Source organism: Pseudomonas sp. Pf153 (assembly GCF_001269775.1).
Classification (GTDB): Bacteria; Pseudomonadota; Gammaproteobacteria; order Pseudomonadales; family Pseudomonadaceae; genus Aquipseudomonas; species Aquipseudomonas uvaldensis.
The window spans coordinates 173,015-288,357 of record NZ_LHVL01000008.1 but is presented as its reverse complement, the minus strand read 5'-3'; the positions used below and the strand labels follow the sequence as shown (position 1 = coordinate 288,357).

Below are 115,343 nucleotides of genomic sequence, written 5' to 3'. Positions count from 1 at the left end.
TGGCTCAGGTAGTCGTAATAGGTGAGGGTACGGGCGAATTTCTCGGGATTCTGCTGGTTGAGCAGCAGCTTGAGGTACTCCTGACGGCCGTTCTGATAAGCCGCCCGGGCCTGGATGGCGATCAGCTTCTGCTGTTCAGTGCGCGCGCTCTGGAGTTTTTTTTTCTCTCCATCGAGTCGCTGCAGCTCGGATTCGCTTTTCTTCAGCTCTTTCTGCAGGGCCTCGACCTGCTTCTCCAGCTTGCCCATTTCCGTTTCAGTGCCGCGCAGGTCTTTCTGCACGCCGGCTTTTTCTTCCTGCAACTTGCCCAGCAGTTTTTTCAGCTCGGCAATGTCCTGGCGCGTTGCCTCCAACTGTTGTTGGGTTTGCGTGCGTTCGTCGGCGAAGGCCGGTTGGAGCAGGCAGGTCAGAACGAGGGCTATCAGGACGCGGAGCATAGGGGCGGGCGGCACCAGGGTAAGGGACGGCTTAGTATGCCCGCCCCACGCTGCAAAAAAAACGCCCATTTGGAGCTGTGTGATAACTGGCCGGAAAAACACTGCAAACCCCCTGTGGAAGCGGGCTTGCTCGCGAATGGGGCTGCCAGTCCTATCTGGCCTAGCGCATTCGCGAGCAAGCCCGCTCCCACAGCGGATGTGTTTACTCAAACCAGAATCGAAGTCCCGGTCATTTCCGCCGGTTTTTCCATGCCCAACAGCATCAGCATGGTCGGTGCCACGTCGGCCAGTACACCGCCCTCGCGGACCTTGAAGTCGCGCTTGCCGACATAAATGAACGGGACCGGCTCGGTGGTGTGGGCGGTATGGGCCTGGCCGGTGGATTCGTCGGACATCTGCTCGACGTTACCGTGGTCGGCCGTGATCAGCGCTTCGCCGCCGACCTTTTCCAGAGCATCTACGATGCGACCGACACAGGTGTCCAGGCATTCCACGGCCTTGACCGCCGCCTCGAAGACGCCGCTGTGGCCGACCATGTCGCCGTTGGCGTAGTTGACCACGATCACGTCGTAGCGCTGGTTTTCAATGGCGTCGACGATGCGGTCGGTCACCTCCGGAGCGCTCATCTCCGGTTGCAGGTCGTAGGTGGCGACTTTCGGCGACGGGATCAGGATGCGCTCTTCGCCCGGGAACGGTTCTTCACGGCCGCCGGAGAAAAAGAACGTCACGTGGGCGTATTTCTCGGTTTCGGCGATGCGCAGTTGGGTCTTGCCGTTTTTCGCCAGGTAGTCCCCCAGCACGTTCTCCAGGCTGCCGGCGGCGAAGGCCGACGGGGCCGGGATGCTGGCGGCGTATTGGGTCAGCATCACGAAACCGGCCAGTTTCGGCTGGCGGGCGCGTTCGAACTCCTTGAAATCGTCTTCGACGAAAACACGGGTCAGCTCGCGGGCACGGTCGGCGCGGAAGTTCATGAACACCACCGCGTCGCCGTCCTCAACCTTGACCGGCGCGCCAATGGTGGTGGCCTTGACGAACTCATCGCTTTCGCCGCGCTCGTAGGCGGCCTCCAGGCCTTCCTGGGCGGTGGCGGCGCTGAATTCGGCGTTGCCATCGACGATCAGGTTGTAAGCCTGGGCGACGCGATCCCAACGGTTATCGCGGTCCATGGCGTAGTAACGACCGACGATACTGGCGATACGGCCCTTGCCGAGGGATTGGAAGGTGTTGTCCAGCAGCTCGATTGACGAGGCGGCGCTTTTCGGTGGGGTGTCGCGGCCGTCGAGGAAAGCGTGCAGGTAAATGTTCGTGGCGCCACGCTTGGCGGCCAGTTCGGCCATGGCAACCAAGTGATCCTGATGGCTGTGCACGCCGCCATCGGACAGCAGGCCCATGAAATGCACAGCCTTGCCGGCGGCCACGGCTTTATCCACAGCGGCGCATATGGTCGGGTTCTCGAAGAACTCGCCGTCGCGGATCGCTTTGGTCACCCGGGTGAAGTCCTGGTAAACCACGCGACCGGCGCCGAGGTTCATGTGGCCGACTTCAGAGTTGCCCATCTGTCCGTCCGGCAGGCCGACATCCATGCCGCTTCCGGAGATCAGGCCGTTCGGCACGCTGGCCCAGAGGCGGTCCAGCACAGGCTTTCTGGCGGCGTACACGGCGTTGGATTCGTGGCTGTCACTGTGACCGAAGCCGTCGAGAATCATCAGGACCAAAGGTTTAGGCGTGGTAGTCATGGAATCCACTCGTGGCGGGTTGAAAGAAGACGATGCAAAAGGGACGGGCAGTTTAAAGGTAAGTTCCGATGCCGTCACCGCCGGGCGGGGTTTGGCCGGCCTTGCGTGCTGTGTATACTGGCCGACATTTTAACGCCCTGGAACCTCCTTCGATGGTTGCTCACCTGATTCAATTTGCCACTAACCACTATATTCTTGTCGGCATCTTCGTCGTTCTGCTGGCATTGCTGATTGCCCATACAATGCAGGGCGGCGGCCGTAGCCTGAGCACAGGCGAACTGACCGCGCTGGTCAACAAGGATGCGGGCGTGGTGGTGGATATCCGTCCGGGCAAGGATTTTGCCGCTGGCCACATCGTCGGCGCGGTGAATATCCCTCAGGACAAGCTGGCCGCGCGTATCGGCGAGCTGGAAAAACACAAGGCCAAGACCATTATCCTGGTCGATGCCATGGGCCAGACCGCCGGTACCCATGCCCGCGAACTGATGAAGTCCGGCTTCACCGCCGCCAAGCTGTCCGGTGGCGTGGCAAGCTGGAAAGCCGACAACCTGCCCCTGGTGAAGTGAGATGACCCACGTCGTTGTCTATTCCAGCGATTACTGCCCCTATTGTTCCAGGGCCAAGTTCCTGCTTCAGAACAAAGGCGTGGCCTTCGAAGAGATCAAGGTCGACGGCAAGCCGCAACTGCGCGCCGAAATGACCCGCAAGGCCGGACGCACGTCCGTGCCGCAGATCTGGATCGGCAACACCCACGTGGGCGGTTGCGACGATCTGTATGCCCTGGAGCGCGCCGGCAAGCTCGACGCGATGCTCCAGGCTTGAACCCCCTACCAAGAACCTGAATGTAAGAAGGATCTGCGATGACTGACCAACAGAACACAGCTGCCAGCGAAGAAGAAGCCGCACCGCAATTCTCCTTGCAGCGCATCTATGTACGCGACCTGTCCTTCGAAGCCCCGAAAAGCCCGGCGATCTTTCGCCAGCAGTGGGAGCCGAGTGTAGGCCTGGACCTGAACACCCGTCAGAAAGCCCTGGAAGAAGACTTCCATGAGGTGGTGCTGACGTTGTCCGTCACGGTCAAGAACGGTGAGGAAGTGGCGTTCATCGCCGAAGTGCAGCAGGCCGGGATCTTCCTGATCAAGAACCTGGACGCAGCTTCGATGAGCCACACTCTGGGCGCGTTCTGCCCGAACATTCTGTTCCCGTACGCTCGCGAAGCCCTGGACAGCCTGGTGACCCGCGGTTCGTTCCCGGCCCTGATGCTGGCGCCGGTGAACTTCGATGCCCTGTACGCGCAAGAATTGCAGCGCATGCAGCAGGAAGGCGGCGCGACCGTTCAGTAATTCCACCCTGAGCGTTTACGCAAGTCCATTGTGGGAGCGGGCTTGCTCGCGAACGCGGAGTGTCAGGCGACATTAATGCCTACTGACACTCCCTATTCGCGAGCAAGCTCGCTCCCACATTAGTTATGAGTGTTACTTGAAACCATTCTGCCGCCAGGCCTCATAGACCGCGACCGCCACGGTGTTGGAAAGGTTCAGGCTGCGGCAGCCTTCGCGCATCGGCAGGCGCAGGCGTTGCTCCGCCGTCAGGGCGTCCAACACTTCAGCCGGCAGCCCCCGGCTTTCCGGACCGAATACGAACGCATCGCCCGGGATGAAGCTGACGTCGTGGAAGGGGCGCGAACCCTTGGTGGTGAAGGCGAAAAGGCGCGGATGCCCGAGGCTTTCCAGGCAACTGGCGAGGTTTGCATGGCGCTGCAAGGTGGCATACTCGTGGTAGTCCAGGCCGGCACGGCGCAGGCGTTTATCGTCCATCTCGAAGCCCAGCGGTTCGATCAGATGCAAATGACAGCCGCTGTTGGCGCAGAGCCTGATGACGTTGCCGGTATTCGGTGGAATTTCCGGTTGAAAAAGGATGACGTGAAACATGCACGGCTCCGCAGATGAAGATGAGCGGCATTCTACGCCGCAAACCGACCGCCGTTCGACGCAAATGCCTCGGGTATTGGCTTCGCTGGCGATTTTCGGCTTGATGATCGGTCTGATGATCGGGCGCCTGACCAATCCCGAGCCAAGCGTGCTGCAGCAGATCGAGGTGGCGGATGGCGTGCTGGTGGCCTGGTTCAGCGACGAAGCCAGGTTGCATGGAGAAATCATTGACGGCTCCGTAGCGCTGCTGTTCGAAGCAGAGGGTCAGGCGCAGAAGGGACAGTTGAAATTCAACGGCAAGGATGTGAACTGGCGTGTTCGGTTGAGTGACAAGGGGCTGTTGCTGACGTTGGTGGCGGCGCGTCCGTTGCGCGCCCAGTGGGCCGGCAGCGAGGTGGATGGCCGCTGGCGGCTGGAGGTCCGTCTCCAGGAGTAATAAAAGAGGGAATCCCCGGCCTGCCTGTACCAAGGACCCCAAAACGGGAGGGCTCGCGGTCGGCGCTCAGCCCTGGGCGTAAAGAAGGGAAACCTTGACCTGCCTGTATCAAGGCCCCCAAAACGTTGGGCTCGATGAGCCCTGAATAAAATGGGGAATCCCCGGCCTGCCTGTACCAAGGTCCCCGAAACTGGGTAGTGATTGGGTTATTGCAGGGGGCGTGCCAGATTTAGATGAACTGCCACAGAAAATTTGGTGTTCAGGCCCAGAGCCCCGTATTACGGGGCTTTTACCTGGTACCGGGCTTTTTTTTCTACATGAGTCTTAGGCGGCTGGCTTAAAGCGCGTGCGCAATTGCGATTCGTAGTGCATTAGAGCGGTGCACGAGCCTTGATGTGGGAGCGGGCTTGCTCGCGAAGAGGGTATGTCAGCCGACATCGATGCGAACTGACACGCCGCCTTCGCGAGCAAGCCCGCTCCCACAGGTTCTTCAGCCCTCATCCCCCTCATCATCATCCCCACCATCGACCTTCATCCCCAATTCCTTGATCTTGCGGGTCAAGGTATTGCGGCCCCAGCCCAGCAGCACGGCAGCGTCGCGACGGCGGCCAGCGGTGTGTTTGAGGGCGGTTTCGATCATGATCCGCTCGAAGCTCGGAACGGCGCTGTCCAGCAGGCTCGACTGGCCACGGGTCAGCGCCTGGTCGGCCCATTGGCGCAAGGCCTGTTCCCAATTGGTCACCGGTGCCGAGTCCTGTGGCAGGCTCAACAGTTCCGGTGGCAGGTCGCCGATGTGCACTTCGCGCCCCGACGCCATGACCGTGATCCAGCGGCAGGTATTCTCCAGCTGGCGCACGTTGCCGGGCCATGGCAGGTTCTTGAGGTATTCCTCGGTCTCGCTCTTGAGCAGCTTGGGCTCCACCGCCAGTTCCTGGGCTGCGCGGCTGAGGAAATGCCTGGCCAGGGTCGGGATGTCTTCGCGACGATCCGCCAGACGCGGGATATGGATGCGAATCACGTTCAGGCGATGGAACAAGTCTTCGCGGAATTTTCCGGCGTGGACCAGGGTTTCCAGGTTCTGGTGGGTCGCGGCGATAATGCGCACATCGACCTTGACCGGCGTGTGGCCGCCCACTCGATAGAACTCTCCGTCGGCCAGCACGCGCAGCAAGCGGGTCTGGGTGTCGGCCGGCATGTCACCGATTTCATCGAGGAACAGCGTGCCGCCGTCGGCCTGCTCGAAGCGCCCGCGACGCAGGTTGGCCGCGCCGGTGAATGCGCCCTTTTCGTGGCCGAACAGTTCGGATTCCATCAAATCCTTGGGAATCGCCGCCATGTTCAGCGCAATGAACGGCGAGGCCGCCCGCGGGCTGTGGCGGTGCAGGGCGTGAGCGACCAGTTCCTTACCCGTGCCCGATTCACCATTGATCAGTACGGTGATATTGGAGTGGCTCAGGCGGCCGATGGCGCGGAAAACCTCTTGCATCGCTGGCGCTTCGCCAATGATTTCCGGAGTCCGGGCCAAGGCTGGCACTTCTTCCAGACCTTGCTGTTCCTGGGCATGCTGGTTGGCGCGCTTGACCAGCGACACCGCTTCATCGACATCGAACGGCTTGGGCAGGTACTCGAAAGCGCCGCCCTGATAGGACGCAACGGCGCTGTCCAGGTCGGAGTGGGCGGTCATGATGATCACCGGTAGCCGCGGGTGCTGCTCGCGAATCCGGGCCAGCAGGTCCAGGCCACTGGCGCCGGGCATGCGAATGTCGGAGATGATGACGTCCGGCTGCTGACGGGCCAGGCGGCTCATGACTCCATCGGCACTGTCGAAGCTCTGGGTGGTCATGCCTTCCTGTTGCAAGGCTTTTTCCAGGACCCAGCGGATAGAACGGTCGTCATCGACGATCCACACGGTTTCACTACGGCTCATGTCGATGTGGCTCCTTGTTCCAGTGGCAGGAAGATCGAAAAGGTGGTGTGGCCAGGGTGGCTCTCACATTCGATCAGGCCCTGATGCTGACTGATGATGTTCTGGGTAATGGCCAGGCCCAGCCCGGTACCGTCCGGACGGCCGCTGACCATGGGAAAGAAGATGGTTTCCTGCAGCTCCGGGGGGATGCCCGGGCCGTTGTCGATGATTTCGATCTTGGTCACCAGGCGATGGCGCACGTGGCCAATGGTGAACTGGCGCATGGCGCGGGTGCGCAGGCTGATGCGGCCCAGGCGCAGTTCGTTCTGGCTGCTGATGGCCTGCATCGCGTTGCGCACGATATTCAAAACGGCCTGGATCATTTGCTCGCGGTCGATCAGGACGTCGGGAATACTCGGGTCATAGTCGCGCACCAAGGTGATGCAGCCCTGGCTTTCCGCTTCCACGAGGCTGCCAACGCGCTCCAGCACTTCGTGGACGTTGCACATCGCCAGTGAGGGCAGCTTGTTCGAGCCGAGCATTCGGTCCACAAGATTTCGCAAGCGGTCCGCTTCCTCGATGATGACGTTGGTGTAGTCCTTGAGGCTTTCTTCCGGCAGCTCCCGGGAAAGCAACTGTGCCGCGCCGCGAATCCCGCCAAGAGGGTTCTTGATTTCATGGGCCAGGCCACGCACAAGCATCTTGCTGGTTTCCTGCTTGGACAGCTGGGCCTCTTCCTTGGTGATGCGCAACAGGCGGTCACGAGGATGGACCTCGAGCAGCAACAGAGTCGCGCCGTTGTTCAGGATCGGTGTCACCGCATAGTCCACGGTCAGGGTCTGGCCGGTCAGGGCGGTGAGCATTGCTTCGCGCTTGGTGAACGGATGGGCTTGCTCTACGGCCTGGCGCAGGGAATTGAGCGCCTCGGCCGACTCAGTGAACAGCTCACTGATAAATTGCCCATGGCTGCGTTGGCCGCTGACGGCCAGGAGCATTTCCGCCGCCGGGTTCATGTACTCGAGGCGCAGTTCGGCGTCGAGCAGGATGGTCGCGGTGGTGAGGTTGTCGAGCAACAAGCGGTGTAGTGCGTCGCTAATGGTCATCAGGACCTCTTTTGAAGCGTAGCAAGCACGCGTATGACGCGCTGGTGCCAAGGAAAATGCAAAAACCAAACCAAGGCTCCGAAAAGAAGCGTTTAGAGCCTTAATGGGCTGGATTTCGCCCAGTTACGTGGCGTTCTGCCAGTTTTTTCGGGTACTTTCGAACCAAAAAGGGCAGGCCGATGGGAAGGCTTGCAACTTTTTGCACCAATATAGTGCGCAAGCTTGATGGGCGCTAAAAGAATGGAAGGATGCTGCTCTTTTCTTCTTCGGGCTTGTCGGCCAGGGGGCATTCCGGACGTTGACCATAATCGGCCATGGCGCAGGGCTTGACGCGGCGCTTCTGCGCCAGGGACATGCGCTGCATGTGGAAAGGCTGGTTGGCGGTACGTTCGACGATACGGTCCTGCTCATCGAGGATTTCCACCGCAAGGTGATGAGTGCCGCGATCAACGTTGCTCAAGGCAAATACCGGGCTTGGTCCGGGTTCGCCCGTGGGTTGGCCGTCCAGCAGCAGGCGGTAGCGGTGGCCTTTTTTCAGTCCCGGTTCGCTGGTAGCCGTGACGATAAGCTCGCCGGCGGTGCTGCGTATCGTGGCGTCCGGCTCGGGAATTAACAGTCGGAGCATCTCGTAATGAAACACGGGCCTGGGCGGCTCGTCGGAGGTCGGTGCCGGTGCGGTGCTGACGGGTGGGGTTGGCATCCGGTTGCCGGGCGGCAGTTGGACTTTTTTCGCGTTGCCGGGGCGCGGTTGATCGGTAAAGACCCGATTACCCTGGGCGTCGATGTAAGTGTAGACCTGTGCGAGCCCCGGCAGGGCGACCAGGGCCAGGCCCAGGAGCATCCAGCGGATCATGGCCGGTGCACCCGTTGTACCGTGAACGTGACGGTTTCGCTTTGTTGCACGACAGTGTCTGCGTCGATGACCTGGACCGCCAGGCTGTGCTCGCCTCGGTCGATATTCACTAATTGCAGCCGCGGCACATTGGTCGGCTGGCCATAGGGTTGGCCGTCCAACAGAAGTCTGAACCGATGTGGGCTTTGCAGGCGTGGCTGGGCTCGGACGCCCACGGTAAAGGTGCCGTTGTTGGCGCGCAGGGCTTCTTCGGTGGGAATGTCTGTCAGCTCCAGCGTTTGGTAGGCGTTGCGCGGCTTTTCGTTGATTGCAGGGGGCGTCGGAGTATCCGGGCTGCTCGGGCCCTGGGGTTCGATGCTGTTGAGCGGTGGCAGCTCGACCGCCTGGGCCGGCACTCCCTCAGGCGGCTGGTTGCTGTAGGCGGTGTTGCCGTTGGCGTCGGTGTATTTGTAGATCTGCGCCGCCGCAGGCAACGCCAACAGCAACAACAGAACGCCTGGAAAACCACGACCCATAAAATCAACCGAGAAATGAAAGTGTTGGATTCCAGCATAGGTCAGGAAGGGCGGTTGGCCCAAGTCGTTGCGCATTGACCCAGAGGGAATGGGTTGGGTCAGGCTTTTGGTGGTGTGATGCACAACTCCGCCGTGGCGCGGATCAGGGCGAGCCGGCGTATCGGGTGCTGCTTGTTATGGTGGGTGGCTCGGGCGATCCATCGCGGGCATTGTGGGTCGGTGCGGTAAGGGGAGAAATCGGCCAGTTGCTGCAGCAGACGTTTTTGCAGGCGGTCGAGTTGCGGGCGGATTTGGTTCACCAGGTCGGCGCGTGGCATGTCCGGGGCCTTGCCCTCCATGGCCCAGTCGGACAAATCGACGTACTGCACGAATTTGTTGGCTTCTATTTGAGCTGCAAAGAACGTCTCCACGGTTTCGGCCGTCAGCTTGTAGACCGGCGCCTGGGCGACAGCGGCGGCGATGACTTCGCGCTCGCGCTGACGGTCTTCCACTGGCTTATGGCTGTCCCATTTGCTCAAGGCCACCTGATCGGCGATGGCGATGCGTTCGCCAATGGCGTTAAGCAGCGGGGTAAGGGCATCGGGGGCTGGGGTGGCGTTGGCGGCGGTGGCCATCAACGCCGCTGAGAGGGCAAGGCAGAGCTTGGAGCGCAAAGTCATGGATGATCTCTCGTTTGCTGGGGGTGACGCATGATGCACGTATATTGCGCCCACAAAAAAGGCCTCCCGAAGGAGGCCTCTCTTGGTTCACGCCGCCTGGGGCGACGCTACCGGATCAGCAGCTGTAGTACAGCTCATATTCCAGTGGGTGTACGAAGGTGCGAACCTTGATTTCTTCTTCGCTTTTCAGTGCGATGTAAGCGTCGATGAAGTCATCGCTGAATACGCCGCCCTTGGTCAGGAACGCACGGCCCTTGTCCAGCTCTTCCAGGGCTTCTTTCAGGCTACCGCAAACCTGTGGGATTTCCTTGGCCTCTTCAGGCGGCAGGTCATACAGGTTTTTGTCGGCGGCATCGCCAGGGTGGATCTTGTTCTGGATACCGTCCAGACCGGCCATCATCAGTGCAGCGAAGGCCAGGTACGGGTTGGCAGCCGGGTCCGGGAAGCGTGCTTCGATGCGGCGCGCTTTAGGGCTGTTGACGTAAGGAATACGGATCGAGGCGGAACGGTTGCGAGCCGAGTAGGCCAGCATGACCGGAGCTTCGAAGCCAGGAACCAGACGCTTGTAGGAGTTGGTCGACGGGTTGGTGAAGCCGTTCAGGGCCTTACCGTGCTTGATGATACCGCCGATGAAGTACAGGGCAGTGTCCGACAGACCGGCATAGCCTTCGCCTGCGAAGGTGTTCTTGCCGTCCTTGGAGATCGACATGTGAACGTGCATGCCCGAACCGTTGTCGCCGTACAGAGGCTTCGGCATGAAGGTCGCGGTGCGGCCATAAGCGTCGGCAACGTTGTGTACAACGTATTTCAGGGTCTGGACTTCGTCAGCCTTCTTGACCAGCGTGTTGAACTTCACGCCGATTTCGTTCTGGCCGGCAGTCGCCACTTCGTGGTGGTGAACTTCGACGGTCTGGCCCATTTCTTCCAGTGCGTTGCACATGGAGGTACGGATCTCGTGGTCGAAGTCGAACGGTGGAACCGGGAAGTAACCGCCTTTCACGCCTGGACGGTGGCCTTTGTTACCGCCTTCCACGTCTTGGTCGGACATCCACGAACCTTGTTCGGAGAAGATTTTGAACATGGAACCGGAGATGTCGGACTTGAACTTGACCGAGTCGAAGATGAAGAACTCAGGCTCTGGACCGAAGAAAGCGGTGTCGCCGATACCGGTGGACTTCAGGTATTCCTCGGCACGGTGGGCGATGGCGCGTGGATCGCGGTCATAGCCTTGCATGGTCGAAGGTTCGATGATGTCGCAGACCAGGATCAGGGTCGGTTCTTCGGTGAACGGGTCCAGGACCGCGGTTTCGTCGTCCGGCATCAGGATCATGTCGGAAGCTTCGATGCCTTTCCAGCCAGAGATGGAGGAACCGTCGAACATCTTGCCGATTTCGAAGAAATCGTCATCCAGCGCATCACGGGCCGGCATGGTCACGTGATGTTGAGTGCCTTTGGTGTCAGTGAAGCGCAGATCAATCCACTTGACGTCATGATCTTTGATGAGTTGAACCGACTTCGACATATGTCCTCCGGGTGGCTTCGGGCGGTAATGGTGTGCCCTGAATATGAGTGATGCCGGCGCGAATACTCGGCCAAGGCAACCTGCCTCACAAGGGAGCAAATTGCATGCCAGTGCCCCAGCATGGGTTTTTTGCACCAAACCCACGCTTTCAGAGGGCCGAAAACGGGGATTGTCGGACAATCACGCACTGTAATGTGGCGATCATCAGTGTAGGTGATCCATTTTGGTGCATTAAAACCGACTGCATATTAACTGGTTAAACCTTGAGCAATTTCCGCTATAATCCGCGCCCCCCTTTTTCGGCTGGCCGTTCGCGCGCTGTTTTCATGAAACTAATCGTAAAAGTCTTCCCCGAGATCACCATCAAGAGCCGCCCTGTCCGGACGCGTTTTATCCGTCAGTTGGCCAAGAACATTCGCGCCGTGCTCCGTGATCTGGACCCGGTCGTGGTGGTGAACGGCGTGTGGGATAACCTCGAGCTGGAAACGCGCGTCAGCGAACCCAAGGTCTTGAAGGAAATGACCGAACGCCTGAGCTGCATGCCGGGCATCGCGCATTTCCTGCAGGTCGATGAATATCCGCTGGGGGACTTCGACGACATCGTCGCCAAATGCAAGCTTCATTATGGCGATGCGTTGGCCGGCAAGATTTTTTCGGTGCGCTGCAAGCGTGCCGGCAAACACCCGTTCAGTTCCATGGACGTGGAGAAGTACGTCGGCAGCCAGCTGCGCCGGCAATGCGGTGCCGCCGGTATCTCCCTGAAAGAACCGCAGATCGAAGTGCGCATCGAAATTCGCGACCAGCGGTTGTTCGTGATCCACAGCCAGCACGACAGCATCGGCGGCTATCCGCTGGGCGCGCTGGAGCAGACGCTGGTGCTGATGTCCGGTGGCTTCGACTCCACAGTGGCGGCCTACCAGATCATGCGTCGCGGGCTGATGAGCCATTTCTGCTTCTTCAACCTTGGCGGGCGTGCCCATGAACTGGGCGTAATGGAAGTGGCGCACTTTATCTGGAAGAAGTACGGCAGCTCCCAGCGCGTGTTATTTGTGAGTGTGCCGTTCGAGGAAGTCCTGGGCGAGATTCTCGGGAAAGTCGACGACAGTCATATGGGCGTCATTTTGAAGCGTATGATGTTGCGTGCCGCGTCGAGCATCGCTGACCGCCTGCACATCGACGCGCTGGTCACCGGCGAGGCGATTTCCCAGGTGTCGAGCCAGACGCTGCCGAACCTGTCGGTCATCGACTGTGTCACCGAAAAACTGGTGCTGCGCCCACTGATCGCGAGCCACAAGCAGGACATCATCGACACGGCCGACGCCATCGGCACCGCCGATTTTGCCCGCCACATGCCGGAATATTGCGGGGTCATTTCGGTCAATCCGAAGACGGCTGCCAAGCGCGGGCGCGTGGAGCATGAAGAGAAAGAATTCGACATGGCGGTGCTCGATCGTGCAATCGAAAACGCCAGGCTGGTGCCGATCGATCGGGTGATCGATGAATTGGGCCAGGACATCCAGGTTGAAGAAGTCGGCGAAGCGCTGGCCGGCCAGATCGTCATCGACATCCGTCACCCGGATGAAGCTGAGGATGACCCGCTGAGCGTCGCCGGCGTCGAGGTAAAAACGATGCCGTTCTATGCAGTGAACGCGCGTTTCAAGGAACTGGACCCTACTCGCCAGTACCTGTTGTATTGCGGCAAAGGCGTGATGAGTCGCCTGCATGCTCACCATTTGCTCAGTGAGGGGCATGCCAATGTGCGCGTTTATCGACCGAGCTAAGTGCCCGGGGCTGTTTGCCTGTGGCCTGCGTCACCGGCCCCCCGACGCCGCCGGCAAGCTGTAACGGCTTTGTCGGACTCAACGTAAATCGCTGCCACGACCTGTCAGCACACCGAATCCTCTGATCGAGATACACAAGTGATCGAAAATCTACGCAACATCGCCATCATCGCCCACGTTGACCATGGTAAGACCACCCTGGTTGACAAACTCCTGCGCCAATCCGGCACCCTGGAGCGCAACGAGCTCAACGACGAGCGCGTGATGGACTCCAACGACCAGGAAAAAGAGCGCGGTATTACCATCCTGGCGAAAAACACCGCTATCAACTGGAACGGCTACCACATCAACATCGTGGACACCCCCGGCCACGCCGACTTCGGCGGTGAAGTAGAGCGCGTGATGTCGATGGTCGACTCCGTGCTGCTGCTGGTGGATGCCCAGGACGGCCCTATGCCGCAGACCCGCTTCGTGACCAAGAAGGCTTTCGAAGCCGGCCTCAAGCCGATCGTCGTGATCAACAAGGTCGACCGTCCGGGCGCGCGTCCTGACTGGGTTCTGGACCAGATCTTCGACCTGTTCGACAACCTGGGTGCCACCGACGAACAACTGGACTTCCAGGTCGTCTACGCCTCGGCCCTGAACGGCATTGCCGGCCTGGACCACACCGCCATGGCGGAAGACATGACCCCGCTGTACCAGTCGATCGTCGACAACGTCCCAGCGCCTGCCGTTGACCGTGACGGTCCGTTCCAGATGCAGATCTCGGCCCTGGACTACAACAGCTTCCTGGGTGTGATCGGTGTTGGCCGTATCGCTCGTGGTCGCATCAAGCCAAACACCCCGGTGGTGGCGATCGATGTCGACGGCAAGAAGCGCAACGGCCGTATCCTGAAGCTGATGGGTCACCACGGCCTGCACCGCGTGGACGTCGAAGAAGCGGCAGCCGGCGATATCGTCTGCATCAGCGGCTTCGAAGAGCTGTTCATCTCCGACACCCTGTGCGATCCGAACGCTGTCGAGGCGATGAAGCCTCTGACCGTGGACGAGCCGACCGTTTCCATGACCTTCCAGGTCAACGACTCGCCGTTCTGCGGCAAGGAAGGCAAGTTCGTGACCTCCCGCAACATCAAGGAGCGTCTGGACAAGGAGCTGCTGTACAACGTGGCACTGCGCGTTGAAGAAGGCGACTCGGCCGACAAGTTCAAGGTTTCCGGCCGTGGTGAGCTGCACCTCTCGGTACTGATCGAAACCATGCGTCGCGAAGGCTTCGAAATGGCCGTAGGCCGTCCGGAAGTGATCATCCGCGTCGTTGACGGCGTCAAGCAGGAACCGTTCGAGAACGTCACCATCGACATCCCTGAAGAATCCCAGGGCAAGGTGATGGAAGAGATGGGGCTGCGTAAGGGCGACCTGACCAACATGTCCCCGGATGGCAAGGGCCGTGTGCGCCTGGAATACAACATCCCGGCGCGTGGCCTGATCGGCTTCCGTAACCAGTTCCTGACCCTGACCAACGGTGCCGGCATCCTGACCTCGATCTTCGATCGCTACGACACCATGAAGTCCGGCCACATGTCCGGCCGTCAGAACGGTGTTCTGGTATCGGTCGAAACCGGCAAGGCGCTGACCTACTCTCTGGAAACCCTCCAGGCACGTGGCAAGCTGTTCGTCGAGCACGGCCAGGAAATCTACAACGGCCAGATCGTCGGTCTGAACAGCCGTGACAATGACCTGGGCGTCAACCCTACCAAGGGCAAGAAGCTCGACAACATGCGTGCTTCGGGTAAAGACGAAACCATCGCCCTGGTTCCACCTGTTCGCTTCACTCTGGAACAGGCCCTGGAATTCATCCAGGACGACGAACTGTGCGAAGTGACACCGAAGTCCATCCGTCTTCGCAAGAAGATCCTGGACGAAGGCGAGCGTACCCGCGCTGCCAAGAAAGCCAAGGCTTGATCGTTTAGCCCCGGCTGAATGAAAAACGCCCCCGGTCGTGAGATCGGGGGCGTTTTTTTATGCCTGGGGTTTATGCAGTGACCGGCAGGCCGCTTTCGCGAGCAAGCCCGCTCCCACAGGCTCAGCGCTGTCCTTGTGGGAGCGGGCTTGCTCGCGAAGACGGTAGGTCAGGCGCTAAATAGTCAAAACCGATCCAGCGTCCGCGAATTACGCTCGCGCTCCACTTCCTTGGGCTTGTACGCGCAATACCCCGGCCGCGGCCCGATGCGCGGGTGGTTGCGGCAGGTGTCCGGGCGCTTCTCGTAAATGGTGCACAGCCGGCTCTTGCGGTCCAGATAAAGGCAATCGTTGTTGCTCATGCGCTGGAGCGTGAAGATCTCGGACTTCTGGTTGTAGCGTTCGACAATCCCTTCCTTTTGCAGGCGCTTGGCGATGTTTTTCGGCGGGTCGCCCAGCTCGAACTCATCGACGATGCCGATCCGGATCAGGTCCTTGATCTTGACCTCGACCGGCAGCGTGCAGCAGCTCGACACACAGGAGCCGCACATCGGGGCGGAATATTTGGCCCAGGTATCGAGTCGGTCGATCTCCGCGGCGGCGATCAGGTTGGGCTTCATCATCGAGGTTTACCAGCATGCGTCAGGGCGCGCGATCATACCGGGACTGGTGAAATTTTGAACGACCATCCGCCGATTTTTTTTCGATCCCGACCACCCCCTCCAGTAGCGGCACGGCCCCTGCATTCATTCGCCCATCCGGCAATTCCCTGGCGACGATTCTCCGGCGCGTGGGGAAAACCACCGAACCAAGCGCCTGCGCCGTCTGTCAGACCGTCTAGGCTCAGACAATTCCCTGTTCGTTCGAGGTCTTATCCATGACTCAAGAACCGCTTGTTCGCGAAGCTGAAGTGGCCGCATTTCGCGACGCTGTGTTGACCAAACTCACTTATGCCGTCGGCAAGGACCCCGATCATGCGTTTGATCACGATTGGTTCGAAGCCATTGCCCTCGCCGCCCGCGACCATATGGTCGAGCACTGGATGGACCACACGCGGCAGATCTATCGCAAGGGCCAGAAGCGTGTTTATTACCTCTCCCTGGAATTTCTCATCGGGCGCTTGCTTTACGACAGCCTGAGCAACCTCGGCCTGCTGGATACCGCTCGCGAAGCGCTGACGGAGTTGGGCGTGGACCTGGAACGCATCCGCACGCTCGAACCCGATGCCGCGCTGGGCAACGGCGGCCTCGGCCGATTGGCGGCGTGCTTCATGGAAAGCATGTCCACCCTGGGCATCGCCGGGCACGGCTACGGCATCCGCTATGAACACGGCCTGTTCCGCCAGGCCATCGTCGACGGCTGGCAGCAGGAGCAGACCGAGCACTGGCTGGACTTCGGCAACCCGTGGGAGTTCGAACGGCCGGAGGTGGTCTACCCGATCGGCTTCGGCGGCAGTGTCGAGACGGTGACCGACGACACCGGCAAGACCCGACAGGTCTGGACGCCAGGGGAAACCGTGCGGGCCATTGCCTATGACACCCCGGTGGTGGGCTGGCGCGGTGCCAGTGTCAACACCTTGCGCCTGTGGCGCGCCCGGGCCGTGGAAGATCTGCATCTGGAGCGTTTCAATGCCGGCGACCACTTGGGCGCCGTGGCCGAAGTGGCACGGGCCGAAAGTATTTCCCGCGTGCTCTACCCGGCCGACAGCACCGAGGCCGGGCAGGAATTGCGTTTGCGCCAGGAGTATTTCTTTGTCGCCGCCTCGCTGCAGGATCTGCTGCGCCGTCATCGCAACATGCATACCTCGGTGTTGACCCTGGGGGATCACGCAGCGATCCAGCTCAACGACACCCACCCCTCCATCGCCGTGGCCGAGTTGATGCGCCAACTGGTGGACGTCTATGACGTGGCCTGGGACGCCGCCTGGCAGATCACCCAGGACACGCTGTCCTATACCAACCACACGCTGCTGCCCGAAGCATTGGAAACCTGGCCGGTGGGGCTGATGGAGCGCATGCTGCCCCGGCACATGCAGATCATCTACCTGATCAACGCCCAGCACATCGATTCGCTGAGGGCCAAGGGCGTGCATGATTTCGACGTGCTGCGCTCGGTCTCGCTGATTGAAGAAGACAACGGTCGTCGGGTGCGCATGGGCAACCTGGCCTTCCTGGGCTCCCACAGCGTCAACGGTGTGTCCGGACTGCACACGCAGTTGATGCGCAGTACGGTGTTTTCCGAGCTGCACAAGCTCTACCCGGAGCGGATCAACAACAAGACCAACGGCATTACTTTCCGCCGCTGGCTGTTCCAGGCCAACCCGGAACTGACCTCGATGATGGTCGATGCGCTGGGCCCGAGCGTGCTCGACAATCCCGAGGAACGCCTGATCGAACTGGAGCCATTCGCCGATAAGCCGGCATTCCGCAAACTGTTCGCCGAGCAGCGCCTGCACAGCAAGAAGGCCCTGGCCTACCTGATCCACGAGCGGCTGGGGATTGCCGTAAACCCGGCGGCGATGTTCGACGTACAGGTCAAGCGAATCCACGAGTACAAGCGTCAGTTGCTCAACCTGATGCACACCGTGGCGCTGTACCAGGCGATCCGCGCCGAACCGGAGGTAGACTGGGTGCCGCGGGTGAAGATCTTCGCCGGCAAGGCCGCCGCCAGTTATCACCAGGCGAAGCTGATCATCAAGTTGACCAATGACATCGCCCGGGTGGTGAACAACGACCCGACCGTGCGTGGTCTGCTCAAAGTGGTGTTCCTGCCCAACTACAACGTCAGCCTGGCCGAGAGCATCATCCCGGCGGCGGACTTGTCGGAGCAGATTTCCACCGCCGGCTTCGAAGCATCCGGCACCAGCAACATGAAGTTCGGCCTCAACGGCGCGCTGACCATCGGTACCATGGACGGCGCCAACGTGGAAATGCACGAGCGGGTGGGCGGTGAGCACATGTTTATCTTCGGCCTGACCGCCGAGCAAGTCGAGGCCCGCAAGCGCAACGGCGAATTCAGCGCCGCGCCGGACATCGCCGCCTCCCATCGCCTCAACGACGTGTTGCAGGCGATTCGTGGCGGGGTGTTTTCCCCGGACGATCCGATGCGCTACACCGGGCTGGTGGATTCGCTGGTGGACTACGACCGCTTCCTGGTCTGCGCCGATTTCGACTCGTACTGGCATGCCCAGGCCAAGGTCGAGGAGCGCTGGCACGATTCCAAGCAGTGGTGGCGCTCGGCAGTGCTCAACACGGCGCGCATGGGCTGGTTCTCCTCCGACCGGACCATCCGCGAGTACGCCACCGACATCTGGAAGGCGTTGGAATAGCCTTAGCTGTCAGAAATGTGAGCGAAGCCCAACGACGGTTGGGCTTCGTCGATATACTAGGCGCCAGTTTCGCCGGGCTCCAATGCCATGGCTCAGTCAAAAACAACCTATGTGGGAGCGAGCCTGCTCGCGATGGCGGTCTATCAGTCGACACCTTTGTTCACTGACATACCGTCATCGCGAGCAGGCTCGCTCCTACAGGGCTTGTGGTTGTTCCACTAGACTGATCCAGGCACAAATGCCCCGGTCATGCCCGCAACGGGCCGCTTAGGGATATCAACCATGCAATGGATCTTGACGCTGTTGGGCCTGGCTCTTGGCTGGGTGGTGGATGAGTCGCTCGCCGATGCGCTGATAGGCGCGTTGGTGGGGCTTGGCATCGCCCAGGTGTTTCGTATCAGGTACCTGGGATCCGAGGCCGCCCGGCAGCAGGTTTTGCTGCAAGCGGCCCAGCAAGAGCTGATCACGCTGGAGGCGCGTCTGGCGGTGCTGGAGCGCGGCACGTTGTATGCTGCCCCTGATCCCGCGACGGCGCCCCCAGTCACCGCGGCCCAGGTCACCGCGCCCCAGGTCCCCGAGCCTGTCGCCCGCACCGAACCGGAGCCGGAACCCGAGCTGGTCTGGGAACTGCCGCCCGATCTTGCGCCCAATCCGGCGACGGCCACGCAGGCCAGCCAGCCATTGCCCGACAACGTCTGGACCCCGGCACCTCCTCGCTCCAGGCGCGAGTCCCGTGAATTCGAGCCAGTGGAACCGATTCTCGCGCAACCGGCAGCGCCACGGAGCCCGAATCTCATCGAGCGCGCCATAGCCGGTGCGCGCAACTGGTTGTTTGGCGGCAATACCGTGTTGCGGGTCGGCGTGGTGCTCTTGTTCCTCGGCCTGGCGTTCCTGCTGCGTTATGCCACCGAAGGCATGGTGGTGCCGATCGAGCTGCGTTACGCCGGCGTCGCGGCCAGTGCGCTGGGCCTGTTGGGTCTGGGCTGGTGGCTGCGCCAGCGCAATGGCAGCTATGCGCTGATGCTCCAGGGTACCGGCATTGCGGTGTTGTACCTGACCGTGTTCGCCGCCATGCGCCTGCATCCGCTGCTCGACTCGAAGGCAGCCCTGGGCATGCTGGTGGCGGTCACGGTGTTCTCGGCGATCCTGGCGGTGACCCAGAATGCCTTGGGCCTGGCCGCGGTGGCCGCTCTGGGTGGGTTTGCCGCGCCGATCCTGACCTCCACCGGGAGCGGCAATCACGTTGCGCTGTTCAGCTATTTCATCCTGCTCAACACTGGCATTCTCGCCATTGCCTGGTTCAAGGCCTGGCGCCTGCTAAACCTGATCGGCTTCGTCGGTACTTTCGGTATTGGTATCGCCTGGGGCTTGCGCTCCTACACGCCGGAGCTGTTTTGGAGCACCGAGCCATTTCTGATCGTATTCTTCGTGATGTACCTGGCGATCGGTCTGCTGTTCACCCGTCGCAAGCTGCTGGAAACCGCGGGTGCGCCCGACGGTGACAGCCGGGAGGCATTGCTGCGCTGGTCGGCGCGCAACGGCGACTATGTGGACGGCACGATGCTGTTCGGGCCACCGCTGGTGGGGTTCGGCCTGCAGTATGCGCTGGTGCAGCACCTGGAGTTTGCCGCGGCGTTCAGTGCCCTGGCCCTGGGCGCGATCTACATGGGTCTGGCGCGGATATTGATGGGGGGGCGAGCCTTGCTGCTGGCCGAAACCTGCCTGGCCCTGGGGGTGATTTTCGCCAGCCTGGCTATTCCCCTCGGCCTCGATGCCCGCTGGACTTCGGCAGCCTGGGCCGTGGAAGGCGCCGGGATTTTCTGGTTGGGGTTGCGTCAACACCGGCCATTGGCACGCGCTTTTGCGCTGTTGTTGCAATTGGGCGCGGCGCGTGCCTTCCTCGGCGAGCTGAGCTTCGGCGAAAGCAGCCTGCTCGATGCCCCTGCGCTAGGCGCCTTGATGATCGGTGGCGCGCTGCTGTTCAGTTTCCTTCAATTGCGCAAGGCTGCGCCCGAGCATACCCATGGCTGGGAGCGTCAGGGGCAGCCGGTTCTGGCGGTGTTGGGCCTGAGTTTCCTCTATCTGCTGGCACCGTTGTTTTTCTTCACCCATGGCACTGCGATCACCTGGGCGCTGGCGGGGTTGGCGACGCTATTCGTCGGCCTGCGCCTGCAATCGCGCAGTTTCCTGTTCACCGCGTTTGCCGTGCAGTTGTTGGGTGGTGCGTTGTTCCTGATGCGCTTGCGCGGTGCCGAGGGCGATTCGGCAGCGGTGTTCGACGCCGGCTGGAGCGGTTTGCTCAGTGCCTCGCTGATCGGCCTGGCGTTGATCGGCGGCATGTTGCTGGCGGCGCGTGACGATATGGTGCGCAAGGACGCACGTTTGCTGCGTGGGTTGTCCGTTGTATTGCTGGCAGGGCTGGTGCTGATCAACCTTGCGGTGCTGTTCGTCCTTCCCTGGCAGACGGCGAGTGGCGTATGGGCCGTCAGTGGCCTGTTTATCATTTGGTTGAGCTTGTACCTGAAGCAGCGCATGAGCTTTGTATTCGGTCTGTTGCTGCAATTGGTGGGCGGTGCGGCATTCCTGCTGGCAGGGCCGGCCTTGCTGGGTACGCTCGACGTCGAAGGCTTGCGGCCCCTGGCGCACAGCGGCTTCTGGACGCCGCTGGTGCTGGGGCTGGTGGCGCTGATCGGTGCGTGGCGACTGCAACGGGGTCAATCGGACACTGTCTTTGACGTATCGAGCTTGCAGCGCTTGTCCGAGTTGTTGCTGGTCTGGGGCGCCGGCTGGTGGGCGCTGGCGTGGCTCAGCGAAGTGCTGCGCTTCGCCCCGGTGAACCTGCAAGGCAGCCTGTTACTGGTGGTCGCGGCGCTCAGTGTGGCGGTGTGGACCGTCCTGGCCCAGCGTTTGAAATGGCCATCCCTGGGGTTGCTGTGCACTTTGCTGATTCCGGCGGCGGGCTGTGTGTTGGTCGCGACCTGGCACAGCCGTTATCACCCGGCGGCGGATTTCGGCTGGCTCGCTTGGCTGGTGGTGTTCGGCGTGCATTTCCTGTCGCTCAAACGCCTGGCTTCGATGCTGCCGGCCCAGGCCCGTAGGACTGCTCATGTGCTCGGCTGCTGGCTGCTGATCGGTGTGCTGGCGCTGGAGCTGCGTTACGGCTTGCTGCTGTTGTCCGAGCAGTACAACGCCTGGCGCTGGTTGGGTTGGGCGATCCTGCCGAGCCTTTACCTGGTGCTGATGGCCGCGCCGCGGGCCTGGCCTTGGCCAATATCGGCGCAGTCGCGGGAATATCGCGTCTACGCGGCGGCGCCCCTGGCCCTGCTGATGCTTGGCTGGTTCTGGCTGGCCAACACCTTCAGCGACGGCACCGCTGAACCCTTGCCCTACGTGCCGCTGCTGAACCCGCTGGAGCTGGGCTTGCTGTTTGCCTTGTTTGGCGTCTACGTATGGGTCCGCAGCGCAGTGGGGCAACTGACGGTCCGTTGGGCGTATGCCGATCAGGTCGCCCAGTTGATCGCCGGCGTGTCGCTGTTCGCGTTTTTCACCGCCGTGGTAATGCGCAGTGCTCACCATTGGATGGGGATACCGTTCGAATTGGATGCGTTGCTTGAATCCATGTTCGTACAGGCTGGGCTGTCCATCGTCTGGACCCTGATTGCCCTGGGCCTGATGATCGGCGGGCATCTGCGGCATCGCCGGGAGGTATGGCTGATCGGCGCGGCGTTGATTGCCGTGGTGGTGGCCAAGCTGTTCTTTGTCGAGTTGAGTAACCGTGGCGGTCTGGCGCGGATCGTGTCGTTCATCGGCGTGGGGGTACTGTTGCTGGTGGTGGGCTACTTCGCGCCGCTGCCGCCCAAGCGTCCGGAAACGGCTTCGCCTACCGAGCCGCCGATGCCTGTCAGTGAGGGAGTGTCATCTTGAGTCGCAAGTTGAGTCGGATCGGACTGGGTGTGGTCGGGTTATGGGTAGCATTGTCGGCCATGGCCCAGGAAAAGCCGGCGGACTTCGCCCACCAAGTGCCGTTGGTCTTGAGCGGTGAAGGGCCTTGGTATCGTCTCCCGTTGCCCCTGGAGGTCCAGCTGCAAGCGCGACAGACCGACCTGAGCGACCTGCGGGTATTCAACGCGGCCGGGCAGGCCCAGGCCTATGCGCTGGTCCGCGAAACGGCCCAGAGTCGCGAAAATCGCACTCTCACCGACGTGAAATGGTTTCCGCTGTACAACGCCGCCGATGACAACGAACGCGCGCCCAGCGTGCGGGTGCAATCGAACACCAACGGTACGCTGGTGGAGGTCCAGCCATCCAGCCGGCTCGAAGCGGGGGAAGAAGAGCTGCGCGGATGGCTGCTGGATGCCAGCGCGATCAAGGCGCCCTTGCAACAGTTGATTCTGGACTGGACCAGCGAACGCGACGGCTTCCAGCGGTTTACCATCGAAGCCAGCGACGACTTGCAGAACTGGCAGGCGTGGGGCGAAGGCCAAGTGGCACGGCTGACCTTTGCCGATGAGCGGGTCGAGCAACATGAGGTGAGCCTGCCGGGACAATCGGCCCGCTACCTTCGACTGCTGTGGGATTCGCCATCCTCCGCGCCGGTGCTGACCTCGGCGCAGTTGCAAAGCGCCAGTCGCGAAAGCCTGCCGTTGCCGCTGGTCTGGTCACAGCCTTTGGCCGGCACCACCACGAAGGCCGGTGAATACACTTGGCAGTTGCCCATGGGGTTGAATCTCGAACAGGTGCAGGTGGAACTGAGCCAGGCCAACAGCCTGGCCCCGGTAACACTGGCCGGCCGACGTGAGAGCAGCCATCCCTGGCAGCCGATGACCAGTGGCTTGCTGTATCGCCTGATCCAGAACGGCCAGGACGTGGTGCAAAACCAACTGCAGTTGGACGGTCAGACCGTGCAGCAACTGAAGCTGACCGTGGACGAGCGGGGCGGCGGCCTTGGCGACCAGGCCCCGACGCTGCGTTTTGCGGTGCGTCCGAGCCAGGTGGTGTTTCTGGCGCGTGGAGAAGGGCCGTTCAGCCTGGCGCTGGGCAGCGCGACCGTGAAGGCGGCCAGCCTGCCCTTGTCTACACTGGTGCCCGATTACCGGCCGTCGCGGCTGGCGAGCCTGGGCGTAGCAACAGTAAATGGGGCCGCGACTTCGACGCCGGCAACCGAGACGGCACCGGCAGTCGTCGGGACGGACTGGAAGAAAATCGGCCTGTGGGCTGTGCTGGTGCTCAGTGTGCTATTCCTCGGGGCGATGGCATACAGTCTGCTGCGCAAGCCGCCGGTCAAATCCTGACCCGATTTGGCCCCCTCAGGGTCCAGTGTTTTTTCATAGCCAATGGAGTCCGGTAGGCTAAACAGAAATCAGGATCGCTGCCTTGCTTCGCTCGATGCGCCCGGGTCCATACCGGGCGCACGGCTTTTTGGTCGGGCCGATGCGGGACCACACTTCAGTTTGTCCGCATCGTGCCGATTCTTAGGAAGGCTCGATGTATTCAGGAGGGGACCCGTGAATCTGTACATCAATCAGCTTCAGAACAAAGCTGACTTCAAAGAGGCTATTTACGCAGGCGACATCTTCCTGAACACTCAATTGCGCATTGCCAGAGAGTTGTGCGCGTTCGCCCAGGAAAGCATCACTGCCGCCTTCAACGGCGAGACTAATCATCAAGCCTTGCACACATTGATGCCGGTAGAAGAGTTCGTGGCGCTGGTTACACGCCTCAAGGGGCAGTTCACCAACAGCTTGCGCGTTAAAGAGTTGATCCAGGGTTTCATTTATGAAATCGGCGCTGACCCTCGCGAGTTTATTTTCGACGTGCCCCGGATCCGTGTAGTACCCAATTATGACTACCTGCACGCTGGCGTCAGCTATGCCTATAAACCCCACCGTGATACTTGGTACGGTGGGGTCGATTGTCAAATCAACACGTGGATGCCGGTACACACCATCAGTGCCGACCAGACCATGATGATCAATGGGGGCTATTTCGATGTCCCTGTGGAAAATACTTCCAAGGACTGGAGCCTGTCTGACTGGATCAGCAACCAGCGTCATCGGGCCAAGGAAAACCTCAAGGAAGAAGCCCGGGTACACCCGGTTCCGCTGGAGCAGATCAATACTTCGTCGGAGCTGCGCGTAGCCGGCAATATGGGCGACATGCTGGTTTTCTCAGGTTCGCACCTGCATGGCACCGTTCCCAACTACACTCAACTAACCCGTTTCAGCGTGGATTTTCGCTTGATGCATCTTGACGATCTCAAGCACAAGCGCGGTGCGATCAACGTAGACAGCGCTTGTCCGGACGTTGGTGCAGGCTTCAAAGATTATTTCCACGCTCACGACTTCTCGAATTTCCAAGGAATCCAGCAATGACCAAGCGCCGCATTACGCCCGCCGAGGCTCAGTACAACGAGACTCGTGCCAATGTCTTGAAACGGGTGGACGCCGAGTATGTGGCCGACGCGCCATTTGTCTTTGCCCATCGCATTGGCGTTACCGCTGCGCTGTCGCGCATGGAACTGTTCAAGAAGGTCGCCGAAATACCGGGGGCGATCATCGAATGCGGCGTGTACAAGGGCAACTCGTTGATGCTCTATATGCACCTTTCAATGATCCTGGAACCCTATGCGATCAATCGCTCGATCATCGGCTTCGACACCTTCGAGGGGTTCCAGAGTATCGACAAGAAAGAAGACCCGGCGGACGTCAATGAAACCATGTTCTCCGACACCGACCAGTCCTTGATCCAGGAAATGATCGATGCCAACGACCTGTTGCGCCCGGTCAACCGCATCCCGCGCTGTGAATTGGTCAAGGGAGACATTGTCAAAACCGTGCCGGAATGGGTCCAGACCCGCCCTGACCTGGTGGTAGCGATGCTGATCCTCGACACCGACCTGTACGAATCAACCAAGGTCGCTCTGGAAACGTTCCTGCCGTATATGCCAAAAGGTGCGATCGTGGTGCTCGACGAAGTTGCCTACCGTAACTTTCCAGGAGAAACCAAAGCCTTGCGCGAAGTGCTCGATCTGAACAAGATCGAACTCAAACGTCTGCCGTTCGATTCGTGTGTGGGTTACTTCCACGTTTGAGAACACTTCGGCCTTTGCTTCGGTCGAGCGGCTTGTGACTCGGGGCATACAGAAGTCGGAGCGGATAGTCTGCAAGCTCTAGCCAGGATCGGGTACCTCCATGTTGATGGGGGTCCGATTTTTCCGTATTGCAACGGATGGCGATTGCCATCTCGTGAACTCAATCCCCCATATCCCGTCTCATAGGAGGAATTAAGTCCCGACTCGCGCTAAACTGCGCAGGTTTTTCCGCCCCCTATTCTTCGGAGCCGTCCATGTCCCGCGTTACCTTGAGTCGCTATTTGATTGAGCAGACCCGCAGCAACAACACCCCTGCCGATCTGCGCTTTTTGATCGAAGTGGTGGCGCGTGCGTGCAAGGAGATCAGCCACGCCGTATCCAAAGGCGCCCTGGGTGGTGTCCTGGGCAGCATGGGCACGGAGAACGTACAGGGCGAAGTGCAGAAGAAGCTCGACGTGCTGTCCAACGAAATCCTGCTCGAAGCCAACGAGTGGGGCGGTCACCTGGCCGGCATGGCGTCCGAGGAAATGGACAATGCCTACCAGATCCCGGGTAAGTACCCCAAGGGCGCCTACCTGCTGGTGTTCGACCCATTGGACGGCTCGTCGAACATCGACATCAACGCACCGGTCGGTACCATTTTCTCGGTACTGCGCTGCCCGAACGAGTACCTGAGCCAGAACGAAGCCCTGAACGAAAAGGCCTTCCTGCAACCAGGTACCGCACAGGTAGCCGCCGGCTACGCGATCTACGGTCCTCAGACCATGCTGGTACTGACCCTGGGCGACGGCGTGAAAGGCTTCACCCTGGATCGCGAGATGGGCAGCTTCGTACTGACTCACGAAGACATCACCATCCCTGAAACCACCCAGGAATTTGCTATCAACATGTCCAACCAGCGTCACTGGGAAGCCCCGGTGCAGCGCTACGTGAGCGAGTTGCTGGCGGGTGAGGAAGGCCCGTTGAAGAAGAACTACAACATGCGTTGGGTCGCCGCGATGGTCGCCGACGTACACCGCATCCTGAACCGTGGCGGCCTCTTCATGTACCCACGCGACAGCCGCGAACCGACCAAGCCGGGCAAGCTGCGCCTGATGTATGAAGCCAACCCGATGTCGTTCCTGGTGGAGCAGGCCGGTGGTGCTTCCACTGACGGCCATCAGCGCATTCTCGACATCCAGCCTGAAGGCCTGCACCAGCGCGTTGCGGTATTCCTGGGATCGAAAGAAGAAGTGGCCCGCGCCACGGCCTACCACAAGGAATAAACCATGGCCCAGCCCTGGCAGTCGTTGCTCGATTGGTGGTTCGGTTCAGCCGAGGCGCCGGACGATATAGCCGCTGAAAAGGGCAAGCTGTGGTTCGGCAAGGGCCATGATCGCCAGGCGCGGGAGCGTTTTGGCGATCAGGTCGAACAGGCGCTGGCCGGCGAATTGACCGACTGGGCGCAACGCCCCGAAGGTTGGCTGGCCCTGGTATTGCTGCTCGACCAATTGCCACGAATGATCTTTCGCGACACCCCCAAAGCCTTTGCCGGGGACCTGCGTGCCCAAGCGCTGGTGGCCCAAGGCATGGCGGCGGGTTTCGACCGACAACTCAAACCCATCCAACGCGTCTTCATCTACCTGGTGCTCGAGCACTGCGAAAACCTGGCCGTGCAGAACGAGGCCGTGTCGCGATTTATCGACCTGGTTCGTGAGCAGCCGGACGCGGCAGTGTTCGAAGACAATCTCGATTATGCCGAACGGCACCAGAAGATCATTGCGCGGTTTGGGCGGTTTCCCCATCGCAACGCGGTGTTAGGAAGGGAATCCACGGCGGAGGAAGTGGAATTCTTGAACAGGCCTGGTTCGCGCTTTTAATGGCGGCTTATGGATGACCTCGAAGCAACCGTTTCATGAGTAACGCGGGCAGGCTTTTGCGGCTATCGGCAATGATATGGATGTAAATCGTTTGGCCTCGCACTTCATAAATGATCCTGTTCATTCCTGACAGGACCTGCCGATACTGACCAAAATTCAGCTTTTCTATTTCGTCCGGGATCGACCCCGCATAAGGGAGTGTCGCCAAATGACGGATCGCAGTCTTAAGACTGGCAAGGGTGCTTTGCCATGTTTGAACAGAAAACCGTTCGGTCAGATAAATACGCAGTTCTTTGAGATCGGTCTCAGCCGATTGAAGGATTACGATCTTCAAACTCATCGTTCGTCGGCCGCGTCCAATTCAGCGAAGACATCCTCGACATCCCGGTACTTACCCTCCTCGATTTCCTTATTACCCATAGCCAACAGCTTTAATAGCGCCATGGTGTCTTCTTGCTCTTCGAAGCTTTTTACATCCATGACCACGAGCTTGGCTTCGCCATTTTGAGTGATGACTAACGGCTCCCTGGTTTCTGTGATGCTCTTTACGACTTCGGCGGTATGGCTTTTCAAATAGCTGATAGGTTTGATTTGGGATGACAACTTCATGATGGGAACCTCTCAAAACTGAGTGGACTGAGTTTAGTCCTAATTCAGTCCTGCGTCAGGTCGTGTTGTCTAAACGGTCCCCAGCGGGATTGGCCCCTATCGCGAGCGAACTCTCGATAGGGGCCAATCCAGGCGCTTTAAATCCGGAAACTCCCCACCAATTGCTTCAACCGCGCCGCCTGCTGTTCCAGGTCGGAACAGGCGCGCAACGTGGCTTGCAGGTTTTCCACGCCTTCCTGGTTCAGCGTGTTGATCTCGCTGATGTCGACGTTGATCGACTCCACCACGGCGGTCTGTTCTTCGGTGGCGGTCGCCACGGACTGGTTCATGCCGTCGATTTCACCGATACGCTGGGTCACGCTGCCCAGCCGTTCGCCGGCCTGGTTGGCGATGTCGACGCTGCCTTCGCTCTGGCGCTGGCTGTCGGTCATGGTCAGTACCGCTTCCCGTGCACCGACCTGCAGTTCTTCGATCATCTTCTGTACTTGCTGCGCTGAATCCTGGGTGCGGTGGGCCAGGTTGCGCACCTCATCGGCCACGACCGCAAAGCCGCGCCCGGCTTCACCGGCCCGGGCTGCCTCGATGGCGGCGTTCAAGGCGAGCAGGTTGGTCTGTTGCGAAATGCTGGTGATCACTTCAAGAATCTGGCCAATGTTCACCGTGTTGCTGTTCAGGGTTTCGATGTTGCCGCAGGAGTCACTGATCTTCGCCGAGAGCTGTTGCATCGCACTGATGGTTTTGTCCACCACTTGCTGGCCGTCTTCGGCCAGGCTGCGGGCCTCGCTTGAGTGCTGCGAGGCGAGGGCGGCGTTCTGGGCAATTTCCTGGGCGGCGGCGCCGAGCTGGTTGATGGCTGCGGCCACGCTGCTGGTGCGCGAGGCTTGTTGATCAGAGTTGAACATCGATGAATTGGAGGCACTGACTACGCGCAAGGCAACTTCGTTGACCTGGCCGGTGGCCGAAGCCACTTCACGGATCGACGTATGGATACGCTCGACAAAGCGGTTGAAAGATGTGCCCAACGCGCCGAATTCATCGTGGCCGTGGATGGTCAGGCGCCGGGTCAGGTCGCCTTCGCCTTCGGCGATGTCATGCATGGCGCGACCCATGGTCAACAGCGGTTGCATCAACACGCGGATCAACATGCCCAGCAGGGCGATGATGAACACCACGGCAATGGCCATGGCAATCAACGCCGAGGTGCGGAACTCGCTGAGCATCGCCAGCGCCGTGTCCTTGTCGAGCACCAGCGCTACGTACCAGTCGGCGCCCGGCACGCCGTTGACGCGGGTGAAGGACATGAACTGGGTCTTGCCGTCGAGTTCGACTTCCTTCATGCCCGGGCTGACCTGCGGCGTACCGTTGGGGTAGGCCTCGGCCAGTGTCTTGAGCACCCGCTTGCTATCGGGATGGATCAGGATCTTGCCATCGGCGCTGACGATGAACGCATGACCGTGGCCGCCGAAGTTCAGGGAGTTGATGATTGCGCTGATGCTCGACAGGTCGATGTCCGCACCGGCCACGCCGATCATCTGGTTCTGATGTTTCACCGGGGTGGCCACGGTGATGACCAGTTTGCCCGACGAGGCGGCGATGTAGGGTTCGGTGACGATGGTTTGCTGCGCGCCGTTGGCGGCCTTGTACCAGCCTCGGGCGCGAGGATCGTAGTCGGCGGCGCGATTGCCGGCCGGTACCGAGAACATCACGCCGTCGGTGCCGCCGAAATAGCTGAGCTGGAAATTACCCGTGTAGGCCGGCAGGTCGATGGCGCGCTTGAGGCTGGCGGCGCTGCTGCCGTCCGTTGCGATCTGCTGGGCCAGCGATTGCAGTAATTGGATGCGACCTTCTACCCACGTCTGAATGTTTCGGCTGGTCAGGCTGCCGAGTTCCTGCATCGACGTCTCGGTGCTCGAATGCAGGCTCTGGCGCTGACGATAGTCGTTGAACAGGATGAAACAGGCGAATGCAACGGCCACCACGAGGGCGGCAGCCAGCAGAATTTTGTGGCTGAACTTCATGTTTCTGGTCATTAATAACGCTACCGCACTGGAGCTGGTCAGGAAGGGGCGCCAATTTGCCATAACGCAGGGCACAGCGCTGTTCTTTTTATCGGCCTGGAAGCGCCAGGGATCAGGCGCCGGCGGGGCAATCCCGACGAAATGCACGACGGCATCACAAACTGATTGATTTGCCGACGAAATACCCCCTTTTTGTTCAATAAATACAAGGTTCGTCGGGGAACCAGACAAGGGTTTTCTCTTCTAAGCTTCTGGTTGGCACCCTGCCACCTCCCTTCCGCTCCAGGAGTTACCCGATGTCCCTGCGATCTATCGCGTTGTTGTCTTTGTGCGTCTTGTTGGCCGCGTGCAGCAAAGTGAACCAGGAAAACTATTCCAAGCTGTCGGCTGGCATGTCCAAGGCCGAAGTCGAAACGTTACTGGGGAAACCGACCGATTGTTCGGGCGCGCTCGGCATGTCCAGTTGCACCTGGGGCGATCAGAAAAGCTTTATCAGCGTGCAATATGCCGGTGACAAAGTGTTGATGTTTTCCGGCCAAGGCCTGAAGTAAACCGAGGCCATGGGCCTGCGGGAGAAAAATAATGAAGCGGTTATTGTTAGTGCTTTTGGCTGGCCTGGTATTGGCCGGCTGTGCCACTTCTGGCGAAGACCCGTTGGCGCCCAAGACCGTCAACAGTGTCAATTTGAAGCGTTACCAAGGGACTTGGTACGAGTTGGCCCGCCTGCCAATGTATTTCCAGCGCAACTGCGCGCAATCCGAAGCTCATTACACACTCAAGCCTGACGGCGACCTGGGGGTGCTCAATCGCTGCCTGACCTCGGACTGGCAGTGGGAGGAAGCCAAGGGCACCGCCACCCCACAAGTACCTGGCAAGACCGACAAGCTCTGGGTCAGGTTCGATACCTGGTTCTCGCGGATCCTGCCGGGTGTGGCGAAGGGACAATACTGGGTGCTATACGTCAGCGACGATTACAAGACAGCCATCGTAGGCGACCCGAGCCGCCGCTACATGTGGCTGTTGTCCCGTACTCCGACAGTCAATGTCGACGTGCGTGAAGAGCTGCTGAGCAGGGCGCGTCAGCAGGGCTACGACACGACTCGACTGATCTGGCGTGCGTCGGATCGGCAGATGGCCAAGACGTCGGATTGAGGGCCTGAAAATATCCAATGTGGGAGCGGGCTTGCTCGCGAAGACGGTCTATCCGTTAATGTCTATGTCGACGGATACACCGCATTCGCGAGCAAGCCCGCTCCCACATTTTTTACGCGTCAACCCAGGAGTTCGCCTAACACCTGGGCAAACGCCCGGGCGCTTTCCTCTTCCCCGGCATGCCGTCCGTCGCGTACCACCCACTGCCCGCCGACCATCACGTCGCGCACCTGGCGATCCCCGCCGGCAAACAGCCAACGATTGAGAATTCCATCGCCACTTGCCGTCGCCAGGTACGGGTCGTTGCCATCGAGCACCAGCCAGTCGGCGCGTTTGCCGACGCCGAGTCCGCCGACCGGTTGGCCGAGGGCTTGGGCACCGCCCTCCAGGGCGGCATCGAACAGGGTGCGGCCGACCATCGGTTGATCTGGCCGATATAAGCGGTTGCGTCGCTGATCCCGCAGGCGCTGGCCATATTCCAGCCACCGCAGCTCTTCCACCACGCTCAACGACACATGACTGTCGGAGCCGATACCCAGGCGTCCGCCCTGGGCCAGGAAATCCACCGCCGGGAAGATGCCGTCGCCAAGGTTGGCTTCAGTCGTGAGGCACAGACCGGCAATCGCCCGGCTTCTGGCCATGAGGCTGACTTCACGAGCGTCGGCATGGGTGGCATGCACCAGGCACCAACGCTGATCGACGTCGACGTTTTCGTATAACCATTGCAGCGGACGGGCGCCGCTCCAGCTCAAGCAATCGTCGACTTCCTTCTGTTGTTCGGCAATGTGGATGTGCACCGGGCAATCGCGGTCGCTCGCCGTCAAAACCTCATGGATTTGCCCAGGTGTTACGGCGCGCAGGGAATGGAAGCACAGCCCAAGGGCCTGGTTCGGCCGTCCAGCCAGAAGGGGCTGCAAGCGCGACTGAAGCGACAGATAGTTCTCGGTGCTGTTGATGAAACGTCGTTGTCCGTCATTCGGCGCCTGGCCACCAAAACCGGAGTGGCTATAGAGCACCGGCAGCAGCGTCAGGCCGATACCGGCGGTGCTGGCCGCCTGGCTGATGCGCAGCGCCAGTTCCGCGGGGTCGGCGTAAGGCGTGCCGTCGGTATCGTGATGCACGTAATGAAATTCGGCGACCGAGGTGTAACCGGCCTTGAGCATTTCGATGTACAGCTGTCGGGCAATGGTGCCGAGCTGGTCCGGACTGATTTTTCCGACGAGGCGATACATCAGGTCGCGCCAGGTCCAGAAACTGTCGTTGGGGTTGCCCGCGACTTCCGCCAGCCCGGCCATGGCCCGCTGGAATGCATGGGAATGTAGGTTCGGCATGCCCGGCAAGAGCGGCCCCTTCAGCCGTTCGGCGCCGTCTGCGTGGGAATCGGCCTGGACACGAGTCAGAACGCCGTTGGCGTCGACCTCAAGACGTACATCATTGGCCCATCCACTAGGCAGCAGCGCGCGTTCGGCAAAAAAAGCGGGCATGGTCAAACCTCATCGTGTGTAATTTGTATATACATATACAGACGTTTGCCTGGCCGGTAAACTCCGGCAAGCTAGCAATCTTATTTGCAGAACAGGGAACCGCCGTGCCGACTCCGCCTGCCAAACCACCAATCGCCGCGAACATGGGTGACAGTCCGGCGCCCTTGTACGCCCGCGTCAAACAAATGATTACCCAGCAGATCGACAGTGGAAACTGGCCGCCGCATTACCGCGTGCCATCGGAAAGCGAATTGGTCAGCCAGTTGGGCTTCAGTCGCATGACCATCAACCGCGCCCTGCGGGAAATGACTGCCGATGGCCTGCTGGTGCGCATGCAGGGTGTCGGTACGTTCGTGGCCGAACCCAAGAGCCAATCCGCGCTATTCGAAGTGCATAACATCGCCGATGAGATCGCCTCCCGTGGCCATCGCCACACATGCAAGGTCATTACCCTGGAAGAGGAGGCCGCAGGTTCCGAGCGCGCCCTGGCCCTGGAAATGCGCGAAGGCCAGAAGGTGTTCCACTCTCTGATCGTGCATTTCGAGAACGACATTCCGGTGCAGATCGAGGATCGTTTCGTCAACGCACTGGTGGCGCCGGATTACCTCAAGCAGGATTTCACCCTGCAAACGCCTTATGCCTATCTGAACCAGGTGGCGCCATTGACCGAAGGCGAACATGTGGTGGAAGCGATTCTCGCCGAGCCGAGCGAATGCAAGCTGCTGCAAATCGAGCGGGGCGAGCCATGCCTGTTGATCCGCCGTCGTACCTGGTCCGGGCGCCAGCCGGTAACTGCCGCGCGCCTGATCCATCCCGGTTCACGTCATAGCCTGGAAGGTCGGTTTCACAAATGAGCCAGATGAATATTCTGCGCGCCGCGAATTACCCTCGCATGCCATGGAAGAACGGCGGCGGCAGCACCGAAGAAATCACCCGTGATGCTGGCACTGGCCTGGATGGTTTCGGCTGGCGCTTGTCGATTGCCGATATCGGTGAGTCGGGTGGTTTTTCCACTTTCGCCGGTTATGAACGGGTCATCAGCGTGTTGCAGGGCGACGGCATGACGCTCAATGTCGATGGTCGGACCACGCGACCGCTGCATCCGCTGGACGCCTTTTCATTCAGCGGCGAGAGCCATGTGCATTGCACGCTGCTGGGCGGGCCGATTCGCGACTTCAACCTGATTTATGCACCGCAGCGTTACCGCGCGCGGGTGCAATGGATGAAGAATGAGCAGCGTTTTTTCAGCGAGGCGGGGACGGTGCTGGTATTCAGTGCGGATCCGGCGTTGTGCGTCAGGGTCGACGAATCCGACGCGGCACTGGGCCTCTACGATTGTCTGCAATTGAGCGGTAACACCGGACTGCTGGAAATTTCCACGAGCGGGCAGTGCTGCGTGATTGAACTGTCAGCCCATTGATATCCGCCGAATAGCTTTGTGGCAAAGGGAGCAGGCTCCCTCGCCACAAAAGCCGTGTGTTGTTCCCACTACGCGCACCAACTTGTTACCGAATGCCCCAGCGTGGCGCAAAGCCACGCTTTTGTGACGCTCACTGTTGTTGCTGAAAACTCCCGCCCCGAAATTTTCATTCAGCTCACCGGCCCAAGCGCCACGGGCCTCGCAGCGATTTCGCGAATCATCCGCGAGCAGTACCTGAATAAAGTTGGCCGCTTGATTGCATATGCTTGTACATACAAGTAAAGACGTATGTGTATGAGTGCCTGCATTCAGCGCAGCGTCCCAAGAAATAGCTGCCCTGCCCGGGCTGGTCTGGATTGATCGCTGAGGAGTTTTTGCTGTGACCGACGCTACCCGCAAACCTGAAAAATACCGTGACGTTGAAATCCGTGCCCCTCGCGGTAATACGCTGACCGCCAAGAGCTGGCTGACCGAAGCGCCGCTGCGCATGTTGATGAACAACCTCGACCCGGAAGTCGCCGAAAATCCCAAGGAACTGGTGGTCTACGGTGGCATTGGCCGTGCGGCACGCAACTGGGAGTGCTACGACAAGATCGTCGAAAGCCTGACCAACCTGAACGACGATGAAACCCTGCTGGTGCAATCCGGCAAGCCGGTAGGCGTCTTCAAGACCCACAGCAACGCGCCTCGCGTCCTGATCGCCAACTCCAACCTGGTCCCTCACTGGGCCACCTGGGAGCACTTCAACGAGCTCGACGCCAAGGGCCTGGCCATGTACGGCCAGATGACCGCCGGCAGCTGGATCTACATCGGCAGCCAGGGCATCGTCCAGGGCACCTACGAAACCTTCGTCGAAGCCGGTCGCCAGCATTATGACTCCAACCTCAAGGGCCGCTGGGTGCTGACCGCCGGCCTTGGCGGCATGGGTGGTGCACAGCCGCTGGCCGCCACGCTGGCCGGCGCTTGCTCGCTGAACATCGAGTGCCAGCAGGTGAGTATCGATTTCCGCCTCAAGACCCGTTATGTCGACGAGCAGGCCACCGACCTGGACGACGCACTGGCCCGTATCGAGAAATACACCGCTGAGGGCAAGGCGATTTCCATTGCGCTCTGTGGCAACGCCGCCGAAATCCTCCCGGAATTGGTCCGTCGCGGTGTGCGTCCGGACATGGTCACCGACCAGACTAGCGCCCACGATCCGCTCAACGGTTACCTGCCGGCCGGCTGGACCTGGGAAGAATACCGTGCCCGCGCCAAGACCGAACCGGCTGCCGTGGTGAAAGCCGCCAAGCAATCCATGGCCGTCCACGTGAAAGCCATGCTGGCCTTTCAGAAAATGGGCGTTCCGACCTTTGACTATGGCAATAACATCCGCCAAATGGCCCAGGAAGAGGGCGTTGAAAACGCCTTCGACTTCCCGGGTTTCGTTCCGGCCTACATCCGTCCGCTATTCTGCCGTGGCATCGGCCCGTTCCGCTGGGCTGCGCTGTCGGGCGACCCGCAGGACATCTACAAGACCGACGCCAAGGTCAAGGCACTGATCCCCGATGACGCCCACCTGCACAACTGGCTGGACATGGCGCGCGAGCGCATCAGCTTCCAGGGCCTGCCTGCACGGATCTGCTGGGTCGGCCTGGGCCAGCGCGCCAAGCTGGGCCTGGCGTTCAACGAAATGGTGCGCAGCGGTGAGCTGTCGGCCCCGATCGTGATTGGTCGCGATCACCTGGACTCCGGTTCCGTGGCGAGCCCCAACCGCGAAACCGAATCCATGCAGGACGGTTCCGATGCGGTCTCCGATTGGCCGTTGCTCAACGCCTTGCTCAACACCGCCAGCGGCGCGACCTGGGTGTCGCTGCACCACGGTGGTGGCGTCGGCATGGGCTTCTCCCAGCACTCGGGCATGGTGATCGTCTGCGACGGTACCGACGAAGCCGCCGAACGTATTGCTCGCGTACTGCACAACGACCCGGGCACCGGGGTGATGCGCCATGCCGATGCCGGTTACCAGATCGCCATCGATTGCGCCAAGGAACAGGGGCTGAACCTGCCGATGATCACTGGCAAATAACCGAACTCATCTGTGGGAGCGGGCTTGCTCGCGAAGGCGGTTTTACATCCGACGCATGTATTGAATCGCCCACCGTATTCGCGAGCAAGCCCGCTCTCACAGGGGGAGGCGGGTCCACAATCCAGAACAATCCACAGAGGTTGAACCATGGCTGTCAGTAGCACACGCGCAAGCAGCAAGCCGTTGATCGAGAAACGTTCGATCGACTACATCCCGGAAGCGGAGCGGCATGGCCGGCTGTTGAGCCAGTTCACCCTTTGGATGGGGGCCAACCTGCAAATCACGGCCATTGTCACCGGTGCGTTGGCAGTGGTGCTGGGCGGCGATGTGTTCTGGTCGTTGATCGGTTTGCTGATCGGCCAAGTGCTCGGTGGTGGCGTCATGGCATTGCATGCGGCGCAAGGCCCCAAGCTTGGCCTGCCGCAGATGATCTCCAGTCGGGTGCAGTTCGGAGTGTATGGCGCGGCCATCCCGATCGTGCTGGTGTGCCTGATGTACCTGGGTTTCACCGCCACGGGCACCGTGCTTTCCGGTCAGGCGTTGGGCCAGTTGTTTGGCGTCAGCGACAGTGTCGGCATCTTCATTTTCGCCAGCGTCATCGTACTGGTCACGGTGCTCGGGTATCGGGTGATTCACTTCATTGGCCGTGTCGCCAGCCTCATTGGCGTGATTGCCTTTGTTTACCTGTTTGCTCGCCTGATCAGTCAGGTGGACGTTGGCGCCCTGTTGCAAATCCGTCATTTCAGTTGGAGCAGCTTTTTGCTCGCGGTGTCGCTCGCGGCCTCCTGGCAGATCGCCTTCGGCCCCTATGTGGCGGACTACTCGCGTTACCTGCCGAGCAAGACGTCTTCGGTGAAAACCTTTTTTGCCGCAGGCGCAGGTTCAGTCATTGGCGCACAGGTGGCGATGATCCTCGGCGTGTTTGCCGCCGCCTCGGCCAACGGGCAGTTCGCCGGTCACGAAGTGGCCTACATCGTTGGCCTGGGCGGTACCGGCGCCACCGCTGCGCTGCTGTACTTCAGCATCGCGTTCGGCAAGGTCACGATTTCCACGCTGAACTCCTACGGCAGTTTCATGTGCATCGCGACCATCATCAGCGGCTTTCGTGGCCACCTGAACGTCACGCGCTTGCAGCGTCTGGTCTTCGTGCTGTTCATCGTCGGCGCCGCAACCCTGATCGCGCTGCTCGGCCAGCACTCGTTCCTCGGTGCGTTCAAGTCTTTCATCCTGTTTTTGCTGGCGTTCTTTACGCCTTGGAGCGCCATCAACCTGGTGGACTACTACTGCATCACTCGCGAGCGCTATGACGTACCGGCACTGGCTGATCCGAACGGTCGCTACGGTCGTTGGAACTTCCTCGGGATCAGTGTTTATGCGCTGGGTGTACTGATTCAACTGCCGTTCATCGCCACCAAGTTCTATACCGGTCCGCTGGTGGCCGCGATGGGGGGCGTGGACATTTCCTGGATCATCGGCCTCGTGGTCCCGGCGGTGTTGTATTACGTCGCAGCCAGGAAGTGGCACAGCGCTGTACCCGATCGATTGATCCTGCCGGTCGAGCAGGACGCGGTTGACGCACAACCGAGCAGGGCGGGCCGCATCCAAGCGGTCTGATGGGACGTTGACAGGGCTGGATGCCTCTTGACTGCCGTAAGCCAACTCAAATGATTAGGAGCGTCACACAATGAAATCGAACAAGACCCTGCTGACCACCTTGCTTTCCATGGGCCTGTTGGCCAGTGCTGGCGCCACGCAAGCGGCCGGTTGGTGCGAGTCGGGCAAACCGGTGAAGTTCGCCGGTCTGAACTGGGAAAGCGGCATGCTGCTGACCGACGTCCTGCAAGTGGTGTTGGAGAAAGGCTACGGCTGCAAAACCGACAGCTTGCCGGGTAACTCCATCACCATGGAAAACGCCCTGAGCAGCAATGACATTCAGGTGTTCGCCGAAGAATGGGTGGGCCGTAGCGAGGTCTGGAACAAGGCCGAGAAAGCCGGCAAGGTAGTGGGTGTCGGCGCTCCGGTCGTCGGCGCTATCGAAGGCTGGTACGTACCGCGCTATGTGGTCGAGGGCGATGCCAAGCGCAAGATCGAAGCCAAGGCGCCAGGCCTGAAGAACATCGCCGACCTGGGCCAGTACGCCGCCGTGTTCAAGGACCCGGAAGAGCCGTCCAAGGGCCGCTTCTACAACTGCCCGGCCGGTTGGACCTGCGAGCTGGACAACAGCGAAATGCTCAAGAGCTACGGCTTGGAAAAAACCTACACCAACTTCCGTCCAGGCACCGGCCCGGCCTTGGATGCCGCAGTGTTGTCCAGCTACAAGCGTGGCGAGCCGATCCTGTTCTACTACTGGTCGCCAACGCCACTGATGGGCCAGGTGGACCTGGTGAAGCTGGAAGAAAAGCCGGGCGTGGACAAGAGCGTGACCATCAAGGTCGGTCTGTCCAAGACCTTCCACGACGAGGCTCCGGAGCTGGTGGCGGTGCTGGAAAAGGTCAACCTGCCCATCGATATCCTGAACCAGAACCTGGGCCGCATGGCCAAAGAGCGGATCGAGTCGCCGAAACTGGCGAAGATCTTTCTGAAGGAACATCCTGAAGTCTGGCATGCCTGGGTCAGCGAAGACGCTGCCAGGAAAATCGACGCGGCTCTGTAGGTCGAGCATTGCCCGGCCAACCCGAGGGCTGGCCGGGACGTTCACCGCATCCACCTGATCGAGAGTCTCTTATGTTTCCCGAAAGCTTTACCTTTTCCATCGCCGACTGGGTCAACGGTTGGGTCGACGCCCTGGTGACAAATTATGGCGATGTGTTCCGGCACATCTCCGACACCTTGCTGTGGGCCATCGTCAATCTTGAAGGCTTGCTGCGCCTGGCGCCCTGGTGGCTGATGCTGGCGATTGTCGGTGGCGTTGCCTGGCACGCGACCCGCAAGGTCGTGGCCACGGCGGTGATCGTCGGCCTGCTGTTCCTGGTCGGCGCGGTGGGTCTGTGGGACAAACTGATGCAGACCCTCGCCCTGATGCTGGTGGCGACGCTGATCTCGGTATTGATCGGCATCCCGTTGGGCATTCTATCGGCGCGCAGCAATCGCCTGCGTTCGGTGCTGATGCCGCTGTTGGACATCATGCAGACCATGCCGAGCTTCGTGTACCTGATTCCGGTGTTGATGCTGTTCGGCCTGGGCAAGGTCCCGGCGATTTTCGCCACGGTGATCTACGCCGCGCCGCCACTGATTCGCCTCACCGACCTGGGCATTCGCCAGGTGGACGGCGAAGTGATGGAAGCCATCAACGCCTTCGGCGCCAACCGCTGGCAGCAGCTGTTCGGCGTGCAACTGCCCCTGGCCCTGCCGAGCATCATGGCCGGGATCAACCAGACCACCATGATGGCCCTGTCGATGGTCGTCATCGCCTCGATGATCGGCGCCCGTGGCCTGGGTGAAGACGTGCTGGTGGGCATCCAGACTCTCAACGTCGGACGCGGCCTGGAAGCCGGTCTGGCTATCGTGATTCTCGCTGTGGTCATCGACCGCATTACCCAGGCCTATGGTCGTCCTCGGCATGAGGTGAGCAAATGAGCAACGCAGCCATCAGCAAGATCGAAGTCAAAAACGTCTTCAAGATTTTTGGTAACCGCTCCACCGAAGCCCTGGAGCTGATCCGCCGGAACAAGACCAAGGACCAGGTCCTGGCCGAAACCGGTTGCGTGGTCGGTGTGAACGACTTATCGCTGAGCATCGGCACTGGCGAGATCTTTGTGATCATGGGCTTGTCCGGGTCCGGTAAATCCACTCTGGTGCGGCACTTCAACCGGCTGATCGACCCCACCAGCGGGGTGATCCTGGTGGACGGCGAAGACATCCTGCAACTGGACATGAACGCCTTGCGTGAATTCCGCCGGCACAAGATCAGCATGGTGTTCCAGAGCTTCGGCCTGCTGCCCCACAAGAACGTGCTGGACAACGTCGCCTACGGCTTGAAGGTGCGCGGCGAGAGCAAGCAGGTATGCGCCGAGCGCGCGCTGCACTGGATCAACACCGTGGGCCTGAAAGGCTACGAGAACAAATACCCGCACCAGCTCTCCGGTGGCATGCGTCAGCGCGTGGGCCTGGCCCGGGCCTTGGCGGCCGACACCGACATCATCCTGATGGACGAAGCCTTTAGCGCCCTCGACCCGCTGATCCGCGCCGAAATGCAGGACCAGTTGCTGGAGCTGCAGAAGACCCTGCACAAGACCATCGTCTTCATCACCCACGACCTCGACGAGGCCGTGCGTATCGGTAACCGCATCGCGATCCTCAAGGACGGCAAGCTGATCCAGGTCGGCACGCCGAGAGAGATCCTGCACTCGCCGGCGGATGAGTATGTCGATCGGTTCGTGCAACGCAGGGCTGCGGTGGTTTAGAGAAATCTGGTGACTGGGCGGGCCTCTTCGCGAGCAAGCCCGCTCCCACAGGGGACCACATTCCAATGTGGGAGCGGGCTTGCTCGCGAAGGCGTCAGTAAAGCTGCATCAATGTTCAGGTTGTAAGCATGAGGTTAAAGATGTCCCAGGCTGAAAAAATCATCATCGCCGACACCCCGCTGCGCTGGCAGGACGTGGTCGCCGTCGCCCGCTTCGGGGCCGAGCTCGAGCTGTCGGCCCAGGCCTGGGCGCGGATCGACAATGCCCAGGCCATCGTGCAGCGCATCGTTGAAAGCGGCGAGCGCGCCTATGGCGTCAACACTGGCCTGGGGGCTTTGTGCAATGTCTCGCTCAAGGACGAACAACTCAGCCAGCTGTCGCGCAACACGCTGCTTAGCCACGCCTGCGGGGTAGGTGCGCCGTTGGCCGATGAACAGACCCGGGCGATTCTCTGCGCCGCCATTCTCAACTACAGCCAGGGCAAGTCCGGCATTCATCGGCGGGTGGTCGAGGCGTTGCTGGCGCTGCTCAATCGCGGCATCACCCCGCAAGTGCCGTCTCAGGGCTCGGTGGGTTACCTGACCCATATGGCCCACATCAGCATTGCGCTGCTGGGTGTCGGCCAGGTGAGCTATCGCGGGCAAATCGTCCCGGCGCAACAAGCCCTGGCCGCGGAAGGTCTGCAACCGGTGCAACTGGGCGCCAAGGACGGTTTGTGCCTGGTCAACGGCACGCCTTGCATGACCGGGCTCAGTTGCCTGGCCCTGGCCGATGCGACGCGACTGGTGCAATGGGCCGATGTGATCGGTGCCATGAGCTTCGAGGCCCAGCGTGGCCAGATCGCGGCGTTCGACGCCGAGATCATCGCCCTCAAGCCGCACCCTGGCATGCAACAGGTCGGAGTCAATCTGCGGGCCTTGCTCGACGGCAGCGAAGTCATTGCTTCGAGCCTGGGCATTCGCACCCAGGATGCGTTGAGCATTCGCTCGATTCCCCAGGTGCACGGCGCCGCTCGTGATCAGTTGGCCCATGCGCGGCAACAGATCGAAACCGAACTCAACGCCACCACCGACAACCCGCTGTTGCTCGGCACGCCGGACAATTTCCGGGTGATGTCCCAGGCCAATCCCCACGGCCAATCGGTGGCGATGGCTGCCGACCTGCTGACGATTGCCATGGCGGAAATCGGCTCCATCGCCGAGCGTCGGCTCGACCGGCTGATCAACCCACACGTCAGCGGACTGCCGGCGTTCCTGGTGGCCAATCCTGGCGTGAACTCGGGGATGATGATCGTGCAGTATGTCGCCGCCTCGCTGTGCGCGGAAAATCGCCAGTTGGCGCAGCCGGCGGTAGTCGACAACTTCGTCACCTCGGGCTTGCAGGAAGACCACCTGAGCATGGGCACCAATGCCGCGCTGAAACTGCACCGGGCGCTGGAAAACTGTACGCAGATCCTCGCCATCGAGTACCTGCTGGCGGCCCAGGCCTTTGAATTTCTCAAGACGCAACGCTTCGGTGCCGGCACCGACGTTGCCTGGAAGCTGCTGCGCGGGCGCGTCCCGGCCTATGACCAGGATCGTTGGCTGGCTCCGGATATCGCCAGCGCCGCCGCGCTGCTGAAAGAACCGGCCGTGCTGCACAACGCCTTACCGAATTTGAATTGATCAAAAAACCGCCAGCGTGCCAAGGCATCCATCGCCCATGAAGCGAGGATGACGGATAACGGAACATTCCGGAGCGACTGGCGGGTGAATAACAACACTCTCAAAAGGAGCATGAAATGACAGCTTTGAACCTGATCCCCGGCCAACTGAGCCTGGCTCAGTTGCGTGAGATCTATCAGCACCCGGTGACCTTGAGCCTCGATGCCAGCGCTTCGGCGCAGATCGAAGCCAGTGTCGCGTGCGTGGAGCAGATCCTCGCCGAGAATTGCACCGCCTATGGCATCAACACCGGTTTTGGTCTGCTGGCCTCGACCCGCATCGCCAGCGAAGACCTGGAAAATCTGCAACGCTCCCTGGTGTTGTCCCATGCCGCCGGCGTGGGCGAGCCGATCAGCGATGCGCTGGTGCGGTTGATCATGGTGCTCAAGGTCAACAGTCTGAGCCGGGGTTTTTCCGGCATCCGCCGGCAGGTAATCGATGCGCTGATCGCGCTGGTCAATGCCGAGGTTTATCCGCACATTCCGCTCAAGGGCTCGGTGGGTGCATCCGGCGACCTGGCGCCGCTGGCCCACATGTCCCTGGTGTTGCTGGGCGAGGGCAAGGCTCGCTACAAAGGTGAATGGCTGCCGGCCGTCGAGGCGCTGAAAGTCGCTGGCCTCGCACCGCTGACGCTGGCGGCCAAAGAGGGCCTGGCACTGCTCAACGGCACCCAGGTGTCCACCGCGTTCGCCCTGCGCGGCCTGTTCGAAGGCGAGGACCTGTTCGCCGGCGCCCTGGCCCTGGGCAGTCTGACGGTGGAAGCGGTGCTGGGTTCGCGTTCGCCATTCGATGCGCGCATCCACGCTGCCCGCGGTCAGAAAGGCCAGATCGACGCCGCCGCCGCGTATCGCGACCTGTTGGGCGAGCGCAGCGAAGTCTCCGACTCGCACCAGAACTGCGACAAGGTCCAGGACCCATACTCGTTGCGCTGCCAGCCGCAAGTGATGGGCGCCTGCCTGACCCAGTTCCGCCAGGCTGCCGAAGTTCTGGTGATCGAAGCCAACGCCGTGTCGGATAACCCGTTGGTGTTCGCCGCCGAAGGCGACGTGATTTCCGGTGGCAACTTCCACGCCGAGCCAGTGGCGATGGCTGCCGACAACATGGCCCTGGCGATTGCCGAAATCGGCTCCCTGAGCGAGCGCCGCATCTCGTTGATGATGGACAAGCATATGTCGCAACTGCCGCCATTCCTGGTGGGCAATGGCGGGGTGAACTCAGGCTTCATGATCGCCCAGGTCACTGCTGCCGCCCTGGCCAGTGAGAACAAGGCACTGGCCCACCCTCATTCGGTGGACAGTCTGCCGACCTCGGCCAACCAGGAAGACCACGTCTCCATGGCCCCGGCCGCTGGCAAGCGCCTGTGGGAAATGGCGGAAAACACCCGTGGGATCCTGGCGGTGGAATGGCTGGCGGCGTGCCAGGGACTGGACCTGCGCGGCGGCTTGAAAACCTCTGCGAAGCTGGAGCAGGCCCGCAGCCTGCTGCGCAAGGCGGTGCCGTTTTATGAGAAAGACCGCTTCTTTGCGCCGGACATCAATGCCGCCAGCGAGTTATTGGCGAGCCGGTGCCTGAACGAGCTGGTCACAGCACAATTGTTGCCGAGCCTGTAACGGCCTCATCGCGAGCAGGCTCGCTCCCACAAGGATTCGATGTTGAGCCCCATTTTGATTGACACCAGAGAGCCCTGTGGGAGCGGGCTTGCTCGCGAAAGCGCAGGGTCAGCTTGCACCAATGTCGTCTGTGCCACCGTCTTCGCGAGCAAGCCCGCTCCCACAGGTTCCGTGCGGTTCTTGTGGGAGCGAGCCTGCTCGCGATTCGATTTTGAATGAAACGAGGAGACTCGGGATGAAAACCCTCTGGCAGAACTGCCACGCCGCCACCATGGCCCAGGGCGTCTACTCGATCATCGAAGACGCCGCCATTGTCACCCAGGGCGAACATATCCAATGGATCGGCCCCCGTGCCCAGTTGCCGGCCGGCGACTACCCGGCAGTCCACGACCTCAAGGGCGCCTGGGTCACGCCGGGACTGATCGACTGCCACACCCACACGGTGTTCGGCGGCAATCGCAGCGGTGAGTTCGAGCAGCGCCTGCAAGGTGTCAGCTACGCCGAAATTGCGGCCACCGGCGGGGGCATCGCCAGCACCGTGCGCGCTACCCGCGCCGCCAGCGAAGACGAGCTGTTCGCCAGCGCCGCCAGACGCCTGAAGAGCCTGATGCACGATGGCGTAACCACCGTAGAAATCAAGTCCGGCTACGGTTTGAACCTGGTCAATGAGCGCAAGATGTTGCGGGTGATCCGCCGCCTCGGCGCCGAGCTGCCGGTCAGCGTACGCAGCACTTGCCTGGCGGCCCATGCGTTGCCGCCGGAATACAACGAGCGCGCCGACGATTACATCGAACATATCTGCACCGAGATGCTCCCGGCCCTGGCGGCCGAGGGGCTGGTGGACGCTGTAGATGCTTTTTGTGAGTACCTGGCGTTCTCCCCGGCACAGGTCGAGCGAGTATTCGTCACCGCGCAACGACTGGGCCTACCGGTGAAGCTGCACGCCGAGCAACTGTCGTCGCTGCATGGCTCAAGCCTGGCCGCCCGTTATCAGGCGCTGTCTGCCGATCATCTGGAATTCATGACCGAGGATGACGTCCAGGCCATGGCAGAAGCCGGCACGGTGGCCGTGTTATTGCCGGGGGCGTTTTATTTCCTGCGCGAAACCCAACTGCCGCCGATGGACGCCTTGCGCAAGCACGGCGTGAAAATCGCCGTGGCCAGCGACCTCAACCCCGGCACCTCGCCGGCGCTGTCGTTGCGCTTGATGCTGAACATGGCCTGCACTTGTTTGCGCATGACCCCGGAAGAAGCCCTCGCCGGGGTGACGATTCATGCCGCGCAGGCCTTGGGCATGGCCCGGACCCACGGTTCGCTGGAGGCCGGCAAGGTGGCGGACTTCGTTGCCTGGCACATCGACCGCCCCGCCGACCTTGCGTACTGGCTCGGCGGCGAACTGGAAAAACGCGTCGTGCGTCACGGCGTTGAACTCGATTGAGGAGAACGGTTTTGGAGAAGGTCCTGAATTTCAAGCAAGGGCGCGTACCGCTGCTGATCAGCATGCCTCACGCGGGCCTGCGTCTGACTCCGGCGGTACAGGCCGGGTTGATTCCCGAGGCCCAGAGCTTGCCGGACACCGACTGGCACATCCCCCGGCTCTATGACTTCGCCGCCGAGCTGGGTGCCAGTACGTTGTCCGCCGAGTATTCCCGGTTCGTCGTCGACCTGAACCGCCCATCGGACGACAAGCCGATGTACGTCGGCGCCACCACCGGTCTGTACCCGGCGACCCTTTTCAACGGCGTGCCGTTGTTTCGCGAAGGGCTGGAACCGTCAGCCGAAGAGCGGGCGACCTATTTGCAGCAGATCTGGATGCCATATCACCAGGCCTTGCAACAGGAACTTGCGCGACTCAGGGCCGAGTTCGGCTATGCGTTGCTGTTCGATGCCCACTCGATCCGCTCGGTGATCCCCCATCTGTTCGAGGGCAAGCTGCCGGACTTCAACCTCGGTACCTTCAACGGCGCCGCCTGCGACCCGATGCTTGCCGGCCAGCTCGAAGCCATCTGCGCCCGCCACGACGCGTACACCCACGTGCTCAATGGACGGTTCAAGGGCGGACACATCACGCGGCATTACGGCAACCCCGCCGAACACATCCACGCGGTGCAACTGGAACTGTGCCAGAGCACCTATATGGAAGAGTTCGAACCGTTCAACTACCGGCCCGACCTGGCTGAGCCGACCCAGGTGGTGCTCAGGGAACTGCTTGAGGGCTTGTTGGCGTGGGGATGCCAGGCTTACAAGCGCTAACCCGTGGGGGCAGGGCTTGCTCTCCCATGCCTTACCCCTCGACATGTTTTGACTGCCAGGGGACATGCTCATTAAGGTGATTCGGGTTTATGATGCCGGACGGCAGACTAAATAGAAGTCCCCACAGGGATGAATCGACCCCTTACGGAGCGCGCAATGCAGACTTTGTACCCGCAGATCAAACCCTATGCCCGGCACGATCTGGCTGTCGATGACACGCATACGCTCTATGTCGACGAAAGCGGTTCACCGGAAGGTCTTCCGGTGGTGTTCATCCATGGCGGCCCGGGGTCGGGTTGCGATGCGCAGAGCCGTTGCTACTTCGATCCGAACCTGTACCGCATCGTCACCTTCGACCAGCGTGGTTGTGGTCGCTCCACTCCCCATGCCAGCCTGGAAAACAATACGACCTGGGACCTGGTCGAAGACCTGGAGCGCATCCGTAAGCATCTGGGCATCGATAAATGGGTGCTGTTCGGCGGCTCCTGGGGCTCGACCCTGGCCCTGGCCTACGCCCAGACCCATCCGGAACGGGTACACGGCCTGATCTTGCGTGGGATCTTTCTCTGCCGTCCGCAGGAAATCGAATGGTTCTATCAGGCCGGCGCCAGCCGCCTGTTTCCCGACTACTGGCAGGACTACATCGCGCCCATTCCCCCGGAGGAGCGCGACGACCTGCTCAGCGCCTTCCACAAACGCCTGACCGGTAACGATCAGATCGCCCAGATGCACGCGGCCAAGGCCTGGTCCATCTGGGAGGGCCGGACGGCGACCCTGCGCCCGAACCCGCTGGTGGTCGACCGTTTCTCCGAACCGCAGCGGGCGTTGTCGATCGCCCGTATCGAATGTCACTACTTCACCAATAACGCGTTCCTCGAGCCCAACCAGCTGATTCGCGACATGGGCAAGATCGCCCATTTGCCAGGGATCATCGTGCACGGTCGCTACGACGTGATCTGCCCGCTGGACAACGCCTGGGAACTGCACCAGAACTGGCCCAACAGCGAGCTCCAGGTCATCCGCGATGCCGGCCATGCCGCTTCGGAGCCGGGCATTACCGATGCGTTGGTGCGCGCCGCCGCGCAGATGGCCCGGCGCCTGCTCGACCTGCCGCCCGAAGAAGCATGAAGGGCCTGTTGCAACGGGTTCGCGGCGCCCGGGTCGAGGTCGGGGCAGAGGTCGTGGGCGCCGTGGATCAGGGCTTGCTGGTGCTGGTGGCGGTCGAGCCCGAGGACACCCGTGCCAGCGCCGACAAGCTTTTGCACAAGCTGCTCAATTATCGGGTGTTCAGTGATGCCGAAGGCAAGATGAACCTGTCCCTGGCGGACGTCGGTGGCGGGCTGCTGCTGGTTTCACAGTTCACCCTGGCGGCGGACACCAAAAGCGGCTTGCGGCCGAGTTTTTCGACGGCTGCACCGCCAGCCTTGGGCGAAGAGTTGTTCAACTATCTCGTCACCCAGGCGAAACAGGTGCATAGCATTGTGGCATCAGGTAGATTCGGCGCCGACATGCAAGTGCATCTGGTCAATGATGGCCCGGTAACCTTTTTGTTACAGGTCTGAAAGCGTTTGAAACACCTTTTCGGTCCGATTTCGAGGCTAAACAGGGAGTTTTCTCGATAAATACTTTGTTGTCCCTGATGCGTTGTCACGCGGCCTGCTAGATAATCGCGCGCTACGGGGGATCGGCGTTCGCCGGTCCATTTGACTTAGGTAGAGACTTGTCCTGGACCGTTTGGGGAATCATTTTGTCCCATCGGAGTCGGAACAATGCTCGCCAACTTGGCAAGAGTGCTTCGCAAGGTCGGTTTTTCAATGCCGTTACCAAGCGGATACCTTAACTGGCCGTTGGTTTTTTGATCTGTTTTCGGCGAGGGTTGCTCGTGATTGTTAGTCCCTGTAATGCACCAAAAATGTCTGCCAAACGGTTTAGAAACGCTCTGGTAGCGGGTTCTGCCCTGTTGTGCCTGCTCGGCGCGGGCCAACTGTGGGCATTCAGCCTGGATGATGTATCGGCGAAGGCTCAGGAACTGGCCGGGCAAAAATTCGAAGTCCCGCGCAGCAACCTGCCAAACGAATTTCGCGATATGAAGTTCGCCGACTATCAGAAAATCCGTTTCCGCACCGAAAAAGCTGAGTGGGCTGACCAAAAGACACCATTCAGGCTGTCGTTCTATCACCAGGGCATGCATTTCGACACACCGGTGAAAATCAACGAGATCACCGCGACTAACGTCGAAGAGATCAAGTATGACCCGACGCGCTTCGATTTCGGTGACGTGCAGTTCGATCCAAAGGCCACCGAACAGCTGGGCTACGCGGGTTTCCGCGTGCTGTACCCCATCAACAAGGCCGACAAGCAAGACGAAATCATGACCATGCTGGGCGCGAGCTATTTCCGTGTCATTGGCAAGGGCCAGACTTATGGCTTGTCCGCTCGTGGCATGGCCATCGACACCGCCTTGCCATCCGGCGAGGAATTCCCGCGTTTCCGTGAGTTCTGGATCCAGCGTCCGAAACCGACCGACAAGCACCTGGTGATCTTTGCCCTGCTGGACTCGCCACGGGCCACCGGCGCCTATCGCCTGACCCTGCGTCCAGGCACCGATACCGTGGTCGATGTGAAGGCACGGATGTTCCTGCGTGATCGTGTCAGCAAGCTGGGCGTTGCCCCGCTCACGAGCATGTTCCTGTTCGGCGCCAACCAGCCGTCCAAGGTGCTCAATTATCGCCGCGAGCTGCACGACTCCAATGGCCTGTCGATCCATGCCGGCAACGGCGAATGGATCTGGCGTCCGCTGAACAACCCGAAACACTTGGCCGTGAGCAACTTCTCGGTAGAAAACCCGCGTGGTTTCGGCCTGCTGCAACGTGGCCGCGACTTCAGCCAATACGAAGACCTGGACGATCGCTACGACAAGCGTCCGAGCGCCTGGATCGAACCCAAAGGCGACTGGGGCAAGGGCACTGTGGATCTGGTAGAGATTCCGACCGCCGATGAAACCAACGACAACATCGTTGCCTTCTGGAGTCCGGAAAAACTGCCTGAGCCTGGTCAGCCGCTGGACTTCTCCTACCGCCTGCACTGGACCCTCGACGAGGCCAGCCTGCATTCGCCGGACAGCGCCTGGGTCAAGCAGACCCTGCGTTCCACCGGTGACGTGAAACAGTCCAACCTGATCCGCCAGCCGGACGGCAGTGTGGCCTACCTGGTGGATTTCGAAGGGCCTTCCCTGCAAGCGCTGCCGGAAGATGCAGAAGTGCGCAGCCAGGTGAGCGTCGGCGACAACGCCGAGGTCGTCGAGAACAACGTTCGCTACAACCCTGAAACCAAGGGCTGGCGCCTGACCTTGCGCCTGAAGGTCAAGGATCCTAAACAGGCTACCGAAATGCGTGCGGCGCTGGTCCGTCCGCTGACGCCTGTCGAAGCCCCTGCCGCGTCGCATGCCGTGACTACGACCCTTGCCAAGGCAGACAAGGTCGCCAAGCAGCAGAGCGAAAAAGAGAAAGAAAAAGAGCAGCAGCAAGCCAAAGAAGAAGCCAAGGCCGTCAAGGCGTCCACCGCCGTAGAGGCGACCCCAACCCCGCAGGAACCGGAACCGACTGAACAAGTCCTGACCGAAACCTGGAGCTATCAGTTGCCAGCCGATGAGTAATACGCCAGTACAGCCAGAGACGCTCAGCGAATACCTGGCCCATTTGCCAATGACCGACGAGCAGCGCGCCGAGCTGGCGGGCTGCTCATCCTTCAGCGAACTGCACCAGCGGCTTTCGTCCTCGACCTTCGATGAGCCCGGCGAAGCGGCGCAGGCTTCAGTGGGGCGTCGTCTGACCTTGAGCACAGCCGAGGAGCTGGAGGACGCCGAAATGCTGGCGCTCGACGCCAGTGGTCGGGTGTGCCTGAAGGCGACACCACCGATTCGACGGACCAAAGTCGTGCCGGAGCCCTGGCGCACCAATATCCTGGTGCGTGCGTGGCGGCGTATTACCGGCCGTACCAACCCGCCGAGGCCACCGAAGGACGCCCGCGTGCTGCCCGAAGCGCGCTGGCGTACCGTGGGCTCGACGCGGCGCTACATCCTGTTGCTGCTGATGCTCGGCCAGACCATTGTCGCCGGTTGGTACATGAAAGGCATCATGCCGTATCAGGGCTGGTCGCTCGTGGACCTGGACGAAGTCCTGCACCAGCCGTTGTCGCAAACCGCCACGCAAGTGCTGCCGTATGCGCTGCAGACCAGCATCCTGATCCTGTTCGGCATTCTGTTCTGCTGGGTATCGGCCGGTTTCTGGACCGCCCTGATGGGCTTCCTGGAACTGCTCACCGGACGCGACAAGTACCGTATCTCCGGGGCCAGTGCCGGCAACGAGCCGATCCCCAAGGACGCCCGTACCGCGCTGGTCATGCCGATCTGCAACGAAGATGTGCCTCGGGTGTTTGCCGGTTTGCGGGCAACCTTCGAGTCGGTAGCCGCCACTGGCGACCTGGATCGTTTCGATTTCTTCGTGCTCAGCGACAGTAACGAAACCGACATCTGCGTGGCCGAGCAGCAAGCCTGGCTGGACGTCTGCCGCGAGGCTGGCGGCTTCGGCAAGATCTTCTACCGTCGTCGCCGTCGTCGCGTGAAGCGCAAGAGCGGTAACCTCGACGATTTCTGCCGTCGTTGGGGCAGCGATTACAAGTACATGGTCGTGCTTGATGCCGACAGCGTCATGAGCGGCGAATGCCTGACCAGCCTGGTGCGCCTGATGGAAGCCACGCCGGACGCCGGCATCATCCAGACCGCGCCGAAGGCTTCGGGCATGGACACGCTGTATGCGCGCATGCAGCAATTCGCGACACGGGTCTACGGTCCGCTGTTCACCGCCGGCCTGCACTTCTGGCAGTTGGGCGAATCCCATTACTGGGGACACAATGCGATCATCCGCATGAAGCCCTTCATCGAGCATTGCGCCCTGGCGCCATTGCCCGGCAAAGGTGCCTTCGCCGGTGCGATCCTGTCCCACGACTTCGTCGAAGCGGCACTGATGCGCCGTGCCGGCTGGGGCGTGTGGATTGCCTATGACCTGCCGGGCAGCTATGAGGAATTGCCGCCGAACCTGCTGGACGAACTCAAGCGTGACCGTCGCTGGTGCCACGGCAACCTGATGAACTTCCGGCTCTTCCTGGTCAAGGGCATGCACCCGGTACACCGTGCGGTGTTCCTGACCGGGGTGATGTCCTACCTGTCGGCGCCCCTGTGGTTCTTCTTCCTGGTGTTGTCCACCGCGCTGCTGGCGGTCAATACGCTGATGGAGCCGCAGTACTTCCTCGAACCGCGCCAGTTGTATCCGCTATGGCCGCAATGGCATCCGGAGAAGGCCATCGCGCTGTTCTCGACGACCATCGTGCTGCTGTTCCTGCCCAAGCTGCTCAGTGTCGTGCTGATCTGGGCCAAGGGCGCGAAGGAGTTCGGTGGCAAGTTCAAGGTGACGCTGTCGATGTTGCTGGAGATGCTGTTCTCCATGCTGCTGGCACCGGTCCGGATGATCTTCCACACCCGTTTCGTATTGGCCGCGTTCCTCGGCTGGGCCGCCACCTGGAACTCGCCGAAACGTGACGACGACTCGACGCCCTGGAGCGAAGCGGTCAAGCGCCACGGTCCGCAGACCTTGCTGGGCTTCCTCTGGGCATTGCTGGTGATCTGGCTGAACCCCAGCTTCCTGTGGTGGCTGGTGCCGATCGTCGGCTCGCTGATGCTGTCGATCCCGGTCTCGGTGATCTCCAGCCGCGTGGGCCTGGGCTTGAAGTCGCGCGATGAAAGCCTGTTCCTGATCCCGGAGGAATACGCTCCGCCACAGGAACTGCTGTCGACCGACCAGTATGCCCATGAGAACCGCTGGCATGCGCTGAACGACGGTTTCATTAGGGCGGTCGTCGACCCACAGCAAAACGCCTTGGCGTATGCCTTGGCCACATCGCGGCACGGCAAGGCCGAGCCGATCGAATGGCTGCGGGGCGAACGCGTTCGCCATGCCTTGAAGGTTGGTCCGGCCGGCCTCAGCAATGCCGAGCGCCTGGCGCTGTTGAGCGACCCGGTGGCCCTGTCCCGCCTGCATGAGCAGGTCTGGAGCGAGAGCCATCCCGAGTGGCTGGCAGCGTGGCGTGAGTCGGTCAATGCCGATCCTCATGCGCCGTTGCTACCGCTTCAGCCGGTCAGTGCCCAGCCTCAACTGGCCTGATGCACAAAAAGCCCCGCTTCTGAAAGGAAGCGGGGCTTTTTGTTGGGTCTAGGATTTGGAGCGCACCGGTGGATGTGGCGAGGGAAACCATCCCTTCGCCACATCCGCACCTGGCTTCCCCTGGCCAGTCAGACTATGGTCGAGGGTCGACGCTATCCAGCGCCCGGTTTGCCAGCAAACTACCGAGCTCGATCAGTTGCTGGATGCCCAAGGCAACATGGCATTCACCATACATCCCTGTGGGAGCGGGCTTGCTCGCGAAAGCGGTGGGTCGGTTTGCGGGGGATGTTGGATGTGCCGGCATCTTCACGGGCGAGCACGCTTCCCATAGGAGGAACCGGGCAAGGGCGCCCAGGACGGGCGCCTCGCTACGAGGGGATCAGACCTTGAATCGCCCCACCAGCGTCTGCAAGTGCACGCCCAATCGCGCCAGTTCGGCACTGGAGGCTGCGGTTTCTTCGCTGGACGATGCCGTTTGCTCCGAGACATCGCGCACGTTGAGCACGCTGCGGTTGATCTCCTCGGCCACGGCGCTCTGCTGCTCGGCGGCGGCAGCGATCTGCTGGTTCATCGACTGGATGGCCGAGACCGTGCGGGTAATGTTCTCCAGGGAACCGCCGGCGCGGCGGGTCAGTTCGACGCTGCTGTCGGTCAGGCTGCGGCTGTTGTCCATGATGGTCGCGACCTGCTCGGTGCCGTTCTGCAGCCCCAGAATCAGCTCTTCGATTTCCTCGGTGGACTTCTGGGTGCGCTGGGCCAGGCTGCGGACTTCATCGGCGACCACCGCGAAACCACGCCCGGCTTCACCGGCGCGGGCGGCCTCGATGGCTGCGTTGAGCGCCAGCAGGTTGGTCTGCTGGGCCACGGACTTGATCACGTCCAGCACGCTGCCGATCTTGTCGCTTTCGCGCTTCAAGTCGCCCATGGCGGCGGTGGAGTTGCCGACTTCCAGCGCCAGACGCTCGATCTGGGCGATGGCTTCGCCCACCACCTTGTCGCCTTCACGAGCCTGCTGGTCGGCGGCGACGGCTGCCTCCGAGGCTTCCTCGGCGTTGCGTGCCACTTCCTGCACCGTGGCGGTCATTTCGTGCATGGCGGTGGCAACCTGATCGGTCTCCACTTTCTGGCTGTTGACGCCGGCGCTGGTTTGCTCGGTCACGGCCGAAAGCTGTTCGGCGGCGCTGGCGATCTGAGTGACGCCTTCGCCGATGCCCCCGATCAGTTGCCGAAGGCCCACGGTCATGCTTTGCATGGCCCGTTGCAGCTGGCCGAGTTCGTCGCGGCGATCGGAGGTGAGGTTGTGGGTCAGGTCACCGGCGGCCACGCGTTCGGCCACCGTCAGCGTCTGGGCCAGCGGGCCGACGATCTGCCGGGTAATGAAGGTGGCGGCAATCACCCCGAACAGCAACGCCAACGCGGCAGCGGCAATCAGGACGGTCTTGGCCTGGGCCGCGTCGTGGTCACGCACGGCGGTCTGGGATACGGTCAGTTTCTGGCTGGCGTCGATCAACACCTGGCCCTGCTCGGTCATGCGCTGTTGCGCGGCGGCGTTGTCGATCTGCGAGTCGCGGAACTGGGCCACGGCCGCGCGATAGAGATTGAACGAGTCGTTGGCCTGCTGCAGGTTGGCGGCGTGTTCGGCTGGCAACTGATCGGGCAGGCGTGCAAGCAGCTTCAGGACGTTATCGATGGCATCGAGGGCAGGTTGCTGGGCATCGCTCTTGCCACTGTAGGTGTAGCCGCGAACCTGGTAGCGCGCTTGCTGGATCGCTTTACTCAGGGTGACCACGCTATTGAACTGAGTGACATCGCCGGCTTGCAACGCCGCTTTCTCCACTTCGGCGACGCGGGCCACGGCGTTGTCGGCGCTGGCGCCCAGCTTGCTGCGTGCATCTTCACGGTTGACGGTGGCGCGGGTCATCAGGGCAAAGGCGCCCTTGTATTCGGCGACGGCGGCCAGTTGCTTGTCGATCAGCGCCACATCGGCCGATTGTTCGATCAACTGGCGGGCGGTATTGAGCCCGGCTTCCAGCTTGCCAAGCAGGTCGTTGACCTGCTGCGGCCCTTTCTCGCCCCGTGTGGTGTTGTAGTCGATGCTCGCCAGGTTCAGGTCCTTGCTCAAGTCGTTGAGACTGGCAATGAACCCCAGCTTGTCGCCTCGGCTGATGACATTGCCCAGGCTGCTCCAGCCGGTGAAGGCAATCATCAACGTGAGGAACAGCACCAGGCCAAAGCCTGCGCCGAGTTTGCGATTAACGCTTACATTTCCAAGCCATCGGAACATGCTGTCACTCCCCTGGAGCATCGAATTGGTTTTATGGGGACTGTATCGGCGGTTCGGGAGGGATCTGTAGAAATGAACTGAAGATCGTGAAACGGGGGGTCAGAACAGCCGAGCGAGCAGCGCCGTGACCGCCGTCTCGACCCGCAGGATTCGCTCGCCCAACTGCACCGGTTGCAGGCCGGCCTTGGCCAGCAGGTCGACTTCGTAGGGGATCCAGCCGCCTTCCGGGCCGATCGCCAGGGTGATGGGTTCTGCCAGCGCCCGGGGGCAGGGGGGGTAGTTACCCGGATGACCGACCAGGCCCAGGGTGCCATTGGTCAGGGCCGGCAGGCGGTCTTCGACGAAGGGCTTGAAGCGTTTCTCGATGATGACTTCAGGCAGCACGCTGTCCCTGGCCTGCTCCAGGCCGAGAATCAGCTGTTCGCGAATGGCCTCCGGCTCCAGGAACGGGGTCTGCCAGAAGCTTTTTTCCACCCGATAGCTGTTGACCAGGATCACCCGTGGCACGCCCATGGTGGCGACGGTCTGGAATACCCGCCGGAGCATCTTCGGGCGCGGCAGTGCCAGTACCAGCGTCAGTGGCAGCTTGGCCGGTGGCGGCTGGTCCAGAGTGACTTGCAGCTCAGCCTCGCGGGCTTCCAGGCGCAGCACCTGGGCGGAGCCCATCAACCCCCCGATGCGCCCGACCCGTAGGCTATCGCCAACGGCACTGCGATGGACTTCCTGCATGTGGGTCAATCGACGGTCGCGCAGGACGACCCGGTCCGGCCCGATGAAGTCGGCCTCTTCGAGCAGCAGCAGGTTCACGCTTGGGTCGCTGGCGGCTGGTCGTTATGGTCGTCGGCCGATTGTTCGTCCGCCTCGTCGTCCGGATGCTCGCTGCGCTTGCGCACCAGGCCACCGAACAGCACGCCGACTTCGAACAGCAGCCACATCGGGACCGCCAGGAGGGTCTGGGAGAAGATGTCCGGTGGCGTCAGGATCATGCCGACCACGAAGCAGCCGATGATCACGTACGGACGGATCTTCTTCAGGTACGCCACGTCCACCACGCCGATCCAGACCAGCAGCACCACCGCCACGGGAATTTCGAACGCCACGCCGAAGGCGAAGAACAGCGTCATGACGAAGTCCAGGTAGCTGGTGATGTCGGTCATCATCTCGACGCCGGACGGGGTCGCGGCGGCGAAGAACTTAAAGATCAGCGGGAACACCAGGAAGTAGGCGAAGGCCATCCCGGTGTAGAACAGCAGGATGCTGGACACCAGCAGCGGTACGGCGATGCGTTTTTCGTGCTTGTACAGGCCTGGCGCAATGAAGCCCCAGATCTGATGCAGGATCACGGGAATCGCCAGGAACAGCGAGACCATCATCGTCAGTTTCAACGGCGTCAGGAACGGCGACGACACGTCGGTGGCGATCATCGTCGCGCCTTCCGGCAGGTACTGGCGCAGCGGCGTGGAGACGAAGGTGTAAATCTGCTGGGTAAAGGCAAACAGCCCGGCGAAGATGATGAATACCGCCGCGACACAGCGCAGCAGGCGGGTGCGCAACTCGGTGAGGTGCGATACCAGCGGCATTGGCTGGTCGTGCTCTGGGATATCGCTCATGGGGCTCGCGGCGGCAAAGTAGGGTCGTTGGGAGCGGCGGACGCTGGCACCGTCGGGGCAGGTTCCGTCGATCTTGCGGGCTCGGCCACTGCCGGCGCGGTGTCACCCACCTGGGGCTGGGCCTGGGGTGCGTTCGCCGGCTCGACTGCTGGCTGGACCGGCGTTGGCTCCTGCTGGGTCGGTGTGAAGATCTTCCGCGCTTCCTGCTCGAGGGACAGAATGTGTTCGTTGTGAAGCTGCCGACGGATGTCGTCGGCACCGATTTCACGCTCAACTTCCTGTTTGATCGCATTGAAGCTGCGCTTCAAGCGGCCGATCCACAGGCCGGCGGTGCGCGCAGCACCCGGCAGGCGCTCGGGGCCCAGCACCAGCAGGGCGACGAGGCCGACGAGCAGCAGTTCAGTGAAGCTGATCCCAAACATTAGTCAGTGCTCACGAGTCTTTGCGGGTCGGCTCTTCGACTTTCTGTGCCTGCACATCGATGGTGTGTGGCGCATTCACCGGCTGGGCCGCCTGGGGGTGTACCGGCTGGGTCGGCTGCACGGGTTGGGCGGGAGCGGCTGTCGGGTCGGCCGGTTTCTCGTCATCGTTCATGGCCTTGCGAAAGCCCTTGATCGACTCACCGACATCGGTGCCGAGGTTCTTCAGTTTCTTGGTGCCGAACACCAGCACCACGACGACCAGGATGACGAGCCAGTGTTTCCAGTCAAAAATACCCATGTGGCTATTCCTCTCAAAAGTTGATCAGGCGGACGGGCGCGAGGCTTTCTCGACATGCCCGGACAGACCGAAGCGACGGTCCAGTTCATCCAGTACGGCCTGCGGGTGCTGCCCCAGTTGGGCCAGCATGACCAGGCTGTGGAACCACAGGTCGGCGGTCTCGTAGATCACATCGCTGCAGTCGCCGCTGATGGCGGCGTCCTTGGCGGCGATGATGGTTTCGACCGATTCCTCGCCGACTTTTTCCAGAATCTTGTTCAGGCCCTTGTGGTACAGGCTGGCGACATAGGAGCTCTCGGCGGCGGCGCCTTTGCGCTCTTCCAGCACCTGGGCCAGGCGGGTCAGGGTGTCACTCATGGGTATGTCCTGAATAAATGGCGTGCGGGTCCTTGAGCACCGGGTCGACGGTTTTCCAGTCGCCGTTCTCGAAGACGCGATAGAAGCAGCTTTGACGGCCGGTGTGGCAGGCAATCTCGCCGACCTGTTCGACCATCAGGATGATGACGTCGCCGTCGCAGTCCAGGCGCATTTCGTGCAAATGCTGCACATGGCCGGATTCTTCACCCTTGCGCCACAGCTTGCCACGGGAACGTGACCAATAGATGGCGCGGTTCTCGGCAGCGGTCAGGGCCAGTGCTTCGCGATTCATCCAGGCCATCATCAGCACGCGCCCGGTCTTGTGATCCTGGGCGATGGCCGGCACCAGACCGTCAGCGTCCCATTTGATCTCGTCCTGCCAGTTTTTCATCTTCGACTCCGACCATGGGCCTCGCGCTTCAAGATGGCGGGCCCAACGTTGAAACAGTGTGCCAGTGCGAGCGGGTGCTGGCTATCGGCGAACGACCAGATACAAACCGACCGCCACCATGATAATCGCGGGCCAATGCCCTAATTCGTTCAATGGCCCCCCAGCGGCTACTGCCGCGCCGCCGCCCAGATGAGCGGCGCCGAGCAGGCGCAGGAACCAGTCGTCCTTGCGCTGTTTCCACGGCGGTGACGGGTCCTGGGCATGGGGCTGGGACATGCGTTCGAGCAGGTCGCGGGTCATGTTGGCCAGGTGCGGGATCTGTTCGAACTGGCTCTGTACGTTGCCCAGCAAGGCTTTGGGGCTGACGCGCTCGCGCATCCAGCGTTCCAGGAAAGGCTGGGCGGTGTTCCACAGGTCCAGGTCCGGGTACAACTGACGACCGAGCCCTTCGATGTTCAGGAGGGTTTTCTGCAACAGTACCAGCTGCGGCTGGACCTCCATGTTGAAGCGACGCGCGGTCTGGAACAGGCGCATCAGCACCTGGCCGAAGGAAATATCTTTTAACGGTTTTTCGAAGATCGGTTCGCACACGGTGCGGATCGCCGCTTCGAATTCGTTGAGCTTGGTCTCGGCCGGCACCCAGCCGGAGTCGATGTGCAATTGCGCGACACGGCGGTAGTCACGCTTGAAGAACGCGAACAGGTTGCGGGCCAGGTAGTCCTGGTCTTCGGGAGTCAGGCTGCCGACGATGCCGCAGTCGATGGCAATGTACTGCGGGCTCCAGGGCTGCACGGTGCTGACAAAGATGTTGCCCGGGTGCATGTCGGCATGGAAGAAGCTGTCACGAAACACCTGGGTGAAGAAAATCTCCACGCCGCGCTCGGCCAGCAGCTTCATGTCGGTGCGCTGGTCGGCCAGGGTGGCCAGGTCGGTGACCTGGATGCCGTAGATGCGCTCCATCACCAGCACTTTCGGCCGGCACCAGTCCCAGTAGACTTGCGGCACATAGAGCATGGGCGAGCCTTCGAAGTTGCGGCGTAACTGGCTGGCGTTGGCCGCCTCACGCAACAGGTCGAGTTCGTCGTAGATGGTTTTCTCGTAGTCCGTGACCACGTCCACCGGATGCAGCAGCCGTGCATCGGCCGATAGCCGCTCGGCGGCGCGGGCGAGGATGAACAGCCATGCCAGGTCTTGGGCGATCACCGGCTTGAGGCCTGGCCGGATGACCTTGACCACGACCTCTTCGCCGCTCTTGAGCTGGGCGGCATGGACCTGGGCCACCGACGCCGAGGCCAGCGGTTCGACGTCGAAGCGGCTGAAGACCTCGCTGATCTTCTTGCCCAGTTGCTCCTCGATCAGCGCCACCGACAGTTTGGAATCGAACGGCGGTACGCGGTCCTGCAACAGCATCAACTCGTCGGCGATGTCTTCGGGCAACAGGTCGCGCCGGGTGGAAAGGATCTGGCCGAACTTGATGAAGATCGGCCCCAGGTCCTGCAAGGCCAGGCGCAGGCGTGCGCCGCGGCTCAGGTCCAGCGTTCGACGAGGGAACCAGCGCCAGGGCAGCACGAAACGCAGTGCCAGCAGAAACCAGGGCAATGGCAGGGCGAACAGCAGGTCATCGAGGCGGTAGCGGATCACGACGCGCTGGATGCGCAACAGACGGCGGACGGCAAGCAGCTTCATGCGTTATCGCTTGGTTTCAAGGGATCGGGAAAGGCGCTCGAAGCGCGCCTCGAGTCGTTCCAGATCGAGTTTGATCCGGTCCAGTTCACTAAAACGAGCTTCGGCTTCGCGTTTGCCCACGAGCGTACGCGATTCTTCGGCCAGGTATTCACTCAAATTCTGCCCCAGGCTGGCAAACCCCTGCCGGTACCAGCGCGTGCGGCTGCGCAGATGACCACTGAGCAACTGGGTGGCCACCGGGCCGAGCCAGCGGGAGAGTTCATATTCCCAGTCCAGTTCCAGATCCTGGAGAATCGCCGCTAGCTCCAGCAGCACGCCGCTGTCGCCGTCCAGTTCCACATCGGGACTGTGCAGCACCGCTGTCTTGTCCTTGCTCAAAGCCAGGTTCAGCAGGCTCGATGCCGGGGCGCGCAGCGTGCAGTCCGCTTCGGCTTCCCAGTGGGCGGCGAGCATCAGGCCCTCGTCACTGGGCAGGATGAACAGTCGCAGGGCCGGGCTGCGGCAGTCCACGGCAATCACTTTGCCGCTCAGGTGCGTCAGGCGCGCCAGCGCCGTGCTGTCCAGGCGCAATACCCGGTTGATGCCGAGTTCGACACTGGCGAGCAGGCCGGTGAGCAGCATCAGGGCTTGATACCGCGGTGCAGGGCCACGATGCCCGAGGTCATGTTGTGGTAGGTCACACGGTCGAAACCGGCCTCGACCATCATCGACTTCAGGGTTTCCTGGTCCGGGTGCATGCGGATCGATTCGGCCAGGTAGCGATAGCTGTCCGCATCGTTGGTGATCAGTTTGCCCATCAACGGCATGAAGGCGAACGAATAGGCATCGTAGGCCTTGGACATCAGCGCATTGGTCGGCTTGGAGAACTCCAGCACCAACAGGCGGCCACCGGGCTTGAGCACACGCAGCATCGAGCGCAGGGCGTCCTCCTTATGGGTGACGTTGCGCAGGCCGAAGGCGATGGTCACGCAGTCGAAATGGTTGTCGGGGAACGGCAGCTTCTCGGCGTCGGCCTGGACGAACTCGACATTGCCGGCCACACCCAGGTCCAGCAGGCGGTCACGGCCGACCTTGAGCATGGACTCGTTGATGTCGGCGAGTACCACCTGGCCGGTCGGCCCGACGATGTGGGAGAATTTTTTCGTCAGGTCGCCCGTGCCGCCGGCGATGTCCAGCACGCGATTGCCGCTGCGCACGCCCGACAACTCGATCGCGAAACGCTTCCACAGACGATGCATGCCGCCCGAGAGCAGGTCGTTCATCAAGTCATATTTGGCGGCTACCGAGTGGAAAACCTCAGCGACTTTTTCCGCCTTCTGGCTTTCCGGCACGTTCTTGAAGCCGAAGTGAGTGGTGGGTTCGGCATCGCTGCCTTTGCGCTGATCAGTCATATCGCTGTCACCAAAAAAGAATGCGGGACATTCTAATCCCCGGTGAAGGGCTTTGTCTTGGCAAGGCTGAAGGTAAGATGGGCCACCGCCGGGACGTTTTGACGCAGTCCCGGTAATTGCGGATATATCAGGAGTCAGCAGATGGCCAGAATCAGTGTTGAGCGTGCCCACGACCTGGGCAAGGAAGCGGCCCGCGCGAAGGCCGACCAGTTGGCGCAGAAATTATCCGACAGCTACGGCCTGAAGCCGCAGTGGTCTGGCGACACGCTTGAGTTCAAGGGCTCCGGAGTCGAAGGCCAGGTGGAGGTCGGCGAGGACTTGATTCGCGTCGATGTGAAGCTGGGCCTGCTGATGTCGGCCATGAGCGGCATGATCAAGACGGAAATCGAAAAGGCGCTGGACAAGGCGCTGGCCTGATCGATCGAAGGGCTTGTCGCTGTCTTGAGTTTTCCACTGGACCTTGTGGGAGCGGGCTTGCTCGCGAAGGCGCCGGATCAGTCGGCATCGACATTGAATGATCCACCGCATTCGCGAGCAAGCCCGCTCCCACCGGATATCATTGCACCCGGGAACTGCGTCAGTTGTTAGGGTGTTGTTTCTAAATATTCTCACTACTTTGTGCCTGAGCCCGTCCGTGTGCGGGCAGTTCCTCCCATCTGTCTTCCCGTGAGGTGCACCATGGCCAAAGTTATTCTGAAGAAAAAAACCGACGTTGAATCCTCCACGCTGAGCGACGTGAAAACCTACGCGCGCAAGATCTGGCTGGCTGGCCTGGGCGCCTATGTCAAGGTGGGCCAGGAAGGCAGCGAGTACTTCCAGGAGCTGGTCAAAGCGGGTGAAGTTGTTGAAACCAAAGGCAAAAAGAAAATTTCCGGCAAACTTGAAGCGGCCAACAGCGAACTGATCGAGGCCAAGGCCGAGGTCAGCACTTTCAAGTCCAGGGTCGAATCACAACTCGATAAAGTCGAGAAGGTATTCGACGCCCGTGTTGCAAGTGCCTTGAATCGTATCGGCATTCCGTCTAAACATGACGTTGAGGCACTCTCTGCCAAGCTCGATGAGCTGACGGCATTGCTCGAACGTGTGGCGCGTAAACATTAAGGAGAACGGGATGGCTGGCAAAAAAAGCACCGAAAAAGAAAGCAGCTCGTGGGCCGGGAAGATTGAAAAATATTCCCGCAAAATCTGGCTTGCTGGTTTAGGCGTGTACTCGAAGATCGACACTGACGGCAGCAAACTCTTCGAGTCCCTGGTTAAGGACGGCGAGAAGGCCGAAAAACTCACCAAAACGGCAGTGGCCAAGCAAGTCGATGCTGCCAAGGACACTGCCGGGTCTGCCAAGTCGCGAATGAGCGGCGTGAAGGAAAGTGCGTTGGGCAAGTGGGGCGAACTGGAAGGGGCTTTCGACAAGCGCCTTAACAGTGCCATCTCTCGCCTGGGCGTGCCCAGCAGCAGTGAAGTCAAGGCGCTGCACAGCAAGGTCGACGCATTGACCAAGCAGATCGAAAAACTCACCGGGGCCAAGGTCACACCGGTGGCGGCCAAGACGGCAGCGGCCAAACCGGCCACCAAGACGGCAGCCAAGCCACTGGTTAAAGCCGCGGCAAAAATCGCTGCCAAACCTGCGGTGAAGGCAGCGGCCAAGCCAGCGGCAAAAACCGCCGCGGCCAAGCCTGCAGCCAAAGCGGCGGCCAAGCCGGTAGCAGCAGCCAAGGCAGCTGCGAAACCTGCCGCCAAGGCAGCCGCGAAACCAGCGGCGAAAACCGCTGCGGCGAAACCTGCAGCGGCCAAACCGGCAGCAAAACCAGCGGCCAAGCCAGCAGCCAAGGCAGCCGCCAAACCTGCCGCCGCGAAAAAACCTGCCGTGAAGAAAGCGGCCACGCCAAAGGCACCGGCGGCAGCGGCCAAACCGGCAACCCCGACGAGCACAGCGAGTGTAGCGAGTACGGCAAACTCCGCCTCGGCTCCGACCCCGGTTGCCACCCCGACTCCAGCGCCGGCTCCATCGACGCCAACCAGTCAGTCCTGATTTTTCAGGGCACACAAGAAAACGCCCGGCCTGTGAAGGTCGGGCGTTTTTGTTCGTGATGCGTGTCCCTGTGGAAGCGAGCCTGCTCGCTCCTACAGGGACTACTCGTCGTCTTCGAGATAGCGCAACGCCAGCCGCTCGGTCGCCACCTTGGCCGCGAGTGGCAGATGCGGAGCCACCAGCATCATGATCTGGTAGACCACCAGCCGGACGTCGGCCTCGCGGTCCAGAACCCGTTGATAGTCCAGCGAGAACAGCAACGTCAGAGTGATCTGCTCCACCAGTTGCCCCAGGGCCTGGGTATCGCTGACCAGCAGTCCACGCGCCTTGAGCTGCGCCAGCAGCGAGGCCAGGGTACGTTTCAGAGCGTTGAGCAATTGGCGGATGCCCTTGGCCAGTTTCGGCAGGCGTCCGGCCAGGTTCGATAAGTCCTGGAACAGGAACCGGTACTGGGCCAGGCGCTCGACGATCAGGTGCAGGAACAGCCAGTAATCCTCCGGCGCCAGATGCGCATCGGCGGGCGGGTCCAGCAGTGGCGACAGCTCGCTCTGGAATCGCTCGAACAACGCGAGAACCAGCGGCTCCTTGCCATGAAAGTGGTAGTAGAGGTTACCCGGGCTGATGCCCATTTCATTGGCGATTTCCAGGGTGGAAACGTTTGGCTCGCCCTTGTCGTTGAACAACTGCAGGGCACACTCAAGAATACGGTCGCGGGTTTTCATCCGATCTTCTTAATGATAGAGACGTGCCACGGTCCTTGCCCCGCCCAGGGCGAGAGGTCAGCGCACACGCACATAGGTGCCGGGCGCCGCTTCCATGGGCGGATAGTTCGCGCTGCCCAGGCTTGTCAGGGTTTCGTTCCGAGCACCGGAGCGCTCCTGAATCCAGCCCAGCCATTGCGGCCACCAACTGCCCTCGACGTGTTTTGCATCGTAGTACCAGGCCCGTGGATCGCCGCTCAGTTTCGGGTTTTCGATGTAGGTGGCCTTGGGGTTGCCCGGCGGGTTGATGATGCTCTGGATATGGCCGCTGTTGGACAGCACGAAGCGTCGGTCACCCCCCAACAGAAGCGTCGAGCGATACACCGCGTCCCAGGGCGTGATGTGGTCGTTGATACCGGCCACGCTGAAGCTGTCCACGGTGACCTTTTGCAGGTCGATCGGCGTGCCGCACACTTCCAGCCCGCCGGGGTGAGTCAGTGGGTTGTGCTTGAAGAAATCCAGCAGGTCGCCGTGATAGGCCGCCGGCAGCCGCGTGGAGTCGTTATTCCAGTAGAGGATGTCGAAAGCCGGTGGCTCCTTGCCCAGCAGGTAATTGTTGATGAAGTAGTTCCAGATCAGGTCGTTGGGCCGCATCCAGGCGAAAACCCTGGCCATTTCGCGGCCATCGAGAATGCCTTTCTGGTAGGAGCGGCGCTTGGCGGCTTCGAGGGTCTGTTCGTCGATGAACAGCGTGGCCGGACTGTCGATCTCACTGTCCAGCAGGCTCACCAGGTAGGTGGCGCTGGCGACCCGACGCAGTTGGCGCTTGGCCTGGAGAACGCCTTGCAGGGCCGCAATGATCAGCCCACCGGCACAAGCTCCCATCAGGTTGACATCGCGTGAGCCGGTGATCGCCCGGCAGGCGTTCATGGCCTCTTCCGTTGCCTCGACGTAGCTGGACAGGCCCCATTCGCGGTGGCGCACATCGGGGTTGCGCCAGCTGATGATGAACACCTGCAAATCGTTTTTCAGGGCGTATTGAACCAGGCTATTGGAAGGGCTCAGGTCGAAGACATAGAACTTGTTGATTTGCGGTGGCACGATCAGCAACGGCTTGGCGTATTGCTTTTCGCTCATGGACTTGTATTGGATCAATTCCAGAAACTCGTTGCGAAACACCACCGCGCCAGGCGAGGTCGCCAGGTTTCTGCCGACCTCGAACGCCTGAGGCGTGACCTGTCGTGGCAGGCCATCGTTGTGCAACAGGTCATCCACCAGATGGCTGACGCCGCGAACCAGACTGTTGCCGCCCGTATTGAAGAATTCCTTGATGGCCAGCGGATTGAGCAGGGTATTGGAGGGCGAAACGGCGTCATTGAGCAGGGCGAAGGCGAAGTGAGCGCGAGCACGATCATCGGGGCTCATGTCGCATTCGTCGATCCAGCACTTCACCTGTTTCTGCCAGCTCAGGTAGGCCTGGAGGCTGCGACGATAAAACGGATTCAATTGCCAGGTCGGATCGGCGAAGCGCTTATCGTTGGGGCTGGTGGGGTGCAGGGTCTCGCCCAACAACACACGCCCCAACTGGCTGCCCAGTTTCAATGCATGACGGGCGCTGTGCACCGGGTTGCGCAGGCCGTGGGCGGCTACGCTGCGCAAGGTAGACAGCAGATCCCTGCCTCGCAGGCCAGTGACCGCACTTTGTGCGTTCATGAAGTGGGCAGGGGTGGGCATTGAACCTTTCGCTGGCTTGTCGCGCATGAGTCAACTCCTTTAAACCCTAAAAACAAACACACCGAACCAGACAACATAGTCGCTGTTTCGGAAGTTGCGCGTTCCGGCTTCCTGCCGGGCGCGACGAGCGGCGTCAACCGCTACCCCGCGCGGAGGGATGCGGGTGCATGACCGCACGCTGACGTTCTTCCTGCAGGAATTTCATGATGATGGGCGCCACGGCCTCGGCGCGGGTAATCAGGAACAGGTGCCCGTCATCGATGATGTGCAATTGGGAATTGGGGATACGCCAGGCCAGCAGGCGCATGTTGATCAGCGGGATCAGCGGATCGTCGTCGCCGGCCAGGATCAGGGTCGGCTGATGGATCTTGTGCAACCAGTGGATGCTGGTCCAGCCCAGGCCGGCGAACAGTTGCCAGTAATAACCGAGCTTGCCGGCCGAGCGTACCCGGGCCGCATGGCTGGTCGCCAGGTTCGGGTCGCGACGGAACGAGCCGCCGTAGATCAGTGGAGCGATGCGCAGTACGTGCGATGGCTGAACATAGCGACGAGGGCTCGCCATCATCCACAGCACCTTGGGTTTGCCCGGCACCATTACCGCGCCGGCGGCGGTAGCGGCCAATATCAACTTCTTGCAGCGTTCCGGGTAGTCGTGGGCGAACTGCTGGGCCAGGGCGCCGCCCCAGGACACGCCGACCACGCTGACCTGCCCGTAGTCGAGATAATCGAGCATCCGTGCGGCAAGCTTTGCCAGCCCGGGAAAACGATAGGGCCGGCTGGGCGTCGACGAGCCGCCAACGCCGGGCACGTCGAAGGCGATGACCTCCAGGTCCGGGTCCAGGGCCTCGATGAACGGAAATACCAGCTCCAGGTTGGCGCCGATACCGTTGAAGATCAGCAGAGGCGTCAAGTGAGGCTTGCCGGGACGTACCGCGGTGCGCAGGGTCTGGCCATCCAGATCGACGGTACGAAAGATGTACGGTTGCGGCATGCTTCAAGCCCTGTGGGTCATGTCTGGGATACCTGTGTTCGGTCTGAAAGACCGAGTCGCTGCCTTCGCGAGCAAGCCCGCTCCCACAACGGGTTGGTGTGAGCCTGGACTCCCGGTTCACATCGATCCGACTGTGGGAGCGGGCTTGCTCGCGAAGAGGGCCTTGCATTCAATCTCAATGTCGGCTGCGGGAGTACTTTCGTGAGCAAGCCCTCCCCCGCGCCAGACGAGCAGCAGCCCTCACCGCTCATGCACATAAGTACCCGGCGCCGCCTCGCCCGCCACATAGGTCTTGTTGCCCAGCACGGTCGGGGCCTTTTTCAGCTTGCCCGAGCGCTCGGCCTGCCAGGCTTGCCAGTGCAGCCACCAGGAGTCGGTATGCTTGGTGGAGTTTTCCTGCCAATCCTCGGGGTTGGCCGGCAGGTCTTCGCCGGTCATGTAGCGTGACTTGGGATTGCCCGGTGGGTTGAGAATGCTCTGGATATGGCCGCTGCTCGACAGCACGAAGTCCACTTTGCCGCCAAACAGCTGTGCCGACTTGTAGCAGGACTTCCAGGGGGTAATGTGGTCGTTGGTGCCGGCCAGGGCAAAGATGTCGCAGGTGACCTGCTTGAGGTCAATCGGCGTGCCGCACACTTCAAGCGCGTTGGGGCGAGTCAACGGGTTGGTCTTGAACATTTCGATAAGGTCGCCGTGGAATGCCGCCGGTAGCCTCGTGGTGTCGTTGTTCCAGAACAGGATATCGAATACCGGCGGTTCGTTGCCCAGCAGGTAGTTGTTGACCCAATAGTTCCAGATCAGGTCGTTGGGCCGCATCCAGGCGAAGACCTTGGCCATGTCGCGGCCTTCGAGCACGCCGGCCTGATAGGAATGACGCTTGGCGGTCTCCAGGGTCTGTTCGTCGACGAACAGCGCTACGTCGGTGTCCAGCGTGGTGTCGAGCACGCTCACCAGCAGGGTCAGGGCGTTGACTTTTTTCTCGCCGAGGGCGGCGTAGTGGCCCAGCAGCGCGGTGCAGGTGATGCCACCCGAGCACGCGCCGAGCATGTTCACATCCTTGCTGCCGGTGATGGCCGTGACCACATCCACCGCTTCCTTGAGCGCCTCGATGTAGGTCGACAGGCCCCACTCGCGCTGTTCCTTGGTGGGGTTGCGCCAACTGACGATGAAAGTCTGCACGTTGCTGCGCAGGCAGAAGCGCGCCAGGCTCTTGTCCGGGCTCAGGTCGAAAACGTAGAACTTGTTGATCTGTGGCGGCACCACCAGCAGCGGTCGTTCGTGGACCTGCTCGGTGATGGGCCGGTACTGGATCAGCTCCAGCACGTCGTTGCGAAACACCACGGCGCCTTCGGTCACGCCCAGGCTTTTGCCCACTTCGAATGCGCCCATATCGACCTGGCTCGGCATTCCGCCGTTGTGCACCAGGTCCTTGGCCAGGTGGGACAGGCCATCGAGCAGGCTCTTGCCACCGGTTTCGAAGAAACGCTTGACGGCCGCCGGGTTGGCCGCGGTATTGGTCGGCGCCATCGCTTCGGTCATGAGGTTGATCACGAAGTGCCCGCGGCTGATGTCCTGGGGCGGGAGATTGCTTTCATCGATCCAGGCGTGCAGCTCCTTGCGCCACGCCAGGTAGGTTTGCAGATAACGCTTGTAGAGAGGGTTCTGGCTCCAGGCCGGATCGGTGAAGCGGCGGTCGTCGCTCGAAGGCTGCAGTTCGGATTTACCGAACAGGACTTTCTTGAGTTCGACGCCAAAATGGGCAACGTGCCTGGCACTGTGCAGCGGTTGCTTGAGGGTCTGGGTCAGCACCATTCGGGCAGAGGCCAGCAGGTCTTTCCTGCGCAAGCCGACGACGGGGTTCAAGCCAAGGGTATTCTCCGAAGCCTGGTTCTTCAGGTCATCGTTGTTCTTGTTGCTCATCTACGACGCTCCATTGTCAGACGAGTACCCGGACCATGCCGTAAAGCCACACAGCCAATACCAGGTACGCTGCTCGGGTGACCGTTAATTCCGCATCGAGATCAATGAGGAAACATGTGCAAAGAAACTCCCCGGTTCCTTTGCAGGGAACTTGCCAGCTCCATTGGTTACCCGAGTTTAATTTTTTTCGCAAGCAGGCCAGTCATTGACGTTGCTGCGCGGGCATTGAAGCAGATGAGTCTAGAAAATTCGCCCTAAAGCGCCAGCCCTTGAGCTAGAGCATCAGCTTGACGACGGACTCGTTGGGATCGCGGGTTTTCCCCGCGGCCTTGAGCTCGGCGAGATAATCGTTCCACAGGTCTTCCTGACGCACCGCCAACTGGTACAGATAGTCCCAGGTGAACAGTCCGCTGTCATGGCCGTCGTCGAAGGTCAGTTTCAGTGCGTATTGGCCGGCCGGTTCGATCTTGGTCAGGCCGACGCCAAGCTTGCCGTATTGCAGGATGGGTTTGCCGTGGCCCTGGACCTCGGCGGAAGGCGAGTGTACTCGCAGGAATTCGGCGGGCAGGTGGTACTCCTCGTCCGGCGCGTACTTCAGCGTCAGGGTCCTGGAGGCCTTGTGCAGGTTGATGGCGGTGGGGAGTTTGGTCATGGCCTGTGATCCGTAGGGTATGGCGCGTCCACTTGTCTCCCTGTGGGAGCACGGCTTGCCGGCGATGGCGTACTGACAGACGCCATCGCCGGCAAGCCGTGCCCCCACAGAGAAGACGCCGGGTTACAGGATATACCGCGACAGGTCTTCGTTCTGCGCCAATTCACCCAGGTGGCTGTTGACGTACTCGGCGTCGATCCGGATCGGCGTTTCGCGGTGGGCGCTGGCCAGGTCGCCGGCGCTGAACGAGACTTCCTCGAGCAGGCGTTCGAGCAGCGTGTGCAGGCGACGAGCACCGATGTTCTCGGTCTTCTCGTTGACCTGCCAGGCAATCTGCGCCAGACGCTTGATACCTTCCGGTGCAAACTCGATGTCCAGGCCTTCGGTCTTGAGCAGCGCACAGTACTGTTCGGTCAGCGACGCATGGGGCTCGCTCAGGATGCGTTCGAAGTCTTCCGGTGACAGCGCCTTGAGTTCGACACGGATCGGCAGGCGGCCTTGCAGCTCCGGTACCAGGTCGCTCGGCTTGCTCAGGTGGAACGCGCCGGAGGCGATGAACAGGATGTGATCGGTCTTGACCATGCCCAGCTTGGTGTTGACCGTGCAGCCTTCGATCAATGGCAGCAGGTCGCGTTGCACGCCCTCGCGGGATACATCGGCACCGCCGACGTTGCCACGCTTGGCGACCTTGTCGATTTCGTCGATGAACACGATGCCGTGCTGTTCGACCGCTTCCAGGGCCTTGGCCTTCAACTCTTCTTCATTGACCAGGCGGCTGGCTTCTTCATCGCGCACCAGTTTCAGCGCTTCCTTGACCTTGAGCTTGCGGCTTTTCTTCTTGCCCTTGCCCATATTGGCGAACAGGTTTTGCAGCTGGTTGGTCATTTCTTCCATGCCCGGCGGCGCGGAGATGTCGACGCCAGTCATCTCGGCCACTTCGATCTCGATTTCCTTGTCGTCCAATTGCCCTTCGCGCAGGCGCTTGCGGAACAATTGGCGGGTGTTGGAATCCTGGGTCGCGGCGGTATCGGCGTTGAAACCCATGCGCGCCGGAGGCAGCAGCGCGTCGAGGATGCGCTCTTCGGCGGCGTCTTCGGCGCGGTGGCGTACCTTGGTGATTTCCTGCTCGCGCAGCAACTTGATGGCGGCGTCGGCCAGGTCGCGGATGATCGACTCGACGTCACGGCCGACATAGCCGACTTCGGTGAACTTGGTGGCTTCGACCTTGATGAACGGCGCGTTGGCAAGCTTGGCCAGGCGACGGGCGATTTCGGTCTTGCCGACGCCGGTCGGGCCGATCATCAGGATGTTTTTGGGGGTTACTTCGACGCGCAACTCTTCGGGCAATTGCATCCGGCGCCAGCGGTTACGCAGGGCAATGGCGACGGCGCGCTTGGCATCGTCCTGGCCGATGATGTGGCGGTTGAGTTCGTGGACGATTTCGCGGGGAGTCATGGACATAATAATTGGCGGTCCTCAAGCAAGAATGAGCCGTGGCGCTGGGCCTGGACAGGCTTACTCCGCGAGATCCTGCTCCTCAATGGTTTGGGTATGGTTGGTGAAGACGCAGATGTCGCCGGCGATGCCCAGGGCAGTCTCGACGATTTCACGGGCAGACAGGTCGGTTTTTTTCAGCAGGGCGCTGGCCGCGGCCTGGGCGTAGGCGCCGCCGGAACCCATGGCGATCAGGCCGTCTTCGGGCTCAACGACGTCGCCATTGCCGGTGATGATCAGCGAGGCGTCCTTGTTGGCGACCGCGAGCATGGCTTCGAGGCGGCTCAGGGAGCGGTCGGTGCGCCATTCCTTGGCCAGCTCCACGGCGGCGCGAATCAGGTGCCCCTGATGTTTCTCAAGCTGGCCTTCGAAACGCTCGAACAGGGTGAAGGCATCGGCGGTAGCGCCGGCAAAACCGGCGATGACCTGGCCGTGGTACAGGCGACGGACTTTCTTCGCGTTGCCTTTCATCACGGTATTGCCCAGTGAAACCTGGCCGTCGCCGCCCATGACGACTTTGCCATGACGGCGGACTGAAACGATGGTGGTCAAGGGAAGAGTCTCCACGCAGCGGGGCGAAAATGCCCGGATGAAAACTCATATGGGGGTAGTGTGGTTTTTTTCAACTGCGGGGCGGGGGTGCTGACAAGCGGTTCGCCTTACCTGTGGGAGCAAGGCTTGCCCGCGATGAAGTCAAAGCGGTTCGCCCTTGGGGCCGGAGGCGGCTGCATCGCGGGCAAGCCTTGCTCCCACAGTATGTTCAGCGGCTCTGGCGTTGTTGTAACAACAGATTGCTGAAACCGCTGCCGGCCAGTTGCTTCTGGGCCTTGGTCAGCTCCTCGCGATTGCTGAACGGGCCAACCAGCACCCGATACCAGGTTTCGTCCTTCACGGTCCCGGACTCCACCGACACGGATTGGCCCAGCAGGATGATCTGCGCCCGGACCTTGTCGGCATCGGCTTCCTTGCGGAATGAACCGGCTTGCAGGAAGAACTTCGTCACCGGGGCGGCTTTCTGCACGGGTGGGGCCGGTGGCGGCGTGATGCCGGCCAGGGCGGCTTGGGCACGGGCGGTGTCGATCTTCGCCGCTTCAGCCGGAGTGACCGGCGTGGCAGGCACCTGCGGCACTTGCGGTGTCGGCAGGGTTTTCTCCGGTACGGCCTCGGGCGGCACGATGACTTCCGATTCCGGCAACAAGGTATAGAAGTCGTACTTCGGCTTCACCGGTTGTGTGGGGCTCGGCGGGGTCTTGTTGGCCTCGGCAATCCGCGTGGCCTTCTGCTGCTCTTGCTTGACGCGCTTGACGTCATCGCCCTGACCCGGTTCCAGCTTCATCAGGAAAACAATGAAAGCGCCAACCGTCAGGCCGATAGCCATCCACAACCAGCCCGGAATCGGCTTTTTGGCCGGGGGCTGGTAACGACTGGCGCCGCGCTTGGGTGCAGGTTTTTTCTTGGCGGCCAACTTACATGCGCTCCAGGGTTTCCAGGCCCAGCAGTTCCAGGCCCTGCTTGAGCGTGCGCGCAGTCAGCGCGGCAAGGCGCAGGCGGCTTTGCATTTGCTCGGGGGTATCGGCATTGAGGATCGGGCAATTCTCGTAGAAGCTGGAGAACAGGCCGGCCACGTCATACAGATACGCACACAGGGTATGCGGCGTGCCTTTGTCGGCCACGTTATTGAGCACTTCGCCGAACTGCGCCAGTTTCGCCGCCAGTTCCTGCTCCTGGGCCGCTTCGAGCACGATCCGCCCTTCGACTTCATCGAAGCCCTTGCCGAGCTTGCGGAACACGCCGGCCACGCGGGTGTAGGCGTACAACAGGTACGGAGCTGTGTTGCCTTCGAAGTTGAGCATCAGGTCGAAGTTGAAGCTGTAGTCGCTGGTGCGGTGCTTGGACAGGTCGGCATATTTCACCGCATCGATGCCCACGACCTTGGCGATCTGGCGCAGCTCGTCTTCGGCCAGGTCCGGGTTCTTGCCCTTGACCAGCGCATAGGCGCGCTCCTGGGCTTCGGTCAACAGGTCGATCAGCTTCACCGTGCCGCCGTCGCGGGTCTTGAACGGACGGCCGTCGGCGCCGTTCATGGTGCCGAAGCCCATGTGTTCCATTTCCATCGGGCGCGGTACGAAGCCGGCCTGACGGGCCACTTCGAACACTTGCTGGAAGTGCAGGGCCTGACGCTGGTCGACGAAGTACAGGACCCGGTCCGCCTTGAGCACACCGTTGCGATAGCGCACGGCCGCGAGGTCGGTAGTGGCATAGAGATAGCCGCCGTCGGCCTTGACGATGATCACTGGCAGCGGCTCGCCGTCGGCGGTCTTGAACTGGTCGAGGAACACGCACTGGGCGCCGTTGCTCTCCACCAGCATGCCCTTGGCCTTGAGGTCGTTGACCACGTTGATCAGGTCATCGTTATAGGCGCTTTCGCCCATGACGTCGGCCATGGTCAGTTTGACGTTCAGCAACTCGTAGATTTTCTGGCAATGGGACAGCGAGATGTCCTTGAACCGGGTCCACAGCGCCAGGCACTCGGCATCGCCGGCCTGCAACTTGACCACCAGGCCACGGGCACGGTCGGCGAACTCCGGGGATTCGTCAAAGCGCTGCTTGGCGGCGCGGTAGAAGTTCTCCAGGTCCGACAGTTCATCGCTGGTAATCGGGTTTTCCTGGAGATAAGCCATCAGCATGCCGAACTGGGTGCCCCAGTCGCCCACATGGTTCTGACGGATCACGGTGTCGCCAAGGAACTCCAGCACCCGGGCCACGCCGTCGCCGATGATGGTCGAGCGCAGGTGGCCGACGTGCATTTCCTTGGCGAGGTTGGGGGCCGACAGGTCCACCACGGTGCGCTGCAGCGGGCCGGCCTTGCGCACGCCGATGCGCTCGTCGGCCAAGGCCGCGTCCAGGCGCGAGGCCAGGGCCTGGGCGTTCTGGAAGAAATTGATGAACCCGGGGCCGGCGATCTCCGCTTTGGCGACGTTTTCGTCGGCCGGCAGCGCGGCGATGATTTTCTCGGCCAGGTCCCGCGGCTTCATGCCGGCCGGCTTGGCCAGCATCATGGCGATGTTGCTGGCGAAATCGCCGTGGGTCTTGTCGCGGGTGTTTTCGACCTGAATCGCCGGCGACAGGCCTTCTGGCAACACACCTTCAGCGACGAGTTGGGTGATGGCTTGCTGGATGAGCTGGCGAATGGTGTCTTTCATGGTCTTCTCTTTCAACCGCAGGCGCGGCGGCGCTTCGATGCGCTGGTGGAAAAACTGGGCATTATCCGTGGCGAAGGCGGGCTTGCCAACTGTAGCGGGTCGGTTGGGGCTGTGTGGTGATTATTCGGGCCTCATCGCGATTTTGAATTCAATACAAATCCACCGGATCCACATCCAGCGACCAGCGCACCGCCCGCCCACTGGGCATTTGTTCCAGCACCAGCAGCCAGGCACTCAATAGTCGGTGCAGTGGCGCCCGGGCATTGGCCTGTAATAACAGCTGCGCCCGATAGCGTCCGGCCCGCCGCTCCATCGGAGCCGGCACTGGGCCCAACAGTTCGATCCCGGTGAGGTTCTGTTCCGCCAGCAAACGCTCGGCCTCGCTGCACGCGTCGTCGAGGAAGCCTTCGGCCTGTCCCGGTTTATGGGCTTCGGCCCGCAACAGTGCCAGGTGGGCAAACGGTGGCAGGCCGGCGCTGCGGCGTTCGCTCAGGGCCTGCTCGGCGAAAGCGAAATAGCCTTCTTCAGTCAGTTGTATCAGCAGAGGGTGGTCCGCCAGATGGGTCTGGATGATCACCCTGCCCGGCTCCTCGGCGCGCCCGGCCCGGCCGGCAACCTGGACAATCAACTGCGCCATGCGCTCGCTGGCGCGGAAGTCACCGGAGAACAGCCCTCCGTCGGCGTCGAGGATCGATACCAGCGTCACCCGGGGGAAGTGATGTCCCTTGGCGAGCATCTGCGTGCCCACCAGGATGCACGGCTGGCCTTTCTGGATGGTGGCGAACAACTGATTCATCGCGTCTTTGCGCGATGTGCTGTCGCGATCCACCCGCAGCACCGGGTAATCGGGAAACAAGATGCCCAGCCGTTCTTCGGCGCGCTCGGTGCCGGCGCCTACCGGGCGCAAGTCCACTTTGCCGCATTGCGGGCAATGCCTTGGCACGCGTTCGGTGTGTCCGCAATGGTGGCAGCGTAATTCACCGTAGCGTTGATGCACGGTCATCCGGGCGTCGCAGCGCTCGCAGCCGGACATCCAGCCACAGTCGTGACACAACAGGGTCGGGGCGAACCCCCGGCGATTGAGAAACACCAGGACTTGCTGTCCGGCAGCCAGGGTCTGGCCGATGGCTTGTTGCATCGGCCCGGAAATGCCGCTGTCCAGTGGCCGGCTTTTTACATCCAGGCGCAGGAAGCGCGGTTGTTTCGCACCGCCGGCCCGTTCGTTCAGGCGTAACAGGCCGTAGCGGCCGGTGTAGGCGTTGTGCAGGCTTTCCAGGGACGGCGTCGCCGAACCGAGGACGATGGGGATGTTCTCCTGGCGGGCGCGTACCAATGCCAGGTCACGGGCGTGATAGCGCAGGCCTTCCTGCTGTTTATAGGAGCCGTCGTGTTCTTCGTCGATGATGATCAGACCGGGATTTTTCATCGGCGTGAACAGGGCCGAGCGGGTGCCGATGATGATGTCGGCCTCGCCATCCCGTGCCGCGAGCCAGGCTTCGAGGCGCTCGCGGTCGTTGACCGCCGAGTGCACCAGGGCGATCCGGGCGTTGAAGCGTTGTTCGAAACGCGCCAGCGTTTGCGGGCCGAGGTTGATTTCCGGAATCAACACCAGGGCCTGCTTGCCCGCTTCGAGGGTCTGGCGGATCAGCTGCAGGTAGACCTCGGTCTTGCCGCTGCCGGTGACGCCGGCCAGCAGGAAGGCGTGGTAGCTGTCGAACCCGGCGCGAATTGCCTCGCAGGCAGCCCGTTGTTCGGCATTGAGCGGCAGTTCCGGCTGGGCCAGCCAATGTTCGTGGCGCACGCCCGGCGCGTGCCGGCGGACCTCCACCTGGACCAGCTCTTTTGCCAGCAGGAGGTCGAGGCTGTCCTTGCTGAGCATCAGCTTGCTCAGCAAGGCGTGGGCCACACCATGGGGATGCTGGGCCAGGGTCGCCAGGGCTTCGCGCTGACGAGGCGCGCGGGCGATGCGCGGGTCGTCCGTCGACGCCCCCGGCGCCACGGACCAGAACCGCTCCTGGCGCGCCTCCGCCGGTTCGCCCTGGCGCAACAGCACCGGCAGCGCCCAGCTCAAGGTGTCGCCCAGGCTGTGCTGGTAATACTGGGCCGTCCACAGGCACAGCTTGAACAGTGACGCCGGCAGCGGTGACGTGGCATCGAGCAGCGCAAGGGCCGGTTTGAGCTTGTCGGCCGGGACCTCGCTATGGTCGGTGACTTCCACCAGGATGCCGATCATTTCGCGTCGACCGAATGGCACCCGCAGGCGCATGCCGGGTTGCAACCGGGCGCGTGGGACCCCGGCCGGAGCGCGGTAGTCGAACAGGCGGCGCAGGGGCGAAGGCAGGGCGAGGCGCAGGATGGCGTCGGGCACGCGGGGGATTCTCGGTACGGACACGTTCAAAGGCTGGGCACAAATCCCTGTGGGAGCGGGCTTGCTCGCGAAAGCAGTGGGTCAGTTTGCAATGATGCCGACTGTGCCGCCGCTTTCGCGAGCAAGCCCGCTCCCACACTGGAATGGTGCTTGAGGCGGGGAGCCTAGCAGACGGTTGGTACAAGGCATAGCTTGCGTCATTGTCGATGTCTGGTAGAATCCGCGCCCTAATTACGTGCGGTATTCAACAATAGTGTTGGGTGGCGGCACGCTAGCCTGAGGAAAACATCATGAAAGCCGATATCCATCCAGAATACCCAGCCGTTGCCGTGACCTGCAGCTGCGGCAACAAGTTCGAAACCCGTTCGACCTACGGCAAAGCCCTGGCGATCGACGTTTGCAACGAATGCCACCCGTTCTACACCGGTAAGCAAAAGACTCTGGACACCGGTGGCCGCGTTCAGAAGTTCGCCGACCGTTTCGGTGCTTTCGGCGCTACCAAAAAGGCCTGAGGCTGATCATTTTGGAGGCTCGTTCCGGCGGCTCCAGATTGATGAAAAAGGCGTCCCTGGTGGGCGCCTTTTTTGTGTCTGCGATTTGGCTGAGCGGGGCCGAAGCCTTCTGTCCGGCGCCGGCGGGCCTGGTTCGGGCGAAGGTCCAGCGGGTGGTCGATGGCGACACCCTGCGCCTGGCAGATGGCCGAAGCGTGCGCATGATCGGTCTCAACAGTCCCGAGCTGGGCCGTCAGGGCCGCTCCGACGAGCCCTTCGCCGTTGCGGCCCGGCGTCGTCTCGAAACGCTGGTGGCTGCCGGCGACGGGCAAGTGGGCCTGCTTCCCGGCCGGGAGGGCCGGGATCGCTATGGGCGCACTTTGGCTCACGTCTATGGTGCCGACGGCAAAAACCTCGAAGCGCAACTGCTCGCCGAGGGCCTGGGTTTCCAGGTGGCGGTGGCGCCGAATACCGACTTGGCGGACTGCCAGCGGACCGCCGAGCGTCAGGCCCGTGAAGCGCGCCTAGGGCTCTGGAAGCGTTCGCCGGTGCTCAAGGCGCAGCAGGTCGGGGCGCCTGGTTTCGCAGTGCTCAGCGGTCGCGTGAATTCCGTCAGGCGCAATCGTGGCGGTGTTTGGCTCCAATTGGAGGGGGCGGTTGTACTGCATGTTGCTCCCAATTGGATGAGCCGTTTCGATATGGCTTCGCTTGAGCGTCTGCAGGGGAAGCAGATCGAGGCGCGCGGCTGGGTGGTGGATCGGTCGAGGCGCGGGGCGCTCGAACCGGGACGGGATCGCTGGTTATTGCCTTTGACTGATCCGGCGATGCTGGTCGCTCTGCCTCGATAAAAAACTGTAGACATTTTTCAGTTGAATTGTATGCATCAAGCCCTTGTGTTTAGCGGCTCTTGGCCCAAAGTCGTAGGGCAGGCCGCTTGACAAGGGTGACCGGCCAGTCTTGTAGGGACTTTGCGAGGGGCGTATCCTCGGCGGTCCGTCTGTCCAACACAGTAAAAAGCGGAATGCCCACATGTCTGATCTGAAAACTGCCGCTCTCGAATATCACGCTAATCCTCGTCCAGGAAAGCTGAGTGTCGAGCTCACCAAGGCCACCGCTACTGCCCGCGATCTGTCGCTGGCCTACAGCCCCGGCGTAGCCGAACCCGTACGCGAAATCGCTCGCGACCCGGAACTGGCCTACAGATACACCGGCAAGGGCAATCTGGTTGCAGTCATTTCCGATGGCACCGCGATCCTCGGCCTGGGTGACCTCGGTCCACTGGCTTCCAAACCGGTCATGGAAGGCAAGGGCGTGCTGTTCAAGCGCTTCGCCGGTATCGATGTGTTCGACATTGAAGTCGACTCCGAGAGCCCGCAAGCCTTCATCGACACCGTCAAGCGTATCTCCATCACTTTCGGCGGCATCAACCTGGAAGACATCAAGGCTCCCGAGTGCTTCGAGATCGAGCGCGCTCTGATCGAGCAGTGTGACATTCCGGTGTTCCACGATGACCAGCACGGCACCGCGATCGTGACTGCGGCCGGCATGATCAACGCCCTGGAAATCGCCGGCAAGACTCTGCCGGAAGCCAAGATCGTCTGCCTGGGTGCCGGCGCTGCGGCCATCTCCTGCATGAAATTGCTGGTGAGCATGGGCGCCCGGATCGAAAACATCTTCATGGTCGACCGTACCGGTGTGATCCACTCCGGCCGTACCGACCTGAACCAGTACAAGGCGGTCTTCGCCCACGCCACTGACAAGCGCACCCTGGCTGAGGCGCTGGACGGCGCCGACGTGTTCGTCGGTCTGTCGGGTCCGAACCTGCTGAGCCCGGAAAACCTGTTGCGCATGGCACCGAACCCGATCGTGTTCGCCTGCTCGAATCCGGACCCGGAAATCTCCCCGGAGCTGGCTCACGCCACCCGCAGCGACGTGATCATGGCCACCGGTCGTTCGGACTATCCGAACCAGGTGAACAACGTGCTGGGCTTCCCGTTCATCTTCCGTGGGGCCTTGGACGTTCGCGCCAAGCGCATCAACGAAGAAATGAAAGTCGCGGCCGCCAACGCTCTGCGTGAGCTGGCCAAGCTGCCGGTTCCCCAGGAAGTGTGCGACGCCTATGGCGGCATCAAGCTGGAATTCGGTCGTGAGTACATCATTCCGAAACCAATGGACGCCCGCCTGATCACCCTGATCTCCGACGCCGTGGCCAAGGCCGCGATCGAGACCGGCGTGGCGACCCTGCCGTATCCGAAGAACTACCCGCTCAAGAGCGTGGATGACGTGTTCAACGGTTAAAAGCAGCCGCCCATAAAAAAACCTGGCCTCGGCCAGGTTTTTTTATGGGCTTCGAGCGGCAAGCTTCAAGCTGCATGAGAAGCGAGGCCTACCGCGCTTGCTTTGGCTTTACTTGAAGCTTGCGGCTTGAAGCTCGCCGCTGCTTCCCTAGAACAAATCAATCGGCGCCGCTTCGTCCGCCGGCAGCGGGCTGCCTGGCGCGACGCCGTTGCCCAGCTCGTTGACCGATGGCGGGGTGTCTTCGCTCTTGAACAGTTCGAAATACGCCCCTGGGGTGCCTGGCGTGGCCGCACGGCCGCTGGCCGGGTCGACCCGCAGGCTGAGGATGCCTTCCGGCTCCGGTTGGGTATGGGGCGGTTTGTCCTTGAGGGCGGCGCCCATGTAACTCATCCAGATCGGCAACGCCACGGTGCCACCGAACTCGCGACGACCGAGGCTTTCCGGTTGGTCGAACCCGGTCCAGACAGTGGTCACGTAATCGCCGTTGTAACCCGAGAACCAGGCGTCCTTGGATTCATTGGTGGTGCCGGTCTTGCCCGCCAGGTCGCTACGGCCCAGGGCCAATGCACGGCGGCCCGTGCCGAGCTTGATCACGTCCTGCAGCATGCTGTTGAGGATGTAAGTGGTACGGCCATCGACAATACGTTCGGCGATGGCTGGTGCCTGTGGTACCGCCGGGGCGGTCGCGGCTTCACCCGGGGTAGCGTTCACCGTGAACGTTTCTGTGGCTGGCGCCGCAATGCCGTCGCTGGCCTGCTCGCCTGTTGGTACCCGTGGCGGATTGGCAACGAACAGGGTCTCGCCATTACGGCTTTCGATTTTTTCGATGATGTACGGGGTGACCTTGTACCCGCCATTGGCAAAGGTGCTCCAGCCCGTGGCGATTTCCATCGGGGTCAGGGTCGCCGTGCCCAGGGCCAGGGACAGGTTGCGCGGCAGGTCCTGCTTGTTGAAGCCGAACCGGCTGATGTAATCGATGGTGCGATCCACGCCCAGCGCCTGCAGCAGGCGAATCGACACCAGGTTGCGGGACTTGTACAGCGCTTCGCGCAGACGGATCGGACCGAGGAACGTGTTGGTGTCGTTCTTCGGTCGCCAGACCTTGTCGAGGTACTCGTCGACGAACACGATCGGCGCATCGTTCACCAGGCTGGCGGCGGTGTAGCCGTTATCCAGGGCCGCGCTGTAGACGAACGGCTTGAAGCTCGAGCCGGGCTGGCGCTTGGCCTGCAAGGCGCGGTTGTAGTTACTCTGCTCGAAGGCGAAGCCACCCACCAGCGAGCGGATCGCGCCGTCTTGCGGGTCGAGGGATACCAGTGCGCCCTGGGCCGCCGGGATCTGGCTGAATTTGAGCGCATTGTCCGGTTGGCGTTGCACCCGGATCAGGTCGCCGACCTGGGCAACGTCCGATGGTTGCCGGGGAGCGGCGCCCATGCTGTTGGTGTTGAGAAACGGGCGTGCCCACTTCATCGATTCCCAGCTTACATGCTCTTCCAGCTCGCCGTTGCGGGTCAGGACCTTGATGCCGTCCTTCCCCACCTCGGTGACGATTGCCGGCTCCAGCCCGCTGATGGCGCGTTGCTTGGTCAGTTCCAGGGCCCAGGCTTCGCGAGTCTTGCCCGGCAAGCGCGATTCAGGCCCACGGTAGCCGTGGCGCTGGTCGTAGGTCATCAGGCCTTCGTGCAGCGCGGTGTTGGCCATTTCCTGAAGGTTGCTGGGCACTGTGGTGGTTACGCGAAAACCTTCGGTGTAGGCATCGCTGCCGTAGCGACCGACCATCTCGGCGCGGGCCATTTCGGCGATATAAGGCGCATTCACTTCCGGCGTCGGTACGTGATAGCTGGCGTTCAAGGGCTCGTTGATCGCGGCGGTGTACTCGGCTTCGCTGATCTTGCCGAGCTTGTACATGCGCCCCAGGATCCAGTCGCGACGCTCCTTGCTGCGTGCGGGGTTGGCCAACGGGTTGAAGCGCGACGGCGCCTTGGGCAGGCCGGCAATCATCGCCATCTGCGCCAGGCTCACGTCGCGGATCGACTTGCCGTAGTAGACCTGTGCAGCCGCTTCGATGCCGTAGGCGCGGTTGCCCAGGTAAATCTTGTTCACGTACAGCTCGAGGATCTCGTCCTTGGTCAGCTGTCGCTCGATTTGCAGGGCCAACAAAATCTCAGTGGTCTTGCGCGAGAAGCTGCGCTCGCTGGTCAGGAAGAAATTCTTGGCCACCTGCATGGTGATGGTACTGCCGCCGGACTGGATGTGCCCGCTCTTGACCAATTGGCTCGCGGCCCGCATCAGGCTACCGGGATCGACGCCGTAATGATTGGCGAAGTTGTCGTCTTCAGCACTTAGTAACGCATTGATGAAATTGGGCGGAATGTCGGCGAAACGGATCGGTGTGCGGCGCATTTCGCCAAATTCGGCGATCAGCTTGTTGTCGCTGCTGTAGACCCGCAGAGGAATCTGCAACTGAATACTTCTCAGCGCCTCCACAGACGGCAATCCCGGACTAAGGTAAAGAAACGCACCGCTCAGACCCAGGAGCAGTCCGCAGAAAACGGCGACGATGGACCATCCGAAAAATTTCAGCAGACGAATCAAGGCTTTTGGATATCCAGGCAAAGAATGAAAAAGGCGCCAGGTGCAGGGGAAGGACCCGAGCGTGCAACAAAGCGAAAAAAAGCGCTGCGCATTATAAGCATTTTTTTTCGTCGGGAACGCCATCCGGACGTCCGTCGGGCCGGCGTGATTGAACGCAATGCGTATTAGAGAGTCCGTAACTCACGGATAGTCATAGGGAATTGGTAGTGCTACGACTCTTCAATAAAAAAGCCCATGCGTTGCTGGGGATAGATATCAGCTCCACGTCGGTGAAGCTGCTCGAGTTGAGCCGCCAGGGCGACCGATACCGTGTCGAGTCCTACGCGGTCGAGCCGCTGCCGGCCAATGCCGTGGTCGAGAAAAACATCGCCGAGCTCGAAGGGGTGGGGCAGGCGCTGTCCCGGGTGGTGGCCAAGGCCAGGACACCCTTGCGCAGCGTGGCGGTGGCCGTGGCGGGATCGGCCGTCATTACCAAGACCATCGAGATGGACGCCGGGCTGTCCGACGATGACATGGAGAACCAGCTCAAGATCGAGGCCGACCAGTACATTCCTTATCCGCTGGATGAAGTGGCCATCGATTTCGAGGTCCTGGGCGTGTCGCCGCGTAACGCCGAGCGGGTCGAGGTGCTGCTGGCCGCCTGTCGCAAGGAAAACGTCGAGGTGCGCGAGGCTGCGCTGGCGCTGGCCGGGTTGGCGGCACGGGTGGTTGACGTCGAGGCCTATGCACTGGAGCGTGCCTTCGGCCTGCTGGCTACGCAGTTGGCCGCTTCCCAGGAGCGATTGACGGTGGCGGTGATCGACATTGGCGCCACCATGACCACCCTGAGCGTGCTGCACAACGGTCGAATCATCTACACCCGCGAGCAATTGTTCGGCGGTCGGCAACTGACCGAGGAGATCCAGCGCCGCTACGGCCTGACATTCGAGCAGGCGGGGCTGGCAAAGAAACAAGGGGGGCTGCCCGACGATTATTCCGGTGAGGTACTGCAGCCCTTTCGCGAAGCCTTGGTGCAGCAGGTATCGCGCTCGCTGCAGTTTTTCTTTGCGTCGGGCCAGTACAGCGCGGTTGACCACATTCTGCTGGCAGGCGGCACGGCGTCGATCACGGGGCTGGATCGGCTGATCGAGCAGCGCCTGGGCACGCCTACCCAGGTAGCCAACCCGTTCACCAACATGGCCCTTGGCAGTCGGGTCAACGCCGGAGCCCTGGCCAGCGATGCACCCGCGCTGATGATTGCCTGCGGACTGGCCCTCAGGAGCTTCGACTGATGGCGCGGATCAACCTGCTTCCCTGGCGCGAAGAGCTGCGCGAAGAACGCCGCAAGCGCTTTTTACTGGCGTTGGCGGGGGCGTTTGTCGGCGCGGTGGGCGTGATATTGATCGCTGTCCAGTACCTTGACAGCGCCATCGACTACCAATTGGCCCGTAACAGCCACATCTCGGAGCAGATCGCGGAGCTGGACGAGCGCATCAAGCAGATCAGTGAATTGAAAGCCCGTCGCCAGCAACTGCTGGAGCGCATGCGCATCATTCAGGACTTGCAGGGTAATCGGCCGGTCAGTGGGCGTATCTTCGACCAGCTGGTGCGTACGTTGCCCGATGGGGTGTATTTCACCGAGGTGAAGATGGAAGACCATACGCTCTCCATCAAGGGCGCCGCGCAGTCGAACAACCGGGTCTCTGACCTGATGCGCAACCTGGACGCATCTGACCTCTTCGATGCCCCGAGCCTGACGGAGGTAAAGGCAACCACGGCCGGCCAGCTCGACCAGGCCAATGTGTTCCAGTTGACGGTTCGCCAGACCCGTCCGGTCGACATGGAGGAGGCCCAATGAGACCGGCGGAGTGGTTCGACGCGCTGCGCAAGATCGATATCAGCGACCTGGACACCAATAACATCGGTTCATGGCCAATGCCGGTCAAATGGCTGGCCGGTGTCCTGCTGGTGATCCTGGTTCTGGGCCTGGGCTATAAAATTGCGCTGAGCGACCTGGAAGATCAGCTGCAGCAGGTGCGCGGGGAGGAAGGCACCCTCAAGGCGCAGTTCGCGGGCAAGGCCCATATGGCCGCGAACCTCGAGCGCTACACTGAACAGATGAAGCAGATGGAGGCGTCGTTTGGCGTACTGTTGCGGCAGTTGCCCAGCGACACCGAGGTGCCCGGCCTGTTGGAGGACATCACCCGTACCGGCCTGGGCAGCGGCCTGGAATTCGAAGAGATCAAATTGCTGCCCGAGGCCACCCAGCCGTTCTACATCGAGCTGCCGATCCAGATTACCGTGACCGGGGGCTACCATGACCTGGCGACCTTCGTCAGCGGCGTTGCCGGATTGCCCCGTATCGTCACGCTGCACGATTTCGACATCGCCCCCATGGAGCCCGGCGGGGGAGCGAAACTGCGCATGAGCATCCAGGCCAAGACCTACCGCTACAACGAGCAGGAGGCGCAGCCATGATGTCGCTTCGCTGCTTAGGCCTGTTAGCGGGGCTGGTCGTCCTGGCGGGCTGCAACGGCGGCGATGGCTTCGACGACCTGGACGCCTACATGAACGAGGTGCGCCTGCGCCCGCCCGGCAAGATCGAGCCGATGCCCATATTCAAGCCCTACGAAACCTTCACCTACAGCGCCGCCAACCTGCGCAGCCCGTTTTCCCGGCAGGTCCCGGTGGACCAGGCCGGCAGGCAACAGGGCTCGCGCAATGTCCGACCCGATCCCAACCGGGTCAAGCAATACCTGGAAGGCTTCAATATCGAGCAGTTTGAAATGGTCGGTACGATCGCCAATGCCGGCGGCTCCTTCGCGCTGCTGCGTGGCGCCGGGGGGGTGCATCGGCTCAAGGTCGGTGACTATCTGGGACGCAACGACGGGAGGATCGTCGCCATCAGTGCCACTCAGGTCGATGTGGTCGAGATCGTCCCTGACGGTGAGGGGGGCTGGCTGGAGCGACCACGGACCATTCCTTTGAAAGAGCACTCATTAGTGGAATCCCAACAATGAACAGGATTTTGACAGCCTTCGGTATTTCGCTAGGGATAGCGCTGATGTCGCCGATGGTTCTCGCGGCCAGCCTCAAGACGCTGGACGTCGCGGCGTTGCCGGGGGACCGCGTCGAGTTGAAGCTCAGCTTCGACGGGCCGCCGCCGACGCCTCGCGGCTACACCACCGAGCAACCGGCCCGCATTGCCCTGGACTTGCCCGGGGTTACCAATCAACTGGCTCGCAAGACCCATGACCTGGGCGGCGGCAATGCCCGTAGCGCTACTGTGGTCGAGGCGGGGGATCGCACCCGGCTGATCATCGGTCTTACGCAACTGGCGCCCTATAACGCCCGGGTCGAGGGCAACAACCTGTTCGTGGTGGTCGGAAAGGGTGCTGCTCCCAGGACCACCGTCCCCAGAACGGCTGCTCAGCCCCAAGGGACGGCCATGACCAGCGCTGCGCCTGCCAGGCGCAACGCGCCGGTGGGCCGGGCCATTCGTGGCGTGGACTTCCAGCGAGGGACCCAGGGCGAAGGCAATGTCGTGATCGACCTGTCGGATCCATCCATTGCCCCTGACATCCAGGAGCGTGAAGGCAAGATCATCCTCTCATTCGCCAGGACCCAACTGCCCGAACCGCTGAGGGTGCGCCTGGATGTCAAGGATTTCGCCACTCCGGTGCAGTTCGTCAATGCCAGTGCCGGATCGGACCAGGCCACCATCAGCATCGAGCCCGGTGGCACCTATGATTACTCGACCTACCAGACCGACAACCGGCTGACCGTCAGCGTCCGGCCGATGACCGTGGAAGACCTGCAGAAACGCAACAGCGATCGTGCTGCCTATAGCGGAGAGAAGCTGTCCCTCAATTTCCAGGACATCGAGGTGCGTTCGGTCCTGCAGCTGATCGCCGATTTCACCAACCTGAACCTGGTGGCCAGCGACACGGTGCAGGGCGGCATCACCCTGCGCCTGCAGAATGTGCCGTGGGACCAGGCCCTGGACCTGGTGCTCAAGACCAAGGGGCTGGACAAGCGCAAGGTCGGCAATGTGTTGCTGGTGGCCCCTGCCGACGAAATCGCGGCCCGCGAGCGCCAGGAGCTGGAGTCTCAAAAGCAGATCGCCGATCTTGCACCGTTGCGGCGCGAGCTGCTGCAGGTCAACTATGCCAAGGCAGCGGACATCGCCAAATTGTTCCAGTCGGTGACCAGCGCCGAGGCCAAGGCCGATGAGCGCGGTACCATCACGGTCGACGAGCGAACCAATAACATCATTGCCTACCAGACCCAGGACCGGCTCGATGAACTGCGACGAATCGTCGCCCAGCTGGATATCCCGGTGCGCCAGGTGATGATCGAGGCACGTATCGTCGAGGCCAACGTCGATTACGACAAGAGCCTGGGGGTGCGCTGGGGTGGTTCGATACAGAACAAGGGCAACTGGAACGCTTCCGGGGTCAGCACCGGGGACTCCACCACCATCGGCACACCGGGCAGCACCAGCACCAACCAGCCGTTCGTGGACATGGGGGCGTCGGGCAACACATCGGGAATCGGCATCGCGTTCATCACCGACAATGTCCTGCTGGACCTGGAACTGACCGCCATGGAGAAAACCGGAAACGGGGAAATCGTCTCCCAGCCCAAGGTGGTGACATCCGACAAGGAGACGGCGAAAATCCTCAAGGGCACGGAAATTCCCTATCAGGAAGCCAGTTCCAGCGGCGCTACCTCGGTGTCGTTCAAGGAGGCCTCGTTGTCGCTGGAGGTGACACCACAGATCACCCCGGACAATCGCATCATCATGGAGGTCAAGGTCACCAAGGATGAGCCCGACTACCTGAACAAGGTGCAGGAAGTGCCACCCATCAAGAAAAACGAGGTCAACGCCAAGGTGCTGGTCAATGATGGCGAAACCATTGTGATTGGCGGCGTTTTCTCAAATACTCAGAGCAAGGTTGTAGATAAGGTGCCATTTCTTGGCGATGTGCCGTATCTTGGCCGCCTTTTCCGGCGTGATGTGGTTTCGGAGAAAAAATCCGAGCTGCTGGTATTCCTCACTCCGCGTATCATGAACAACCAGGCGATTGCTGTGAGTCGTTGATTCTGTGCGAAATTTGATTCTTGTTGGGCCGATGGGCGCTGGAAAAAGCACCATCGGCCGTTTGCTGGCCAAAGAGCTGCGCCTGCCTTTCAAAGATTCCGACAAGGAAATTGAATTGCGCACGGGCGCCAATATCCCATGGATCTTCGACAAGGAAGGCGAACCGGGCTTTCGTGATCGTGAGCAGGCGATGATCGCCGAGCTGTGCGCATTCGATGGCGTGGTGCTGGCCACCGGTGGGGGCGCGGTGATGCGCGAGGCCAATCGTCGGGCGCTTCACGCGGGCGGACGAGTGGTCTACCTGCATGCTTCCGTCGAACAGCAGGTCGGTCGTACCGCCCGGGATCGCAATCGTCCTCTGTTACGCACCGCCGATCCGGCCAAGACCCTGCGGGACTTGCTGGAACTGCGCGATCCGCTGTATCGCGAGATCGCCGATGTGGTGGTGGAAACCGATGAGCGGCCACCGCGTATGGTGGTGCTGGACATTCTCGAACGCCTGCAGCAGTTGCCCCCCCGTTAATGCTCCACGGGAAATGCGCTATCCTCGGCGTCTCGTCTTGGCTGCCAGGGGCGCGTCGAAGGCCATTGAATGCGTCATGGCGAGCACTGTGGACTTTCGTTAATTGCAGGCAGGACGCCTGATTCCATCTTCAGCGTGGGGAAACATGCAGACACTTAAGGTCGACCTGGGCGAGCGCAGCTACCCGATTCACATTGGCGAAGGCTTGCTGGACCAGCCGCAGCTGCTGGCGCCGCATATCGCCGGGCGGCAGGTGGCGATCATCTCCAATGAAACCGTCGCCCCGTTGTATCTGGAGCGTCTGGCGCGCAGTCTGTCGGCTTTTTCGGTCATTTCCGTCGTACTGCCCGACGGAGAAGCCTTCAAGAACTGGGAAACCCTGCAACTGATCTTCGACGGCCTGCTGACGGCACGACATGACCGTCGCACCACGGTCGTGGCCCTGGGGGGCGGCGTGATCGGCGATATGGCCGGTTTCGCCGCCGCCTGCTACCAGCGTGGGGTCGATTTCATCCAGATTCCCACCACGTTGTTGTCGCAGGTCGACTCCTCGGTGGGTGGCAAGACAGGGATCAACCATCCGCTGGGCAAGAACATGATCGGCGCTTTCTATCAGCCCAACGTGGTGCTGATCGATACCGCGACCCTGAAGACTTTGCCTGCTCGCGAACTGTCTGCAGGACTGGCGGAAGTCATCAAATATGGCCTGATCTGTGACGAGCCATTCCTGGGGTGGCTCGAAGAGAACGTAGACCGCCTGCGTGCGCTGGACCAAACGGCCCTGACGTACGCCATCGAACGCTCCTGCGCCGCCAAGGCCGCCGTGGTAGGCACCGATGAGCGGGAGTCGGGTGTGCGCGCCACGCTCAACCTGGGCCACACTTTCGGCCACGCCATCGAGACCCATATGGGCTATGGTGTCTGGCTGCACGGCGAGGCGGTCGCAGCCGGCACGGTCATGGCCCTGGAAATGTCCGCGCGCCTGGGCTGGATCAGCCAGCAGGAACGTGATCGCGGCATTCGCCTGTTCCTGCGAGCCGGGCTGCCGGTGGTTCCGCCCGAGGAAATGACCGAAGCCGATTTTCTCGAACATATGTCTGTCGACAAAAAAGTGATCGACGGTCGTCTGCGCCTGGTGCTGCTGCGCCGCATGGGCGAAGCGGTAGTGACCGACGATTATCCGAAAGAGGTTCTACAGGCCACGCTGGGAGCGGATTACCGTGCCCTGGCTCAGCTTAAAGGTTAATAAGATTCCGATGACTAGTTTGCATGCCGACGAGGCTTTCCTCGGCCATTTCCAGTTGAGTCACGACCCTTTCGCTCCACGGGTCCCGGGCTTCAAGTTCTTCCCGGCCCAGCGCAAGCCAGTGCTGGGGCAATTGCATCATCTGGCGCGCTACAGCCAGTTGTTGCTCGTGGTCACCGGTCCCCAGGGCAGTGGCAAGACGTTGCTGCGCCAGGCCCTGGTGGCCAGTACCAACAAGCAATCGGTACAGAGTGTGGTGGTCTCGGCCCGAGGAGCTGGCGACGCCGCTGGCGTGTTGCGTCAGGTGGCTCAGGCGTTGAATGTCGCCCAGGCCGAAATCGGCGCGATTCTCGAGCAGATCGTGCAGTTGGCGCTGACCGGGCAGGAAGTCTATCTGCTGGTGGACGATGCCGAGCAGCTCGACGAGTCCGCCCTCGGGGCCTTGCTCGAGTTGGCGGCCGGCGCGCCGGAAGGTCGTCCCCATGTGTTTCTCTTTGGCGAGCCGTCGCTGATCGCCGGCCTGGAGCAGTTGCAGCTCGAGGAAGAGCGCTTCCACATCATCGAACTGGCGCCCTACACCGAAGAAGAAACCCGCGAATACCTGGCTCAGCGCCTGGAGGGGGCAGGCCGGGGTATCGAACTTTTCACCGCCGATCAGATCTCTGAGATTCACGAAAGCTCCGACGGCTGGCCTGGCAACATCAATCAGGTCGCCCGCGATGCTTTGATCGAAATCATGATTGCCAGCCGCTCAGCGGTGAAGCGTCCAAGTATGGGGTTCAACATGCCGAAGAAACACGTATTGGCGATTTCCGCGGTGGTCGTGGTCGCCATCGCGGCTGCCTGGCTGATGCCGGGGCGCAACAAGGCGCCGTCCACGGGCGCACCGGCCAACGAACAGGCGCAGCTGCCCCTGGGCCAGGGTGCGCCACAACCCAACGGTGGTGCCCCGGCGGTGGAATTTGCCGGAAGTACCCAGCCGATGCCGCTGCCGTTGGTCGGCCAGTCGCAACCGGTGATGCGCGGCCCCCTGGCCGAAGCGGCCGGCGGAATCACCGAGGGCGACGACGGTACTGCGCCACCGATCGACGACAGCAGCGACACGCCGCCCACGCCGCCCACCGTGACCACCACCGCGCCGCCCGTAGGTGTGCCGGCGGGTCCGGCGCCAACGCCAACGCCAACGCCAACGCCTGCTCCCGCACCAGCCGCCAAGCCGGCGCCTGCTCCCACCCAGGTGGCTACCGCCAAGCCAGCGCCGGCCCCCACACCCGCTGCCAAGCCCGCACCGACGCCGGCCGCCAAGCCTGCCACTACCGCGGGCAAGGCCACAGGGGGGAACTGGTACGCAGGCCAGGCACCGGGCAACTATGTGGTGCAGATTCTCGGCACCAGCTCCGAATCTGCTGCGCAAAACTTCGTCAAGGAGCAGGGCGGCGAGTACCGTTATTTCAAGAAAGTGCTCAACGGCAAGCCGCTGTATGTCATCACCTACGGCAGCTTCGCCAGCCGCGATGCAGCCGTTTCCGCCATCAAGGCCTTGCCAGCGAAGGTTCAGGCTGGTAAACCTTGGCCTCGCACTGTCGCCAGCGTCCAACAGGAACTGGCAGCAACTCGCTGAAGATTCGGCGGCCTTACCCAGGCCGCCTCTCCCGGCAACCTCAACATTTCCGCAAGGGCGGGCGACCTTTCCAGGCCGCGCGCCTTGTGGTGTCTGCGTCATAGTAGCGTTTGAGTCGCAGCGGTCGAACCCAAAAAAGTTTTGACTAGCACAGCGTATAGCTTTAAACCTTTCACAAATGCGACATGGATTTGCGACAGTTCGTCGTCAAATTTGTGGGCGTCTGTGTCGGCATGTACAATGACCACCCTTTTGCCCCCGCAAAGCCGGCGTACGTTCGGCGCGATATGCAACTGGTTGAATTGAAAAGAAATTTGTCTCGATAAGAGGCAGCCTGGTGAGAAAGTGTCTATGAAAGCAGGTCTGTACCAACCCGATGAGTTCAAGGATAACTGCGGTTTTGGCCTGATAGCCCACATGCAGGGCGAACCCAGCCATACCCTTTTGCAAACCGCCATTGAGGCCCTGACCTGCATGACCCACCGCGGTGGGATCAACGCTGACGGCAAGACCGGCGACGGTTGTGGCTTGCTGATTCAAAAGCCTGACGAGTTCCTGCGTGCCGTTGCCCAGGAAACGTTCGGTGTGACCCTGCCCAAGCAGTACGCCGTGGGCATGGTGTTTTTCAACCAGGATCCGGTGAAGGCCCAGGCGGCTCGCGAAAACATGAATCGTGAGATCCTGGCCGCCGGTCTGCAATTGGTGGGTTGGCGCAAGGTGCCGATCGACACCAGCGTCCTGGGTAGCCTGGCCCTGGCGCGCCTGCCGCAGATCGAGCAGGTGTTCATCGCCGGCGAAGGCCTGAGCGACCAGGAAATGGCGATCAAGCTGTTCAGCTCCCGTCGTCGTTCGTCCGTGGCCAACGCCGCCGACACCGACCACTACATCTGCAGCTTCTCCAACAAGACCATCATCTATAAAGGCCTGATGATGCCGGCGGACCTTACCGCCTTCTATCCGGACCTGAGCGACGAGCGCCTGAAGACCGCGATCTGCGTGTTCCACCAGCGCTTCTCCACCAACACCTTGCCGAAATGGCCGCTGGCCCAGCCGTTCCGCTTCCTCGCCCACAACGGCGAGATCAACACCATCACCGGCAACCGCAACTGGGCCCAGGCCCGTCGCACCAAGTTCGCCAATGACCTGATGCCGGACCTGGACGAACTTGGCCCACTGGTCAATCGCGTAGGTTCGGACTCTTCGAGCATGGATAACATGCTCGAACTGATGGTGACCGGCGGCATCGACCTGTTCCGTGGCGTGCGCATGCTGGTGCCGCCGGCCTGGCAGAACGTCGAGACCATGGACCCGGACCTGCGGGCTTTCTACGAGTACAACTCCATGCACATGGAGCCGTGGGACGGCCCGGCCGGTATCGTGATGACCGACGGTCGCTACGCCGTGTGCCTGCTGGACCGTAACGGTCTGCGCCCGGCGCGCTGGGTCACCACCAGCAACGGTTTCATCACCCTGGCTTCGGAAATCGGTGTCTGGAACTACCAGCCCGAAGACGTCATCGCCAAGGGCCGTGTAGGCCCGGGCCAGATCTTTGCCGTGGACACCGAAACCGGTCAGATCCTCGACACTGACGCTATCGACAACCGCCTCAAGTCCCGTCATCCCTACAAGCAATGGCTGCGCAAGAATGCCCTGCGCATCCAGGCGACCATGGAAGATAACGACCATGGCTCGGCGTTCTACGATGTCGATCAGCTCAAGCAGTACATGAAGATGTACCAGGTCACGTTCGAAGAGCGCGACCAGGTGCTGCGTCCGTTGGGCGAGCAGGGCTACGAAGCGGTCGGCTCCATGGGTGACGACACGCCGATGGCGGTGCTGTCGCAGCGCGTGCGCACGCCGTACGACTACTTCCGCCAGCAGTTCGCCCAGGTGACCAACCCACCGATCGACCCGCTGCGCGAAGCGATCGTCATGTCGCTGGAAATCTGCCTGGGCGCCGAGCGCAACATCTTCCAGGAATCGCCGGAGCATGCCTCGCGGGTGATCCTGAGCTCGCCGGTCATTTCCCCAGCCAAGTGGCGTTCGTTGACCAACCTTGACCGCCCAGGCTTTGCGCGCCAGGTCATCGACCTGAACTACGACGAAAGCGTCGGCCTGGAAGCGGCCATCCGCAATGTCGCCGATCAGGCTGAGGAAGCCGTGCGCGCCGGTCGCACCCAGATCGTGCTCAGCGACCGCCACATCATGCCGGGCAAGCTGCCGATCCACGCTTCGCTGGCCACCGGCGCGGTGCACCATCGCCTGACCGAAAAAGGCCTGCGCTGCGATTCCAACATCCTGGTGGAAACTGCCACCGCTCGCGATCCGCATCATTTCGCGGTGTTGATCGGCTTTGGTGCTTCGGCGGTGTATCCGTTCCTGGCCTATGAAGTACTGGGTGACCTGATCCGTACCGGTGAAGTGCTGGGTGACCTCTATGAGGTGTTCAAGAACTACCGCAGGGGCATCACCAAGGGGCTGCTCAAGATCCTGTCCAAGATGGGTATCTCGACCATCGCGTCGTATCGCGGTGCGCAGTTGTTCGAGGCCATCGGCCTGTCCGAGGAGGTGTGCGAGCTGAGTTTCCGTGGCGTGCCGAGCCGCATCAAAGGCGCGCGTTTCGTCGACATCGAAGCCGAGCAGAAGGCCCTGGCCGCAGAAGCCTGGAGCCCACGCAAGCCGATCCAGCAGGGCGGCCTGCTGAAGTTCGTCCATGGTGGCGAATACCACGCCTACAACCCGGACGTGGTCAACACCCTGCAGGCCGCCGTGCAGCAGGGTGACTACGCCAAGTTCAAGGAATACACGTCGCTGGTGGACAACCGTCCGGTGTCGATGATCCGCGACCTGCTCAAGGTCAAGACCCTGGACACGCCACTGGACATCAGCGAAGTGGAGCCGCTTGAATCGGTGCTCAAGCGCTTCGATTCCGCCGGTATCTCCCTGGGTGCGTTGTCGCCTGAAGCCCACGAAGCCCTGGCCGAAGCCATGAACCGCCTCGGTGCGCGTTCCAACTCCGGCGAAGGCGGTGAGGACCCGGCGCGCTACGGCACCATCAAGAGTTCGAAAATCAAGCAGGTCGCCACCGGCCGCTTCGGTGTGACACCCGAGTACCTGGTCAACGCCGAGGTGCTGCAGATCAAGGTTGCACAAGGGGCCAAGCCCGGCGAGGGTGGTCAGTTGCCGGGCGGTAAGGTCAACGGCTTGATCGCCAAGCTGCGTTATGCCGTGCCTGGCGTGACGCTGATCTCGCCGCCGCCGCATCACGACATCTATTCGATCGAAGACCTGTCGCAACTGATCTTCGACCTCAAGCAGGTGAACCCGAAGGCCCTGGTCTCGGTGAAACTGGTAGCGGAGGCCGGTGTCGGCACCATTGCCGCCGGTGTCGCCAAGGCCTATGCCGACCTGATCACCATCTCCGGCTACGACGGCGGCACCGGTGCTTCGCCGCTGACTTCGATCAAGTATGCCGGTGCGCCGTGGGAGCTGGGCCTGGCGGAAACCCACCAGACCCTGCGCGGCAACGACCTGCGTGGCAAGGTCCGGGTGCAGACCGACGGTGGCTTGAAAACCGGCCTGGACGTGATCAAGGCCGCCATCCTCGGCGCCGAGAGCTTCGGCTTCGGCACCGCGCCGATGATTGCCCTGGGTTGCAAATACCTGCGCATCTGCCACCTGAACAACTGCGCCACCGGCGTGGCGACCCAGAACGAGAAGCTGCGCAAGGACCACTACATCGGCACCGTCGACATGGTGGTGAACTTCTTTACCTACGTGGCCGAAGAAACCCGTGAGTGGCTGGCGAAGCTGGGCGTGCGCTCGCTCGAAGAACTCATCGGCCGTACCGATCTGCTGGAAGTGATCGAGGGCCAGACCGCCAAGCAGCATCATCTGGACCTGACCCCGTTGCTGGGCAGCGAGCATATTCCGGCGGACAAACCACAGTTCTGCCAGGTGGACCGCAACCCGCCGTTCGACAAGGGCGAGCTGGCCGAGAAGATGGTCGCGATGGCTGCTTCGGCGATCAACGACCTGAGCGGTGCCGAGTTCGAACTGGACATCTGCAACTGCGACCGTTCCATCGGCGCGCGGATCTCCGGCGAAATCGCTCGCAAGCATGGCAACCAGGGCATGGCCCAGGCGCCGATCACGTTCCGCTTCAAGGGCACTGCGGGCCAGAGCTTCGGCGTCTGGAACGCCGGCGGCCTGAACCTGTACCTGGAAGGCGACGCCAACGACTATGTTGGCAAGGGCATGACCGGCGGCAAGCTGGTCATCGTTCCGCCCAAAGGCAGCGCCTATAAGACTCAGGACAGTGCCATCATCGGCAACACCTGCCTGTACGGCGCCACCGGCGGCAAGCTGTTCGCCGCCGGCACTGCGGGCGAACGTTTCGCCGTGCGCAACTCCGGGGCCCACACGGTGGTGGAAGGTACTGGCGATCACTGCTGCGAATACATGACCGGTGGTTTTGTCTGTGTACTGGGCAAGACCGGTTACAACTTCGGCTCTGGCATGACCGGCGGTTTCGCCTATGTGCTCGACCAGGACAACACATTCGTTGACCGGGTCAACCACGAACTGGTGGAAATCCAGCGGATCAGCGGCGAGGCCATGGAAGCCTACCGCAGCCACTTGCAACGCGTACTGGACGAGTATGTCGAGGAAACCCAGAGTGAGTGGGGGCGTGAACTCGCCGAAAACCTCGACGACTATGTGCGTCGCTTCTGGCTGGTCAAGCCCAAGGCTGCCAACCTCAAGTCGTTGCTTTCCAGCACCCGTGCCAACCCGCAGTGATATGCGCCTGAAGAGTTTGATGAGGTTTTAATAATGGCTGAACGTCTGAATAACGACTTCCAGTTCATCGATGTCGGGCGCAAGGATCCGAAGAAGAAACTGTTGCGTCAACGCAAGAAAGAGTTCGTGGAAATCTACGAGCCTTTCAAACCCCAACAGTCGGCCGACCAGGCCCACCGTTGCCTGGGTTGCGGTAACCCCTACTGCGAATGGAAGTGCCCGGTGCACAACTTCATTCCCAACTGGTTGAAGCTGGTGGCCGAGGGCAACATCCTCCAGGCCGCCGAGCTGTCTCACCAGACCAACACCCTGCCGGAAGTCTGCGGCCGGGTGTGCCCGCAGGACCGTCTGTGCGAAGGTGCGTGCACCTTGAACGACGGTTTCGGCGCAGTGACCATCGGTTCGGTGGAGAAGTACATCACCGACACCGCGTTCGCCATGGGCTGGCGCCCGGACATGTCGAAGGTCAAGCCGACCGGCAAGCGGGTCGCCATCATCGGTGCCGGCCCGGCGGGCCTGGGCTGTGCCGACGTGCTGGTGCGCGGCGGCGTGACCCCGGTGGTGTTCGACAAGAACCCGGAGATCGGTGGCCTGCTGACCTTCGGCATCCCTGAGTTCAAGCTGGAAAAGACCGTGCTGAGCAATCGTCGCGAAGTCTTCACCGGCATGGGCATCGAGTTCCGCCTGAACACTGAGGTGGGCAAGGACGTGACCATGGAACAACTGCTCGAGGAATACGATGCGGTGTTCATGGGCATGGGCACCTACACCTACATGAAGGGCGGTTTTGCCGGTGAGGACCTGCCGGGCGTGTATGACGCGCTGGACTTCCTGATCGCCAACGTCAACCGCAACCTGGGCTTTGAAAAGTCGCCGGAAGATTTCGTCGACATGAAGGGCAAGAAGGTCGTGGTCCTGGGCGGTGGCGACACGGCGATGGACTGCAACCGCACCTCGATCCGCCAGGGCGCCAAGTCGGTGACCTGCGCCTACCGTCGTGACGAAGCCAACATGCCCGGCTCGCGCAAAGAGGTAAAGAACGCCAAGGAAGAAGGCGTGAAGTTCCTCTACAACCGCCAGCCGATCGCTATCGTCGGTGAAGACAAGGTCGAAGGTGTGAAGGTGGTCGAGACCCGTCTCGGCGAACCGGACGCCCGTGGCCGTCGTAGTCCCGAGCCGATCCCAGGCTCCGAAGAAATCATCCCGGCCGACGCCGTGGTGATCGCCTTCGGCTTCCGCCCGAGCCCGGCGCCGTGGTTCGAGCAGTTCAGCATCCAGACCGACAGCCAGGGCCGCGTCGTGGCACCTGAGCAGGGCCAGTACAAACACCAGACCAGCAATCCGAAGATCTTTGCCGGTGGCGATATGGTGCGTGGTTCGGACCTGGTGGTGACGGCGATTTTCGAAGGCCGTAATGCGGCGGAAGGGATTCTGGATTACCTGGGCGTCTGATTCGCTCCCGGGCTGAAATGCAATACAAATGTGGGAGCGGGCTTGCTCGCGAAAGCAGTAGATCGGTTGATAAATATGTCGCCTGACACACCGCTTTCGCGAGCAAACCCGCTCCCACAAGTGTTTTGTGGTGTTGCGCAGATTGGGTCCCACCGCGACAAATTGCCCCGATAGATAAAAGGCACGGCTCTCGCCGTGCCTTTTGCGTCGCGCTCTGAGAAAATGCCCGCACTTTTTTTCCGGATGCCGACATGACTGCCCTGAAGAACGACCGTTTCCTTCGCGCCCTGCTCAAGCAACCCGTTGACGTCACCCCGGTGTGGATGATGCGCCAGGCCGGTCGCTACCTGCCCGAGTACCGCGCCAGCCGCGCCAAGGCCGGCGACTTCATGAGCCTGTGCATGAACCCGCAGTTCGCTTGCGAGGTCACGCTGCAACCGCTCGATCGCTACCCGCAGCTGGACGCGGCGATCCTGTTCTCGGACATTCTCACCATCCCCGACGCCATGGGCCAGGGCCTGTACTTCGAGACCGGTGAAGGCCCGCGTTTCAAGAAAGTTGTCAGCACCCTGGCTGACATTGAAGCCTTGCCGATCCCCGATCCGCAAAAGGACCTGGGCTACGTCATGGACGCGGTCAGCACCATCCGCCGTGAACTCAACGGTCGCGTGCCATTGATCGGCTTCTCCGGCAGCCCCTGGACCCTGGCGACCTACATGGTCGAGGGCGGTTCGTCCAAGGACTTCCGCAAGACCAAGGCCATGCTCTACGACAACCCGCAAGCCATGCACCTGTTGCTGGACAAGCTGGCGCAGTCGGTCACGTCCTACCTCAACGGCCAGATTCTGGCCGGCGCGCAAGCGGTGCAGATCTTCGATACCTGGGGCGGCAACCTGTCGGCGGCGGCCTACCAGGAGTTTTCCCTGGCTTATATGCGCAAGATCGTCAGCGGCCTGATTCGCGAACATGAAGGGCGCCGGGTACCGGTGATCCTGTTCACCAAGAATGGCGGCCTGTGGCTGGAGAGTATCGCTGACGCCGGCGCCGACGCCCTGGGCCTGGACTGGACCTGTGACATCGGCAATGCCCGTGCGCGCGTTGGCGACAAGGTGGCCCTGCAAGGCAACATGGACCCAACCGTCCTCTACGCCAAGCCTGAAGCCATTCGTGCCGAGGTTGGTCGAATCCTGGCCAGCTACGGCAAGGGCAGCGGCCATGTGTTCAACCTGGGTCACGGCATTACGCCGGAAGTCGACCCGGAACACGCCGGTGCTTTCCTGCGGGCGGTCCATGAATTGTCGGCGCAGTATCACGACTGATTACAACGCCTGGAAAAAGATCGCGGCCTGCGTCCGCTTCTACTCAGAGTGAATCTGTAGAAGCGGACGCAGGCCGCGATCTTTTGTTTCAGGCGCTTATATTTTCCAAGGGTGGCAGCTTCGCCAGTTTCACCGCTACCAGCAACGCCACCATCAGCAGCGTGGCAATGAACAGGCCGATGCCGTTCCAACCGCCAAGGTGCCAGGCCACGCCGCCTGCAGTACCCGCGACGCTCGACCCAGCGTAATAGCTGAACAGATAAAGTGACGAAGCCTGGCCCTTGGCTTTAAGGGCGCGGCGACCGATCCAGCTGCTGGCGACCGAATGTGCACCGAAGAAGCCGAAGGTGAACACCAGCATACCCACGATCACCACCGACAGCGGCGTCACCATGGTCAAGGCGAGGCCAGCCAGCATCAGTGCGATCGTCACCCAGAGCATCTTGCGCCGGCCGACCTTGTCAGCCAGCGCACCGACTTTCGCCGAACTGTAGATTCCCGACAAGTACACCACCGACAGCAACCCGACGAACGCCTGTTCCAGATGATAAGGCGCGGCCAGCAGTCGGTAGCCGATGTAGTTGAACAGCGTCACGAAGGCGCCCATCAAGACAAAGGCTTCGAGGAACAACAACGGCAAACCGGCATCGCGAAAGTGCAGGGTGAAACCGTCCAACAGGCTGCGTGGATGCAGCGAGCGTGGGCGGAAGTTGCGCGACTCGGGCAGGATCCGCCAGAACACCGCCGCGGCAATCAGTGCGAGGCCGCCGATCACCAGCATTGCGGTATGCCAGCTGACGAAATCGATCAACACACCAGCGATCAGCCTCCCGCACATGCCGCCGATGGCATTGCCGGCGATATACAGTCCCATCGCCAGGCCGATGTGCCTGGGGTGGATTTCTTCGCTCAGGTAGGTCATCGCGACCGCTGCCAGCCCGCTCAATGACAACCCCACGAGGGCGCGCAATACCAGCACGCCGTGCCAGGTCGGCATCATCGCGCTGGCAATCGTGCACAGCGCCGCAGCGAACAGTGCGGCGACCATCACCGGTTTGCGGCCGATGCGATCGGAAATCGGACCGGTGATCAACAGGCCGATGGCGAGCAGGCCGGTCGCCACCGACAGGATCAGGCTGCTCTGGGCGGCATTGATGGAAAACTCCGCCGACAACAACGGCATCATCGGCTGCACGCAATACAACAGGGCGAAAGTCGCGAAGCCCCCGCAAAACAGCGCGAGTACCGTGTGCATGAACATCGAGGTGCCTTTTTCGATGTAGATGTCTTTCAGTTCGGCAGCGGCTTCGTCCTGTACGCGAGGGGGAATTTCATGGGTCAGCGGAGCGACAACGGTTTTCACGATGAACCTCGGGAGAGCACGGCCAGGCAGGCAATGAAAAAAGCATATAGCCGGCTAATGTTTCTATCCAATATATTGTTCGACCTGTTTAAGACGTTTGGCGACTTATTGGAATGCCTATGGAATTGCGTCATCTGCGTTACTTCATTGCCGTGGCCGAGGAACTGCATTTCGGCCGTGCCGCACTGGCGCTGGGTATCTCCCAACCACCCTTGAGCCAGCAGATCCAGGCGCTGGAACAGGAGATCGGTGCGCGCTTGTTCGAGCGCACCAATCGTCGGGTCGAGCTGAGCGAGGCTGGGCGGTTGTTCCTTGAAGAGGCGCGTCGTGTGTTGGCCCAGGTCGATAAGGCGGCCGACGTCGCCCGCCGCGCTCAGTTGGGTGAGCTGGGGGAGCTGAAGATCGGCTTCACCTCCTCTGCGCCGTTCAATTCCACCATTCCCCAGGCGATTTTCACCTTCCGCCAACGTTATCCCGCTGTGCATCTGACCCTGCGGGAAATGAGCAGTACCCAAGTGGCCGACGCACTGATGGACGAAACGATCGAGGTCGGCATCATGCGTCCGTTGCCACTGCCCGATAGCCTGGGCGTCATTGAATTAAGTCACGAGCCGTTGGTGGCCGTGCTCAGCGCCAAACATCCACTGGCCCAGGGCAACGAAAAAGGGCTGTTTCTCTCGGCGTTGGCCCAGGAGCCCTTCGTGTTCTTTCCCCGCAGCTACGGCAGCGGCCTGTATGCACAACTTCTGAACCTGGCACGAGACGCCGGTTTCAGTCCGCATTTCGCCCAGGAAGCTGGCGAAGCCATGACCATCATCGGTCTGGTGGCGGCGGGGCTGGGCGTCTCGGTGTTGCCAGCGTCCTACCAGCGGATGCGAATCGATGGCGTGGTCTATCTACCGCTGCTCGATCCTGCGGCAGTCTCGGCGGTGTGGTTGGTACAGCGCAAGGACCAGCGGTCGCCGATGGCGAAGGGGTTTGTGGCGTTGTTGACCAGCGATACCGAAACCTCCTGATCTGTCAATATCATCGTCGGAGATCCTCATTCGCCAACAAGCCCCCAGCCTGCAGGGACTTGTGTTTGCTCGCTTATTGTTATTCAACCCTCCCAGACCGTCGCAGGTTTATTGACGTGATAGTCATAAAAACCCTGCAGCGTCCAGGTATCACCCTTGCGTTCGAACGCCGCACGCCACGCACCTCTGCCGCTTCCGGGGGAGAGCTGGGCCATGTCATACCAATAATATTTGTTGATTCGCTTGGTGGTTGCCCTGCCGGCACGAATGTCGTCCATGATCTCCGTGATCTTGGTCTTGGCCGCGTCCGGGAAGCTGTTATAGGACATCTGTGTTTCCGCCAGAGTGCTTGCGCTTACGATGAACTTGTCCTTGACCGGCGATGTTTCCGGCGGGGTTGCAGGCGTGCTGGTGGCCGGGGTCTTGCCAGGCACTTTTTTCGAAGGGACCCGGGTCACCACCTCGATATCGAAGGTGTCGTAGTTCGAGAGCTCTCTTGTAAACCTGGTGATGTCCTCTTGGGTAACCAGTAATGTTTTTCTCAGTGACTTACCTTTTTTGACGATGAGATAGGGAATCTTGTTGTTCCGAATTTCCGTCAGAAGCCCGGGCTTGTGTAGTTTTTTCATCTCTTCCCTGAAGATTTCCAGCTTCTTGCTTTTGTACACCGCAAAGTTTTCAGGCGTTTCCTTGTACTTTATCTTTGCGGCGTCGACTTCAGGTCCTTCCCCGGGGAAGTCGATCCCCAGCTCGGTCCAGACTCTTTGTTCGGCGGCGGCAACCACGTCATGGATATCCGCCTGTATCTTGGTCATCGCGGCTTTCTTCTTGCCCTGTTCGGGAATGATCGTGACGAACAGTGCACCGGTGAGGTTGTCGGGCAGGGATGACATCATCATCTTGAAATTGCCTTCACTGTCGAAAAGCTCGCGCCTGAGCGGCAGTGTCATGTCGAAGATGCGGATTTTCTGGGTCGAGTTGAGTTGCAGGCCTTGGGATTCGAGATCCTTGGTGCAGTAATCGACTGCCTGCCACACGTTGTATTTGTACATCAGATTTTCGTGTGACGTTTTGTGGGGCGTGAAGCTGCGCAGTCCTTTGTTTATGGCGTCGATTCGCGAGCGATAGACGTTTATATCGCTTATGCCCATTTCACTCATGCTCTCGTGCACGATACGCTCGGCCAGTTCGTCGGGCATCGAGTAGATGACTTTCCTCGCTATGGAAACCACGTTGCGGGAGGGCCAGTGATGATCCACCAGAACCCCTTCGACCAAGACGTTGTAGATTTTGCGCTGCGCTGTCTCCGGGGGCCGACTGAACGGATTCTGCAGGTTTCCGCCACCGAGCAGTCGCAGCGGTTCCTGGAGTTGCCAACGACCGTTTTTCCAGGCCACCCTTCGTTGGTTCGACCGATTGCTGGACGCGTAGATAATCTGCTCACCCTCCTGTATCGCTGTCTTGCAATAGTCCTTGCCCAGCTTCAAGTAACCTTGCCCGCTGGCGTCCCGATACCGGTCACGACCTTCGGGCACCCATCCCTTGCGGTTGAAGCCTTTCAGAACGAAGGGTTCCAGCTCGGGGTCCGGCATGCGAGGCAGCGAGGACAGCATCGGGCGCCCCATGCTGTGACGGCGCGCCGCGCCGGCCATGATCAGATCCTGTCCGGCCTCTACCAATACTTCGCCCAGCCCGCTGATAAAGTCTTGCGCCCACTGGCTGAAGCTGCCGCCTTCATCCTGGACCGCCGATACCACGGCGCCACCCGCCATGGTCGGCAGGATCGCGCGGCCCAGCACTCCGCCCAGGCGGCCGGCGTAAAACATGGCCATTGCGCCGGTCAATAACGCGACACCCTTGCGACGTCCGTCCTGTGCCGCGGCGCTGTCGCGTTCGGCATTGCTCACGGTCAGCGAGCCAGCGGTCTGGAGCGCGTGGGTGATCTGGGTCTCATGCAGTGCCTTGAACAGGTTTTCCTTGACCACGGGCGAATAGACATTCGACGCAAAGTCATCCTGGACCCTGTGTTTTATCCACGAGAAGCTCGGTTGCGTGATCTTCTTGATTTTCTCGTTGAGCGTCAGGTTTTCCGATGCCGGGACCAGGCTGGCCAATTGATCGGCCTGTTCCAGCAGTGGCAGTTGCGATATCAGCCAGCGGGCCATCTCCAGCGTGGCGGTAAGCGTCTGCACCAAGGCTGTTTCCAGCGCTCGATCACTGTTCGCATCGACGTCCCTGAACGTCTTGCCGTCCGGTGCCCCGGGGGTGTACAGCGTCAGCGAGGGGCGGCTCGCCAGTGTCTTGACCCCGAATACAAGGATTTCCTTCAGCACGTTGCGGCCCCATTGAATCTGCCGGACCACCACCTCGTGGCCGTTGACCTGCATGCGGCCTTGCGGTTCCGGGCTGTCCAGCGCGGTCAGCACCAGGTTGAGTCCGGTCTTGTCCTTGTCATGCCTCAGGTCGCCGGAGATATGGGCGGCCCAAGCCTGGGCGCGCATCTGTTTGGCTTTCAAAGCCATCCATTGCGGCTGGTGGCTGCGCGCTGCCAGTTGCAGTTCGGCCGGCAGCCGGGCGCCCACGTTCGCCCGCTCGATGATATGTACGATCTGCGCGAAGCTCAGTGGTCCTTCTACGGTCACGTGAGCGGCATTGCGTTCGTCCGGGGTCAGATTGGACATTGCCCACTGCGTCATGGAACGGCAGTCATCGACTATGGCTTTGACCTTGTCCAGCGCTACGCCTGAGCCAAATGGCGATTCACCTGTCGGAGCGTGTGGATCGAGGACCTGCTTGCGGATACTCAGGATGATTCGGTCTGGGTCGGCCGGGGCGTGCTTTTCCTTGATGAACCGGGCAAGCAGTTCACGAGTCCGTTCCTGAAGCGCGTCCTGGGTGGCCAGGGTCACCGGGTCCGGTGGTGGCGACACGTCTTCCAGGGTTTTCTGCAGATCCTGTACCGCCCTCCACCACGCCACGCGGTCGCTGCCAGTGACGTTCGGATTGCCATGCAGCCAGTCATCCAGTTTTTTCTGGTTCAGTCGCAGTTCGCGCTCGTCCATGACACCCGCCAGGTCCAGCCTGTCGCCGATGCTCGCCGCGGCGTCCATCCTGGTGACCCATCCGCTGAGTTTTTCGCCTTCGGCCGGGCCGCCCAGCAAAACATCATTCAGGGCTGCCTTCTGGGTCGTCCGCAGGTCCGCGACCAGATGGGCGAGGAAGTTCTCGGCCACAGGGGTGGTGCCCACCCTGTCAGCGGCGCCAGCGTCCTTTTTCAGGCCGGCTTTCAGTGCTACCAGGTCCCCGTGGATCTCCAGCGGGTCGCCCGGGCTGTACAACACCGCGTGTCCCGGATGGTCGTTGCTGTCGTGTTGGGTCAATGCGATGGCGGAGCTCAGCGGTACGCTGAATCCCCATCCCTCGGGCGTAATGTCCAGCACGTAGACGCCAGGTCGCAGACGCTCCGGGAGGCTGGCGCGAGATGTCGCGTCCGGAGCCGCCAGCCCCAGGTCCGCCACCGCCTTATGCATCTGCGGGCTCAGCGTCCCGTCCAGGAGATGAAGATCGGCCTGGGCCTTGAGTTGTGTACCGAATTGCAGCGCCAGCCAGTCGCCCACGTGGCGTCCCTGGCTGAACGCGGCGGGTTTGGACCAGAAGTCATCCAACGCTTGCGCCAGTAGCTGCCCGAAGGAAGCCGTCAGGGTGCTGACCATTCGCCTGAGTGCCTCCTTTGCGCTACGGCTGTTCAGCACTGGCGGCATTTGCGTGGTTTCGCCCTGCTTCACAAGGACATCAATGTCGTCCGGTTCGAGGAAAAATTCGTACGTATCGACCTTGCCGGCGATGGCCCGCCAGACCAGCGTGTCGAGGTCCACCGTGTCCGTCACCCGGCGTGTGGCGGGCCCTTCAGTGGTGCGCTCGGTTGGAGGGATAGCCTCTTCTCGTCGTGTGTAGACGGCCAGTTCATGGACATTCACCTCGTCCGCCAAGGTGGGAAAGGTGTGTTTGAACCAGTAGTCCAGATGCTGCTTCGCTATTTGCGAAGCCCGTGGAATGGCATCGTTCAAGCGGATCATCTGCTGTTGCGATGCCGTGAGTCGGTTCGTCAACGCAGCGCTATCGACCTGGGGCGGGCTGACAGACGGAGTGGATGGATTGTTGTCCTGCATGTGCTCTTCCTGAGTTGTTTTCGGAAGAGCAACCTATTGGAGTGGCGCCACCAGCGTGCGGTATATAGATACCGCACCTGGCGGCGCGAGGCGGCTTAAGAAAGGAATGAACTTTGTCTCCCACAAGTCAAGTCTGACCAGGGTTCAACGCCAACGACGGAAAATCAGCGACGTGTTGACCCCGCCAAAGGCAAAGTTGTTGTTCATCACGTATTCGTGGCTCATCGAGCGGAATTCGTTGCGCAGGTAGTCGAGCTTGCCGCACTGGGGATCGACTTCGTCCAGGTTGAAGGTGTGCACATAGCGGTCGCGGTTCATCATTTCGATGCTGAACCAGGACTCCAGCGCCCCGCAGGCCCCCAGCGTATGGCCGAGAAAGCTTTTCTGCGAGCTGATGGGCATGTGTTCGCCGAACAGGCTGCTGGTGGCCAGGGTTTCGGCGATGTCGCCCTGCTCGGTGGCGGTGCCGTGGCCATTGACGTAGCCGATGGCGGCGGGTGCAAGGCCGGCGTCTTCCAGGGCCAGCTCCATGGCCCGGCGCATGGTGGCCTGTTCAGGGCGGGTGGCGTGCTGGCCGTCGGCGTTGCTGCCGAAGCCGACGACTTCGGCATGAATGCGAGCGCCACGGGCCAGGGCATGTTCCAGTTCTTCAAGGACCAGCATGCCGGCGCCTTCGCCGATCACCAGGCCATCGCGGTCCTTGTCATAGGGGCGCGGGCTGGTGTTGGGCGCATCGTTCTTCAGGCTGGTAGCGTAGAGGGCATCGAAGACCATCGCTTCGGTCGGGCACAGCTCTTCCGCGCCGCCGGCCAGCATCAATGGCAACCGGCCGAACTTGATCGCCTCGTAGGCATAGCCGATGCCATGGCTGCCGCTGGTGCAGGCGCTTGACGTGGGGATCATCCTCCCGGTAAGCCCGAAGAAGATGCTGATATTGGCCGCCGTCGTATGGGGCATCATCCGCACGTAGGAATTGGCGTTCAGCCCTTCGGCCACGCCGTTGAGCAGCATGTTGCCGAATGCCTTGACCTCGTCAGTGCTGCCGGTGGACGAACCGCAGGAAACGCCCATGCGCCCGTCCTTGATCGACTCATCATGCAACAGGCCAGCGTCGGCCAGGGCTTGTTCCGCGGCGCTCACCGCCATCCGGGAAACCCGGCCCATGCTGCGCAATTGCTTGCGTGTCCAGTGGGCGGGGACCTGGAAATCATCCACAGGCCCGGCCAGGCGCGTATTCAATTCGGTGAAACGATCCCACTCATGCATGCGCCGGATGCCGCTGCGGTTGGCGGCGAAGTTGGCGGCGATGGTCTCCCAGTCGCTGCCTACGGAGGTGATGCCGGCCATGCCGGTGACGACGACACGCTTCATCAGCACAAGCCTCCGTTGACGGCCAGGACCTGTCGGGTGATGTAGCCGGCCTCGGCGGACATCAGGAAGTTCACCGCGCCGGCCACTTCTTCGGGGGTGCCCATGCGTTGAGCGGGGATCATTTTCATCAATTCATCCACGGGCACGTTTTCATCGAGCATAGCGGTATCGATCAGGCCGGGCGCGACGCAGTTGACGGTGATCTTGCGCTTGCCCAGTTCGATCGCCAACGCCTTGGCCGCGCCGATCAATCCGGCCTTCGAGGCGCTGTAATTCACTTGGCCACGGTTGCCGATCAGCCCCGAGACCGAGGTGATGCAGACGATCCGTCCGGCAGCGCGACGACGGATCATCGGCATCATCACCGGGTGCAGCACGTTGTAGAAACCGTCGAGATTGGTGCGCAGCACGCTGTCCCAGTCCTCTTCGGTCAAGGCAGGGAAGGCTCCGTCGCGGGTCAGGCCGGCGTTGAGTACCACGCCGTAGTAGGCGCCGTGAGTCTCGACATCCGCTTCGAGAATGGCCTTGCAGGCGGTGCGGTCGGAGACGTCGAATTGCAGCACCCGGGCGTTGCGGCCCAAGGCCTGGATTTCAACCTGGACGGCGTCGGCCTCGGCGCGACCGCTGCGGCAATGCAGCACGATGTCATGCCCGGCCTGGGCCAGGCGCAAGGCGATGGCGCGGCCGATACCACGGCTGGAGCCGGTGACCAGTACGGATTCAGTCATGGCTGGTTTCCTGTTGCGGACGGTTCATGAAGATAGTGGGCCGCCTGGGGTGGGCGGAATACGTTCAGCCGGGCGCTGGCATGAATGCCGGGCGCCTCGATATGGCACTCGAATACACCCATGCCGTTGTCGTCTTCCAGGGACCGCATGCCATGGATGCTCAGTTCGCTGCCGGCTGGAAAATATTCGACGTTGCACTCGAACTTACGGGTGCCGAGCAAAAAGCCCAGCGCCACGGTATCGCCACGCTGGCGCGCATGACAACCGGCGAAGGCCGCGACGCTCTGGGCCATCAGCTCGATGCCGACCCAGGCCGGCATTGCGCCATTGTCGAGATTGAACAGACCGCCGTGCTTGACGGTGGCATGGGTATGGATCTGTTCATCATCGAACGCCACGACGCGGTCGATAAGGATCATGTCACCCGCGTGGGGCAGCAGCTCGGCGAGCGGCCAATCGATCATGGGGCGTCTCCGATAATCAGGCTGACGTTGTTGCCGCCGAAGGCGAACGAATTGCTCATCAGGCGACGGGGCGCGGTCGGGTCCAGGCGACTGTGGGCGTCGGTCCAGGCCAGGGGCGGCAGGTCGGGATCGGCCTGGCCGTCCCAGACGTGCGGCGGCAGGGCCCCTGCGGTGTTTTCGGCGCTCAGGCACAACCAGCAGAATGCCGCTTCCAGCGCCCCGGCAGCGCCGAGCGTGTGGCCGGTCATGGGCTTGGTGGAGGAACAGGGCACGCCCGCCGCGAACAGTCCGGCCACTGCGAGGGTTTCCATGGCGTCGTTGTGTTGCGTGGCGGTGCCGTGCAGGTTCAGGTAGTCGATCTGGCTGGCCTCGAGACCTGCGCAGCGCAAGGCTTTTTCCATGGCCTGGCGCGCACCGCGACCGTTGGGTTCCGGGGCGGAAATATGGTGGGCATCGGAGCTGGCACCGTCGCCCAGCAGGGCAATGGGTGCACCTTCGCCTGGCGTCTTGCTCATCAGAAACAATACGGCTGCTTCGCCGATGTTGATGCCGCTGCGGTTCACCGAAAACGGATTGCAGCGTTCCTGGGAGACTGCTTCGAGTGCCGAGAACCCGTTGAGGGTCAACTTGCACAGGCTGTCCACGCCACCGCAGAGCACCGCGTCGCACAGGCCCAGGTCGAGCAGCCGCCGGGCGCTCATTAAGGCTCGGGCGCTGGACGTACAGGCCGTGGAGATCACATAGGAAGGACCGCTCAGGCCAAGCCAGTCGGACAGGAAGTTGGCCGGCGCGCTGAGTTCCTGTTGCTGGTAATCGTAACCAGCGGGAAAGTGTTGCTCGCGCAGGTAATGGGCGATGCCATGGCTGGCTTCGTCGATCCCCGAGGTGCTGGTGCCCAGGACAATGCCGATGCGGGCGCGACCATAGGCCTGGATGGCTCGGTCGATCTCGGGGCGAATCTGCAAACCGGCCTCCAGCAGCAGCTGATTGTTGCGACTGCCATGGGCCGCGAGGACGTGGGGGATTGGCGCCAGTTCACCCGCTACAGCCGCCACCGGCAACGCCCGTTCGGCCACCCAGCCTTCCTCGACCCGCAGGCCCGAGCAATCGCCGGCGAACAGATTGCGGGCAACGCTGTGTTTATCGCGGCCCAGGGCACAGATCACACCGAGGGCATTCAAATAGACGGTCATGGGGTGCTCTCGGTCAACGACGTGATGCGGTAGCGCGGGCCTTGGGGCAGGCTCAGTTCAAAATCCAGCGGCTGCTTGTAGCGCACCTGCCAACGGGAATCCAGGGTTCGTTGCTGTGGTTGTTCCTGTCGCCGGGCCGCGGGGTAATTATCGAACAGTTCGGCTTCGGGCGTCAGGGCAAACAACAGCGCGGCGAACAGTTCCCGGGCCTCGGCATTGGGCGGCAGCAGCCCATCGGCCTGCCACTGGCCATCGACCAGGCGTTGCCGGGCCTGGGGAATCCCCAGCGGGTCCATCATCGACCAGCGAATGCCGGCGCCTTCGCGCTGGATCACCAGCAGCCAATCCTGGCGTTGCCCGGCCAGTTGCCGCTCGATGTGCAATTGCAGCGGCAGGGCCAGGGTTGGCGTGCGCTCAGGCAGAGGCGCGTGGCTGGCGCAGGCGCCGAGCAGCAACAGCCAGCCGAATAACAGGACGTGCAAGAGTGGGGTCCGCTTCATCCGGCAGCCTCTTCGACCGGTTTGCGGGCCACCACGTTGACCAGGGTTTCCTCCCGCTGGCCGAACGGCTTTGGACGACGCAGGCCAAAGCGCTCCAGTAAGCCGAAGTCCCTGGCGCGGCTCCACCATAAGTAGGGATAGGACACGTTGCATTCTTCGAACTGGAACCCCTGGCGTCGGATCATTTGCAGGTACTGCGCCGCGCTTTTCTGTACATGCATGGGATGACGGAACAGCCAGCGGATCACCCAGGTATCGATATAGGCCTCGGTGGACTCGGCGAACATCAGGTAGCCGCCGGGCTTGAGCACGCGATGGAACTCGGCAAGGGCTTTTTCCTGCTCCACCAGATGATGGAAAGTCTGGTGACAGAACAACAGGTCGACGCTGGCATCCGGTACCGCCAGCACCGCGCAGTCGCTGCCGATCAGCTCCACGGCCATACCCTGGCGCTCGGCTTCTTCGGCACTCAGTGCGAGGCTATGGGGATCGGCGTCGACCCCGATCAGCCGTTGCGGCGCGAATACCTGGCGCAGGTAATGGAACGACTTGCCCTGTCCGCAACCGGCGTCCAGCAGCACCGGGTTGGCGGGCAATGGATGGTCGAACAGGCTGCGCAAGTCATTGATCGCCACCCGCAACACATGGTGCTGCCAAGTATGGCTGCGCAGGAACCAGAAGCCGAAGCGGGTTTCTTCGACGTAGCTGTCGCTCAGGTAGCTCATGGTCGCGCCCTCATGGCGCCGTGCTCGCACAGATTTCCGAGAGCATGCGCAGCCGGCGCTTGGGTTCGCTGACGAACGGGTTGCGCTCATCCCAGGCATAGCCGGCCAGGATCGAACTGATCATGCGACGGATATCCGCCGAGCCTTCGGTGTAATAGATCACGTCCTGGAAGGTACCGGCGTACCAGCCTTCGACGTAGCAGCGGAAGGTATCGACACCGCGCTTGAGCGGTTCGGCGAACTCGCCTTGCCAGTCCACGCTTTCACCCTGTAGCTGGCGATGAAGCACGCCGGCGGCCATGCTCGCCGAGCGCATGGCGATGGTCACGCCGGAGGAAAACACCGGGTCGAGGAATTCGGCGGCGTTGCCCAACAGGGCAAAGCCTGGACCGTGCAAGGTTTTCACGTTGGCGGAGTAGCCGCCAATGGTCCGCGCCGGGGTGTCCCAGACCGCATGGGCCAGCACACCGGACAGGCTGGGGGTTTCGTCGATGAAGCCGCGCAGGCAGGCATCAAGGTCGTCGGTGCGGCCGGCGAAATGTTCCGCCGCCGCGACCACACCCACCGAGCAGCGCCCGCCGCTGAACGGAATGGTCCAGAACCATATGTCGCGTTTGCTGGGGTGAGTGGTGATCAGGATCTTTTCACGGTCGAACGCTGGAGCATCGATCCGGTCCTCGATGTGCGTGAACACCGCTTGGCGTACCGGGAAATTCGACGGTGCTTCCAGATCCAGCAGGCGCGGCAGGACCCGGCCATAGCCGCTGGCGTCGAGCACGAATTGCGCCTCGACGCGGTACTCGCTGCCGTTCTCGCGCAGCACTCCCAGTTGCGGTTTGGCGAGGGTGAAGTCGGCGCTGGCGATGGCTTCGCCATAACGGATCTCCACCCCTTGCAACGCCGCCTGGTCGGCCAGCAGTTTGTCGAAGTCTGCGCGCTGGACCTGGAAGGTAGTGGGTTTGCCTTCACTGAAAGTGTCACCGAAATCGAACGCGCTGTAGCGCTCGCCCCAGACGAAGGCCGCGCCGTTCTTGCGCTGGAAACCGGCGGCATTCACCGCCTCCAGCATGCCAGCCTCTTCGACGAAGTCCAGGCAATGGGACAACAGGCTCTCGCCGATGGAGAAACGCGGGAAATGCTGGCGCTCGATCACCAGCACATCGTGGCCCTTGCGCTTGAGCAGCGCGGCGGCGATGGCGCCGGAAGGGCCTGCGCCGATGATGACGACCTGGCGACGTTCCATTTCAATCGTAGACATTTGGACTCCTTGCCGGGGCGGCGATGTTCGAATGAGTAGCCTTCACGGGGTCGATTCCTGCGCGGGCATTCGGTGTGCCTGGCGTGCGGCCCATGGCGCCAGCAGGAAGCTGAACGTCAGCCCCAGGCTGACCGCCAGGCCGAAGTTGCTCACCGCCGGTGTGCTGGAAAGCGCCAGCAAGCCGAACGACAGCCAGGTAGTGACCGCCGCCAGTAGCGTGCCCAGCAGACTTACGGCGGCGCCGCCGATCTGTTCGCGCATCAGGATCGCATAGTCGACACCGATGGCCGTGACCAGCAACAGGCCGAACAGGCTGAACAAGGTCAGCGGTTGTCCCAGCCAGCCGAGGCTCGCCAGGCTGCACAGCGCTGCCAGCAGAGGCAGGGCGACGATGCGCAGGGCTGCGCCGACACCGAAGGGCCAGACCAGCAACAGCGCGATCAGTACGCAGGAGGCCAGCTTCAACTCGGCGGCGCTGATTTGCGTGGCGGCGAACACCCGGTTCAGGTCCCCGAGGCGATCCACCAGCTGTACGCCGGGCAAGTCCACCGCCTGTACCCGCAGCAGCGCAGCATCGTTCAAGCCCTGCAGGCTGACCACTGCCGCCACGCCCTGCTCTGCGTCCAGCCCCGTCGGACCGAGCCAGAGCGTGCGATACGGCTCGGCCAGCGGCCCGCTGAGCGCGGCGTCTATATCGGTAACGGGCAGGGCCTGCAATTGCGCCAGTTCCGCCTGCAACGCGCTGACTGGCACGCCCAGGTCTAGCAGTGGTTGCCAGAACGCCGGCAGTCGGGCCAGGGCTTCACGGACTTTCTGCTGTTCGGCGGGCGCGCTGACCAACTGATTCAGCGACAGGTAGCCCTGGAGTTTTTCCAGGCCGACCAATTGGTCCAGGCGCTCGTTGAGTGCGGTCTGGCGTTCCAGCAGTTGAGCCTGATCCTCGGCGCGGATCAGGAAGAACTGGCTGGTGGGTTGGAAACCGGTGATGCGGGCGATGACCTGGGCTTCCTCGGTCAAGTGTCGAGGTGTGCCGATCCACTGCCGGATATCGTTTTTCGTGGTCAGGTGCCAAAGCCCTCCGGCGCAGAAGATCAGCAGCAGCGCCAGCAGGATCGGTGTGCACACCCGCGCCAGCAACGCCTGGCGAAGTTCGAGCAGGCGTTCGCAGAGCCGCAACGGCCACTGGGCCGGACGCAGTTCCACACCGTTGAGCAGCGCGGGCAGCAGGCAGACCGCCGTCAGGTAGGCCCCGGCCAACCCGGCGGCGGAAAAGATCGCGATCTGGGTCAGCGCCGGGAACGGTGTCCAGGCCAGGGCCAGGTAACCGATGCAGGTGGTCGCCAGGCTCAGGCTCAGTCCCGGCAGGGTCAGACGCAGGGCCGGCCAGCTGCGCCATGGCTTGAGGCTCCAGCTCTTGGACAGGTAATGCAACGGATAATCCACCGCCACGCCGATCAGGCTGGAGCCCAGCACCAGGGTCATGACATGCATGCGCCCGAACAGCGCCACGCAGGCCACCGCGCCAAACAGCATGCCCACCAGCACGGGCACGAACGCCAGCCAGACCCGCAGGCGACGAAAGGCCAGCAACAGCAGCAACAGGATGCCGACCGTTGCGCCACCGCCGACCCAGGTGATTTCCCGCGAGGCCTGCTGCTGCCCGTTGGCGGCGTACAGCAGGCCACTGGCGGCCAGCAATTGCCCCTGTGCCTGGCCGGCCTGGTCGCGGCTGCGTTGCAACAGCTCGGCCACTTGCAACGGCAGATTCATGTCGAAGGCATTGCCATGGGTGCGGGCCCGCAGCATTACCCAGTGTTTGCCGTCGGCTTCGGCCACCAGTGCACCGCTGGCCACGTCCAATTGCACCGCGCCGCGTTGGGGCTGGCTGTTCTGGATTCGGGTGGTCAGGCCCAGCCAGTCGTCCTGGCTCGGCACCAGGCTGAAGCCGTTGAACGGGTCGAACAGGGCCTGCACCCGTTGCTGGATGAAGGCCTGGGGCTGTTCGATCAATTGCTGCCGGTCTGGCGCCGAGAGCATCGCCAGCCGCCCGTTGAGCAATTGCGTGCGCAACGCCGGCAGATCGGCTTGCAGGGTCCATTGGACCTTGTCGAACAACCCGCTGGCCTGCCATTGCTCGCCGAGGGACTGCGCCAGGGCGATAGCCCGTTGGCGATCACCATGGCCCACCAGCACCAGTACTTCGCGGTTCAGCGGCTCCTGCATACGCTGTTCGGCGATGAGCTCCAAGGCGTCGGGGGAGGTGCCCGGCACCAATTCCATGAGGTTGGCCGACAATGGCGCGCCATTACGCCACTGCCAGCCGGCCAGAGCCAAAACCGCCAGCAGCAGGATCAGGAACAGCCGCGGCAGCGTGCGTTCACTCGGCAAAATCATGTTGCTCCGCTTCGCTCAAGGGCTGCGCGCTGGTGCTGTCCTGCATGCGCAGCACAGTGCTGTCGCCTTGGGTTTCCAACAATTCGATGCGCTGCACCAGCTCACCGCCGTCGATGTTGATCTGGTTGAAGACTTGTTTGAGCAACACCGAGCGTGGGGTCAGGGTGAGCTTCCATTGCTGCGGCGTACCCGACAGGCTCAGCTCGAAATCCCGTTGCAGGCCACTGCTGTCGCCCTGCAACACGGCCAGGAACAGGCGGTTCTGCTCGGCGCCGGCGCTCTTGTTGGGCAGCATCTGCCAGGTGTTGCCTTCGCGCCGGGCAATACCTTGGGCAGTGATCCGGTAGTCCTGTTGCAGCGGGGTTTGCAAAAGCCATAGCAGGCCGTGCTGTTTGGCCAGGACAAAACGCCCCTTGCTGGTGAGGGGCTGGGGCAGGGCGCGCAGGTGTTTTTCCTGGATGAATTGTCCGTGGATCACCTCCGGACGGGCCAATTGATCGCTCAACTGTTGCAAGTCGAAAGCCTGGGCCAGGGGCGCCAGGCCGCACAGCCACAACCAGAGGGACAGGCGCTTCATGGCAGTTTCCTTTCTACGGCGTCGACAAAGACCCGGGGCGAGGCCAGCAGCATTTCGCGAGTCGCGATGTCCACCGCCACTTGCACCGAACTGGCGCGGGTCAGGCGTTCGCCGGTCGCTGCGTCGCTGATCAGGTAATGGATCTTCAAGCGGTTCTCCCACTCCACCAGGCTGGCGCGCACGGTCAGCACCTGGCCGAACACGGCGCTGCGCACATAGCGCAACTGCAAGTCGATCACGGGCCAGGCATGGCCGGATTCGAGCATGTCGTTGTAGTTGTGGCCGATCAGGTCGAGCAACGCACAACGGGCCACTTCCAGGTATTTGACGTAATGGCCGTGCCAGACCACGTTCATCGAATCGACATCGAAAAACGGCACCACGACCTGGGTATCGACATGCAGCACGCCCTGACTACGCATGCAGCCTCCAATGCTGTCCGGCGATGCGTTGCAGGCATAGACGCAGTTCGCCTTCCAGGGCGCGGTCTTCGATGACGGGCGGGAAATCCTCGGCCAACTGCGCGTGCATGGCGGCCAAGGCGGGTGGCAGCGGTCGGGCGTCTTCGGCGCGGCTGCGCAGCCATACGCCCTGGTTGGCCGCCAGCAGCGTCGCGGCGGCGACCTGCTCGGTCAGCTCCAGCACGCGGATTGCGTCCCGGGCGGCGATGGTGCCCATGCTGACCTTGTCCTGGTTGTGACATTCGGTGGAGCGTGAGAAGACGCTGGCCGGCAGAGTGTTTTTCAAGGCTTCGGCGGTCCAGGCGCTGGCGCCGATCTGCACGGCCTTGAAGCCATGGTTGAGCATCGCCCGCTCGGCGCTGGCGCCGGACAGGTTGCTCGGCAGGCCATGGTTGTAGCGTTCGTCCACCAGCAGGGCGAGCTGGCGGTCCAGCAGGTCGGCAACGTTGGCCACCAGATTCTTGAGGCTGTCCATGGCGAAGGCAATATGCCCGCCATAGAAATGCCCGCCGTGCAGCACACGTTCGGCTTCGGCGTCGATGATCGGGTTGTCGTTGGCGCTGTTGAGTTCGGTCTCGATGAACGACCGCAGCCAGCCCAGGCTGTCGGCCAGCACGCCGAGCACGTGGGGCGCGCAGCGCAGGGAGTAGCGATCCTGCAGACGGTGCAGCGGCGCGGTCGGAGCGTCGATCGCCAGGTCCTGGCGCAGCCACGCGGCCACTTGCGTCTGCCCCGGATGGGGCTTGGCGGCGAACAGGCGCTCGTCGAAGTGTTCCGGGTTGCCTTGCAGGGCGACTACGTTCAGCGCAGTGATGCGGGTGGCCAGTTGCAGCAGGTAGTTGGCCCGGGCGAAGGCTAGGCAGGCCAGGCCGGTCATCACGGCGGTGCCGTTCATCAGCGCCAGGGCTTCCTTGGGGCGCAGCACCAATGGGGTCCAGCCCAGCTCGCGGTGCACGTCGGCGGCCGAGCGGCGCTCGCCACGGAACATCACTTCGCGTTCGCCGGACAGGGTCGCGGCGACGTAGGACAGTGGCGTCAGGTCGCCGCTGGCGCCCACCGAACCTTCTTCGGGGATCAACGGCAGGATGTCATGTTCGAGGAAGCCCTGAAGCCGCTCCAGCAGTTCCACCCGCACCCCGGATACGCCGTGGCACAGCGACTGCAAACGCGCCGCCAGCACCGCGCGCGTGGCCTGGGCGTCCAGCAACTTGCCCAGGCCACAGCCGTGGAACGTGTACAGGTGACGCGGCAGGGCCTCGACGTGGTGCAGTGGCACGGCCACGACGCAGGAGTCGCCATAGCCGGTGGTCACGCCGTAGATCACGCCTTCCTTGTCCAACAAGGAGTCGAGGAACTGCGCGCCCTTGGCGATGCGCTGGCGGAACCCAGGATCGTCCTGCAGTTGCGTCGGCGCCTGACGGTTGGCCAGGGCCAGCACGTCTTCGATGCGCAAGGGGCGTTCGCCGAAGGTTACCGGCTCAAGAGTGGGCATCGTCATCGGTCTTCCAGAAAGGATAAAAGTTGAACCACTGTTGCGGGGCTTCGAGGCAATACCGCGCCAAGCGCTCGGCGTATTGGCCGGCCCAGTGGGCGATCACTTGCTCGCGGTCACCGCGCTTCCACACAACGGCCTCGGCGAACGGTTCGAGGGTGACCCGATAACGCCCCTCGTGCTTGAGGCACATCAGCAGGTTGGCCGGGCATTTCAACAGGCCGGCCAGCAACCAAGGTCCTTGGGGAAACGCGGCGGGAGAGCCCATGAAGTCCACGGTCACGCTACGACCGCCGTGCAGCGGTACGCGGTCTCCGGCGATGGCCAGCCATTCGCCGCGTTCCAGGCGCTCGCTCAGTTGCAGCATGATCACCGGATCCAGCTCGCTGACCTGGATCAGTCGCAGGTGTGTGGCACCGGCCTCGCCCAGCAAGCGGTTGAACTGCTCGGCGTGCTTGGTGTGCACCAGCACATTCATGGTCACCTTCTCGCCGAGCTCGGCCAGGGCCCGGCACATTTCGAGGTTGCCCAGGTGAGCCCCTACCAGCATCTGCCCCCGTTCGCCGCGCAGATGGTTGCGCAACAGCGCCGTGTCGACGATTTCGATCTGTTCGATGCCGAGT

96 protein-coding genes and 2 pseudogenes (2 of these 98 running past the window's edge) are annotated in these 115,343 nt (G+C 61.6%); 48 read left to right on the top strand and 50 right to left on the bottom strand.

The genetic code is table 11. The features are described 5' to 3' along the window. Positions 1 to 437, bottom strand: partial view of a murein hydrolase activator EnvC gene (locus AD666_RS04185; RefSeq protein WP_053147869.1) — the beginning only. It extends 850 nt beyond the left edge of the window; 437 of the gene's 1,287 nt are visible here — the first part of the coding sequence; its start codon is at positions 435 to 437; its stop codon lies beyond the left edge, outside the window. Positions 438 to 643: 206 nt separating this feature from the next. Then, positions 644 to 2,173, bottom strand: coding sequence for a 2,3-bisphosphoglycerate-independent phosphoglycerate mutase (gene gpmI, locus AD666_RS04180; protein ID WP_053147867.1), 1,530 nt, complete (start codon positions 2,171 to 2,173; stop codon positions 644 to 646). A gap of 152 nt (positions 2,174 to 2,325) precedes the next feature. On the opposite strand from gpmI, the gene AD666_RS04175 reads away from it, so the two are divergent. From AD666_RS04175 to secB, 3 genes are read left to right on the top strand one after another with little or no spacing between them, the layout of a single operon-like run. After that, positions 2,326 to 2,739, top strand: coding sequence for a rhodanese-like domain-containing protein (locus AD666_RS04175; protein WP_053147865.1), 414 nt, complete (start codon positions 2,326 to 2,328; stop codon positions 2,737 to 2,739). Between the two features lies 1 nt (position 2,740). Beyond that, a complete protein-coding gene (gene grxC, locus AD666_RS04170; protein WP_053147863.1) occupies positions 2,741 to 2,995 on the top strand; it encodes a glutaredoxin 3 in 255 nt (84 codons plus the stop codon). Between the two features lie 38 nt (positions 2,996 to 3,033). Beyond that, positions 3,034 to 3,516, top strand: a complete 483-nt coding sequence (gene secB / locus AD666_RS04165) for a protein-export chaperone SecB (protein ID WP_053147861.1) — start codon at positions 3,034 to 3,036, stop codon at positions 3,514 to 3,516. Positions 3,517 to 3,648: 132 nt separating this feature from the next. On the opposite strand, the gene trmL is transcribed toward secB, so the two are convergent. Then, a complete protein-coding gene (gene trmL, locus AD666_RS04160; RefSeq protein WP_053147859.1) occupies positions 3,649 to 4,104 on the bottom strand; it encodes a tRNA (uridine(34)/cytosine(34)/5-carboxymethylaminomethyluridine(34)-2'-O)-methyltransferase TrmL in 456 nt (151 codons plus the stop codon). Here trmL and AD666_RS04155 point away from each other — a divergent pair. Further along, positions 4,103 to 4,540: a hypothetical protein gene (locus AD666_RS04155; RefSeq protein ID WP_053147857.1), complete on the top strand. Its 438-nt coding sequence runs from the start codon at positions 4,103 to 4,105 to the stop codon at positions 4,538 to 4,540. The two genes, trmL and AD666_RS04155, sit on opposite strands and share 2 nt — an antisense overlap. 490 nt (positions 4,541 to 5,030) lie before the next feature. Here AD666_RS04155 and ntrC read toward each other — a convergent pair whose 3' ends face one another. The 6 genes from ntrC to glnA form a co-directional block, all read right to left on the bottom strand. Continuing rightward, a complete protein-coding gene (ntrC, locus tag AD666_RS04150) occupies positions 5,031 to 6,467 on the bottom strand; it encodes a nitrogen regulation protein NR(I) (RefSeq protein WP_053147855.1) in 1,437 nt (478 codons plus the stop codon). Further along, entirely contained in the window at positions 6,464 to 7,549 is a 1,086-nt protein-coding gene (glnL, locus tag AD666_RS04145) for a nitrogen regulation protein NR(II) (RefSeq protein WP_053147853.1), read from the bottom strand. The genes ntrC and glnL overlap by 4 nt, the downstream gene beginning before the upstream one ends. Positions 7,550 to 7,781: 232 nt before the next feature. Further along, the gene (locus AD666_RS04140) at positions 7,782 to 8,402 is read right to left on the bottom strand and encodes a DUF4124 domain-containing protein (RefSeq protein WP_053147851.1); all 621 of its coding nucleotides are present in this window, start codon (positions 8,400 to 8,402) and stop codon (positions 7,782 to 7,784) included. Beyond that, a complete protein-coding gene (locus AD666_RS04135) occupies positions 8,399 to 8,917 on the bottom strand; it encodes a DUF4124 domain-containing protein (protein ID WP_053147848.1) in 519 nt (172 codons plus the stop codon). Before AD666_RS04135 ends, AD666_RS04140 begins: the two co-directional genes overlap by 4 nt. A gap of 98 nt (positions 8,918 to 9,015) precedes the next feature. Further along, a complete protein-coding gene (locus AD666_RS04130; protein WP_082339663.1) occupies positions 9,016 to 9,576 on the bottom strand; it encodes a chorismate mutase in 561 nt (186 codons plus the stop codon). 115 nt (positions 9,577 to 9,691) lie between these two features. Then, entirely contained in the window at positions 9,692 to 11,098 is a 1,407-nt protein-coding gene (gene glnA, locus AD666_RS04125) for a glutamate--ammonia ligase (protein ID WP_053147846.1), read from the bottom strand. Between the two features lie 326 nt (positions 11,099 to 11,424). Between glnA and thiI the strand changes: the two genes are divergently transcribed. Beyond that, positions 11,425 to 12,879 carry a tRNA uracil 4-sulfurtransferase ThiI gene (thiI, locus tag AD666_RS04120; RefSeq protein WP_053147844.1) on the top strand — a complete coding sequence of 485 codons (1,455 nt, stop codon included), beginning with the start codon at positions 11,425 to 11,427 and terminating at the stop codon, positions 12,877 to 12,879. A 138-nt stretch (positions 12,880 to 13,017) separates the two neighbouring features. Next, positions 13,018 to 14,838, top strand: coding sequence for a translational GTPase TypA (gene typA / locus AD666_RS04115; protein WP_053147843.1), 1,821 nt, complete (start codon positions 13,018 to 13,020; stop codon positions 14,836 to 14,838). Between the two features lie 182 nt (positions 14,839 to 15,020). On the opposite strand, the gene AD666_RS04110 is transcribed toward typA, so the two are convergent. Continuing rightward, positions 15,021 to 15,458: a YkgJ family cysteine cluster protein gene (locus AD666_RS04110; RefSeq protein ID WP_053147841.1), complete on the bottom strand. Its 438-nt coding sequence runs from the start codon at positions 15,456 to 15,458 to the stop codon at positions 15,021 to 15,023. 254 nt (positions 15,459 to 15,712) lie between these two features. On the opposite strand from AD666_RS04110, the gene AD666_RS04105 reads away from it, so the two are divergent. The 7 genes from AD666_RS04105 (at position 15,713) to AD666_RS04075 (ending at position 27,112) form a co-directional block, all read left to right on the top strand. Then, positions 15,713 to 18,163: a glycogen/starch/alpha-glucan phosphorylase gene (locus tag AD666_RS04105; RefSeq protein WP_053147839.1), complete on the top strand. Its 2,451-nt coding sequence runs from the start codon at positions 15,713 to 15,715 to the stop codon at positions 18,161 to 18,163. Positions 18,164 to 18,445: 282 nt separating this feature from the next. Beyond that, a complete protein-coding gene (locus AD666_RS04100) occupies positions 18,446 to 22,087 on the top strand; it encodes a DUF2339 domain-containing protein (RefSeq protein WP_053147837.1) in 3,642 nt (1,213 codons plus the stop codon). Positions 22,088 to 22,146: 59 nt separating this feature from the next. Further along, positions 22,147 to 23,454 carry a DUF3999 domain-containing protein gene (locus AD666_RS04095; protein ID WP_371259564.1) on the top strand — a complete coding sequence of 436 codons (1,308 nt, stop codon included), beginning with the start codon at positions 22,147 to 22,149 and terminating at the stop codon, positions 23,452 to 23,454. 213 nt (positions 23,455 to 23,667) lie between these two features. Next, positions 23,668 to 24,534: a hypothetical protein gene (locus AD666_RS04090; protein WP_053147833.1), complete on the top strand. Its 867-nt coding sequence runs from the start codon at positions 23,668 to 23,670 to the stop codon at positions 24,532 to 24,534. Continuing rightward, positions 24,531 to 25,253 carry a TylF/MycF/NovP-related O-methyltransferase gene (locus tag AD666_RS04085; RefSeq protein ID WP_053147831.1) on the top strand — a complete coding sequence of 241 codons (723 nt, stop codon included), beginning with the start codon at positions 24,531 to 24,533 and terminating at the stop codon, positions 25,251 to 25,253. Before AD666_RS04090 ends, AD666_RS04085 begins: the two co-directional genes overlap by 4 nt. A gap of 254 nt (positions 25,254 to 25,507) precedes the next feature. Continuing rightward, the gene (locus AD666_RS04080; protein ID WP_053147829.1) at positions 25,508 to 26,518 is read left to right on the top strand and encodes a class 1 fructose-bisphosphatase; all 1,011 of its coding nucleotides are present in this window, start codon (positions 25,508 to 25,510) and stop codon (positions 26,516 to 26,518) included. A gap of 3 nt (positions 26,519 to 26,521) precedes the next feature. After that, entirely contained in the window at positions 26,522 to 27,112 is a 591-nt protein-coding gene (locus tag AD666_RS04075; RefSeq protein ID WP_053147827.1) for a DUF924 family protein, read from the top strand. 7 nt (positions 27,113 to 27,119) lie between these two features. Here the strand turns inward: AD666_RS04075 and AD666_RS04070 are convergent, their stop codons facing one another. From AD666_RS04070 to AD666_RS04060, 3 genes are all read right to left on the bottom strand, one after another. Next, on the bottom strand, positions 27,120 to 27,452 hold the full coding sequence (locus AD666_RS04070) for a type II toxin-antitoxin system RelE/ParE family toxin (RefSeq protein WP_053147826.1): 333 nt from the start codon (positions 27,450 to 27,452) through the stop codon (positions 27,120 to 27,122). Further along, complete coding sequence (locus AD666_RS04065) at positions 27,449 to 27,721, bottom strand: type II toxin-antitoxin system Phd/YefM family antitoxin (protein WP_053147824.1); 273 nt, start codon at positions 27,719 to 27,721, stop codon at positions 27,449 to 27,451. The genes AD666_RS04070 and AD666_RS04065 overlap by 4 nt, the downstream gene beginning before the upstream one ends. 137 nt (positions 27,722 to 27,858) lie before the next feature. After that, positions 27,859 to 29,751, bottom strand: a complete 1,893-nt coding sequence (locus tag AD666_RS04060; protein WP_218186699.1) for a methyl-accepting chemotaxis protein — start codon at positions 29,749 to 29,751, stop codon at positions 27,859 to 27,861. A gap of 284 nt (positions 29,752 to 30,035) precedes the next feature. Between AD666_RS04060 and bamE the strand changes: the two genes are divergently transcribed. Both bamE and AD666_RS04050 read left to right on the top strand, forming a co-directional pair. Then, positions 30,036 to 30,290, top strand: coding sequence for an outer membrane protein assembly factor BamE (gene bamE, locus AD666_RS04055; RefSeq protein WP_053147820.1), 255 nt, complete (start codon positions 30,036 to 30,038; stop codon positions 30,288 to 30,290). 31 nt (positions 30,291 to 30,321) lie between these two features. Beyond that, the gene (locus tag AD666_RS04050) at positions 30,322 to 30,891 is read left to right on the top strand and encodes a lipocalin family protein (RefSeq protein WP_053147818.1); all 570 of its coding nucleotides are present in this window, start codon (positions 30,322 to 30,324) and stop codon (positions 30,889 to 30,891) included. Positions 30,892 to 31,010: 119 nt separating this feature from the next. Here AD666_RS04050 and AD666_RS04045 read toward each other — a convergent pair whose 3' ends face one another. Continuing rightward, the gene (locus AD666_RS04045) at positions 31,011 to 32,375 is read right to left on the bottom strand and encodes a formimidoylglutamate deiminase (protein ID WP_053147816.1); all 1,365 of its coding nucleotides are present in this window, start codon (positions 32,373 to 32,375) and stop codon (positions 31,011 to 31,013) included. A gap of 143 nt (positions 32,376 to 32,518) precedes the next feature. Here AD666_RS04045 and hutC point away from each other — a divergent pair, with 143 nt between their 5' ends. The 15 genes from hutC (at position 32,519) to mdoH (ending at position 52,050) form a co-directional block, all read left to right on the top strand. Next, entirely contained in the window at positions 32,519 to 33,229 is a 711-nt protein-coding gene (gene hutC / locus AD666_RS04040) for a histidine utilization repressor (protein WP_172679593.1), read from the top strand. Then, positions 33,226 to 33,795: a HutD family protein gene (locus AD666_RS04035; protein ID WP_053147812.1), complete on the top strand. Its 570-nt coding sequence runs from the start codon at positions 33,226 to 33,228 to the stop codon at positions 33,793 to 33,795. The genes hutC and AD666_RS04035 overlap by 4 nt, the downstream gene beginning before the upstream one ends. A gap of 379 nt (positions 33,796 to 34,174) precedes the next feature. Then, on the top strand, positions 34,175 to 35,863 hold the full coding sequence (hutU, locus tag AD666_RS04030; RefSeq protein ID WP_053147810.1) for a urocanate hydratase: 1,689 nt from the start codon (positions 34,175 to 34,177) through the stop codon (positions 35,861 to 35,863). Positions 35,864 to 36,010: 147 nt separating this feature from the next. Beyond that, positions 36,011 to 37,477, top strand: coding sequence for a cytosine permease (locus AD666_RS04025; RefSeq protein WP_053147807.1), 1,467 nt, complete (start codon positions 36,011 to 36,013; stop codon positions 37,475 to 37,477). Between the two features lie 70 nt (positions 37,478 to 37,547). Further along, positions 37,548 to 38,516 carry an ABC transporter substrate-binding protein gene (locus AD666_RS04020; RefSeq protein ID WP_053147805.1) on the top strand — a complete coding sequence of 323 codons (969 nt, stop codon included), beginning with the start codon at positions 37,548 to 37,550 and terminating at the stop codon, positions 38,514 to 38,516. Between the two features lie 71 nt (positions 38,517 to 38,587). Next, a complete protein-coding gene (locus AD666_RS04015; protein ID WP_053147803.1) occupies positions 38,588 to 39,439 on the top strand; it encodes a proline/glycine betaine ABC transporter permease in 852 nt (283 codons plus the stop codon). After that, positions 39,436 to 40,266: a glycine betaine/L-proline ABC transporter ATP-binding protein gene (locus tag AD666_RS04010; RefSeq protein WP_053147802.1), complete on the top strand. Its 831-nt coding sequence runs from the start codon at positions 39,436 to 39,438 to the stop codon at positions 40,264 to 40,266. The genes AD666_RS04015 and AD666_RS04010 overlap by 4 nt, the downstream gene beginning before the upstream one ends. Positions 40,267 to 40,406: 140 nt before the next feature. Beyond that, the gene (gene hutH, locus AD666_RS04005) at positions 40,407 to 41,930 is read left to right on the top strand and encodes a histidine ammonia-lyase (RefSeq protein ID WP_053147800.1); all 1,524 of its coding nucleotides are present in this window, start codon (positions 40,407 to 40,409) and stop codon (positions 41,928 to 41,930) included. 116 nt (positions 41,931 to 42,046) lie between these two features. Next, a complete protein-coding gene (hutH, locus tag AD666_RS04000) occupies positions 42,047 to 43,579 on the top strand; it encodes a histidine ammonia-lyase (protein WP_053147798.1) in 1,533 nt (510 codons plus the stop codon). A 235-nt stretch (positions 43,580 to 43,814) separates the two neighbouring features. After that, positions 43,815 to 45,017, top strand: a complete 1,203-nt coding sequence (hutI, locus tag AD666_RS03995) for an imidazolonepropionase (RefSeq protein ID WP_053147796.1) — start codon at positions 43,815 to 43,817, stop codon at positions 45,015 to 45,017. 11 nt (positions 45,018 to 45,028) lie between these two features. After that, positions 45,029 to 45,832, top strand: coding sequence for an N-formylglutamate deformylase (gene hutG / locus AD666_RS03990; protein ID WP_053147794.1), 804 nt, complete (start codon positions 45,029 to 45,031; stop codon positions 45,830 to 45,832). Between the two features lie 156 nt (positions 45,833 to 45,988). Further along, positions 45,989 to 46,960 (top strand): prolyl aminopeptidase, encoded by a 972-nt coding sequence (pip, locus tag AD666_RS03985; RefSeq protein WP_053147792.1) that lies wholly within the window; start codon positions 45,989 to 45,991, stop codon positions 46,958 to 46,960. Continuing rightward, complete coding sequence (dtd, locus tag AD666_RS03980; protein WP_053147790.1) at positions 46,957 to 47,394, top strand: D-aminoacyl-tRNA deacylase; 438 nt, start codon at positions 46,957 to 46,959, stop codon at positions 47,392 to 47,394. The genes pip and dtd overlap by 4 nt, the downstream gene beginning before the upstream one ends. 350 nt (positions 47,395 to 47,744) lie before the next feature. After that, positions 47,745 to 49,487 (top strand): glucan biosynthesis protein G, encoded by a 1,743-nt coding sequence (locus AD666_RS03975; RefSeq protein WP_172679589.1) that lies wholly within the window; start codon positions 47,745 to 47,747, stop codon positions 49,485 to 49,487. Next, complete coding sequence (gene mdoH / locus AD666_RS03970) at positions 49,480 to 52,050, top strand: glucans biosynthesis glucosyltransferase MdoH (protein ID WP_053147786.1); 2,571 nt, start codon at positions 49,480 to 49,482, stop codon at positions 52,048 to 52,050. The genes AD666_RS03975 and mdoH overlap by 8 nt, the downstream gene beginning before the upstream one ends. 133 nt (positions 52,051 to 52,183) lie before the next feature. On the opposite strand, the pseudogene AD666_RS26985 reads toward mdoH, so the two are convergent. The 11 genes and pseudogenes from AD666_RS26985 to ubiE all read right to left on the bottom strand — a co-directional run. Continuing rightward, positions 52,184 to 52,270 (bottom strand): annotated as a pseudogene (locus AD666_RS26985) (DUF6124 family protein); the annotation flags it as partial. A gap of 159 nt (positions 52,271 to 52,429) precedes the next feature. Next, on the bottom strand, positions 52,430 to 54,334 hold the full coding sequence (locus AD666_RS03965; RefSeq protein ID WP_053147784.1) for a methyl-accepting chemotaxis protein: 1,905 nt from the start codon (positions 54,332 to 54,334) through the stop codon (positions 52,430 to 52,432). Positions 54,335 to 54,433: 99 nt separating this feature from the next. Then, a complete protein-coding gene (locus tag AD666_RS03960; RefSeq protein WP_053147782.1) occupies positions 54,434 to 55,141 on the bottom strand; it encodes a 16S rRNA (uracil(1498)-N(3))-methyltransferase in 708 nt (235 codons plus the stop codon). After that, entirely contained in the window at positions 55,138 to 55,944 is an 807-nt protein-coding gene (gene tatC, locus AD666_RS03955; protein ID WP_053147780.1) for a twin-arginine translocase subunit TatC, read from the bottom strand. Before tatC ends, AD666_RS03960 begins: the two co-directional genes overlap by 4 nt. Continuing rightward, positions 55,941 to 56,366 (bottom strand): Sec-independent protein translocase protein TatB, encoded by a 426-nt coding sequence (gene tatB / locus AD666_RS03950; RefSeq protein WP_053147778.1) that lies wholly within the window; start codon positions 56,364 to 56,366, stop codon positions 55,941 to 55,943. The genes tatC and tatB overlap by 4 nt, the downstream gene beginning before the upstream one ends. A gap of 10 nt (positions 56,367 to 56,376) precedes the next feature. Beyond that, positions 56,377 to 56,664 (bottom strand): twin-arginine translocase TatA/TatE family subunit, encoded by a 288-nt coding sequence (locus tag AD666_RS03945; protein WP_053147776.1) that lies wholly within the window; start codon positions 56,662 to 56,664, stop codon positions 56,377 to 56,379. Positions 56,665 to 56,688: 24 nt separating this feature from the next. After that, positions 56,689 to 57,021 (bottom strand): phosphoribosyl-ATP diphosphatase, encoded by a 333-nt coding sequence (locus AD666_RS03940; RefSeq protein WP_053147774.1) that lies wholly within the window; start codon positions 57,019 to 57,021, stop codon positions 56,689 to 56,691. Further along, entirely contained in the window at positions 57,014 to 57,412 is a 399-nt protein-coding gene (hisI, locus tag AD666_RS03935) for a phosphoribosyl-AMP cyclohydrolase (protein WP_003196931.1), read from the bottom strand. Before hisI ends, AD666_RS03940 begins: the two co-directional genes overlap by 8 nt. Positions 57,413 to 57,493: 81 nt before the next feature. Further along, entirely contained in the window at positions 57,494 to 59,098 is a 1,605-nt protein-coding gene (ubiB, locus tag AD666_RS03930) for a ubiquinone biosynthesis regulatory protein kinase UbiB (protein ID WP_053147770.1), read from the bottom strand. Then, positions 59,095 to 59,719, bottom strand: a pseudogene (locus AD666_RS03925) (SCP2 domain-containing protein). Before AD666_RS03925 ends, ubiB begins: the two are co-directional and overlap by 4 nt. Beyond that, complete coding sequence (ubiE, locus tag AD666_RS03920) at positions 59,719 to 60,489, bottom strand: bifunctional demethylmenaquinone methyltransferase/2-methoxy-6-polyprenyl-1,4-benzoquinol methylase UbiE (protein ID WP_053147769.1); 771 nt, start codon at positions 60,487 to 60,489, stop codon at positions 59,719 to 59,721. The pseudogene AD666_RS03925 and the gene ubiE overlap by 1 nt, the downstream one beginning before the upstream one ends. Before the next feature lie 141 nt (positions 60,490 to 60,630). Between ubiE and AD666_RS03915 the strand changes: the two genes are divergently transcribed. The 3 genes from AD666_RS03915 to AD666_RS03905 all read left to right on the top strand — a co-directional run bounded on the left by AD666_RS03915 (position 60,631) and on the right by AD666_RS03905 (position 62,518). Next, complete coding sequence (locus tag AD666_RS03915; RefSeq protein WP_053147767.1) at positions 60,631 to 60,906, top strand: polyhydroxyalkanoic acid system family protein; 276 nt, start codon at positions 60,631 to 60,633, stop codon at positions 60,904 to 60,906. 261 nt (positions 60,907 to 61,167) lie between these two features. Beyond that, positions 61,168 to 61,590: a phasin family protein gene (locus tag AD666_RS03910; protein ID WP_053147766.1), complete on the top strand. Its 423-nt coding sequence runs from the start codon at positions 61,168 to 61,170 to the stop codon at positions 61,588 to 61,590. A 10-nt stretch (positions 61,591 to 61,600) separates the two neighbouring features. Then, a complete protein-coding gene (locus tag AD666_RS03905) occupies positions 61,601 to 62,518 on the top strand; it encodes a phasin family protein (protein ID WP_053147764.1) in 918 nt (305 codons plus the stop codon). 101 nt (positions 62,519 to 62,619) lie between these two features. Here the strand turns inward: AD666_RS03905 and AD666_RS03900 are convergent, their stop codons facing one another. The 10 genes from AD666_RS03900 to AD666_RS03855 form a co-directional block, all read right to left on the bottom strand. After that, entirely contained in the window at positions 62,620 to 63,240 is a 621-nt protein-coding gene (locus AD666_RS03900; protein WP_053147763.1) for a TetR/AcrR family transcriptional regulator, read from the bottom strand. A gap of 57 nt (positions 63,241 to 63,297) precedes the next feature. After that, positions 63,298 to 64,980 carry a class II poly(R)-hydroxyalkanoic acid synthase gene (gene phaC / locus AD666_RS03895; RefSeq protein WP_053147762.1) on the bottom strand — a complete coding sequence of 561 codons (1,683 nt, stop codon included), beginning with the start codon at positions 64,978 to 64,980 and terminating at the stop codon, positions 63,298 to 63,300. 106 nt (positions 64,981 to 65,086) lie between these two features. After that, complete coding sequence (gene phaZ, locus AD666_RS03890) at positions 65,087 to 65,944, bottom strand: poly(3-hydroxyalkanoate) depolymerase (protein WP_053147760.1); 858 nt, start codon at positions 65,942 to 65,944, stop codon at positions 65,087 to 65,089. Between the two features lie 240 nt (positions 65,945 to 66,184). Next, complete coding sequence (gene phaC / locus AD666_RS03885) at positions 66,185 to 67,864, bottom strand: class II poly(R)-hydroxyalkanoic acid synthase (RefSeq protein WP_053147757.1); 1,680 nt, start codon at positions 67,862 to 67,864, stop codon at positions 66,185 to 66,187. Between the two features lie 274 nt (positions 67,865 to 68,138). Beyond that, positions 68,139 to 68,516 (bottom strand): gamma-butyrobetaine hydroxylase-like domain-containing protein, encoded by a 378-nt coding sequence (locus tag AD666_RS03880; RefSeq protein ID WP_053147756.1) that lies wholly within the window; start codon positions 68,514 to 68,516, stop codon positions 68,139 to 68,141. Positions 68,517 to 68,639: 123 nt separating this feature from the next. Continuing rightward, on the bottom strand, positions 68,640 to 69,977 hold the full coding sequence (hslU, locus tag AD666_RS03875; protein WP_053147754.1) for an ATP-dependent protease ATPase subunit HslU: 1,338 nt from the start codon (positions 69,975 to 69,977) through the stop codon (positions 68,640 to 68,642). A 54-nt stretch (positions 69,978 to 70,031) separates the two neighbouring features. Further along, positions 70,032 to 70,562 (bottom strand): ATP-dependent protease subunit HslV, encoded by a 531-nt coding sequence (hslV, locus tag AD666_RS03870; RefSeq protein ID WP_007968352.1) that lies wholly within the window; start codon positions 70,560 to 70,562, stop codon positions 70,032 to 70,034. Positions 70,563 to 70,770: 208 nt separating this feature from the next. Beyond that, positions 70,771 to 71,475 (bottom strand): SPOR domain-containing protein, encoded by a 705-nt coding sequence (locus AD666_RS03865; RefSeq protein ID WP_053147752.1) that lies wholly within the window; start codon positions 71,473 to 71,475, stop codon positions 70,771 to 70,773. A gap of 1 nt (position 71,476) precedes the next feature. Next, positions 71,477 to 73,213, bottom strand: a complete 1,737-nt coding sequence (argS, locus tag AD666_RS03860; protein ID WP_053147750.1) for an arginine--tRNA ligase — start codon at positions 73,211 to 73,213, stop codon at positions 71,477 to 71,479. A 148-nt stretch (positions 73,214 to 73,361) separates the two neighbouring features. Continuing rightward, the gene (locus AD666_RS03855) at positions 73,362 to 75,581 is read right to left on the bottom strand and encodes a primosomal protein N' (RefSeq protein ID WP_053147748.1); all 2,220 of its coding nucleotides are present in this window, start codon (positions 75,579 to 75,581) and stop codon (positions 73,362 to 73,364) included. Between the two features lie 290 nt (positions 75,582 to 75,871). Here AD666_RS03855 and rpmE point away from each other — a divergent pair, with 290 nt between their 5' ends. The 3 genes from rpmE (at position 75,872) to AD666_RS03840 (ending at position 78,370) form a co-directional block, all read left to right on the top strand. Then, positions 75,872 to 76,093 (top strand): 50S ribosomal protein L31, encoded by a 222-nt coding sequence (gene rpmE / locus AD666_RS03850; protein ID WP_053147746.1) that lies wholly within the window; start codon positions 75,872 to 75,874, stop codon positions 76,091 to 76,093. A gap of 41 nt (positions 76,094 to 76,134) precedes the next feature. Further along, positions 76,135 to 76,920 carry a thermonuclease family protein gene (locus AD666_RS03845; RefSeq protein ID WP_053147744.1) on the top strand — a complete coding sequence of 262 codons (786 nt, stop codon included), beginning with the start codon at positions 76,135 to 76,137 and terminating at the stop codon, positions 76,918 to 76,920. Positions 76,921 to 77,101: 181 nt separating this feature from the next. Next, positions 77,102 to 78,370 (top strand): malic enzyme-like NAD(P)-binding protein, encoded by a 1,269-nt coding sequence (locus AD666_RS03840; protein ID WP_053147743.1) that lies wholly within the window; start codon positions 77,102 to 77,104, stop codon positions 78,368 to 78,370. Between the two features lie 147 nt (positions 78,371 to 78,517). On the opposite strand, the gene AD666_RS03835 is transcribed toward AD666_RS03840, so the two are convergent. Then, positions 78,518 to 80,962: a penicillin-binding protein 1A gene (locus AD666_RS03835; protein WP_172679592.1), complete on the bottom strand. Its 2,445-nt coding sequence runs from the start codon at positions 80,960 to 80,962 to the stop codon at positions 78,518 to 78,520. A 209-nt stretch (positions 80,963 to 81,171) separates the two neighbouring features. Here AD666_RS03835 and AD666_RS03830 point away from each other — a divergent pair, with 209 nt between their 5' ends. The 11 genes from AD666_RS03830 (at position 81,172) to hemE (ending at position 97,009) form a co-directional block, all read left to right on the top strand. Continuing rightward, on the top strand, positions 81,172 to 82,236 hold the full coding sequence (locus tag AD666_RS03830; RefSeq protein ID WP_053147738.1) for a pilus assembly protein PilM: 1,065 nt from the start codon (positions 81,172 to 81,174) through the stop codon (positions 82,234 to 82,236). After that, positions 82,236 to 82,802: a PilN domain-containing protein gene (locus AD666_RS03825; protein WP_053147736.1), complete on the top strand. Its 567-nt coding sequence runs from the start codon at positions 82,236 to 82,238 to the stop codon at positions 82,800 to 82,802. Before AD666_RS03830 ends, AD666_RS03825 begins: the two co-directional genes overlap by 1 nt. Further along, complete coding sequence (gene pilO / locus AD666_RS03820) at positions 82,799 to 83,422, top strand: type 4a pilus biogenesis protein PilO (RefSeq protein ID WP_053147734.1); 624 nt, start codon at positions 82,799 to 82,801, stop codon at positions 83,420 to 83,422. The genes AD666_RS03825 and pilO overlap by 4 nt, the downstream gene beginning before the upstream one ends. Then, positions 83,419 to 83,964 (top strand): pilus assembly protein PilP, encoded by a 546-nt coding sequence (locus tag AD666_RS03815; protein ID WP_053147732.1) that lies wholly within the window; start codon positions 83,419 to 83,421, stop codon positions 83,962 to 83,964. Before pilO ends, AD666_RS03815 begins: the two co-directional genes overlap by 4 nt. Further along, positions 83,961 to 86,048, top strand: a complete 2,088-nt coding sequence (gene pilQ, locus AD666_RS03810; protein WP_053147730.1) for a type IV pilus secretin PilQ — start codon at positions 83,961 to 83,963, stop codon at positions 86,046 to 86,048. The genes AD666_RS03815 and pilQ overlap by 4 nt, the downstream gene beginning before the upstream one ends. A 4-nt stretch (positions 86,049 to 86,052) precedes the next feature. After that, positions 86,053 to 86,571: a shikimate kinase AroK gene (gene aroK / locus AD666_RS03805; protein WP_053147728.1), complete on the top strand. Its 519-nt coding sequence runs from the start codon at positions 86,053 to 86,055 to the stop codon at positions 86,569 to 86,571. Between the two features lie 145 nt (positions 86,572 to 86,716). Further along, positions 86,717 to 87,817, top strand: coding sequence for a 3-dehydroquinate synthase (gene aroB, locus AD666_RS03800; RefSeq protein ID WP_053147724.1), 1,101 nt, complete (start codon positions 86,717 to 86,719; stop codon positions 87,815 to 87,817). A 10-nt stretch (positions 87,818 to 87,827) separates the two neighbouring features. After that, on the top strand, positions 87,828 to 89,438 hold the full coding sequence (locus AD666_RS03795) for an AAA family ATPase (protein ID WP_053147723.1): 1,611 nt from the start codon (positions 87,828 to 87,830) through the stop codon (positions 89,436 to 89,438). 351 nt (positions 89,439 to 89,789) lie between these two features. Further along, the gene (gene gltB, locus AD666_RS03790) at positions 89,790 to 94,238 is read left to right on the top strand and encodes a glutamate synthase large subunit (protein ID WP_053147721.1); all 4,449 of its coding nucleotides are present in this window, start codon (positions 89,790 to 89,792) and stop codon (positions 94,236 to 94,238) included. A gap of 33 nt (positions 94,239 to 94,271) precedes the next feature. Beyond that, the gene (locus AD666_RS03785; RefSeq protein ID WP_039592434.1) at positions 94,272 to 95,690 is read left to right on the top strand and encodes an FAD-dependent oxidoreductase; all 1,419 of its coding nucleotides are present in this window, start codon (positions 94,272 to 94,274) and stop codon (positions 95,688 to 95,690) included. Positions 95,691 to 95,941: 251 nt separating this feature from the next. Then, on the top strand, positions 95,942 to 97,009 hold the full coding sequence (gene hemE, locus AD666_RS03780) for a uroporphyrinogen decarboxylase (RefSeq protein ID WP_053147719.1): 1,068 nt from the start codon (positions 95,942 to 95,944) through the stop codon (positions 97,007 to 97,009). An 88-nt stretch (positions 97,010 to 97,097) separates the two neighbouring features. On the opposite strand, the gene AD666_RS03775 is transcribed toward hemE, so the two are convergent. Continuing rightward, positions 97,098 to 98,372: an MFS transporter gene (locus tag AD666_RS03775; RefSeq protein WP_053147717.1), complete on the bottom strand. Its 1,275-nt coding sequence runs from the start codon at positions 98,370 to 98,372 to the stop codon at positions 97,098 to 97,100. A 119-nt stretch (positions 98,373 to 98,491) separates the two neighbouring features. Here AD666_RS03775 and AD666_RS03770 point away from each other — a divergent pair, with 119 nt between their 5' ends. Continuing rightward, entirely contained in the window at positions 98,492 to 99,388 is an 897-nt protein-coding gene (locus AD666_RS03770) for a LysR family transcriptional regulator (RefSeq protein WP_053147713.1), read from the top strand. A gap of 83 nt (positions 99,389 to 99,471) precedes the next feature. On the opposite strand, the gene AD666_RS03765 is transcribed toward AD666_RS03770, so the two are convergent. The 13 genes from AD666_RS03765 to AD666_RS03705 form a co-directional block, all read right to left on the bottom strand. Beyond that, positions 99,472 to 103,557: a dermonecrotic toxin domain-containing protein gene (locus AD666_RS03765; protein ID WP_053147711.1), complete on the bottom strand. Its 4,086-nt coding sequence runs from the start codon at positions 103,555 to 103,557 to the stop codon at positions 99,472 to 99,474. 144 nt (positions 103,558 to 103,701) lie between these two features. Beyond that, positions 103,702 to 104,928 carry a beta-ketoacyl-ACP synthase gene (locus tag AD666_RS03760; protein ID WP_053147709.1) on the bottom strand — a complete coding sequence of 409 codons (1,227 nt, stop codon included), beginning with the start codon at positions 104,926 to 104,928 and terminating at the stop codon, positions 103,702 to 103,704. Beyond that, entirely contained in the window at positions 104,928 to 105,656 is a 729-nt protein-coding gene (gene fabG, locus AD666_RS03755; RefSeq protein ID WP_053147708.1) for a 3-oxoacyl-ACP reductase FabG, read from the bottom strand. The genes AD666_RS03760 and fabG overlap by 1 nt, the downstream gene beginning before the upstream one ends. Next, complete coding sequence (locus AD666_RS03750) at positions 105,653 to 106,120, bottom strand: hotdog family protein (RefSeq protein WP_053147706.1); 468 nt, start codon at positions 106,118 to 106,120, stop codon at positions 105,653 to 105,655. Before AD666_RS03750 ends, fabG begins: the two co-directional genes overlap by 4 nt. Continuing rightward, entirely contained in the window at positions 106,117 to 107,313 is a 1,197-nt protein-coding gene (locus AD666_RS03745) for a beta-ketoacyl-[acyl-carrier-protein] synthase family protein (protein ID WP_053147704.1), read from the bottom strand. The genes AD666_RS03750 and AD666_RS03745 overlap by 4 nt, the downstream gene beginning before the upstream one ends. Continuing rightward, entirely contained in the window at positions 107,310 to 107,813 is a 504-nt protein-coding gene (locus tag AD666_RS03740; RefSeq protein ID WP_053147701.1) for a hypothetical protein, read from the bottom strand. Before AD666_RS03740 ends, AD666_RS03745 begins: the two co-directional genes overlap by 4 nt. Next, complete coding sequence (locus tag AD666_RS03735) at positions 107,810 to 108,538, bottom strand: class I SAM-dependent methyltransferase (RefSeq protein ID WP_053147699.1); 729 nt, start codon at positions 108,536 to 108,538, stop codon at positions 107,810 to 107,812. Before AD666_RS03735 ends, AD666_RS03740 begins: the two co-directional genes overlap by 4 nt. 10 nt (positions 108,539 to 108,548) lie before the next feature. Next, positions 108,549 to 109,796, bottom strand: a complete 1,248-nt coding sequence (locus AD666_RS03730) for an NAD(P)/FAD-dependent oxidoreductase (protein ID WP_053147698.1) — start codon at positions 109,794 to 109,796, stop codon at positions 108,549 to 108,551. A gap of 42 nt (positions 109,797 to 109,838) precedes the next feature. Further along, a complete protein-coding gene (locus tag AD666_RS03725) occupies positions 109,839 to 112,190 on the bottom strand; it encodes an MMPL family transporter (protein WP_053147696.1) in 2,352 nt (783 codons plus the stop codon). Then, on the bottom strand, positions 112,174 to 112,767 hold the full coding sequence (locus AD666_RS03720) for an outer membrane lipoprotein carrier protein LolA (protein ID WP_053147694.1): 594 nt from the start codon (positions 112,765 to 112,767) through the stop codon (positions 112,174 to 112,176). The genes AD666_RS03725 and AD666_RS03720 overlap by 17 nt, the downstream gene beginning before the upstream one ends. Beyond that, positions 112,764 to 113,189 carry a thioesterase family protein gene (locus AD666_RS03715; protein WP_053147692.1) on the bottom strand — a complete coding sequence of 142 codons (426 nt, stop codon included), beginning with the start codon at positions 113,187 to 113,189 and terminating at the stop codon, positions 112,764 to 112,766. The genes AD666_RS03720 and AD666_RS03715 overlap by 4 nt, the downstream gene beginning before the upstream one ends. Further along, positions 113,182 to 114,726 (bottom strand): histidine ammonia-lyase, encoded by a 1,545-nt coding sequence (gene hutH / locus AD666_RS03710; RefSeq protein WP_053147690.1) that lies wholly within the window; start codon positions 114,724 to 114,726, stop codon positions 113,182 to 113,184. The genes AD666_RS03715 and hutH (AD666_RS03710) overlap by 8 nt, the downstream gene beginning before the upstream one ends. Then, positions 114,707 to 115,343, bottom strand: partial view of a glycosyl transferase gene (locus AD666_RS03705; RefSeq protein ID WP_053147689.1) — the 3' portion only. The gene runs 302 nt beyond the window's last position; the window shows 637 of its 939 coding nt (coding positions 303-939); its start codon lies beyond the right edge, outside the window — the gene reads right to left on this strand; the stop codon is at positions 114,707 to 114,709. Before AD666_RS03705 ends, hutH (AD666_RS03710) begins: the two co-directional genes overlap by 20 nt.

What these genes read in the sequence shown, in the direction of transcription:
- AD666_RS04020 (WP_053147805.1), top strand. Translation starts at nt 37,548, where the DNA reads ATGAAATCGAACAAGACCCTGCTGACCACCTTGCTTTCCATGGGCCTG.
- AD666_RS04135 (WP_053147848.1), bottom strand. Translation starts at nt 8,917, where the DNA reads ATGGGTCGTGGTTTTCCAGGCGTTCTGTTGTTGCTGTTGGCGTTGCCT.
- glnA (WP_053147846.1), bottom strand. Translation starts at nt 11,098, where the DNA reads ATGTCGAAGTCGGTTCAACTCATCAAAGATCATGACGTCAAGTGGATT.
- AD666_RS03825 (WP_053147736.1), top strand. Translation starts at nt 82,236, where the DNA reads ATGGCGCGGATCAACCTGCTTCCCTGGCGCGAAGAGCTGCGCGAAGAA.
- AD666_RS04175 (WP_053147865.1), top strand. Translation starts at nt 2,326, where the DNA reads ATGGTTGCTCACCTGATTCAATTTGCCACTAACCACTATATTCTTGTC.
- AD666_RS03770 (WP_053147713.1), top strand. Translation starts at nt 98,492, where the DNA reads ATGGAATTGCGTCATCTGCGTTACTTCATTGCCGTGGCCGAGGAACTG.
- grxC (WP_053147863.1), top strand. Translation starts at nt 2,741, where the DNA reads ATGACCCACGTCGTTGTCTATTCCAGCGATTACTGCCCCTATTGTTCC.
- gpmI (WP_053147867.1), bottom strand. Translation starts at nt 2,173, where the DNA reads ATGACTACCACGCCTAAACCTTTGGTCCTGATGATTCTCGACGGCTTC.
- AD666_RS04010 (WP_053147802.1), top strand. Translation starts at nt 39,436, where the DNA reads ATGAGCAACGCAGCCATCAGCAAGATCGAAGTCAAAAACGTCTTCAAG.
- AD666_RS04080 (WP_053147829.1), top strand. Translation starts at nt 25,508, where the DNA reads ATGTCCCGCGTTACCTTGAGTCGCTATTTGATTGAGCAGACCCGCAGC.
- AD666_RS03765 (WP_053147711.1), bottom strand. Translation starts at nt 103,557, where the DNA reads ATGCAGGACAACAATCCATCCACTCCGTCTGTCAGCCCGCCCCAGGTC.
- AD666_RS03910 (WP_053147766.1), top strand. Translation starts at nt 61,168, where the DNA reads ATGGCCAAAGTTATTCTGAAGAAAAAAACCGACGTTGAATCCTCCACG.
- gltB (WP_053147721.1), top strand. Translation starts at nt 89,790, where the DNA reads ATGAAAGCAGGTCTGTACCAACCCGATGAGTTCAAGGATAACTGCGGT.
- pilQ (WP_053147730.1), top strand. Translation starts at nt 83,961, where the DNA reads ATGAACAGGATTTTGACAGCCTTCGGTATTTCGCTAGGGATAGCGCTG.
- AD666_RS04085 (WP_053147831.1), top strand. Translation starts at nt 24,531, where the DNA reads ATGACCAAGCGCCGCATTACGCCCGCCGAGGCTCAGTACAACGAGACT.
- hutI (WP_053147796.1), top strand. Translation starts at nt 43,815, where the DNA reads ATGAAAACCCTCTGGCAGAACTGCCACGCCGCCACCATGGCCCAGGGC.
- fabG (WP_053147708.1), bottom strand. Translation starts at nt 105,656, where the DNA reads ATGACTGAATCCGTACTGGTCACCGGCTCCAGCCGTGGTATCGGCCGC.
- AD666_RS04095 (WP_371259564.1), top strand. Translation starts at nt 22,147, where the DNA reads ATGGCCCAGGAAAAGCCGGCGGACTTCGCCCACCAAGTGCCGTTGGTC.
- phaC (WP_053147757.1), bottom strand. Translation starts at nt 67,864, where the DNA reads ATGAGCAACAAGAACAACGATGACCTGAAGAACCAGGCTTCGGAGAAT.
- pip (WP_053147792.1), top strand. Translation starts at nt 45,989, where the DNA reads ATGCAGACTTTGTACCCGCAGATCAAACCCTATGCCCGGCACGATCTG.
- AD666_RS04100 (WP_053147837.1), top strand. Translation starts at nt 18,446, where the DNA reads ATGCAATGGATCTTGACGCTGTTGGGCCTGGCTCTTGGCTGGGTGGTG.
- AD666_RS04155 (WP_053147857.1), top strand. Translation starts at nt 4,103, where the DNA reads ATGCACGGCTCCGCAGATGAAGATGAGCGGCATTCTACGCCGCAAACC.
- AD666_RS03725 (WP_053147696.1), bottom strand. Translation starts at nt 112,190, where the DNA reads ATGATTTTGCCGAGTGAACGCACGCTGCCGCGGCTGTTCCTGATCCTG.
- AD666_RS03975 (WP_172679589.1), top strand. Translation starts at nt 47,745, where the DNA reads ATGTCTGCCAAACGGTTTAGAAACGCTCTGGTAGCGGGTTCTGCCCTG.
- ubiB (WP_053147770.1), bottom strand. Translation starts at nt 59,098, where the DNA reads ATGAAGCTGCTTGCCGTCCGCCGTCTGTTGCGCATCCAGCGCGTCGTG.
- ubiE (WP_053147769.1), bottom strand. Translation starts at nt 60,489, where the DNA reads ATGACTGATCAGCGCAAAGGCAGCGATGCCGAACCCACCACTCACTTC.
- AD666_RS03900 (WP_053147763.1), bottom strand. Translation starts at nt 63,240, where the DNA reads ATGAAAACCCGCGACCGTATTCTTGAGTGTGCCCTGCAGTTGTTCAAC.
- hemE (WP_053147719.1), top strand. Translation starts at nt 95,942, where the DNA reads ATGACTGCCCTGAAGAACGACCGTTTCCTTCGCGCCCTGCTCAAGCAA.
- AD666_RS04035 (WP_053147812.1), top strand. Translation starts at nt 33,226, where the DNA reads ATGAGCCAGATGAATATTCTGCGCGCCGCGAATTACCCTCGCATGCCA.
- hutH (WP_053147798.1), top strand. Translation starts at nt 42,047, where the DNA reads ATGACAGCTTTGAACCTGATCCCCGGCCAACTGAGCCTGGCTCAGTTG.
- rpmE (WP_053147746.1), top strand. Translation starts at nt 75,872, where the DNA reads ATGAAAGCCGATATCCATCCAGAATACCCAGCCGTTGCCGTGACCTGC.
- AD666_RS03735 (WP_053147699.1), bottom strand. Translation starts at nt 108,538, where the DNA reads ATGAGCTACCTGAGCGACAGCTACGTCGAAGAAACCCGCTTCGGCTTC.
- ntrC (WP_053147855.1), bottom strand. Translation starts at nt 6,467, where the DNA reads ATGAGCCGTAGTGAAACCGTGTGGATCGTCGATGACGACCGTTCTATC.
- phaC (WP_053147762.1), bottom strand. Translation starts at nt 64,980, where the DNA reads ATGCGCGACAAGCCAGCGAAAGGTTCAATGCCCACCCCTGCCCACTTC.
- AD666_RS03940 (WP_053147774.1), bottom strand. Translation starts at nt 57,021, where the DNA reads ATGAGTGACACCCTGACCCGCCTGGCCCAGGTGCTGGAAGAGCGCAAA.
- AD666_RS04105 (WP_053147839.1), top strand. Translation starts at nt 15,713, where the DNA reads ATGACTCAAGAACCGCTTGTTCGCGAAGCTGAAGTGGCCGCATTTCGC.
- aroB (WP_053147724.1), top strand. Translation starts at nt 86,717, where the DNA reads ATGCAGACACTTAAGGTCGACCTGGGCGAGCGCAGCTACCCGATTCAC.
- hutH (WP_053147800.1), top strand. Translation starts at nt 40,407, where the DNA reads ATGTCCCAGGCTGAAAAAATCATCATCGCCGACACCCCGCTGCGCTGG.
- AD666_RS03795 (WP_053147723.1), top strand. Translation starts at nt 87,828, where the DNA reads ATGACTAGTTTGCATGCCGACGAGGCTTTCCTCGGCCATTTCCAGTTG.
- bamE (WP_053147820.1), top strand. Translation starts at nt 30,036, where the DNA reads ATGTCCCTGCGATCTATCGCGTTGTTGTCTTTGTGCGTCTTGTTGGCC.
- hutC (WP_172679593.1), top strand. Translation starts at nt 32,519, where the DNA reads ATGGGTGACAGTCCGGCGCCCTTGTACGCCCGCGTCAAACAAATGATT.
- AD666_RS03840 (WP_053147743.1), top strand. Translation starts at nt 77,102, where the DNA reads ATGTCTGATCTGAAAACTGCCGCTCTCGAATATCACGCTAATCCTCGT.
- AD666_RS04050 (WP_053147818.1), top strand. Translation starts at nt 30,322, where the DNA reads ATGAAGCGGTTATTGTTAGTGCTTTTGGCTGGCCTGGTATTGGCCGGC.
- AD666_RS03945 (WP_053147776.1), bottom strand. Translation starts at nt 56,664, where the DNA reads ATGGGTATTTTTGACTGGAAACACTGGCTCGTCATCCTGGTCGTCGTG.
- AD666_RS04130 (WP_082339663.1), bottom strand. Translation starts at nt 9,576, where the DNA reads ATGACTTTGCGCTCCAAGCTCTGCCTTGCCCTCTCAGCGGCGTTGATG.
- AD666_RS03815 (WP_053147732.1), top strand. Translation starts at nt 83,419, where the DNA reads ATGATGTCGCTTCGCTGCTTAGGCCTGTTAGCGGGGCTGGTCGTCCTG.
- AD666_RS04015 (WP_053147803.1), top strand. Translation starts at nt 38,588, where the DNA reads ATGTTTCCCGAAAGCTTTACCTTTTCCATCGCCGACTGGGTCAACGGT.
- AD666_RS03905 (WP_053147764.1), top strand. Translation starts at nt 61,601, where the DNA reads ATGGCTGGCAAAAAAAGCACCGAAAAAGAAAGCAGCTCGTGGGCCGGG.
- tatB (WP_053147778.1), bottom strand. Translation starts at nt 56,366, where the DNA reads ATGTTTGGGATCAGCTTCACTGAACTGCTGCTCGTCGGCCTCGTCGCC.
- argS (WP_053147750.1), bottom strand. Translation starts at nt 73,213, where the DNA reads ATGAAAGACACCATTCGCCAGCTCATCCAGCAAGCCATCACCCAACTC.
- AD666_RS03750 (WP_053147706.1), bottom strand. Translation starts at nt 106,120, where the DNA reads ATGATCGATTGGCCGCTCGCCGAGCTGCTGCCCCACGCGGGTGACATG.
- secB (WP_053147861.1), top strand. Translation starts at nt 3,034, where the DNA reads ATGACTGACCAACAGAACACAGCTGCCAGCGAAGAAGAAGCCGCACCG.
- AD666_RS04065 (WP_053147824.1), bottom strand. Translation starts at nt 27,721, where the DNA reads ATGAAGTTGTCATCCCAAATCAAACCTATCAGCTATTTGAAAAGCCAT.
- AD666_RS03965 (WP_053147784.1), bottom strand. Translation starts at nt 54,334, where the DNA reads ATGTTCCGATGGCTTGGAAATGTAAGCGTTAATCGCAAACTCGGCGCA.
- AD666_RS03715 (WP_053147692.1), bottom strand. Translation starts at nt 113,189, where the DNA reads ATGCGTAGTCAGGGCGTGCTGCATGTCGATACCCAGGTCGTGGTGCCG.
- hisI (WP_003196931.1), bottom strand. Translation starts at nt 57,412, where the DNA reads ATGAAAAACTGGCAGGACGAGATCAAATGGGACGCTGACGGTCTGGTG.
- AD666_RS04045 (WP_053147816.1), bottom strand. Translation starts at nt 32,375, where the DNA reads ATGCCCGCTTTTTTTGCCGAACGCGCGCTGCTGCCTAGTGGATGGGCC.
- trmL (WP_053147859.1), bottom strand. Translation starts at nt 4,104, where the DNA reads ATGTTTCACGTCATCCTTTTTCAACCGGAAATTCCACCGAATACCGGC.
- AD666_RS04060 (WP_218186699.1), bottom strand. Translation starts at nt 29,751, where the DNA reads ATGACCAGAAACATGAAGTTCAGCCACAAAATTCTGCTGGCTGCCGCC.
- AD666_RS03740 (WP_053147701.1), bottom strand. Translation starts at nt 107,813, where the DNA reads ATGAAGCGGACCCCACTCTTGCACGTCCTGTTATTCGGCTGGCTGTTG.
- AD666_RS03785 (WP_039592434.1), top strand. Translation starts at nt 94,272, where the DNA reads ATGGCTGAACGTCTGAATAACGACTTCCAGTTCATCGATGTCGGGCGC.
- hutH (WP_053147690.1), bottom strand. Translation starts at nt 114,726, where the DNA reads ATGACGATGCCCACTCTTGAGCCGGTAACCTTCGGCGAACGCCCCTTG.
- AD666_RS04110 (WP_053147841.1), bottom strand. Translation starts at nt 15,458, where the DNA reads ATGATGAAGCCCAACCTGATCGCCGCCGCGGAGATCGACCGACTCGAT.
- glnL (WP_053147853.1), bottom strand. Translation starts at nt 7,549, where the DNA reads ATGACCATTAGCGACGCACTACACCGCTTGTTGCTCGACAACCTCACC.
- AD666_RS03720 (WP_053147694.1), bottom strand. Translation starts at nt 112,767, where the DNA reads ATGAAGCGCCTGTCCCTCTGGTTGTGGCTGTGCGGCCTGGCGCCCCTG.
- tatC (WP_053147780.1), bottom strand. Translation starts at nt 55,944, where the DNA reads ATGAGCGATATCCCAGAGCACGACCAGCCAATGCCGCTGGTATCGCAC.
- thiI (WP_053147844.1), top strand. Translation starts at nt 11,425, where the DNA reads ATGAAACTAATCGTAAAAGTCTTCCCCGAGATCACCATCAAGAGCCGC.
- AD666_RS03845 (WP_053147744.1), top strand. Translation starts at nt 76,135, where the DNA reads ATGAAAAAGGCGTCCCTGGTGGGCGCCTTTTTTGTGTCTGCGATTTGG.
- AD666_RS03745 (WP_053147704.1), bottom strand. Translation starts at nt 107,313, where the DNA reads ATGACCGTCTATTTGAATGCCCTCGGTGTGATCTGTGCCCTGGGCCGC.
- AD666_RS03760 (WP_053147709.1), bottom strand. Translation starts at nt 104,928, where the DNA reads ATGAAGCGTGTCGTCGTCACCGGCATGGCCGGCATCACCTCCGTAGGC.
- AD666_RS03730 (WP_053147698.1), bottom strand. Translation starts at nt 109,796, where the DNA reads ATGTCTACGATTGAAATGGAACGTCGCCAGGTCGTCATCATCGGCGCA.
- AD666_RS03915 (WP_053147767.1), top strand. Translation starts at nt 60,631, where the DNA reads ATGGCCAGAATCAGTGTTGAGCGTGCCCACGACCTGGGCAAGGAAGCG.
- mdoH (WP_053147786.1), top strand. Translation starts at nt 49,480, where the DNA reads ATGAGTAATACGCCAGTACAGCCAGAGACGCTCAGCGAATACCTGGCC.
- dtd (WP_053147790.1), top strand. Translation starts at nt 46,957, where the DNA reads ATGAAGGGCCTGTTGCAACGGGTTCGCGGCGCCCGGGTCGAGGTCGGG.
- phaZ (WP_053147760.1), bottom strand. Translation starts at nt 65,944, where the DNA reads ATGCCGCAACCGTACATCTTTCGTACCGTCGATCTGGATGGCCAGACC.
- AD666_RS04075 (WP_053147827.1), top strand. Translation starts at nt 26,522, where the DNA reads ATGGCCCAGCCCTGGCAGTCGTTGCTCGATTGGTGGTTCGGTTCAGCC.
- pilO (WP_053147734.1), top strand. Translation starts at nt 82,799, where the DNA reads ATGAGACCGGCGGAGTGGTTCGACGCGCTGCGCAAGATCGATATCAGC.
- AD666_RS03880 (WP_053147756.1), bottom strand. Translation starts at nt 68,516, where the DNA reads ATGACCAAACTCCCCACCGCCATCAACCTGCACAAGGCCTCCAGGACC.
- hslU (WP_053147754.1), bottom strand. Translation starts at nt 69,977, where the DNA reads ATGTCCATGACTCCCCGCGAAATCGTCCACGAACTCAACCGCCACATC.
- AD666_RS04025 (WP_053147807.1), top strand. Translation starts at nt 36,011, where the DNA reads ATGGCTGTCAGTAGCACACGCGCAAGCAGCAAGCCGTTGATCGAGAAA.
- AD666_RS04070 (WP_053147826.1), bottom strand. Translation starts at nt 27,452, where the DNA reads ATGAGTTTGAAGATCGTAATCCTTCAATCGGCTGAGACCGATCTCAAA.
- AD666_RS04140 (WP_053147851.1), bottom strand. Translation starts at nt 8,402, where the DNA reads ATGATCCGCTGGATGCTCCTGGGCCTGGCCCTGGTCGCCCTGCCGGGG.